The sequence below is a fragment of the Streptococcus sp. 1032 genome (assembly GCF_013277015.1).
Classification (GTDB): Bacteria; Bacillota; Bacilli; order Lactobacillales; family Streptococcaceae; genus Streptococcus.
Genome location: NZ_VMMD01000013.1, coordinates 1 through 115,343, shown reverse-complemented (window position 1 = coordinate 115,343; position 115,343 = coordinate 1). Strand labels below are relative to the sequence as shown.

Below are 115,343 nucleotides of genomic sequence, written 5' to 3'. Positions count from 1 at the left end.
AAATACCAGTTTCTGATAAAATTGCTGGGAAACAAGTTCATGAACTCAACTTACCACACAACGTCCTCATCACTACCCAAGTGCATAATGGAAAGAGCCAAACAGTTAACGGCTCAACCAGAATGTATCTGGGTGATATGATTCACCTGGTTATTCCAAAAAGCGAAATTGGGAAAGTCAAAGATTTGTTGTTGTAGTATAATTGTTACATAATTTATATTATGTAAATATCAACTTAATTTATTTAAATAACCGATTCTCAGCAATGAGATCGGTTATTTTTTACAGATAAGATATTTCTCATACAAATAATTGAACGATAAAGCATAAAAAAGCATAAAGCTAGAAAGGAGTTTACTGTATCAAATCTGTACAGTAAGATTAAAATCATGAAAAAGAAAACGATAGCGATTATACAATGTATTTTGTATCTCATAACTCCTTATTATTTTCCTTATTCTGTTGACTATTTCATTCTGGTTTAGTATTTGGAAACTAGAAAAAACACTAGCTAATGATTCTCAATAGAAACTCCAAAGACTTAGATCTGTTTTACTCAGGTCTAAGTCTTTTTTAAAAATCTCTATAACATCTTTCCGAAAAACTATAATTTTCTTGAAAAATAAATAGGTCTATGCTATACTACTAGTAGACTTATTTATGGAGAAAATACATGAAACGTGAGATTTTACTGGAACGAATTGACAAACTAAAACAAATCATGCCCTGGTATGTACTGGAATACTACCAATCTAAGCTGGCTGTGCCCTACAGTTTTACAACCCTGTACGAATACCTTAAGGAATACGATCGATTTTTCAGCTGGGTTTTAGAGTCTGGGATTTCAAATGCTGATAAAATGTCCGATATTCCCTTATCTGTCTTGGAAAATATGTCAAAGAAAGACATGGAATCTTTTATCATTTATCTACGTGAACGTCCCTTGCTGAATGCTAATACAACCAAGCAAGGAGTTTCTCAGACAACCATCAATCGGACTTTGTCAGCACTTTCTAGTCTTTATAAGTATTTGACTGAGGAAGTTGAAAACGATCAGGGAGAACCTTATTTCTATCGTAATGTAATGAAAAAAGTTTCAACCAAGAAAAAGAAAGAAACCCTTGCTGCCAGAGCTGAAAACATCAAGCAAAAACTCTTTCTAGGTGATGAAACAGAAGGTTTTCTAACTTATATCGACCAAGATTACCCACAAGAGCTTTCAAATCGAGCTCTCTCATCATTCAACAAAAATAAAGAACGAGATTTAGCCATTATTGCCCTTCTCTTGGCATCGGGTGTTCGCTTATCTGAAGCTGTTAATCTGGATTTAAGAGATCTCAATCTAAAAATGATGGTTATTGATGTCACTCGAAAAGGTGGCAAACGCGATTCGGTCAATGTTGCTGCCTTTGCTAAGCCTTATTTAGAGAATTATCTGGCCATTCGAAATCAACGCTATAAGACGGAAAAAACAGACACAGCCCTCTTTTTGACACTCTATAGAGGTGTTCCCAATCGTATTGACGCTTCCAGCGTTGAGAAAATGGTTGCTAAATACTCAGAGGACTTCAAAGTCCGTGTAACACCCCATAAACTGCGCCATACCCTAGCAACTAGACTCTATGATGCCACTAAATCGCAAGTTTTGGTCAGTCACCAGCTAGGACATGCCAGCACACAAGTCACTGACCTCTATACCCATATCGTCAATGATGAACAAAAAAATGCCTTGGATAGTTTATAATTTTACGTAATATAACTTATGTAAAATATTTATCAAAAAAAGAAGCTGCTAAAAATAAGCAACTTCTTTTTCTTTATATCTGATACTAGTAAAGTAGCGTGGAATATCAATTGTTTCTATATTTTTGAAATTCTCATTTGCCTACTACTAATTTAACTATAGCAAAAATAATGCAGATAAGGAAGGATCTTTTTACTTGTATGAATCCTAAAAATCAAGCTTTTCTGGATTCAAATCTCTTCATAATAACAGTTAGACGCCAACGGTAGAAAGCCCCACTCACGATTAGACTAATAATCAAACCGATCCAGTAAGAATAAGCTCCAAAATCTGTTAGAGAGTCGAATACCATAGCTACTGGAAGTGTCACCCCCCAGTAACCAACCAAACCAAGGTAAAAAGGAATAACGGTATCCTTATACCCCCGTAAAATTCCTTGAAGCGGTGCCGCAAAGGTATCTGCTAACTGGAAGAAAAGACTGTAAGTCAAAAAACGTGCTGTCAAATCGATAAATTCTGGGTTGTTCCCATAAAGACCGGCCACATTTCCCCTAAAAATGTAAAGGAAAGATAAGGTGAAGGCCGCAAAAATAAGGGCAGTCCATCTTCCTAGACCAATATAGGTTTTCGCATCATCAAATCGCTTGGCTCCCACTTCATAGGAAACAACAATAGCCATAGCAGATGAGATACTCATAGGAAAGGCGTACATGAGACTTGAAAAGTTCATTGCTGACTGGTGACTAGCAATAATCAAGGATGAGAACTTAGCCATAATCAAGCCAACCACGGAGAAAATAGCTACTTCCGCAAAGACAGTTCCCCCAATAGGCAGACCTAAACGAACTCCTTCCTTGATTTTATCCATATTAAGCGGAATGCGTTTCTCAAGGTGTAAGGCTTTGAGCTTCTCCTGTTTAAATAAAACCAGAACAGAAATCCCCAGCAAGACCCAGTAGGCCAAGGATGTTCCTAAACCAGCACCAGCACCTCCCAGTTCTGGAACACCAAAGACCCCGTAAATCAAGAGGTAGTTAAATCCACTATTGAGAGGAAGTAACAAAAGCATGAGGTACATGGACAGTTTGGTCAAGCCCAGCGAATCCAGCAAGGAACGAATGACACTAAAGAGCAACAAGGGGATAATCCCGATAGATAAAAACCAAAGATAGCGAACCGCTACTGCTGCTACAGGAGCTTCTAGTCCTATATGATTCAAGACAGGAGGTGCCAAGAAAAGTACCAGTCCCAGTAAGACCACAGATAGACCCAAGGCCAGATAGATGAATTGGTAAAAATCAGACGCAACCTCTTCCTTTTTGCCTCGACCAAGATGGTGACCAATGATAGGCACCAGGGCTGACACAATCCCTGTTAGGAATGTAAAGAAAGGATTCCAGATACTGGTTGCCATAGACACACCAGCCAAGTCCATAGTATTGTATTGACCTGTCATTGCAGTGTCAACAAAAGAGGCAGAATAATTGGCAAATTGGTAGATCAGGATTGGGAAGAAAATTTTTAAAAATAATACTAACTTCTCTCGTAAACACTTTGTCTTATACATACTTCTCTTTCTATTCTGATTTATCTAAACCAAAGAGTTTCAGACCATAGTTTTTCAAACTTAGCGGAGGGTTATTAGATTTTGAAGTAGTATGCCAACACGCACATGTTCGACAATAATAGCTTCTAACTAAACCTCCATTATCATATTGAACCGCATGATCAGCTTTTTCTTTAGTTTCATATTGAATTTTAGAACGATTAGATGCGGGACAGTAAATTCCGCTATTAGATTTTGCTTTTCTCTCCCTACGTTTTCGAAAATAATTCATATTCCAACTCCTATCAAGCTTGATAGATAATTCGTCCTTTACAGATGGTATATTTAACCTGCCCTTTTAAGGTTTCACCGATGAATGGTGAATTAGCTGCTTTGGAAGCAAAATGGGAGTCCACAAGGCGGTCAGCTTTAGCATCAAAAATAGTGATGTCCGCTGGACCATTCTCAGCCAAGTAACCTGCTTCAAAGTTGTAAAGCTTGGCTGGGTTGTATGTCATCTTTTCGAGTAATTCCATCAAGCTTAACTCACCAGCTTCGACCAAATAAGTCAATCCGAGAGACAGAGAGGTTTCTAAGCCAGTCATACCAGATGGCGCTTTGGTAATATCCTCAACATTTTTTTCATCTACATGATGAGGCGCATGGTCAGTCGCAATAACTGTGATGACACCTGACTTGAGACCTTCAATCACGGCACGACGGTCTGATTCCAAACGAAGCGGCGGATTCATCTTGGCATTACTTCCTTGTGTCAAAAGGAGAGCTTCGGTCTTAGAAAAATGCTGTGGCGCTACTTCTGCTGTGACTTGCGCACCCAAACCTTGAGCAAACTCAACTACTTTAACACTTTCTTCCTTAGACAAATGCTGGATGTGAACATGGGCCTTAGTTGCATAGGCAATCATGACATCACGCGCCATCATAGCGTACTCAGCCACCCCAGTCGCACCGCAGATATGGAAATGTTCTTTAGCAATATTTTCATTAAACCCAAGAACACCGTTCAATCCTGGATCTTCCTCATGGAGACTAATAAAGGTATTGAGTTTTTTGGCTTCCTCCATGGCTTCCTTTACAACCTTACTGCTTTCAAGCGGAATACCGTCATCAGAAAAACCAACCGCACCAGCTTCTAAAAGTGCCTTAAAGTCAGTCAAATCTTGCCCATTAAAATTCTTAGTAATGGTCGCAACCGTCTTAACATTAATCTTCTCTTTGGCAGCTGACTGGAGAACCTCTTGCAAAGTCTCCACGTCTGAAATGGTTGGACTAGTATTAGCCATCATGACAACCGTTGTAAAACCACCTGCCGCAGCTGCTAAGGCACCTGTATGAATATCTTCCTTGTGGGTTTGTCCAGGTTCACGGAAATGAACATGAATATCGACCAAGCCAGGAGCAACTACAAGACCACTAGCATCAAGCATCTCTGCTCCTTCTTCTTTAATCTCAGGTGCAATTTTGATAATTTCCCCATCTTGAACTAAGACATCACACACTTGATCCAAACCAGACTTGGGATCCATTACACGACCATTTTTGATTAGTAGCATCTACTTTCTCCTTTATTCATAGAAATCGACTTGGGTATCCAACAATTTATCCCCATCATAAACAAACTTGGCTGAAAAGAAGGGTTTATCCTCTAAAAGCCACCCAACAAAGGTATGGTCACCTTCCCAAGTCGGCTTGCTCAAAACCTCATCATAGGGAACCCATTCTAACGTTCCCTCGTTGCAGTCAATCAAGTCCCCTTCAAACTCTGTCACCTTAAAAACATAGGTGTACCAGTCTAAATCTGGCGTAAATTCTGGAAAAGTGATAACACCTTTTAGAACTGGCTTGGCTTTCAGTCCCGTCTCTTCGAGGATTTCACGCGCCGCGCATTCCTGAGGGGTCTCACCTCGCTCTAGCTTGCCACCCACACCAATCCATTTGCCTTCATGGACATCATTGGGTTTCTTATTGCGGTGGAGCATAAGCAGTTCTTTCCCGTTATCAATGTAGCAAATCGTCGCTAACTGAGGCATATTTTCTCCTTATCTAAGCCAATCGATTGGCTCTTGTCCTATCTCTTTTAAGAATGCATTGGCCTTGGAAAAAGGCTTGGAACCCCAAAATCCTCTATAAACCGACAAAGGACTGGGATGGGCTGATTCGATAACCAGGTGATGAGGATTGGTAACCAAGGTCTTCTTCTTGCGTGCATAAGCTCCCCAGAGTACAAAAACAACTGGTCTATCTAAATGATTAACCACCTGAATCACAGCATCCGTAAAAGGCTCCCATATCTGCCCAGCATGACCATTGGCCTGCCCAGCAGGAACCGTCAAACAAGCATTAAGAAGCAAGACTCCTTGCTCAGCCCAAGCTGTCAAATCATGAGATTTCTTAACCCCGATATCATCTGACAATTCTTTCAAGATATTTTGCAAGGAAGGCGGAGCTGGGATAGAGTCCGGTACAGAAAAACTCAGGCCCTGCGCTTGACCTGGCCCGTGATAGGGATCTTGCCCTAAAATCACCACCTTAACTTCTTCAAGCGGTGTTGTCAAGAGAGCCTGAAAAACCTTTTCCTTGGGCGGATAAACAGTCTCCTGAGAATAGACCTGCTCCATAAACTGATTGATTTTCCCAAAATAACCCTCAGGTAATTGCGCCTTAATCAAAGCATGCCAAGACGAGTGTTCCATAGCCAACTCCTTCATTTTTACTGCCTCTATTATAGCAAAAAGTGGCTATGGAAACCACTTTTTACAGTTTATCTAAGCAATCCAGCAAGTCTTGGTAAGAATGGACCTCATAAGTTGGCTGGGCTTGTGTATGATTTTCGAGGTGATGAGGGTTGTACCAAATCGTGTCAATCCCAGCATTATTGCCACCTTGAATGTCGGCGGTTAGGGAATCTCCAATCATCAGCGTCTCTTCTTTGCTAAAACCTGCAATCTGTTGACCGATTTTTTCATAAAAGAGAGCATCAGGCTTTTGTGTTTGCAACTGTTCAGAGATAAAGACTTGATTGAAATAAGGTGCTAGACCAGATTGAGCCAAACGCCCTGTCTGAATGGCAGTAATTCCATTTGTCGCAGCATACAGCTCATAATCTCGCTCAATGAGGCTGTCTAAGAGTTCATGAGCGCCTGAAAAAGTTTGTCCCTGCTGGGCAAGGTAAAATTGGTAACGCTGGGCTAGAAAACTACCGTCTTTTTCCTGTCCAAAATGAGCAAATAAACGAGAAAAGCGCGTGTTAACCAGCTCTTGTTTACTAATTTTCTTTTGCTCCAAGTCCTTCCATAGAGCCTTGTTCATGGGAACGTAAAAATCTTTGTATGCCTGAATATCTGCAACTCCTTCTTCTTTTAGGAGTTGCGTCAAAGCCACATCCTCAGCAGCATCAAAATCAAGAAGAGTGTGGTCAAGGTCGAAAAGTAGAAATTTGTGGGACAATTTGAGAGTTTTCCTTTCTAGGTATTTAATAGATTAGTTTATTTCTTCTTTTTCTTAGTTTTATTCATCAACATACCAACTACAACTGGAGTAACCACACTTCCAACTTGTCCAACAACTTTAAGTATCTTTTTTGCTTCATCTATTTTTTTGTTTCTACACGATTCGCACTTATTGTGCTTATAACTTGATGGTAAATCCCTAGTACATGTCTTGCATTTTTTTATTTCTTTCATTCTAGCACCTCTGTCTCAATAGAATCTGTTTTATTTGGCAATTTCATTATCGAAGTTTCAATTTTTGGCAATTCTTTTGTCCAGTAATTTGTAGGCGAAGGATCAAGTAAATCAAGTCTCTCTACTAATTTCTGAGAACTGAGATAAGTTTCGTTAATAAATTTCCCAAAGTAATCCAAACTTTTTTGAGCAGCTTTTTTCTCGCCCAACTCATTATAAGCTATTGCTGCTGATAGTGAAACGATATTTACAGCTGCTAATCCATCTCTAATCTCATTCATACGAGCTTCAATTTTATCTGGTTTATCCCCTTTTAATAACTTACCCCAAGTAGAATCTGGTTGTTCTTTGATAAAATTTACATTTGATTTTTGACTAAGCATTAAGAGATTTCTACTATCTTCTGCATCTGAAATAACTTGCAGTAACATCATTGTTCTAATGTTTGAATCTGATATCTCTCTAGCTTGCAAGAGTTTCTGTTGACAACTATAGGCTATTGCGAGTCTATCTGACTCCTGTCCTTTTCTGACGTCCTCGATAGCATATTGTACATTCTGAATCTCCTCTGCAATCTGAGCCATTTGAATTTGTGACGAATAATCGGCTAGCGCTTTATTTAATTCTGGTGCCAACTTAACAGATTTCAATGGTACATTTCCAACGACTTTATTAGTATTAGTATCTACTAATACCGCCAAAAGAGAGCCATCTTTCTTGGTCATTAATTTTAACACTCCTTGAGCAATTTGTTCCCGTTGTTCTGGAGAAAGAATTGCCTGAAAAACCTCTTCAGGTATACTAGATTGGACAACATTGATAAAGGCTGGAGCAGAATATAACATTTTTTCTACTTCAGATAAGATTTTATTTGCATTTTTGACTAATGGTTTGGCTATTTCTGGTAACTTATTAAAAAACGATGAGGGTTTTAGTTCATAACCATCAATATCAAGAATATCGAAGTCATCTTCTCCAAAAAATAAAACTTCATCCATAAATTACTACCTCATTATATTTAAATTATTAGAAATATTATACCATATTAAACAAAATTATGATTTTGATTTTTCTTTAATATTATTTATCCAATCATTTTTACTGGAATCTAACATAGAATAACACTATCCTATACAATTGACAGCCCAAATCTTTCAGAATAGAACAATTCTAGCTATCGAACAACTCAACTTCATAAATATCCATGTAATTCTAGGACTAAAATTCCTATAAACTAAATGTTTTCGTACTCTTCTAAGTCATTGATTGCTTTAAATCTAAATTTTTGAAGGATTCTAAAGCTAGAATAATCCCATTACAATTAGTTTTGAATGGTTCACAATTTAGAAACTCTATGGCTTTACTTCTGTTAAATTAAAAAGGAACTGCCCAAGCAATCCCTTTCTGATTTTGTAATAATCTACTTAAACTTTGATAGTAGAGATAAGTAATAACTCACCTAAAAAGGAATAATAGGAAGATTCCTTATTTATTGATTTCAAGCTCCGCCAACTGTGTTTGAATAACCGATAGTTCTGCCCCAGCCTGTAGAAGAGCAGCTGCAGTATAGGCGCCTTCTACAATTGGAACACTGTTGATGATGATACTCTTATCACTGAAATCAGCCACCATTTCTAAATTCATTTTAGCAGAACCTAGGTCAAAAAAGGCTAGTAAAGTATCTGCTTGATTTTCAGAAACAACCCTATCTACCTGATCAAAACTCGTTCCAATTCCTCCATCTTCGGTTCCTCCTACATAAGTAATCGGAACATCTTTAGCTACTTCACTAATCAGTTCAACAAGACCTTGTGCAATGTGTTTGGAATGTGAAACGATAACAAGACCAATGCTTCCCATTAAACCACCCCAGTTTCTAATAGAGCAGTAAAGAGTAATCCTGATGAAAATGATCCAGGGTCAATATGTCCGAGAGATCGTTCTCCTACATAAGATGCTCTTCCTTTAGTTGCAAGTAAATCTTTGGTAGCATTCACTACCTGATCAATAACCTCTTGAGTCAACTGGCCATCAGACAAGGCAGCAATAACAGGAGTCCAAACGTCAACCATTGTCTTTTCTCCAACTTCTGCTTTCCCGCGTTTGACAATCATATCCAAACCACTTTGTAAGATTTCTTCTAATTTCGAATTTGAATCAGCCTTGGCCATGCCCATAAAAGCAGAGCCATACAAGGGACCAGAAGCACCGCCTACCTTACTCAGTAGTTGCATTGAGACAAGTTTAAACACATCACTGCTGGTCTCAAATTGCTTTCCTTCTAAGTTTTCCATAACTGCAGCCATTCCACGCGCCATATTTCCACCGTGGTCTCCATCTCCTATAGGAGTGTCTAGCTCACTAAGATAATCTTTCTGTTCTTGAATCTTTTCATTAAAAAGCTTCATCCATTCAAGAGCTTGTTCAGCATTCATTCGATATTTCCTCCTTGAGTTTTACCAAGCTGGTGTAGTAACAGGTGCATTTAGAGCATCCAACCACTCATCATCTGCCAATCGAATCAATGTTAATGACAATCCAGCCATATCGATTGAAGTCATGTAGTTTCCAATTTTCTTAAATGCCAACTCAACACCTTTTTCATGGAGCAATTTTACCACATCATTTGCAAATACATATTGTTCCATAAGAGGCGTGCTTCCTAAACCATTGATGAGAAGCCCATATCGTTCACCAGTTTTAAGTTGGAAACCTTCAGATAATTTTTCAACTAATTCTGATGCCAATTGTGCGGAAGGCTGCATTTTCTCTTTCTTATACCCTGGCTCACCGTGAATACCAACTCCATATTCAAATTCATCATCTTCTAAAACAAATCCTGGTTTGCCAACTTCAGGAACAGTTGCTCCAGACAAGGCAAGACCAATTGTTTTAATTTCTAACACAAGTTTATCTGCCAAATCCTTTATTTCAGCTAATGATTTACCAGAACGAGCTACAGCCCCCAAAATTTTATGGACTAAAATAGTACCCGCAACACCTCGACGACCTTGGGTATAGAGACTATTTTCAACAGCGATATCATCATCAACCACAACGCTTGCTACGTCAATACCTTCCATTTCAGCAAGTTCTTGTGCAATTTCAAAGTTCATAATATCACCAGAATAGTTCTTGATGACCATAAAGACCCCAGCACCTTCATCAGCTGCCTTAATGGCTTCTAAAATTTGGTCGGGAGTAGGTGAGGTAAAGACTGCTCCACAAATAGCAGCAGACAACATTCCATCTCCTACAAATCCAGCGTGACTTGGTTCATGTCCTGAACCTCCACCAGAAATGAGTCCAACTTTTCCTGTCTTTTCTGCCTTTCTAACGATAACATCAAAACCATCTAAGCGTTGAACCAAGTCATCATGCATGAATGACAACCCCTGCAACATTTCATCAACAACCTGTGTCGGTTCATTTATAATTTTTTTCATGAGAAACTCCTTTCGGCATCTACCTTTATTTTCGCTTTCATTATATATTTTTTATCGCTGGCTGATAAGGGACAGATTCTATTATTTGTCCCCTTTTAAACCCGTTTCAAACATTTTTTTGGTAAAATGAAGGAAGTAAAAGAAAGGTTTCCTATGGCATCATCACTTATTACAAAAAAACGGATTGCCAAGGCATTTAGAGATCTATTAGCTACTAGAGAATTTGACAAAATCTCTATTGTAGATATTATGGAATCAGCTGGCATTCGTAGACAGACCTTTTATAATCACTTTCTTGACAAATATGAACTGCTCGACTGGATATTTGAAAATGACTTAACCGAGTATATCACCAATAACTTGGACTTTATTTCAGGCCAAAAACTATTACAAGAATTATTTTTTTATTTCGAACAAGAGCGTGACTTTTATATTCAACTTTTTGATATTCAAGGGCAAAATAACTTCTATGACCACTTTATCAGCTACTGTCGCTTGCTTGTATCAAAAATTTTAAGAGAATACGGTCAGATTGATATCGATTCATCTGCTTATACTTGTTTTTTGTTAGACTATCATTCACATGCTCTAGCAGAAATCGTGAAGGCTTACGTCAATAAAAAAAGTCCAGTTCCACAACCAGACTTTCTAATCATGACAATTATTGGAAAGAGACCACAATGACATTTATTTCAAATCATAAACAGAAAATTATTTCAAGTTACATTTCAGCAACTGTTAGCAGTCATCCCGAATTAGAAAAACACCCTACTTTACCATTAGTCTATCAAAAAAATCGAAATCCTCATCAGGTTCCAATCTTGTCGGGTGGAGGTTCCGGTCACGAACCTGCGCATATTGGATATGTGGGAGAAGGAATGCTTACTGCTGCTATCTATGGCCAATTATTTACTCCACCTACAAGAACTGAAATCTTAGAGTCCATTCGTTTTTTAAACAATGGTCACGGTGTCTTCATCATTGTAAAAAATTTCGAAGCAGACATCAAAGAATTTAGCTGGGCCATTAACACCGCTAGACAAGAAGGAATTAAAGTCGGCTATAGTCTAGCACACGACGATATTTCTATTGAACCTCACAATAGATTTCAAATTAGAGGAAGGGGACTTGCAGGGACAATCTTACTTCATAAAATCCTAGGATATGCAGCTCAAAATGGTGCCGACATAGAGCAACTAACTGATTTAGGTCATGAACTTGCTCCCGAAATCGCAACAATTGGCTTTGCAACGAAAGCTGCTAGTCTCCCCCAAGCCCCCCTTCCACTATTTAACTTGGAAGAAGGAAATATTTCTTATGGTATTGGGATACATGGCGAAGAAGGCTATCGTATCGTCCCATTCCAATCATCGGAAATCCTTGCAAATGAAATTATAAGTAAATTAAGATTGCACTATCATTGGAAAAAGGGTGATCAATTTATATTGCTTGTAAATAATCTAGGTACTACTACCAACCTAGAAATGGGCATATTTATCAATGACATCCTTCAACTCTTAGAAATTGAAGGAGTCACTATTACCTTTATAAAATCAGGAACATTTATGACCAGTCTAGATATGGCAGGTATATCCGTAACTCTTTGCCCTGTAAAAAATAAGCAATGGTTAGAAGCGCTCAATGCTCCAACGACAGCTTTTGCATGGTAATTTGCTTGTATAACTCAAAAGGGCTACATCACTTGATAGCCCTTTGCTTTTATCTTATACTCAATGAAAATCAAAAAGCAAACTAGGAAACTAGCCGCAGGCTGTACTTGAGTACGGCAAGGCGACGTTGACGCAGTTTGAATTTGATTTTCATTGAGTATTACGTTTAAAAGAACTCATTCTTGCAATTTCAAAAAGTCCATCTATCCCTTACAATTCTTCCGATGAGCTTTGAGTTTTTTCAGAGCCCAATCATAGTGGCTTGACGTGCTACTAACAAAGTAGGAACCTAGACTTGTCCCACCCGTCCACTTATAGACACCTTTGGTAAAGAGTTCGTCATTGCTAAAAACTTCTATCAACTCTAAAACCTCCCTATGTGATTGTTCTAGGAGTATAGTCGCTTCTTCTAAGGAGGTTTTCTGGTGCTTCTTCCAAAAAGCGACATTCATTTCTCGATAAGTTTTCCAATTATAAGGTTCAGGGAGAAAAGGTCTTTCGTGACCTTTTTGATTAGAATAAACCCAAGTCAAAAGCAACTGATGCCATTCATAAAGATGGATCAAGACATCCCGTAGATTTTTATCCCTTTTCCAGTGAGCTTCTTTTTTCTTTGGGTCTCTTGAAAAATCAAATGGAGTCTGTAGCTCATCTTCACTTAGTTGGGAGATGAAACGATTGAGCTTTTCATAGTTTTCCTTAGAGGCCAGCATTAGATCCTCTTTTGTTTTCGGTCTAGGCACAGGAGTACTCCCTTCATATTACTAGTTATTATTAGAGATTTTTTATCCTTTAAATCTCTACAACTTATCCTTTAATTTCTCAACAAAGAGATAGGCTGCTGGACAGGTCAAGGTATTCTTAATCGTCAAATGGTTGATTTGATGGATCTTTTTGCGGTCAGTATGAGGGAATTCACGACAGGCCTTTGGACGAACGTCATAGATAGAACAAAGGTTATCTCCTCCTAAAAATGGGCAGGGCATGGATTTGAAAACCTTATCTCCATCTTCATCTACCTGCAGAAACTCCGCTTCAAAAGCTGGTAATTTCATCTTAAAATACTTGGCAATTCGTGTAATATCCGCTTCTTTAAAGTCGGGTCCCAAAGTCTTACAACAGTTGGCACAGGCCGTACAATCAATCTCCGCAAAGACTTCTTGGTGAATCTGCTGGGCTATCTTGTCTAGGTTTTTAGGAGGTTTTTTCTTTAAATCGGCTAAAACTTTGCGATGTTCCTTCTGCTTTTGTAAAGCTAATTGGTGGTAATACTCAATATCAATTTCTTTAGACATGGTTTCTCTCTTATTCTAATTACTTTCCCCTATTATACCATGCCTCTGAACCATTGAAAAGTGGACTTTACAAGACTATACTATTCCCGAATGTATCAAAAAACCTTGCAACTAGGTTACAAGGTTAATCACATTAATCAAAGTTAACGTACTCTTTTTGAAGTTCAAGGACTTCTTCCATTGTTGAACACTCTGTAAGGGCACGGTTAGCGTACTCTTCCATCTTAGCAGTATCCAATTTCTTCATCAAGCTACGTGTACGAAGTACAGATGTTGCTGACATAGAGAACTCATCCAAGCCCATTCCGACAAGAAGTGGAACAGCTTTTTGGTCACCAGCCATCTCACCACACATACCAGCCCATTTACCTTCAGCGTGAGCTGCCTTGATAACGTTGTTGATCAAGCGAAGGATTGATGGGTTATATGGTTGGTAAAGGTATGAAACTTGCTCGTTCATACGGTCTGCTGCCATTGAGTATTGGATCAAGTCGTTTGTTCCAATTGACATGAAGTCTACTTCTTTTGCAAATTGGTCTGCAAGCATGGCTGCTGCAGGGATTTCAATCATGATACCAACTTGGATGTCATCCGCAACTGCAACACCTTCAGCAAGAAGGTTTGCTTTTTCTTCATCAAAGACTGCTTTAGCTGCACGGAATTCTTTCAAAAGGGCAACCATTGGGAACATGATACGCAATTGACCATGAACAGAAGCACGAAGAAGGGCACGGATTTGTGTACGGAACATTGCATCTCCAGTTTCAGAAATAGAGATACGAAGGGCACGAAATCCAAGGAATGGGTTCATTTCATGTGGCATATCGAAGTAAGGAAGTTCCTTATCTCCACCAATATCCATTGTACGAACAACCACTGGTTTACCATTCATTCCCTCAAGAACAGCCTTGTATGCTTCATACTGTTCGTCTTCAGTTGGGAAGTCTTGAGAATCCATGTACAAGAATTCTGTACGGTAAAGTCCAACAGCTTCTGCACCGTTGTTGTTAACACCTTCCACGTCTTTTGGAGTACCGATGTTAGCTGCTAACTCGAAGTGTTTACCGTCAGCAGTTACTGTTTGAGCATCTTTCAAAAGTGCCCATTCAGCTTTTTGTTTAGCATAAGCTTCACCAGCTGCTTTAAATTCTGCCGCTTGTTCATCTGTTGGGTTGATAATGACTTCACCAGTAATTCCGTTAACGGCAAGGATATCACCGTCTTTCACTACTTCAGTGATGTTATTTGTTCCCAATACAGCTGCAATTTCAAGTGTACGTGCCATGATAGCTGAGTGGCTTGTACGTCCACCGATATTTGTTACAAAAGCTTTTACAAAGTTTTTGTCCAATTGAGCTGTATCAGATGGTGTCAAATCATGCGCAATCACGATTACTTCTTCGTTGATTGAAGCTGGGTTTGGCAATTTCTTACCAAGAAGGTTTGCCAATACACGTTTTGTCACGTCGCGGATGTCCGCTGCACGTTCTTGCATGTATGGGTTGTCTTCCATACCTTCAAAGATAGTGATGAACATGTCAGTCACTTCTTTAAGACCTGCTTCTGCATTGACTTTCTTAGCACGAATTGTTTCTTTAATCTGACCAATCAATTCTGGGTCAGAAAGAACCATCAAATGAGCGTCAAAAACTTGAGCCGCTTCTTCACCAAGCGTACCTACAGCTTTCTCGCGGATAAGAGAAAGCTCGTTTTGAGAAGCTTCAAGAGCAACATCCAAACGAGCCTCTTCTGCGTTTGTATCTTCGACTGAAATAGTCTCGAATGACAAATCCGGTTGAACGAGTAGATATGCTTTTGCAACTGCAACACCGTCAGATGCTGCGATTCCTTTAAGCATTTCTGTCATTTCCCTTATGCCAATCCTTCTTTTTCCATTGTTTCTGAGATTGCAGCGATAGCGTCATCTGCATCTGCACCTTCAGCTGAGATAGTTACGTCAGCACCTTGGCCAACACCAAGACTCATAACACCCATAATTGATTTAAGGTTAACTGATTTACCTTTGTACTCAAGAGTGATATCTGAAGCAAATTTGCTAGCAGTTTGTACCAACAATGTTGCTGGACGTGCGTGAATACCTGTTTCTGCCACTACGTGGAAATCTTTAGAAGCCATAGTTTGACTCTCCTTTTGTTCTTTCTTTTTTTGAGTTATATGTGATAACCCTTACAATTTGGTATTATACCATCTTCTAGGATTTTTTTCAAGCATTTTCTGGATTTTCCTTCAATTTCCTTTCAGATAACTTGCTGAAAATCTTCTGTCCTAGATAATAAAACACAGGATATAGTTTCTTTAAAAACGATTTATAGGATAATCATTGCTATTTTATAAAGCAAACACTACATATTGTGTTTTGTGAGCTTGACTAGAAAAACAGACCACTATATTTAGTTTAAATCATTGACAAATTTTTATTTTCTGATATACTAAGATAGTATTAAATTTTGAAGAGGAGTTACACAATGGTAACCGTTTATTCTAAAAACAATTGTGTCCAATGTAAAATGACCAAACGTTTCTTGGACAGTAATAACGTTGAATATAAAGAAATCAATCTTGATGAGCAGCCTGAGTACATCGATCAAGTCAAAGAACTCGGTTTTAGCGCAGCTCCTATTATTCAAACACCAACTGAAGTCTTTTCAGGTTTCCAACCAGGAAAACTGAAACAATTAGCATAATCTTAGTACATCATCCAGAAGAAACTGCTTCTAGGCCTAACTTAGAAGCCTTTCTTTTGTAATTAGATAAGGGAAATTTTATGGGATTAAAACATCTTGAAGACGTGACTTACTTCCGTCTCAATAACGAAATCAACCGTCCTGTTAATGGACAAATCATGCTTCATAAAGATAAGGAAGCCTTGGATGCCTTCTTTAAAGAAAATGTCGTTCCAAACACTATGGTTTTTGATTCAATTAAAGATAAAATCAACTACCTCATTGACCACAACTACATCGAAACAGCCTTTATCAAGAAATACCGTCCAGAGTTCTTGGAAGAATTGTCACAATTTATCAAAGACCAAAACTTCCAATTCAAGTCTTTCATGGCTGCTTATAAATTTTACAATCAATATGCCTTAAAGACTAATGACGGTGAATATTATCTTGAAAGTATGGAAGACCGTGTCTTCTTTAACGCCCTTTATTTCGCTGATGGGAATGAAGCTGTTGCAATCGATATTGCCAATGAAATCATCCACCAACGCTACCAACCTGCTACTCCTTCCTTCTTGAATGCTGGACGTGCTCGTCGTGGGGAGTTGGTATCTTGTTTCTTAATCCAAGTGACGGATGACATGAACTCTATCGGACGTTCTATCAACTCTGCCCTTCAACTTTCACGTATTGGTGGTGGTGTGGGAATTACCCTCAGCAACCTTCGTGAAGCTGGTGCACCTATCAAGGGGTATGAAGGAGCAGCTTCTGGTGTCGTACCAGTTATGAAACTCTTCGAAGATAGCTTCTCTTACTCAAACCAATTGGGGCAACGTCAAGGTGCTGGGGTTGTCTACCTCAACGTCTTTCACCCAGATATCATCGCCTTCCTTTCAACTAAGAAAGAAAACGCCGATGAAAAAGTTCGTGTCAAGACCCTTTCACTTGGTGTCGTTGTACCAGATAAATTCTACGAATTGGCTCGTAAAAATGAAGAAATGTACCTCTTCAGCCCTTACTCTGTAGAAAAAGAATACGGTGTGCCATTCAACTACATCGATATTACTGAAAAATACGATGAACTAGTTGCAAATCCAAATATTCGCAAGACAAAAATCAAGGCGCGTGATTTGGAAACTGAAATCTCCAAATTGCAACAAGAGTCTGGCTATCCTTATGTCGTCAACATTGATACGGCCAACCGTGCAAATCCTATTGATGGTAAGATTATCATGAGTAACTTGTGTTCTGAGATTCTTCAGGTCCAAGAACCAAGCTTGATCAACGATGCTCAAGAATTCCTTCAGATGGGAACGGATGTTTCATGTAACCTTGGTTCAACCAACGTGGTCAACATGATGACTTCACCTGATTTTGGTCGTTCTATCCGTGCTATGGTTCGTGCTTTAACTTTCGTTACAGATAGTTCACACATCGTAGCTGTTCCTACCATCGACCACGGAAATAGCCAAGCTCATACCTTTGGTCTTGGTGCCATGGGACTTCACAGCTACCTTGCTCAACAACTCATTGAATATGGATCGCCTGAGTCTGTTGAATTTACAAGCATCTACTTTATGCTTATGAACTACTGGACCTTGGTTGAATCAAACAATATTGCGCGTGAACGTGGTATCACCTTCCACAACTTTGAAAAATCAGACTATGCTAAGGGAAGCTACTTCGACAAGTATGTAACTGGCGAATTTATTCCAAAATCAGACCGTGTTAAAGAACTTTTCAAAGATGTCTTTATCCCAAGTGCTGCTGACTGGGCTGAACTTCGCGACAAGGTTCAAGCAGATGGTCTTTACCACCAAAACCGCCTTGCTGTTGCTCCAAATGGTTCGATCAGTTACATCAATGACGTTTCGGCTTCTATCCACCCGATTACGCAACGTATCGAAGAACGCCAAGAAAAGAAAATCGGTAAAATCTACTATCCTGCTGCTGGCTTGTCAACAGAAACGATTCCTTACTACACTTCTGCCTACGACATGGATATGCGTAAGGTGATTGATGTTTACGCTGCTGCAACAGAGCACGTGGACCAAGGTCTTTCACTCACACTCTTTATGCGTAGTGACATTCCAAAAGGACTTTACGAATGGAAGAAAGAAAACAAACAAACGACACGTGACTTGTCTATCCTTCGTAACTATGCCTTTAACAAGGGTATCAAGTCTATCTACTACGTCCGTACTTTCACAGACGATGGTGGAGAAGTCGGTGCTAACCAATGTGAAAGTTGTGTGATTTAGTTTCTAGCATAGAAACACTATTTTTCCCCTAGGTAGCACTGATAAAATCAAATCTACTATGTCATAACATAATTTATGTAACATTTTAAAAGTCGGGCTTCCGACTTTTTGTGCGATACTCCTATAGAATTATGGTAGAATAGAATAATTGTGAGTTCGCAATACTAAACACAGAAAGAGATTTCAAATGGAAACTTACTACAAAGCCATTAACTGGAATGCCATCGAAGATGTCATCGACAAATCAACTTGGGAAAAACTGACGGAGCAATTCTGGCTCGATACACGTATTCCCTTGTCAAACGACTTGGATGACTGGAGAAAGCTATCTAACAAAGAGAAAGACTTGGTTGGAAAAGTCTTTGGTGGTTTAACCCTTCTCGACACTATGCAATCTGAAACTGGGGTTGAAGCCCTTCGCGCAGATATCCGTACACCACATGAGGAAGCTGTTTTCAATAACATCCAATTTATGGAATCTGTCCACGCTAAATCTTATTCATCAATCTTTTCTACCTTAAATACTAAGGCTGAGATTGAAGAAATTTTCGAATGGACCAATACCAATCCTTATCTGCAAAAGAAGGCTGAGATTGTCAACGAAATCTACCTCAACGGTAGCCCACTTGAAAAGAAAGTGGCCAGTGTCTTCCTCGAAACCTTCCTCTTCTACTCTGGTTTCTTCACACCGCTCTACTATCTAGGAAATAACAAGTTGGCCAACGTTGCGGAAATCATTAAACTGATTATTCGTGACGAATCTGTTCACGGAACCTACATTGGTTACAAATTCCAACTTGGTTTCAATGAATTGCCTGAAGAAGAGCAAGAAAAACTCAAAGAATGGATGTACGACCTACTCTATACTCTTTATGAAAATGAAGAAGGCTACACAGAAAGCCTCTATGACGGTGTTGGTTGGACGGAAGAAGTCAAAACCTTCCTTCGCTACAATGCTAACAAGGCTCTCATGAATCTAGGCCAAGATCCACTCTTCCCAGATTCAGCTGATGATGTCAACCCAATCGTTATGAACGGTATTTCAACAGGAACTTCCAACCACGACTTCTTCTCTCAAGTCGGAAATGGTTACCTTCTTGGTGAAGTTGAAGCCATGCAAGATGATGACTACAACTACGGTTTGGACTAATACTCTTCGAAAATCTCTTCAAACCACGTCAGCTTCGCCTTGCCGTAGATATGCTCACTGACTTCGTCAGTCTTATCTACAACCTCAAAACTGTGTTTTGAGCAACCTGCGGCTAGCTTCCTAGTTTGCTCTTTGATTTTCATTGAGTATAATTCTCCACCACTCTTAACCATCAAAAAGTAAACTAGAAACAACAAAATAATAACTTAATAAAAATATCGAAAGTTTTGAAAATAAACCTCGATATTTTTGTTTTTGTTTTATTTTGTTGTTTTTGTATTTGAATGATGAGCTAGTTTATGGTAAGATAGTAGTAGGAAACGAGGTGATAATATGCTCAAACAAGAAAAATTAACCAAAATTTTAGAGATAGTAAATAGTAAAGGAACCATAACGGTTAAGCAGATTATGGACGAAATAGCCGTTTCAGATATGACTGCAAGGCGCTATTTACAGGAATTAGCTGATAAAGACTTGCTGATTCGTGTGCATGGTGGAGCTGAAAAACTTCGAACCAACTCCCTTTTGACTAATGAGCGATCAAATATTGAAAAACAAGCCCTCCAAACGGCAGAAAAACAAGAAATAGCCCGTTTTGCAGGCAGTCTAGTAGAAGAAAGAGAAACTATTTTCATTGGACCAGGAACAACATTAGAATTTTTTGCGCGTGAGTTACCTATTGACAATATCCGCGTCGTGACCAACAGTCTACCTGTTTTTCTGATTTTAAGCGAACGAAAATTAACAGATTTGATTTTAATAGGTGGAAATTATCGCGAAATTACAGGTGCTTTTGTTGGCACATTGACCCTACAAAATCTCTCTAATCTCCAATTTTCTAAAGCTTTCGTTAGCTGTAATGGTATTCAAAACGGAGCTCTAGCTACTTTTAGCGAGGAAGAGGGAGAGGCTCAACGCATCGCTTTAAATAATTCTAATAAAAAATATTTACTCGCAGATCATAGTAAGTTCAATAAGTTTGATTTTTATACTTTTTATAATGTATCAAATCTTGATACTATTGTTTCAGATTCTAAACTAAGTGATTCAATCCTTTTTGAGCTATCTAAACTTACTAAAGTCATCAAGCCTTAATAAACTGAAAGATTCTGGGTAAGAACTCAATTTCAGAAGAAAATGAAGTAAATCTTCCTACAAAAACGCATAATACCAAGGTTTTTCAACACCTGATATTATGCGTTTTTCTGCGTTAAAGACTTTTTGCTCAATTGCTTTATCTGCTACCTCAAAGCTATGCATTGAGAAATCTGCGACTTGCTTTCTAGTTTAAAGTTGCTCTTTGATTTTTATTGAGTATAAGCAACGTGATTAGATAAGAGTTTTGCAGAGTACTAGATATAAGATTTAAAACTTTTTTGGAAATTGGTTACGATTGTTGAAACGGCATAAAATCTGAATCAAAGGAGATAGTATCCCATTCTTCAGGACTGATAAAATTTAAAAAGATATTTTTAAATTCTTCCAGCTCATAGTCTGAATGACAAATCCATTCTTTACCGGTCGAGACATACCATTTCCCAAGGCTTTTCAGTTCTTCATTCGTCAAACACGGTATTTGAGAACATTTTTCAAAGTTGATAATATAAACTTTTTCATAAATAGATTGGATAAAATTTTTGAACATCTTTTTGCCTCACTAAAATTCTATATCTAATGACTCATTCTACTACTCAATCACTTGAGTTTCCGCTACTTTCTTGTACCAATGAGCTGATTTCTTCGGATAACGTTCTTGCGTTTCAAAGTCTACATAGAAGAGACCATAACGTTTCTCATAACCGTTTGACCATGAGAAGACGTCCATCAATGACCAAATAAAGTAACCTTTTATATTCGCTCCATCTGCAATCGCATCAGACAAAACCTCTAAGTGTTGTTTGACATAATCAATACGGCCATCATCGTAAACAGTGTTATCAACGAACTCATCTTTATATCCAAGACCATTTTCAGTGATGTAGATTTTCTTATAATTAGGATAATCTTTCTTCACGCGCATGATTTGGTCATACAAACCTTGAGGGTAGATAATCCAATCCCAATCCGTACGTGGTACATAATCAGGAGCTACACGACGACCAACACCTTTGATTTGGTATTTAGAACTTCCTTTCTCACCCTTACCATTATGGATGATTTCAGTTTCTCCATCAAAGGCTTCCATCCAGTCACTCATATAGTAGTTAATTCCAAGGAAGTCATTCAAGTCTTTTGCGGCTTCTAATACTTCGAAATCTTCGTCACGCAAGTCAAGCTTTCCACCATTGGCAGCCAAGATAGCCTCTACCCCTGCCAGGGTCTTTTCAGAATAGTGACCCAGATAAGTTGCATCCAAGATAAATTTATTGTGAATAATATCTTCCAACTCTGCTGCACGAACATCTGCTGGATTTTTAGGATTCAAAGGATACTTAGTTGGTAGAGCGTGAACAACACCAATTTCACCTTTATAACCTTTATCTTTATATAGCTTAACTGCACGCGCATGAGAAACCATCATATTGTGGTGCGATTGGAAAACTTTGGCAAGGTCGTACTGAATACCTGGAGGGAATTTCCCAACCAAGTATTGACCATCACCAATTGGCCCAATTTCATTAAAGGTTGTCCAATAATTTACTTCTGGAAATTCTTCAAAACAGAAGGCCGCGTAGTCTACAAAGTGTTCAATATTTTCACGATTTAAGAAGTCGCCATTTGAGTGGAGAGCTTCTGGCGTGTCAAAGTGGTGAAGAGTTACAAAGGGCTCAACATGACGTTTGTGACACTCTGCAAATAGATTATGATAAAACTCGACACCTTTCTGATTTACTTGACCGTAACCAGTCGGAAAAATACGTGACCAAGCAATAGAAATTCGAATACCATTGACACCATACTCTTCTGCTAGCTTTAGGTCAACTGGATATCGATTGTAAAAGTCACTGGCTGGTTCTGCAGTGTACCAGTAGTTATCTTCAAGATATTTATCCCAAGCAACTGGTCCTTTTCCATCAGTATGTGTAGCGCCTTCTGCTTGATAGGCAGCAGTTGCGCCACCGAAAATAAAGTCTTTTGGTAATGTTTTTGTCATACTTTTCACCTATTTCTTGATTTAAATAAAGTAAAAGTGAGAGGAGAGGAGTCAGTGAGCCATCCTTCTCCATCTCACTTCTTGTACCAAGTCACCGAATTGTGACATGAGGAGGTAAAAACGATATCCTTTTACCGACGAATTAACAAGGCAATTAGGAAATTCGCCATAGCGATTTCCGTAACGATAGGAGACTTTTCACAGTCCCTAGCCTTAATCGAATTGCGCTTGTACAAATGCTAGAGCACCTTTTCCATCACGAGTTAATTTGATGTATTGAGCGCCTTCTGTCTTGGCAAGTTTAATACCGAGTTTATCTGTTTCTGCTTTCATGTCTTCAAAGTTTGAAGCAACTTGAGGGGCAAGGATAACTAGATCAAACTCTGGTAACATTTCACGGTGAGCACCATAGCCACCTGCTGCTGCTTTCACAGGAACATTGTACTCTGCAGCTGCCTTGTTCAAAGCATTCGCAAGGAGACCACTTGTACCTCCACCAGCACAGAGAACGAGGACATTTGTTTCTTCAGTGATGGTATTTTGTGCTGTTTCTACACCTGCTTTTTCAAGAATAGCATCTGCTTTTGCAGTGTTGAAGTTTGCAGCAACTTTTTCTTTCAATTCATCATTAGACTTACCTGAACGTTCTTCTTCAAGAATTTGTTCATCATAGACTTTAAGGAATGGATAGTAAATGACAACGTCAACCACGATTAGAAGGGCAGCAAGAATGAATGATAGAACTTGGAAGTTAGTTCCAAGAACTAGACCTAGTGGAGCTGGAGTTGTCCATGGTAGATTAGCAGTAAATGAGTTCATTCCAAGAGTTTCAATAAAGAATTTAAAGATCCATACGTTTGCGATAGGAGCAAAAATAAATGGAATGAAGAAGATTGGATTTAATACCAATGGAGCACCGAACAAGATAGGCTCATTTACACCGAAGAAGGTAGGAACTACTGAAGCACGTCCGATTGCACGGTTACGTTTCGATTTTGTTAACCACATGAACATGAAAGGAACAACTAGTGTCGCACCTGTACCACCCATGGTCACGATAAACATTTGTGTACCAGAAGTAAGGATCTTGTCAGCGTGCATACCTTGTTGGAGAAGGTTCAAGTTGACTTCGGCATTTGCATAGGTAATAGCTGCGATAGCAGGCTCAACAATAGATGGACCGTGAATCCCAACAAACCAGAAGAAGGCAAAGGCACCAAAGATAATGGTAATACCAAGATAGCCATCAGCAGCAGAGAATAATGGTGCAAAGAATTTACCGATTGATTCAGCTACGCTTGCACCAACAAAATGACGAGCTAGTAAATCAAGAGCATAAAGAGAAACCACTGAGAGAGTGAATGGAATCACATCTTTAAAGACTTGTGAGATATTTGGTGGAACTTCGTCAGGCATACGAATAGTGACGTTGTTCTTAACACAAACCTTATAGATGGCTACAGTAACAAAGGCAGCAAGGAAGGCTGAAAGCAAACCTTTTGTCCCCAAGAATCCAGTAGCTAGGCCATTTTCGATAGGATCAGCTGCCAACATCAACAAACCAACAATTGCTGCCAACAATGTTGACATATAGTTGATTTGATTGGTTTTCTCCATGCTACGGTTTACTGAGTCGGTCAATGACTTAGCTGTTGTACCAGCTACCAAGAGAGCCAGAATACCCATAGAATAGCTATAAGGTTTCATCAGAAAGGCCACAACTTCATCAGACCATTTAAAGCCCCATGAGTTTGGTACAAAGGCAATCAAGATAAAAATACTTGAGAAGAGAATGACAGGCATACCTGCAATGAAACCATCACGAATAGCACGAAGATAGATATTACGAGATAATTTCTCAAAGAAAGGTTTTCCTTTCTCGATAAATGCAATTAGTTTGTTCATTATTTAACTCCTCTCTTGTACAGTTCAATTAAATGGTGCATTAGGTCTTTTAACAAAATAGTTGTCATCAAGTGATCTTGACCGTGCATCATGGTCACACTATAGGCTAAGTCCTCACCTGAAGCTTCCTTAGTCAATAGACTTGTTTGCGCGTGGTGAGCCTCTGCAATGCATGAACCAGCTTCCTCAACTAAGCTATCTGCTTTCGCAAAATCACCAGCTTCAGCAGCCTTCAAGGCTTCCAATAGTTTTGAACGAGCATCGCCAGCATAGGCTACGATTTCAAAACCTAACAATGTTACTTCTTCTCTATTCATGATAGAATTCCCCTTATGTATTTTTAATTAAATTTTTATGACAATAAACGTTGGATATGTAGAACTAGATAAACTCGTTCACTTTTATACAAATCAAGACCCGTATGTTGTGTAATCACATCATAGATTTTGGAACCAATCTCGAACGCTTTTGGATAGGATTGTTTAATATGTTCTTCCATATCCAGAAGTGATTGGTTATCATCTCTAGATCTGTCTAAATAATCCAAGAAATAATTCAGATGAATCATAAAGCGATCATAGAAATGGTTATTCTCTTTAGTTCGTTGAATTGCATAGTCCGTTAAAACTTCTTCAACATTCCTGAGAATTTCTTTCCTCTTATCAATCGACTTAACTACTTCTACTTCATTCTCGCCTTCGGCATTGATGAAATGATAAGCAATCCGAATAATTTCATCCTCAGGGAAATGATCTGCTAGCTTCTGACGGTAAATTTCAAAAGCTTCATTTGCAATTTGAAAAGCGACAGGATACTTAGTGGAAATATCTGGCAGATTACTATCCTTGTACCTTCCTTGTGCTAGAGCTTGGTAAGAACAGTAAATATGATCTGTCAAGGTTACGTAGAGATACTCTTGAATCGGATAATGATATTTCTTTGATAGCTTATCAATGATTTCATAAGTCACTGTGATAAAATCAAGCGGAACATCTTTGAGAAGAGCCATAAAGTTTTCTCTGGACTCTTCTGTCTTCATCCGAAAGATTTTCTCAACCTGATGTTCAGCAATCAAATCCCCCTTCTTCTTTCCAAATGCAATCCCCTTACCAATTACAATCACCTCTTCTCCTTTATCATTTCTGACAAGTGAAACATTATGATTCATTGGATTTAGAATTCGATACATGTCAACCTCCTTTTATATCTTAAAGGTATATGAGTACAAAAAATGACCACAAATGAACTAGAAAATCATCCGATTTCTAATTCACCTGTGATCATGCCTAATCTTACTTAGTAACACTCACCTTGTATTAACTTGTGATTTAAGTATAGCACAAGTAAGTTATTTTGTAAACCTTTACATACAACTTTTTTTAAATTTTTTAGATTCATGTTCCTAAACTAGGAGGACTTTCTTACACACGTTCTTTCCATGAAGTCGCTGTTGTTTGAAGAACTTTGTTGAGCTCATCAATGTTTTCAAATCCAGTTGTGCGAAGCCATTCGCGAGCTGCTGTTTCACCATCTTTGATGTATGCTTCAACTGATCCAGCCCATGTTGCACGGCCACAAAGAACTCCGTTAAAGTTTGCACCTGATTCATGAGCAAATACAAGAGTATCTTGGAAGAGTTTAGCTGATACACCAGCACTCAAGTAGATGTATGGCAAGTTCGTTGCTTCATCTTGCGCTTTGAAGAAGGCTGCTGCTTCTTCACGTGTATAAACTACTTCACCTTCAGCGAAGCCTTCAACATATTTAATGTTAACAGGAACTTCAACTTTCAAGACATCAATGTTAAAACGTGGGTCTGAGAAGACTTTCATAGCACCGATAACTTTGTGTGGTTTTACTTTAGCGTATTCTACAGAACCAGCGTCAGCAATTTTTTCATCGTAAGCAAGGATTTCAAGGAAGAATGGGATATCTTCAGCCACACATTCAGAACCGATACGTTCGATGTAAGCTTGTTTTTCTTGGTTAAGTTCGTCTGAGCTATCTACATCATAGTAAAGCAAGAATTTAACTGCATCTGCACCTTCTTCTTTGATACGTTTTGCAGACCAAACATCCAAGCAGTCTGGCAAGCGTTTTGTGCTTGTTGTGTCGTAACCTGTTTTTTCATAAGCAAGGAGAAGACCAGCTTTTTCATCAAGAGCTTTAGTTGCTGGAAGTCCATACTCAGGATCAAGAAGCATAGATGAAGCGTATTTGGTCAATTCATCTGCTACCAAGACTTTCAGTTCTTCCATTTGAGCTACAGTCGGTTCTTCTGTTTGGTGTTGAGCCATGAGGCGTTTCAAAGCACCACGTTGGTCAAATGCAAGAGCTGAGATGATACCATTTTCATCAGAAAGTTTTTCTAAGCGTGCACGTTTTTGTTCTGTTAAAGCCATTTTATACCTCTTTTACTATTAATTGATCATATAGAGCTTGATAGTTGGCCATGTTGACATGACCAGTCATTTTTTCTTGAGCATTGAGCATACCAAGGACATTTGCCTTGATGAGTAATTCTGCATCCGATTCTTTGTGAAGAAGTCCTGAAGAAATTCCTGCTACAGTAGAATCTCCAGATCCGACAGGGTTGACTACCTGAATTCTAGGAATATCTACCTTGTAGAAAGTGTTACCATGTTTGGCAAAAGCACCGTTGGCACCAAGTGAAACGATAATCCATTCAATACCTGCAAACAAAGGTTCTTGAAGGACTTCTTTTAATTCATCCAAATCCTCAGAAACTTCTCTTCCCAGAAGCTGAGACAATTCCTCATTATTTGGTTTGATGACTGTTGGTTTATGTGGTGATTCAAGAACCGCCTGAAGTGCTGCACCAGAGCAGTCCAAAACAACAGGCTTGCCAGCTTGATTAGCAAGTTCTACCAAGCTCGCATAGTAATCAACTGGAAGGTCAGCTGGCAGACTACCTGAGATAGCTACTACTTCAACTGAGTCCAAGAGTTTTTTGAAATGTTCCAAAAACTCTTGACCTTCTTGTTCAAGAACTTCAGGTCCTTTTTCAAGAACTTCTGTTTGGTTGTCACCGTGGAGAATAGCAATACAGTTCCGAGTTTCTCCCTGAATTGAGAAGAAATCTTTCTTTACTTGATCATCGATATTCTCAACCAAAAACTCACCAAGTTTGCCACCCACTAAACCAGTAGCAAGAACAGAATCCCCAAATTCTGAAAGTACTCGGGTAACATTGAGTCCCTTACCACCAGCCGTTTTGGTTACATCCACCACACGATTGACAGTATCAATCTTCAACTCATCCAAAGGATAGGAAATATCAATGGATGGGTTCATTGTGACTGTTAAAATCATAGGTCACCTCTTAGTCGTGGTATTCTCCGCGATCCCATTTTTCAAGGAATTCAGTGAAGAAGTTTGCGTCTGTTTGTTGAGCATTGTGACTTTCGACGTGTTCAATTTTCGCAATCAATTTTTTGTTTTCTTCAGATGGTTTGTATTCAGCATGGATGAAAGCTTCGATGATATCACACATGAGCAATTCACCAGTAATCTTACCACCAAAGCCGATAACGTTAGCGTTCAATTGTTCTTTAGCATAAAGGGCTGTTGTCATATCACGAACCAAGGCAGAACGGACACCTGGAACTTTATTTACAGCGTTGTTGATACCAACACCAGTACCACAGATACATACTCCAAGATCAGCTTGACCACTAGTTACAGCTTCCCCTACTTTTTTACCAAAGATTGGGTAGTGAGTACGTGTATGATCATATGTACCAAAGTCAATGACTTCATATCCTTTTGATTTCAAAAATTCTGAAACCGCCATTTTTTCATCTGTTACGATGTGGTCACATCCAATTGCAATTCTCATTTTTAACTTACCTTTCTTACTGTAATCTAATTAGCACATTTTGTTCAACATGTCGACCCGAATTTGGTGACGTCCACCATCGTATTTACCGTTAACAAATCCTTTAGCAATGTTTTTAGCCAATTCATCACCAACAAGTTGTGCACCCATAGTGATCATACGAGAGTTGTTGTGGCCACGAGTCATATAAGCTGAACGTTCGTCAGATACTTCTGCAGCAACCATTCCTTTGATCTTAGTTGCGACCATAAATGGACCAGCACCGTAAGCATCAATCACGATACCAAGGTTTTGTTCTTCTTTGTTTACTTCTGCAGCAACAGCAAGAGTCACATCAACAAAGTCTTGACCTTCAGCTGTAACATCCACAACGTGGAAATTTTCTTTTTCTAAGAAGTCTTTCACAACTTCTTTCAATCTCAAACCTGCAGCATCTGCACCGATAACAATAGACATATTGTATACTCCTTTTTATTTTTTCTATGCTGGATTCCAGCAGTGTATTGGCTGTCTTTAAAAAACAGTCAATTAGTCCTCACAAACATAATATACTACTATTGTTTGAAAAAGTCAACAGTTTATGTTTGTTTTTGTTATTTATTTTTTACTTTTTTATAAAACTTCTATCTCAAACCCTATTTCTTCAACCTGATTGGCTTCTAAGAGACGAACATTCTTCTTATCTTCTAGATGATCTCCTTCTTCAAGGGATGTTGACAAGCCAGACCATGGTTCAAAGGCAATGAAAGGACCTTTATTCAAAGTTGACCAGATGATGAGATTTGGAAACTCTGCAAAGTTCACTTTCAATCCCTTATCATGTTTACGAGAACGAAGGGCAATTGTTCTAGATTGCAATTCATCTAAGGTGACTGCATCTGTACTGAAAAGATCATAGCTAAGGTCTAATTCTTTTTGATCTTCTAGCCATGGACTTCTATCTTGAAAATCAAGCAGACCTGTGTCTGGGAAAGGACGTGGAACAGAGCAAGTCTCTTCTTTCTCAAACTCTAGATAATAATCTTCATAGACTTCATCATCCAGTAGAGGACAATTAAATCCTGGATGGCCACCAATAAAGTAAGGCATGACCTTGTTAGTTTCTTTATTGAAAATCTTGTATTGAGTCCGTACTGTCTTCCCAGTAAGGATATAAGTGATTTCTAGGCGGAAATGATAAGGGTAGTTCTGGTAGCTATTCTCATCGTCTTCAATTGCAAAAGTTACACTATTATCTGTCTGTTCAACTAATTCAAATTCTTTCTTGCGAACCAAACCATGACGAGGAATCTTTCCTTTACTTTCTTGTCCATTATCATCTATATAAAGTGCTGTATCCCCTCTCAATGAACCACAAATGGGAAAGAGAACAGGAGCTTGTCCACTCCAATAAGTAGCATCTCCTTGCCATAAGTATTCAGTACCGTCATTATCTTTAATTGATGAAAGAGTGCCACCGAGTGTTTTAAACTCGACTGTTAATTTATCTGATTTTAATTTAATCACTGTTATTTACCTCCAAATTTTAATACTTCGGAAAAAAGCTAGGCTGTCACTCCCAATTAGGAAATTGACAACCTAGCTTTTACAATTTACATTTTATAGGAGCGCATTATTTTGCTTTTGCTGCGTACTCTTCGTTACGTTTGATCATTTGTTTTCTGTACCAAGCAAAGATACCGATATAGAATACAAGGAAGATCACAGCACCAAGGATTGCTTTGATATCACCTGTTGTAGTGTTACCAATTGTCCAACCAAGAAGTTTTTCGATTGGTCCTTCAAGAGTTGAGTGAGCAATCAATTGAGTTTGGCTCACACCTTCTGGGAAGGCACCTACACCTTTAGCAAGTTCTGTTGCAAATGGTGCAATAAGTGTACCTGAAAGAAGGAAGAGTGGCAACAAGAGTGTTCCGAAGATAATCATACGGAGCAATTTACCACGTGTTACAACCAAGAGAGCTGGAGTAACACCCATAGCGATGATACCTGCAAGTGGCAAGATACCATTTCCGACTTTTGAAAGAAGCACTGCTTCAATCAACATGATTGGTGCAAGTACGTTGGCACAAGCCCAGATTTCAGCACGACCAGCGATGAATGGCCAGTCAAGACCGATATTGAATTTACGTCCTTGAAGACGTTTAGTAGCAACGTTTGTAATACCTTGTGAAAGAGGTTCTACGGCAGCGATGAACCATGAACCGATAAGTGAGAAGAGTTCCAAAGATACACCGGCAGTCAAACCAAGAGACAACCATCCTCTGATAACAAGACGCCATTTATCTGCATCTTCAACACCTGCAATTGGATGTGGAGTTCCCATAATACCGATAACGATACCAAGGATGAAACCGATAAAGAATTTAGAACCCCAGAAACCGATTTTCTTGTTCAATTTTGCAGCGTCAAAGTCATATTTATCAAGACCTGGGAAGAATTTTTCAAAAATCTTGTCCAAAACCATGATAACTGGGTTCATCATGTAGTTCATGTGAGTTGATGTCATTGGTGATGAACTTGGAGCGTTAAGAAGGTCATCAAATGTAGGTTTCATCAAGTCAGAGTTGATAATTTTCAACACACCAACAAGCACGATAGCTGCTGTAGCAATCAAGAGTGAAACCCCTTGGCTCACACCGTTGTTATCTGCATACCATTTAATCAAAAGACCTGTGATAGACAAGTGCCAGATATCAAAGATATCAACGTCAAGTGTATCAGTTTTCTTCATAGCTAGCATCACTATGTTGACAATCAACATGATGAGCAAGAAGTAAAGTGTCCAAGCAGAACCCCAAGTGATTGTAGCAAGTGGTGCCCAACCAACGTCTGTAATACTCAATTGAATACCAGTATTTTCAACGAATTTTGCAAGCGACGCTGAGAAAGCAGTGTTTAGCATACCGATGATGGCACCGATACCAGTAAGAGCGATGGCAAGTTTGATACCACCTTCAAGCGCTTTGGAGAATTTCACTCCAAAAAGTAAAGCCAATACTGTCAAAATGATTAACATGATGACAGGACCACCCATATCTAAGATAGGTGTGAAAAAGTCTTTGATTAGACCAAATATTGCATCCATAACAGTTCCTCCCTTTTTTATGTTATATGAATGTTAACAAATTAAAATTAGCTTAACCCGTGTTCTTTGATGGCTGCTTCAATATTATCATATACTGGAGCACTCATTGCTGGAATACGGAATAAGATTGGTCCAGCTTCGATAACTGGAATATCTGGGTCAAAACCAAGGTCTGTAGCAGCAATTGGTGTGAAGATGTCATAACCTTTGATAAGGTCTTCGTTAACGTCTTTGACCATGACTGCATCACAGTGCACATCGTAACCACGGTTTGAAAGTTCTTCTTCAAGAGCACTTTTAATTTGGTGGCTTGAGTTAACACCTGCACCGCAGGCAGCAAGAATTTTAATCATATGGATTTCCTCCAATTTAATATTTTTAATAGACAAGATTAAGCAATTGCTTCAGCGATATAAGCATAGAGGGCTTCTGGTTCAGAAATTTTTGATAGGTCTTCAAGATGACCATTTCCTGTGAAGAAGTCCATCAACTGAGCAAGAATATTGGTTTGACTTGAACTCGAGTTATTGATAATAAAGAAGAGCAAGGATACTTCTACTTCCTTATCCGGTGCAATCATGTTGTGGAAGGTCACAGGTTTATCTAATCGAACGACCACAACTTTTTCAGCTAGATTATGAACAATATCTGTATGAGGAATAGCCACATTTGGCAAATCCTTACCCAAAAATTCCATATCTAAGCCAGTTGGAAATGATTTTTCACGCGTGATCAAGGCTTCACGATAGGTTGGAGTCACGATTTCTCGTTCTTCCAATAAAGTTGCAACCTGATCAAAGAGATGTTCTTGATTATCCGCTTCTAAGCAAAACACAAGGTTTTTGTCAAAGAAATGATCTAATCCCATAAGGTTTTCCCTTCTTTCCATTAACTTTATGCCATAAGTATAACACTATATGAAATCGTTGTCAATAGTTTTCTGTTGATTTTTGTCTCTTTTTTTATATTTTTGTTGCGTTTATAGTTTGTTATATAAAAATAAACACACAAACAAATACTATCAGCATTTTTTCTGTTCTAATACTAGAGCAAACTAGGAAGCTAGCCGCAGGTTGCTCAAAACACAGTTTTGAGGTTGTAGATAGAACTGACGAAGTCAGCTCAAAACATGATTTTGAGGTTGTAGATGAAACTGACGAAGTCAGCTCAAAACATGCTTTTGAGGTTGTAGATAAGACTGACGAAGTCAGTGATCATACCTACGGCAAGGTGAAGCTGACGTGGTTTGAAGAGATTTTCGAAGAGTATTAACAATGTTCCCATAATAAAAAGCAGGCTTATAAACCTGCTCTAATTTTTAAGTAAAAATTTTATTCTTCATCCATGCTCAAGACACTGAGAAAGGCTTCTTGAGGAACTTCTACTGATCCGATAGCTTTCATACGTTTCTTACCAGCTTTTTGTTTTTCAAGGAGTTTGCGTTTACGAGAAACGTCACCACCGTAACACTTGGCAAGTACGTTCTTACGAAGGGCCTTGATATCAGTACGAGCGACAATCTTGTGTCCAATTGCTGCCTGGATTGGAACTTCAAATTGTTGACGAGGGATAATTTTCTTGAGTTTATCAACGATAAGTTTTCCACGTTCGTAAGCAAAATCCTTGTGAACGATAAAGCTGAGGGCGTCCACCTTGTCTCCATTGAGAAGGATATCCATTTTGACCAGCTTAGATGGACGATACTCTGACAATTCGTAGTCAAAACTTGCATAACCACGTGTCGAAGACTTAAGTTTATCAAAGAAGTCAAAGACGATTTCAGCAAGTGGAATTTGATAGATAACATTAACACGATTGTCATCAATATAATCCATAGTCACAAAGTCCCCACGCTTACGCTGAGCTAATTCCATTACTGCCCCGACAAACTCCTGCGGCACCATGATTTGCGCCTTGACATAAGGCTCTTCAATGGTCGCAATCTTAGTTGGATCTGGGAACTCAGATGGGTTAGACACATCCATAGATTCGCCGTCTGTCAGATTGACTTTATAGATAACAGACGGAGCTGTCATAATGAGGTCGATATTGAACTCACGCTCTAAACGTTCTTGAATAACATCCATATGAAGAAGTCCAAGGAAACCACAACGGAAACCAAATCCAAGTGCCTGAGATGTTTCTGGTTCAAACTGCAGACTGGCATCGTTGAGCTGCAATTTTTCAAGCGCTTCACGCAGGTCATTGTACTTGTTTGACTCGATAGGATAGAGACCCGCAAAGACCATAGGATTCATCTGCTTGTAACCATGTAATGGCTCTGCCGCAGGATTGGTTGCCAAGGTAACGGTATCACCCACACGAGTGTCTTGAACCGTCTTAATAGAAGCAGCGATATATCCAACGTCACCAGTCGCAAGGAAATCACGACCAACTGCTTTCGGAGTAAAAATACCAACTTCGGTCACATCAAAGGTCTTACCATTGCTCATGAGCTGAATCTTATCTCCAGGTTTGACCACTCCGTCCATGACACGCACTTGGAGGATAACCCCACGGTAAGCATCGTAAACAGAGTCGAAAATCAAGGCCTTAAGTGGTGCCGTCACATCACCCGTTGGTGCTGGTACTTTTTCTACGATTTGCTCAAGGATGTCTTCAATACCGATACCAGCCTTGGCAGAAGCCAAAACTGCTTCACTAGCATCCAAACCAATGACATCTTCAATCTCAGTACGCACGCGCTCTGGATCCGCTGCTGGCAGGTCAATCTTGTTAATGACTGGCATGATTTCCAAATCATTGTCCAAGGCCAGATAAACGTTGGCAAGGGTTTGGGCCTCAATTCCTTGAGCAGCATCAACCACTAAAATCGCTCCTTCACAGGCAGCTAGCGAACGCGAAACTTCATAGGTAAAGTCCACGTGACCTGGCGTGTCAATCAAGTGGAAAATATAAGTTTCTCCATCTTTTGCAGTATAATTCAGCTCAATGGCATTCAACTTAATGGTAATCCCACGTTCCCGCTCTAAATCCATGCTATCCAAAAGCTGGGCCTGCATTTCACGACTTGAAACCGTCTCTGTTTTTTCCAAAATGCGGTCTGCTAGAGTTGATTTCCCGTGGTCAATGTGGGCGATAATAGAGAAGTTACGGATCTTCTCCTGTCGTTTTTTCAATTCTTCTAAGTTCATGATTCTCTTCCTTTCAGGGTATCTATTTATTATAAATTGTTTTTGACATTTTGACAAGACCATACCCTGCTAGGAGTACTAATCTTCAGCGACAAAGCCGTCATTTTCGATAAAGTGATGTTCTGTCATTCCTTGGTCTGTAAAGACAATCCCGTGAAGGACACCACCATAGACAGCTCCTCCATCCATTCCAATCTTACCGTCTTCTGTCACCCAAAGCTCAGCTGTACCGCGTTCTTGCTGTAATAAACCATAAACTGGTGTATGACCAAAGACAATGATTTTTCCAGTATGATTTTCTGCTTCGTGGAATGGTTTTCTAAGCCATACTTTTTTATAATCTGTGGTTTCATGCCAGTCATCCAAGGTCAAATCAATACCTGCGTGAACAAAGATATACTTGTCGGTCTCTACCACAAACGGCATTTGACGAATGAATTCGACCAAGTCTGCTGCTTCAGTAGCAACACGCTTGGCATCCTCGACCCCATCAACTGGTGCATCCAAGGGACGACCTAGGATAGAGTTAATGGTTGTATCTCCACCATTGCGACGATAATGGTCATAGCTTTCTTCTGGGTCATCGAGCCAAGTCAAAAACATATACTCGTGGTTTCCTGACAAACAGATAGCCCCTTGATTATCTACTAAATCCTTAACCATTTCAAGGACACGGCGACTATCTTCACCGCGGTCAATCAAATCCCCTAGAAAGAGCAACTGGGTCTGACCATCCCATGTTTTGAGAAGGTCTTCTAGCATTCCAGCTTTTCCATGAACATCTCCAATTACATAATAATCTGTCATCTTATTTCTCCCTGTTTCTCAACAATTCTCTGGCTTGCGTCAGAGCTGCTTCCGTCACATCATCACCTGCCAACATCTTGGCAACTTCCTCCACTCGCTCTTCAACCGTCAAAAGACGAACAGTCGAAACTGTTGAATGGTCATTGCTAATCTTCTCAATAAAGAATTGATAATCCGCAATCGCAATCACTTGTGGCAAGTGGGAGATAGCCAGAACCTGCCCATGCTGGCCAATCTTGTGAATCTTCTGTGCAATAGCCTGAGCTACACGGCCTGAAACTCCTGTATCCACCTCATCAAAGACAATGCTGGTCTTACCTTCTTTGCGAGAAAAGGCAGACTTGATGGCTAGCATGAGACGGGATAATTCCCCACCAGATGCAACCTTAACCAAGGGTTTAAAGTCTTCTCCAGGATTGGTTGAAATGTAAAATTCGACCATTTCATTGCCCTCACGACTGAATTTACCCTTGCTAAAACGAACTTGAAACTGGGCTTTTTCCATATAAAGATCTTGAAGCTCTTGTTTAATCTCTGCTTCGAGCTGCTGAGCCAAGTCATGACGAGCAGATGCAAGTTGACCTGCCAAATCAACAAGATTGACTTCCAATTTCTTGAGCTCTGCTTCCATGTCCTCAGACGAAAGGTTATTACCTGTCAATAGATTGTATTCTTCTGTAATTTTAGCAAAATAAAGCAAGACATCGTCTACAGTCCCACCATACTTACGGGTAATAGTGTGAAGGAGGTCCAAACGATTCTCAACCTGCATGAGGCGATTGCCATCAAAATCAAGGTCCTCTATAATAGCTTCCAAACGTTTGCTAATATCTTCTAAGACATAGTAGGTCTCAGACAAAGAGCTTGAAATTTCACGGTATTCAGGGTCATACTCTTCAACACTTTCCATGTCATTCATGGCTGAACGAACATTGGCCAGACTCGAGAACTCTTCATTGTCTAACATACTGTAGGCATTGGTCAGTGTATCCGCAATATTTTTATGGTTGAGCAGTTTATCACGCTCTTGATTGAGAGCCAAATCTTCTCCAGCCTGCAAGTTTGCTGCCTCAATCTCTGCCATTTGAAATTCCAACATTTCGATACGTGCCTTGTGTTCCTGCTGGTTTTTCTTGACTTCCAGAACCTGCTTGCGCATTTTACGGTAGGCATCAAAACTCGTTTGATAGGTTTCTTTCAAGTTCCAAAAAGCTGCGTCACCGAATTCATCTAACATCTGGATATGAAGTTGAGGACGCATTAACTCTTCTTGGTCATGCTGACCATGTATATCCACCAGATGTTGCCCAATAGCACGCAAAACAGACAGATTGACCATCTGGCCATTGACACGGCTGATACTACGACCACTTTGCAAGATTTCTCGACGGATGATAATTTCATCACCCATTTCCAAACCTTGCTCATCAAAAATTTCCTGTAAAAGGCGACTATTCTCAACTGAGAAAAGCCCCTCAATCTCTGCCTTTGGCGCACCATGACGAATAACATCTGTCGTAGCACGAGCTCCCAACATCATATTCATGGCATCAATGATAATCGACTTCCCTGCACCCGTTTCACCAGTCAGAACAGTCATCCCCTTTTCAAAATGGAGGGAAATAGCCTCAATAATGGCAAAGTTTTTTATCGAAATTTCAAGTAACATATAGACCTACCAATTTTTTACTTGTTCAAAGATTTCCTCAGCTAGACTTTCACTTCTGGCAATAACCAAAATCGAGCTATCATCAGCCAAACAGCTAAAAATCTTGTCCACAAAAGTCTCGGTTAACTGAGCTTTTACAAAAGCTGTATTTCCTGGGATAACTTGGAGATTGATCATCTTGTCCATCAATTCAGCCGATTCGATATTGTCTTCAGCTAGTTGCAAACTTTTTACGATTGATTTTGGCAATTCATAGACATAGGTGTTGTCTCTCAAAGGAATTTTGACAATACCTAGTTCTTTGATATCTCTGGATACTGTCGCTTGAGTGGCAGTGATTCCTGCCTCTTTCAAATGTTCTACGATTTCTTCTTGCGTTCCGATTTGATAATCTGTCACAAATCGTCTAATTTTTTCAAGTCTCTCTTTTTTATTCATTTTTAAATTGACTATGCGCCCTCTCTACTACTTCTTCAATATCAGCAAGAACCTGATTGCTTGCTGACTCTTCTTTTTTCAAATACGCTAAAAATTCAATATTTCCATGTCCACCTTGGATGGGAGAAAAGTCCAAACCAAGAACTGAAAATCCTTCCTCTACTGCCATAGCTGTGACAGATTCAAGGACATGTTGATGGACCTTGGCATCTCGAATAATCCCATTTTTCCCAATCTGCTCACGTCCTGCCTCAAACTGGGGCTTAACCAAAGCCACAACCTGTCCTTGATCTGCCAAGACTCGGTGCAAGGCTGGCAAAATCAGACTGAGGGAAATGAAACTCACATCAATACTGGCAAAGATCGATTCCTGCTCGAAATCAATCTTTTCAGCATAGCGGAAATTGAACTGCTCCATGCTGACAACCCTTGGGTCTTGGCGCAATTTCCAAGCCAACTGATTGGTACCAACATCAACTGCAAAGACTAACTCAGCACCATTCTGCAACATAACATCGGTAAATCCTCCAGTAGAAGCCCCAATATCAATCGTTGTAGCTCCTTCCACTGACAAATCAAAGACCTGCAAGGCCTTCTCCAGTTTCAAGCCACCACGGCTGACATACTTGAGTTTTTCACCCTTAAGTTTCAGCTCGGTGTCATCTGGGATTTTCTCTCCTGGTTTATCAAACCGTTCTCCATTAAGGACTGCTACGACTAGGCCAGCCATGACACCGCGCTTGGCCTGTTCTCGCGTTTCAAACAAACCCTGTTTATAAGCTAGTACATCCACTCTTTCCTTAGCCATTGATTCTCAAACTTTCTACTACTTTTACAATCGATTCTGTTTCAAAGGGAATCTGCTGGGCAATTTCTTCTAATTTGGCATTAGCTTGATCCAGAGTTTGGTTACAAAAGGCAATAGCCTCTTCCAAACCCAACAAAGCAGGATAGGTTGACTTTTCTGCCTGTAGATCCTTTTGTGGTGTCTTGCCGATCTCCTCAAAACTAGCGGTCACATCTAACACATCATCTCTAACTTGAAAAGCAAGCCCAATCAATTCACCTACAGTTTTAAGTTTTGCCTGAATTTCAGGAGCCAATTCCGCAATGATAGCAGCCGCTTGGAAGGGATAGGCTAGTAGTTTTCCAGTCTTATTAGCATGAATGGTCTGAAGTTCTTCCAAAGACAAATGCTGGTGTTCACCTTCCATATCCAAAACTTGCCCTGCTACCATGCCTAGACTTCCTGAAGCAAGAGATAAGTTGGCAATCAAGTCCACCTTAATCTGACTTGGCAAATCTGCCTGCGCTATCAAGGCGTAAGGATCTAGGAATAAAGCATCTCCAGCCAAAATTGCCATTGCTTCGCCAAATTTCTTATGGTTGGTCAAACGCCCTCGACGGTAATCATCATCATCCATAGCAGGAAGGTCATCGTGAATCAAGCTACCTGTATGAATCATTTCCAAGGCCGCGGCCACCTGTGCATGTGCTGGTTTAATAGCCACCTGCAAGGCTTCCAGAACTTCTAACAGAAGAAAAGGGCGAATACGCTTGCCACCAGCATGAATGGAATAGAGAACAGACTCTCGCAAACTAGAGGCAAACTGCTGGTCTCCATAAAAGTCTTCCAAGGCTGACTCGACAAGAGCTAATTTTTCTTGCTTTTTCATTCAAAATCACTTTCTGTTCCGTCTTCTTGCATAACCTTGACCAAAGTCTTTTCAGCCTTGTCTAGCGTAGCTTGGAGCTCTTTTGACAAGACCATGCCCTTTTGAAAGGCAGTAATCGCATCTTCCAAAGCAATCTCACCATTTTCCAAACTTTGGACGATGGTTTCCAGTTCTGCTAGATTTTCCTCAAATTTCTTTTGTTTTGACATCTTTAACCTCTAATTCTACTCGACCATCTCGCATCAAAAGCGTCACTTGGTCTTTTTTCTTCAAACTCTCAACCGAATCTACAACGGACTCTTCCTTTTTGACAATAGCATAACCACGCGCCACAATTCGACTGGTATCCAACATGAGCAAGGCTTCTGAAAGTCTCTTGACCTCAGCAACCTTGGCGTCATAAACCAGCGCCATTTGGCTACGTAGGAGCTTGTCCAACTGGCTTAAGCGGTCTTGATAGCGTTGGATTTTGGTAACGGGTGATAATTGTACCAGTCGATGCGTCCTTGCTTGGACTATCTGTTTGTTATCAGAAATCCGTGTTTGCAAACTTTGTTTTAAGCGCAGTTGCAGTTGATCCAATCGTTGCAAATAACCGTCATACAAGCGCTCTGGCTGTCTAAAGATAACAGACTGACTGCATTTTTTCAAAGCTTCTTGTTTCTTAGATAGGACATTTCGGACTGCTGTTGCCATCCGTTTTTCTTGATTTTGCAAATGAGCTAATACATCCAACTTGGTAACAGGTGTTGCTAGTTCAGCAGCTGCTGTTGGCGTTGCCGCCCGACGATCCGCTACAAAATCTGCCAAGGTTACATCCGTCTCATGCCCAACACTAGAAATGATTGGCAAGCGAGATTCAAAGATAGCTCGTACCACAATTTCTTCGTTAAAGGCCCAGAGATCCTCAATAGAACCTCCACCACGACCAATAATCAGCAAATCCAAATCGTCACGTTGATTGGCACGCGCAATATTTCGAGCTATTTCCTCTGCTGCTCCATCTCCTTGAACCTTGGTCGGATAGAGAAGAATGTCCACACCTGGAAAGCGCCTGCTGACGGTCGTGATAATATCTCGAATAACGGCTCCACTGCGACTGGTCACTACACCAATTCTCTTAGAAAATTGGGGCAGAGGTTGCTTGAAACGTTCTTGAAACAGGCCTTCTTCCGTCAATTTTTTCTTAAGTTGTTCAAACTGAATCGCAAGCGCACCAACCCCATCAGGTTCAGCTTTTTCAATGATAATGGAGTAGCTACCACTTGGCTCATAAACCTGCACACGCCCAATCACATTGATTTTCATCCCTTCTTCTAGGTCGAAACCTAATTTCTGATAAATCCCAGACCAGATGGTTGCTTGAATAACTGCATGGTCATCCTTTAGGGAGAAATATTGGTGAGTCGGTCGTTTACGAAAGTTGGAAACTTGACCAGTTAAATAGACCCGTTCCAAGTAAGGGTCTTTATCGAATTTCATTTTCAGATACTTGGTCAAAGTTGTTACCGATAAATACTTTTCCATCTCCACCTACTATTCATTTACTTGCTCTTTCATGGGTATTATTATACCAAAAATATGCCTAAAAATCTCCATTTATGTACCATTATGAGGGAAAAATAGAAAAAGGAGGCAAGGCCTCCACATCTGATTATTTGCTGTTTCGAGCTTCTTCCAAAATCTTTGCAATCTTGGTCGTCAACAGGTCAATAGCAACTGTATTGCTGACTCCCTCAGGAATGACAATATCAGCATACCGCTTGGTTGGCTCGATAAACTGGTGGTACATGGGTTTGACCACGCCTAGATACTGGTCAATAACGCTATCAAGGCTACGGCCACGTTCTTCCATATCGCGCTTAATACGACGAATAATGCGCACATCATCATCTGTATCCACAAAAATCTTGATATCCATCAAATCACGCAGACGCTTGTCCTCCAAGACCAAAATCCCCTCAACGATAAAGACATCTTGAGGCTCTTGACGATAGGTCTTGCTACTCCGTGTATGTTCTGTATAGTCATAAGTCGGGATGTCCACCGGACGACCCGCCAACAATTCCTTAATCTGCTCGATCATCAAGTCTGTATCAAAGGCAAAAGGATGGTCGTAGTTGGTTTTGATACGCTCTTCAAAGGTCAAATGAGACTGATCCTTGTAGTATGAATCATGCTCAATCATGGAAATCTTTTCATCAGGAAAATGCGATAAAATGGCTCTCGAAACACTGGTCTTACCACCACCAGAACCACCTGTCACTCCGATAATGATTGGTCTATTTTGCATGCTATCCTCCGTTTTTTTATCCGTCGTCTATTCTATCACATTTTTTGCAAAATTTATAGTCTGGTTTTGGATAGTTTAGGGGAAACAATTCTAATCCCTACACCCCCAGTTAGACTAGCTAAAAACCTTCCTTGGCTTGTAGAGATTGTCTCGCTTTTCTAGAATGGCTAGCAATTTATCTCCTTCAAAAGCAGCCAGTTCTTTGTCCGTTTGTTCGAGCTCTATAAAACGACCAAAGCGCACTTCTGCAGCCTCTTCTGGACTTAGGAAAACTTTGACAAGGTCTCCTGTCCCAATCTCTAGAGGATGAAGAAAGTCCAATTGGCCAGCCCCCACTTTTGCAGCAATTTCTTCCAAGGTAAGAGCATCTTCTAGTTGCAAACCAGCTGCACTAGTCCGTGTTAAATGTGACATATGAGCCGCATAACCAAGCTTCTCTCCCAAATCAACTGACAAGGTACGGATGTAAGTCCCTTTACTGCATTTTACACGGAAAGTAAAACATGCAAGATGATCCTCATAAGAAATTGGACTTGTCCGCTCAAATTGATAAATGGTCACCTGACGTTCTGGACGCTCCACTTCCTGACCAGCACGCGCATACTCATAGAGCTTGCGACCATTGACCTTTACAGCCGAATACATCGGTGGAATCTGGGTAATAGTCCCAGTCAAACTAGCGATTGCTTCATCAACAAGCTTTTCATCCAAGGGCGATAAAACAGGTGTCTCTGCGACAACTTCCCCACTAGCATCCTCTGTCGTCGTTGAATAACCGAGAGTAATCTCCCCCTCATAGACCTTGCCCTCATCCTGCATGAACTCGACCATGCGTGTCGCCTTGCCAACCGCAATGGGCAAAACACCCACCACATCCGGATCCAAAGTCCCACCATGACCAATCTTCTTGGTTCCCAAAATCTTACGCAGTTTAAAAACCGCATCATGCGATGTCATCCCCGCTTCTTTTTTTAAGTTGATAATACCGTTCATTTTTGCTTTCTCACTCCCCCTTCAGTGCTTCAAATTTCGCTTTCATGGTTGGATTTTTTCGAGTCAATTTTTTAACAGAAACATCTTCCAATTTGTTGTTTGCGAGACGGAGTTGGTTTTCAGATGTGGTTAGGAATTTCTTAACCTCTTCCATCCGTTTTATGGCCTTATCGATTTCATCAATAGCTTTTCCAAAGTTGGTCGAAGCTGAGTTATAGTTCTTGGCAAAAGCTAGTTTAAAGGCGTCCAAATCTTCTTCAAAATGCGTAATGTCAATATTTTGTTCGCGAACCAAGGCCAGCTCCTGCTTGTATTTTAGGGAATTAAGCGCCGCATTACGTAAGAGACCAATCAACTGGATAAAGAATTGAGGACGAACCACATACATCTTTTCGTACTCATGGCTGACGTCAACAATCCCTGTGTTAAAGTAGTCGTTATCGGCCTCAAGCATAGTCACCAAAACGGCATACTCACAGTTCTTCTCCCGACGGTCCTTGTCTAATTCCTTGTAAAAATCTGCATTATTGTGCTTCTTCTCTGTTCCATCTGCTTCATTTTTCATCTCAAACATAATGGAAATGATTTCGACTCCATTTTCATCGCATTCACGGAAGATAAAGTCCCCCTTAGAACCACGCGCAGAAACCTTGTTATCCTTCTCAAAGTAAGCATTTGGAAAGGCGAAACTACGTACCTTGTTAAACTCACTCTCTGCATAGTGTTCCAGACTTTCCCCAATCGCTTTTGTAGATTGTTGGACTTTGAAATTCTTGTAAAATTCGACTTGTTCACTGGCTGCCTTGAGCTGGGCTTCGTAGTTTTGCTTAACAGAAGCAAGAGAAAGCTCGTTTTCTTTTTCTTGTAAAAGAAGTTGGTTTTTAACCTGATCACGTTCTTTTTCTAGATCAGAAAGGGTCTTTTGGAGCTGGTTTTCATGCTCCAAACGCAAGGTCGCCAATTGGTTTTCCAAGGCCTGTACTTCCTTATCCTTAGCCAATAAGGCCTGATTACTTGTCTGTTCAACCTCTTTCTTGGCCAATTCTTTTTCTGTATCAAAGTTTTGGATTTGACTCTGTAATTGAGCAATTTCTTGGTCTTTTTGAGCTAGTTTAGACTGTTGTTCATTCATGGCCTTTTGCTCAGCCAAGGCCAGTTCCTGCTTCATCCGGTCGTGCAATTCCTTATCAAACTCTGCCGTTCTCACTTGAGACAAAAGTTCGGCATACTGACTTTCATTTACTGTAAAGACTTCCCCACAGTTGGGACATTTGATTTCGTTCATATCGTTCCTCTTTCTAGACTTCTTTAACCATTATATCATGCCTAAAGGAAAATCAAAAACAGCGAGTCGAAACCCACTGTTTATCTTCTTTTACTTTAAATTTTTTCCAAGGCCAAGCGCAAATCTTCGATCAAATCCTCTACATTTTCAAGTCCGATTGACAAACGAATTTGGTTTGGTGTGACACCTGCTGCTTCAAGGTCTTTTTCTGACAATTGACCGTGAGTGGTTGTAGCTGGATGGACAACAAGCGATTTGGCATCTGCCACGTTTGCTAGGTCAGAGAAGATTTCTAAATGATCAATTACCTTACGGGCTTCTGCCTCCCCACCTTTGACATGGAAGGTAAAGATTGAGCCCACACCTTTTGGCAAATATTTCTCAGCCAAGGCATGGTAAGGACTATCAGCAAGTTTTGGATAATTGACCTTTTCTACCTTAGGATGGTTGACAAGGAAATCAACAATTTTCTCTGCATTTTGCACATGCCGTTCCACACGAAGTGAAAGGGTTTCAAGTCCTTGGAGTAACAAGAAGGCATTAAATGGCGACAAGGCTGCACCTGTATCACGGAGCAATTGAACACGGACAGCGATAATAAAGGCAGCCGCACCTACATCACGAGTATAGCTCAAGTTATGATAGCTTGGGTCTTCCTCAACAAATTGAGGGAATTTCCCTGAAGCCGCCCAGTCAAAACGCCCACTATCGACAATCACTCCACCAATAGTCGTACCATGCCCACCGATAAACTTAGTCGCAGAGTGAATGGCAATATCAACACCGTGAGAAAAGACGTTAATCAAATATGGTGTAGCAAAAGTGTTGTCCGAAACGAGTGGAATCTGGTGTTTATGCGCAATCTCAGCCAATTTTTCCAAGTCAGGAATGTTAATCAAGGGATTGCCCAAGGTTTCAATTAAGACAAGCTTGGTATTGTCTTTGATCGCTGCTTCTACTTCCTCCAAATTATCCACATCGACAAAGGTTGTTGTGATCCCATAACGAGGAAGGGTTTCTTTCAAGAGATTGAAAGTCCCACCGTAAATAGTTGATGCTGCTACAACATGGTCACCAGCATGGGCAAGTGCCAAAATCGTATAAGTCACTGCAGCCATACCTGATGCGGTTGCAAGAGCTCCAACACCACCTTCCAGAGCAGCAATTCTTTCTTCAAAGGCAGCCGTTGTAGGATTTGTAATACGAGTATAGATATTCCCTGGTTTTCTCAAGGCAAACAAATCGGCACCTTCCTGCGTGTCATCAAAAACAAAGGATGTAGTCTGATAAATCGGTACTGCACGAGACTTGGTAGCTGGATCCACAACTTGACCAGCATGCAATTGTAATGTTTCAAATTTAAAATCACGAATCATAAGGCGACCTCCATATAGTTTGATTAAGGATATTGTAGCACCTTGAGTTATAGTTTACAAATATCAGTTTTCTATATTTTGATATAATAAATAACTATTACCTTATTTTAAAAATCGAAAAAAGCACGACTCAATCGTGCTCATTTTCTTAATCTACATAAGTATCTTCATTTTTATTGAGGAAGGCATATGGAAGACCCATCAAGAGGCCTCCTCCGATAAAGTTTCCGATGAAGGTTACACCCCAGTGACGAAGCATATTTCCAACACCGAAGTTGGCAATTGAGTCAGCAGCAACACTGAATTTTACAATCGCGAAAGAAGCAAAGTTCGCGGCAATGTGCTCGTTTGTTAAGAATACAAACATGTAAATCGCTGACAACACAAGCCAAAGTTTGGCACCACCATCTTTGACCAAAACAAATGAAAGAATCGCAATATTAACGAAAATATTTGCCAAAATCGCCTCAAGTAAGACTAATTCATTTGAACGGCCTAACTTCATCTCAACAACCCCTGAGATGAAACTATCGTGTGTCAGATGTGCATAAGCTGCTGAGTGGGCAAAGCCCCAACCTGCTATCAAAGCCCCGATAAGGTTGAACAAGGTACAGTAAAGTAAAATCTCAGCTGTTTTTCTCCAAGAGATTTTTTTCAAGAAACTACCTGCAGTCAAGAACATCATGTTTGATGTTACCAACTCAGCATTCAAGAAAACAATGTAGGCCAAGCCCCAAGCAAAGACAAATGGGAAGAGGAAACGTCCACTACCTGGTGCGATTTTATTAATCAAGTCAGCCCCAACTGCACCTGCAGCAGTACTGAAGGTTAAAAATGCACCTGCAAACATAGAACGAATCGCATACTTAAATTTGCTTTGGCTATAAAGACTTTCTTTCTTCTTGCAAGCAAATTCAATCTTTGAGATAAATTCTGAAGAAACCATAATAAACTCCTAAATCTTTTTTCTTGATAATTATATCACAAACTTTAGAATTAAGGAAGCGTTTTCCGTATTTCATAAAAGTTTATTTTTATGAAAATCTTAAAAAATCAGTGAAATCCATGATTTCACTGATTTGTATTAATAAAATTGTCTATACGGTTGATTGAAAGCTGTTAGGATTTCATCAGATGTTTGTGAATAATCTTTTGTTTCTTTCAAATCACCTTTTACAATAATACGTTCTGTAGCAGCAAGGTCTTCACAGGTTACTAATGTGATTTCATTGACCCCATCTCTATCATCAACCTCATCAACACGATCCGGTGTCACACGTTTGACTTCACGTATTTCATAGGTATAAACTTTATTTTTATCGGTTAGATAAATCTTCATACCATTTTTAGCATTATCTAAAGGAGAAAATAACATTTTATTAGCATTATCAACACCAAAGATATGGTGACTAGCTAGACTATAATTTCCTTCTCCCATTACTTGCTCGCGTTTCATTGTACCAGCGCCGTAGAAGAGATTAACATTATCAAGTCCTTTAAAAATCGGCAAATTCATTTCCAATTCAGGAATTGCAATTCCCCCAATAACTGGTAATTTTTGAGCATCCCATTGAGAAGCTAAAACAGCTTCCGAAGAAATCGCTTTGACCGAATCAAAATCAAAATTTCCTTCTGTATCCTGATTTTCTTCTATTTTTTCTTTTGATACCTGGCTAACTTGATACTTATTGGTATTCCAGACCATGAAAATATTTCGAATTTGCGCATTAAAAATCAAAGCCAGTGACAGTACTATCAGAAATCCTGCTAGGATATTTGTCAGCAGATTTTTTCGCTTGTTTTTCTTTTTATTATTTTTTTGAGACATTATGCTTCACCTTCTGTTTCATTTTCTGTCCCAACTTCTTCTTTTTCTGCCGCTGCAACCGTTGTGAAGGTCACTATCTGAGCATCTTGATCCAGGCGCATTACTTTAACTCCCATAGTTGCGCGTCCTGTTTGTGAAATATTGGCAAGATTGGTTCGAATCATGACACCTGTATCAGTGATAATCATCAAATCCTCATCCCCTTGAACAGTCATAAGACCGGCCAGCAAGCCATTTTTTTCGGTAATTTTAGCTGTCTGCATTCCCTTACCACCACGACCTTTTGTTGGGTATTCAGTAGCGACTGTACGCTTACCATATCCTTTTTCTGTGATAATAAGAACCTCATCTTGATCAGTAATCAAGCTGGCACCAACAACAGTATCTCCTTCACGAAGGTTAACACCTTTCACACCTGTGGCGATACGACTCATGCCGCGAACGGCTGATTGATTAAAGCGAACTGCATAACCAAACTTGGTACCAATGATAATATCCGTATCTTCTTCCGTCAACAAGACATTAATCAACTCATCTTCATCTTTGAGGTTCAAAGCCTTGAGACCATTTTGACGAATATTAGCAAATTCCTTAACGCTGGTTCTCTTCACAATACCATGACGGGTTGTAAAGAAAAGATAAGCATCATCACTGCGATCAGACTCAACATTGATAATAGTCTGAATACTTTCGCCTTCATCTAATTTCAAGAGATTGACTACTGGTAATCCTTTGGCCGTCCGACCATACTCAGGAATTTCATAACCTTTCAAACGATAAACTCGCCCTTTATTTGTGAAGAAGAGCAGATGATCATGGGTGCTAGTTGACACTAACTCACGAACAAAATCATCATCCTTAACACCTGTTCCTTGGACACCACGACCCCCACGTTTTTGAGCAGTAAATTCATCCTGATCCAAACGCTTAATGTAGCCTCTGTTAGAAAGGGTAATCAAGACATCCGATTCTTCAATCAAGTCCTCATCTTCAAGACTCAAGACTTCACCGACCATCAACTCTGTACGGCGTTTATCAGAAAATTTACGTTTAACTTCATCTAATTCGTCTTTGATAATTTGAGAAACACGTTCTGGCTTAGCAAGAATATCCGCCAAATCCGCAATCAGAGCCAAGAGGTCATCATACTCAGACTGAATCTTATCGCGTTCCAAACCTGTCAAACGACGAAGACGCATGTCTAGGATAGCCTGACTTTGACGTTCAGAAAGCTTAAACTTACTCATCAACTCAGCTTGTGCTTCTGCGTCTGTTTCACTAGCACGGATGATACGAATCACTTCGTCGATATGGTCTAGCGCAATCAAGAGACCTTCTAAGATATGAGCACGTGCTTCCGCTTTTTCCTTATCAAAACGTGTACGACGAACAACCACTTCTTTTTGGTGTTCGATATAAGCATCCAAAATCTGACGAAGAGACAAAATCTTCGGTACACCATTTTGAATCGCCAACATATTAAAACCAAAATTGGTTTGCATCTGGGTCATCTTGAAAAGATTATTGAGGATAACATTGGCAGAGGCATCACGTTTGACCTCGATTACGAAACGAACCCCTTCTCGGTTAGATTCATCACGAACTGCTGTGATGCCCTCAATCCGTTTTTCCTGAACCAAACGAACAATATGCTCATGCACCTTTGTTTTATTGACCATATAGGGAAATTCTGTTACAACAATACGCTCACGGCCAGTCTTAGTTTCTTCAATTTCAGTACGAGAACGAAGAACAATAGAACCTTTACCTGTTTCATAAGCCTTATGAATGCCTGATTTCCCCATGACAAGGGCACCTGTTGGAAAATCTGGACCAGGCAAGACTTCCATCAAGTCCTTGGTAGTCACTTCAGGATTGTCCATGACCAACTTCACTGCATCAATGGTTTCACCCAGATTATGAGGGGGAATATTGGTCGCCATCCCAACGGCAATACCAGTTGCTCCATTGACCAAAAGGTTTGGAAAACGTGCAGGCAAGACCAAGGGTTCCCGTTCATTGGCATCATAGTTATCGACGAAATCAACCGTATTCTTATTGATATCTCGAAGCATTTCTAGAGCAATCTTGCTCATACGTGCCTCAGTATAACGCTGGGCGGCAGCACCATCACCATCCATGGAACCAAAGTTCCCATGACCATCTACAAGCATGTAACGGTAGCTCCACCATTGAGCCATGCGGACCATGGCTTCATAGATAGAGGAATCCCCATGTGGGTGGTATTTACCCATGACATCCCCTGTAATACGAGCAGATTTTTTATGAGGTTTGTCTGGAGTAACACCCAATTCATTCATTCCGTAGAGAATTCGACGGTGAACAGGTTTCAAGCCATCTCGAACATCAGGAAGAGCCCGGGCTACGATAACACTCATGGCGTAATCGATAAAGCTCGTCTTCATCTCCTTTGTCAGATTGACATTCACTAAATTTTTATCCTGCATTAATAAATGCCTCATTTCACAATTAGTAAGTAACAACATTATACCATAAATTCCCATCTATTTCAGCCTCTAAACCACTAAAACGTTTACATTGAGAACTATAAGGCATATTCGTGACAAAGTTTTTTAAAAGTGATAGAATGAAGTTGTCTGGGGAAAATCCCCTAATAAAATTAAGGAGATGTTTAGAACAATGACTTCAACTAAACAACACAAAAAAGTTATCCTTGTCGGTGATGGTGCTGTAGGTTCATCTTACGCTTTTGCACTTGTTAACCAAGGAATTGCACAAGAGCTTGGAATTATCGAAATTCCACAATTGCATGAAAAAGCTGTTGGTGACGCACTTGACCTTAGTCACGCCCTTGCCTTCACTTCACCTAAAAAAATCTATGCAGCTCAATACTCTGACTGTGCAGACGCTGACCTTGTTGTGATCACTGCAGGTGCGCCTCAAAAACCAGGTGAAACTCGTCTTGACCTTGTAGGTAAAAACCTTGCTATCAACAAATCAATCGTAACTCAAGTTGTTGAATCAGGTTTCAAAGGTATCTTCCTTGTTGCTGCTAACCCAGTTGACGTTTTGACTTACTCAACTTGGAAATTCTCTGGTTTCCCTAAAGAACGCGTTATCGGTTCAGGTACTTCACTTGACTCAGCTCGTTTCCGTCAAGCACTTGCTGAAAAATTGGATGTTGATGCTCGTTCAGTTCACGCTTACATCATGGGTGAACACGGTGACTCTGAGTTCGCTGTTTGGTCACACGCAAACATCGCTGGTGTAAACCTTGAAGAATTCCTTAAAGACACTCAAAATGTTCAAGAAGCTGAATTGATTGAATTGTTCGAAGGTGTTCGTGATGCAGCCTACACAATCATCAACAAAAAAGGTGCAACATACTACGGTATCGCAGTAGCCCTTGCTCGTATCACTAAAGCAATCCTTGACGATGAAAATGCAGTACTTCCACTTTCAGTATTCCAAGAAGGTCAATACGGAGTTGAGAACGTCTTTATCGGTCAACCAGCTGTTGTTGGTGCACATGGTATCGTTCGTCCAGTAAATATCCCATTGAACGACGCAGAAACTCAAAAAATGCAAGCATCTGCTAAAGAATTGCAAGCTATTATTGACGAAGCATGGAAAAACCCAGAATTTCAAGAAGCTTCTAAAAACTAATTTAACTTAACTATAGACAACTCCTTGAATCATCAGGGAGTTGTTTTTTCTGTATTATAGTAGGTTAAAGTTGAAATAGCACCCCATTACTCTAAAACGTTGTTATAAAATGCTTTAAATTCCTAATTGATTTGTTCAGATTTTATTTCATTTCTCTATAAAACGCATAGTATCAAGTTTTTATACCTAATAATATGCGTTTTATTGTGTGACTATTAGTCCGTCTCGCTCCGTTAGGTGCGAGACAAAAAAACCACCCGCTATGCGGGTGCGCGTCGAAGGTTATACCCCAAAAAAACTCCGAACGCGATACAATAAAGGTGTTCAAGCCAATTGTAAAGCGAAAGGAGAAAAATATGGCACAAAAGGCTCATAGTTTATCGCACACAAAGTGGCATTGTAAGTATCACATTGTGTTCACCCCTAAGTATAGACGAAAAGTTATCTATAATCAATATCGAAGTAGTTTAGGCGAAATATTTCATCGCTTGTGTAGTTATAAAGGAGTTGAAATTATCGAGGGTCACTTAATGCCAGACCATGTACACATGTTAGTAAGTATTCCACCAAGGATAAGTGTTTCGAGTTTCATGGGTTATTTAAAAGGAAAAAGTGCACTCATGATGTTTGACAAACACGCCAATCTCAAGTACAAGTTTGGGAATCGGCATTTCTGGGCGGAAGGTTATTATGTAAGTACAGTAGGGCTTAATGAAGCCACAATTAAGAAATATATCCAAGAACAGGAAAAGCATGATATAGCACCAGATAAATTGAGTGTAAAAGAATATGAGGATCCCTTTAGGGATAGTGGTAAGTAATACTAAAGCCTCTTTAAGAGGCAAGTGACGAGTCAAGAGCAATGAGGCTTGAACAAAGTGAAAGCCAGCGTCTTTAGGCGCTGGCTGGTAATTTGGGCTTATAACCCTGGGACAAACCGCCCGTTTGACGGGTGGTTATGATTTTGTCTCATCTTTATTTTTATTATGTTTTTTCAAGCAAATCTTGTATCATCCGATGCAGTTCTTCGATTTTCTCAGATTGCTTCTCTAGTAATATTCTCTGACTAGATAATTCATCTTGAAGTTGATTAAGTTTTATCTGTTCATCTGGATTATCCTTTACAAAAAAGTTCGTCAAGGCACTTGTTAACATCCCTATTGTTCCAATACCGACAAGCATCAGTAAAACTGCTAGCCATTTCCCAAAAAGGGAAACTGGAACAATATCACCATAACCAACAGTAGTTACTGTCACAAGAGCCCACCAAAGACTATCTGAGAAAGATTTTTCTTCAACTACAGATAAAATTGAACTTCCTACTAGAACGATAAAAATATTAACATAAAAGATATAAATCAGGCCATTTGTCCGTAAGAATCTACTAATTTTTCTTTCTAATTTACCTGTAAGTCCAATTATTCTGAGTAAACGAGTCAGTTTCAGTAATTTTGTTAGTTTAACTAAACGAAAGATACGCCCTAATCGAAACACTGTAAAAATAGCATTTAAAGGGAGAATAGCCAATAAATCAAAAATATTTTCAAGAATAAAGCGCCATTTTCTTTTAGTAATAAAAAAGCGCCAACTATAATCAATTACAAAAACGCTCCAGATTGCTAAATCAATAATACTATAAGGCGGATTGTCCAAATCAATCATCTCAGCAAATCCAAGCAATACCAGAATAACAGAGATTAAAGCAAGTAAAATAATTGTTGTGTCATAGTAATCCTTAAATAACCATTTTCTTTTCACACTACTTCTCCTATGTCATTTTTAAACATTATACCACAACAAATATCTACTAATTTATAAAAAAGAAGGCACTCGCCTTCTTTTTATATCTCTGTCAATGGTGTTGCGGTATCTGGTGAGGTATCATAAACCTTAAAGTCTACTCCAACTCCCAGATCAGCTTGTGCTAGCTGGTTGACCATGGTCATGTGAGCCAGCTCCTTGATATTGTTTTCCTTAGACAAGTGACCAAGGTAGATTTTCTTAGTGCGATTTCCTAAGGTACGAATCATAGCTTCAGCACCATCTTCGTTAGAAAGGTGACCCAGATCCGATAGGATTCGTTGTTTGAGTCGCCAAGCGTAAGAACCTGCTCGCAAAATCTCTACATCATGATTGGACTCGATAAGATAGCCATCCGCATTTTCGACAATCCCTGCCATACGGTCACTGACATAACCTGTATCTGTCAAAAGGACAAAACTTTTATCATCTTTCATAAAGCGATAGAACTGCGGTGCGACTGCATCATGGCTTACACCAAAACTCTCGATGTCAATATCTCCAAAGGTTTTGGTTTTGCCCATTTCAAAAATATGCTTTTGCGAAGAATCCACCTTGCCAAGATATTTACTATTTTCCATAGCTTGCCAAGTCTTTTCATTGGCATAAAGATCCATACCATACTTGCGAGCCAAAACACCCACACCGTGGATATGGTCTGAATGCTCATGGGTAATCAAGATGGCGTCCAAGTCTTCTGGTTTGCGATTAATTTCAGCAAGTAGGCTAGTAATCTTTTTGCCAGATAAGCCTGCATCCACTAAAAGCTTCTTTTTTGGTGTTTCCAGATAAAAGGAATTTCCACTGGAACCCGACGCTAAAATACTGTATTTAAAGCCTGTTTCACTCATTCTAGTCTTCTACTTCATCCTCCCATACTTCTTCTTTCACTGCATCCTTATCATAAGGGAGCACAATAGTAAAGGTTGATCCCTTACCGTATTCACTCTTAGCCCAAATAAAGCCCTTATGTTGTTTGATAATTTCTTTGGCAATAGACAGTCCTAGACCTGTACCACCTTGGGAACGACTTCTAGCACGATCTACACGATAGAAACGGTCAAAAATACGTGGTAAATCCTGCTTAGGAATACCCAAACCTTGGTCTGAGATGGATAAAATCATCTGATCATCAGTTGTCTTCATGGTCACTGTGACTTTCCCACCATCTGGCGAATACTTGATGGCATTGTTAAGAATATTATCAATCACCTGTGTCATCTTATCTGTATCTATCTCTATCCAGACTGAGGTAATTGGGTAATCTCTCACCAGTTCGTATTTCTTCTCTTCATCCTGCCCTCTTATCTGGTCAAAGCGGTTGAGGATAAAGGTAATAAAGGCAGTGAAGTTAATCAGCTCCACATCCAGATGACTGGTCGCATTGTCAATCCGAGAGAGATGAAGGAGGTCAGTTACCATGCGCATCATACGGTTGGTTTCGTCCAGAGACACCTTGATGAAGTCTGGTGCTACAGTTTCACACAAAGCTCCCTCATCCAAGGCTTCAAGATAGGATTTTACGCTGGTCAGAGGAGTCCGTAACTCATGGCTAACATTGGACACAAAGAGTCTCCGTTCGCGTTCTTCCTTCTCCTGCTCCGTCGTATCATGCAAAACAGCCACCAAACCTGAAATAAAGCCAGACTCTCGACGTATCAAGGCAAAGCGAACTCGAAGGCTCAGATATTCGCCATTGACGTCTTGGGAATCTAGCAACAATTCTGGACTTTGGGTAATCAAATCACGCAATTCATATTCTTCTTCTATCTTGAGAACTTCCAAAATGCTTCTATTCAGAACATCTTCCTTAACCAGCCCCAGTTGCTTCTTGGCTGTATCGTTAATCATGATAATCTGACCTCGACGGTTGGTCGCAAGAACCCCATCTGTCATATAAAACAGAATACTATTTAGCCTCTTACTCTCTTGTTCTAGATTTTCCTGAGTGAGACGAATAACCTCCGACAAGTCATTCAAATTATTGGTAATATTGGTGATTTCAGACCCACCTTGCATATCAAGAACCTGAGAATAATCTCCTGCAATCAAGTCTTTGACCTTTTGATTGATTTGCTTCAATCGAATATTATCACGTCTATTCTCTAGTAATAGGAGGGTCACAACAAGGATGAAACCTAACAAAATCAGGATAAAGATAAAATCTCTGGTAAAAATCGTTTGTTTCAGTAAATCAAGCATTATTTCTCATGTAATACCCTACACCACGGCGCGTCAAGATATACTCTGGTCGGCTGGGCGTATCTTCAATCTTCTCACGCAGACGTCGGACAGTCACATCAACTGTACGGACATCACCAAAATAGTCATAACCCCAGACAGTCTCAAGCAAGTGTTCGCGCGTGATGACTTGACCTGTATGCGATGCCAAATGGTACAAAAGTTCAAATTCACGATGGGTTAAGTCTAGTTCTTCGCCATATTTTTTAGCCACGTAGGCGTCTGGAACAATTTCTAAATCCCCAATTTGGATAGGTTGAGGTTTGCTATCTGCTTCCTGCCCATCTACTGGCATAGGTTGAGAACGACGCAACAAAGCTTTAACACGCGCCTGCAACTCACGATTTGAGAAGGGTTTGGTTACATAGTCATCCGCACCAAGCTCTAAACCGATAACCTTATCAAATTCGCTGTCTTTCGCTGACAGCATGATAATAGGAACACTACTGGTCTTACGAATAGTCTTAGCAACTTCTAAACCATCAATTTCCGGAAGCATCAAATCCAGAATAATAATATCTGGCTGCTCTGCTTCAAATTGCTCTAGCGCTTCACGACCATTAAAAGCAGTTATAACCTCGTAACCTTCCTTGGTCATATTAAACTTGATAATATCCGAGATTGGTTTTTCATCATCTACAATTAGTATTTTTTTCATATGTTCACCTTTTTCTCTACTATTATACCAAAAAAATAACAAGAAGACACGATAGCTAGTCTTTGCTACTGTCTAAGTTGGATTTTGCATAAACCTGCCAGATTTTTTGTTGGGGTTTGGCAAGTGGGACATCCTTGAACTCTTCTGGTGAAAGCCAGCGAACTTCTCTATCTGAAAAATCATGAAAGTCACTCACCTGACCTGCTACAATCTGTACATGCCATTTACGATGGCTAAAGACATGCTTGACAGTCTCAAAATAAACATCAAGCCAAGCAACATCTAGGTCATAGTCCTGCTGGAAACTCTCCTCTGGACTGGGGCCAAAGTTCACACTTTCTTCTGCAACCTGATGGAAGAGGTCAAACTGCTCCTCTTGCGAAAAGTTATCAACTTCTATCAAGGGGAAATGCCAAAAACCTGCCAATAGTTTTTCACTTTCATTTTTTTCAAGTAAAAATTGCCCCTGAGTATTTTTGACCACCAAGGCTTTAAGATAAATAGGAACTGGCTTTTTCTTGGGAGCCTTGATTGGATAACGGTCCATTGTGCCATTCTGATATGCAGCACTAAAGTCCTTAACTGGACTTTCTTCTGGTCTGGGATTTACAGGAGCCTCAATATCTGAGCCCAAGTCCATTAAGGCTTGGTTAAAGTCACCTGGCCGTTCTGGGTCAATCAAGATTTCCATCATTGCCTGAAAAATTTTGCGATTACTTGGAATCCCAATATCGTGATTGACTTCAAACAGACGCGCCAAAACCCGCATGACATTACCATCTACAGCTGGCTCAGGCAAATTAAAAGCGATACTGGAAATGGCTCCTGCTGTGTAAGGGCCAATCCCTTTTAAACTAGAAATTCCTTCATAGGTGTTTGGAAATTGACCCCCAAAGTCAGTCATAATCTGCTGGGCTGCAGCCTGCATATTACGAACTCGAGAATAATAACCCAAACCTTCCCAAGCCTTCAACAAACGTTCTTCAGGGGCAGTTGCCAAACTTTCCACTGTTGGAAACCAGTCCAAGAATCGTTCATAGTAAGGGATAACCGTATCCACTCTGGTCTGTTGGAGCATAATTTCAGACACCCAGATATGATAAGGATTCTTACTCCTACGCCATGGTAAATCTCTTTTATTTTCATCATACCAAGCGAGAAGTTTCTGACGGAAAGAAATAATCTTCTCCTCTGACCACATAACGATACCGTATTCTTTCAAATCTAACATATCTCTAGTATAACACAGAAGACTCTAACTGTCCTTTTCCTAATATTAAAAAACCTCTTCCCAAGGGAAACTCAATGAAAATCAAAGAGCAAACTAGGAAGCTAGCCGCAGGTTGCTCAAAACACTGTTTTGAGGTTGTGGATAGAACTGTCGAAGTCAGCTCAAAACACCGTTTTGAGGTTGCAGATAGAACTGACGAAGTCAGTAACATCTATACGGCAAGGTGAAGCTGACGTAGTTTGAAGAGATTTTCGAAGAGTATAATTCTTATTGACAAACTGCTTGCAGTCTGAGAAAAAATGAGCTTGGATAGTATTTCCAAACTCATTTAAAGTCAAGTACAATATACTAGAACAAGCCTAGGACTGTTCCATCGCTTTCAACATCCATGTTGAGGGCTGCTGGTCGTTTTGGAAGTCCTGGCATGGTCATGACATCACCAGTTAAGGCAACGATGAAGCCTGCACCTAATTTTGGCACCAATTCGCGAATGGTAATTTCAAAGTTTTCAGGTGCCCCAAGTGCATTTGGATTGTCTGAGAAGCTATACTGGGTCTTAGCCATACAGATTGGTAATTTGTCCCAACCGTTTTGAACAATTTGAGCGATTTGCGTTTGAGCTTTCTTCTCAAAGTTCACTTTGCTACCACGGTAGATCTCAGTAACAATCTTTTCAATCTTTTCTTGGACAGAAAGGCCGTTGTCATACAAACGTTTATAGTTAGATGGATTTTCAGCGATAGTCTTGACAACCGTTTCGGCAAGCTCTACTCCACCTTCTGCACCATCAGCCCAGACACTTGCCAATTCAACTGGTACATCGATTGAGGCACAAAGTTCTTTCAAGGCTGCAATTTCAGCTTCTGTATCAGATACAAATTCGTTAATCGCAACAACTGCTGGAATACCGAACTTACGGATATTTTCAACATGGCGTTTCAAGTTGGCAAAACCTGAACGAACTGCCTCCACATTTTCCTCTGTCAGAGCATCCTTAGCCACGCCACCATTCATCTTAAGGGCACGAAGAGTTGCTACAATAACTACTGCATCTGGAGAAGTTGGCAAGTTTGGTGTCTTGATATCAAGGAATTTCTCGGCACCAAGGTCTGCACCAAAACCAGCTTCAGTAACTGTGTAATCAGCCAAGTGAAGGGCTGTTGTAGTTGCTAAGACAGAGTTACATCCGTGAGCAATATTGGCAAATGGACCACCGTGCACAAAAGCAGGGGTTCCATAAATTGTCTGAACCAAGTTTGGCTTAATAGCATCCTTCAAAATCAAAGCCAAGGCACCTTCAACCTGCAAATCACCTACAGAAACTGGTGTACGGTCGTAACGATAACCGATAACGATATTAGCCAAACGGCGTTTCAAGTCCTCGATGTCCGTTGCCAAGCAAAGAATCGCCATGATTTCGGAAGCGACGGTAATGTCAAAGCCATCCTCACGAGGAATACCGTTTAGAGGACCACCAAGTCCAACGGTTACATGACGAAGGGCACGGTCGTTCAAGTCCACAACACGTTTCCAAAGGATACGACGTTGGTCAATTCCTAGCTCATTCCCTTGGTGTAAGTGATTGTCAATTAAGGCAGAAAGCGCATTGTTGGCAGTCGTAATGGCATGCATATCCCCCGTAAAGTGGAGGTTGATGTCTTCCATTGGCAGCACTTGGGCGTAACCACCACCAGCAGCACCACCCTTAATTCCCATTACTGGACCAAGAGATGGTTCGCGGATAGCAATCATTGTTTTCTTGCCAATTTTATTCAAGGCATCCGCCAGACCAATGGTAATGGTTGATTTTCCTTCACCTGCAGGTGTTGGGTTGATAGCAGTAACCAAAATCAATTTCCCAACTGGATTGCTCTCAACTGCACGAATTTTATCAAAGCTGAGCTTAGCCTTGTACTTTCCGTACAACTCCAAATCGTCGTAAGAAATACCCAGTTTCTCTACAACATCAACGATTGGCTTCAACTCAATACTCTGTGCGATTTCAATATCTGTTTTCATTCAAAACTCCTCTAACCTCTTATATGATAATTCATTATAACACAAAACAAGGTTTTTAACATCCGAAAACTCTCTAAACGTTCGTAAATATCCCTATTTTTAAGGTTTTTAGAGCCCTTTCTTAAATTTTATATGGCTTTATAGTTTTAAACTATAGTAGATTCTTATTATTTTTTATATATATTCAAGCGCTTTCTTTTGCTTATTATTTTTTTTTTGGTACAATGGTGCTATGAAAATTTTAGTTACATCGGGCGGTACCAGTGAAGCTATTGATAGCGTCCGCTCTATCACTAACCATTCCACAGGTCGCTTGGGGAAAATCATCACAGAAACCCTGCTTGCTGCAGGGTATGAAGTTTGTTTGATAACAACAAAACGAGCCGTGAAGCCAGAAGCCCATCCCAACCTAAGCATTCGAGAAATTAACAATACCAAGGACCTTCTACTGGAAATGCAAGAACGTGTTCAATATTATCAGGTTTTGATCCACTCAATGGCTGTTTCTGACTACACTCCCGTTTATATGACAGGGCTTGAAGAAGTCCAAGCTAGCTCTAATCTAGAAGAATTTTTAAGCAAGCAGAATCATCAGGCTAAGATTTCTTCAACCGACGAGGTTCAGGTTTTGTTCCTAAAAAAGACACCTAAAATCATATCCCTAGTCAAGGAGTGGAATCCTGCTATTCATCTGATTGGTTTCAAACTGCTAGTTGATGTTAACGAAGATCATCTGGTTGACATTGCTAGAAAAAGTCTTATCAAGAACCAAGCAGACTTGATTATCGCAAATGACCTGACTCAAATCTCAGCGAACCAGCATCGTGCTATCTTTGTTGAGAAAGATCAGCTTCAAACAGTTCAGACTAAAGAAGAAATTGCAAAACTCCTCCTTGAAAAAATTCAAGCCTACCATTCTTAGAAAGGAAAGATATGTCACATATTCTCTTGGCTGTAACGGGGTCTATCGCCTCTTACAAGTCGGCAGATTTAGTCAGTTCTCTAAAAAAACAAGGTCATCAAGTCACGGTTTTAATGACTCAGGCTGCTACAGAGTTTATCCAACCTTTAACACTACAGGTCTTATCGCAGAATCCTGTCCACTTGGATGTCATGAAGGAACCCTATCCTGATCAAGTCAATCATATCGAACTTGGAAAAAAGGCAGATTTATTTATCGTAGTCCCTGCAACAGCTAACACAATTGCAAAGCTAGCCCACGGCTATGCTGACAACATGGTAACCAGCATAGCTCTAGCCTTGCCCAAAAATATTCCTAAACTAATAGCTCCTGCTATGAATACAAAAATGTATGACCATCCGGCAACTCAGACTAATCTGAAAACATTAGAAACATACGGCTATCAGCTGATTGCTCCGAAGGAATCCCTCCTAGCTTGTGGAGACCACGGACGAGGAGCTTTAGCTGACCTCACAATTATTTTAGAAAGAATAAAGGAAACTCTCGATGAAAAAACGCTCTAATATTGCACCTATTGCTATCTTTTTTGCAACCATGCTCGTGATACACTTTCTGAGCTCACTTATCTTTAACCTTTTTCCATTTCCAATCAAACCGACCATTGTTCATATTCCTGTCATTATTGCCAGCATTATCTACGGTCCACGAGTTGGGGTTACACTTGGATTTTTGATGGGACTTCTTAGCTTGACAGTTAATACGATTACGATTCTACCTACAAGCTATCTCTTCTCACCATTTGTACCAAACGGAAACATCTACTCAGCTATCATTGCCATCGTCCCACGTATTTTGATTGGTTTAACTCCGTATCTAGTCTATAAACTAATGAAAAACAAGACTGGTCTGATTTTAGCTGGTGCCCTTGGTTCACTTACCAACACAGTCTTTGTACTTGGTGGAATTTTCTACCTTTTTGGAAATGTTTTTGATGGTAATATCCAAAAACTCCTAGCAACTGTTATCTCAACAAATTCAATTGCCGAATTAGTCATTTCCGCAGTTCTAACTCTAGCCATTGTTCCAAGACTACAGACTTTGAAAAAATAAAAACAATCTCCACTTTCAAGCTTGAAGGTGGAGATTTTGTTCTATATTTTTTATATTTAGTGAAATTTTTACCAGTATAATAGATTGAAATAAGATACCAACAAATAGATTAGGGAATTCAAATTAATTTCTAGAAATATTTTAGCATTCATGATGTACTCTTCCGGTTTCAAACTAATGTATTTATACTCAATGAAAATCAAAAAGCAAACTAGGAAGATAGCCGCAGGTTGCTCAAAACACGGTTTTGAGGCTGTGGATAGAACTGACGAAGCCAGCTCAAAATACTGTTTTGAGGTTGTGGATGGAAGCTGACGTGGTTTGAAGAGGTTTTCAAAGAGTATTAACTTAAAAATGACCTATAAACCTAAGTAAATTCTTGCTTTATTGTTTGGTTTATAGTACTATACTAGTGTATATACAGACAAAAAGGAGATTCTTATGAATACACGGAAAAAGACACAATTTATGACAATGACTGCCCTCTTAACGGCTATTGCGATTTTGATTCCAATTGTTATGCCTTTTAAGATTGTCATTCCACCTGCTTCTTACACTTTGGGAAGCCACATCGCTATTTTTATCGCTATGTTCTTATCGCCCTTGATGGCTGTTTTTGTCATCCTAGCCTCTAGTTTTGGATTTTTGATGGCTGGCTATCCTATGGTTATCGTTTTTCGAGCTTTTTCCCATATCTTTTTTGGAACTTTGGGGGCTCTTTACCTACAAAAATTCCCCGATACCCTAGATAAACCAAAATCTTCCTGGATTTTTAACTTTGTTTTAGCGCTTATCCATGCCCTTGCTGAAGTATTGGCTTGTGTCGTTTTTTATGCAACTTCTGGTACCAATGTAGAAAATATGTTTTATGTTCTATTTGTGCTAGTTGGATTTGGCACAATTATCCATAGTATGGTAGACTATACATTAGCACTAGCTGTCTATAAAGTGCTTCGAAAACGCCGTTAAAAGGAAAAGCTATGACAAAAGATCGTAAACAAGCCCTGCTCCAAGTCTTGAAAGAAACTCCTAAAGCCCTCAATGGCCAAAGTTTGGCGGAACATTTTCATGTCACACGTCAGGTCATTGTGCAGGACATTGCAATTTTAAGAGCCGATGGCGCTCCTATCCTATCCACCAATCGTGGCTACGTCTATAAGCAAGTTGATGTCAATCCATACGTCCACAAACTTTTCAAAGTTAAACATGAAGTTGAAGAAATCGGTCAAGAACTCCTTGCTATCGTTGATAATGGTGGACGTGTTCAAAATACCTTGATTGACCATCCTGTTTATGGAGAAATTGAAACCTTGCTTAAACTGTCTTGTCGCAGAGATGTGCAACATTTTCTAGAACAAGTCGAGCATTCTGACTTTAGACCTCTGTCTGAATTGACAGATGGCATCCATTACCACCTAGTCGAAGCTGAAACACAACAAGACCTCCGTTATATCGAGGAGGCCTTGGAACAGCTCGGTTATTTAGTAAAAGACTAGAAGATTTTCTTCTCCCAGCCATCATCTGTACGGTGGCGGTAGAAAAACTCCGACTTGTCGGGAGCTTCCATCATTTCCATCAAAGGCAACATATCATAGGCCAGATTCAAGTTTGGAATCTGGTCTTTTTGCACCCAAGAAACTTCTCCTTCATCTGAAGAGCGAAGAGTACCAGAGAACTCAGTCGCCTTATAGTCAATTGAACTATAAAAAACAGCTCTATAATAATATTTTCATCGCTCTAAATATCAAAAAAAGATGGGCAAAACTCAATTTTAGGAGAAAATAAAGTAAATCTTTCCACAATATAATAAATTGAAGTTGGAATAGTACGCCATGATTGCTAAAAAATTTCTAGAAATTAATTTGATTTTCCCAATCAATTTGTTCACATCTTATTTCAATCCAAAATAAAACGCATAGTATCAAGGTTTTTCAACACCTGATATTATGCGTTTTTGATTTTAAAGATTTTTTGCCCAGTCTCTTCTAGATCTTAGCTTTTATAGAAATATCTTTCTAATCCAACATTTCACTTTTTTTGCTCTTACTTAAGCTTAGTAATGATTGCTTTCAGTTGTTCTACTAACTTAGCTTCTGTCTCTGCTGAGCCACTTTCTTCTTTCACGAAATCAAGAGTTTCTTGGAGAAGTTTTTGAGCTTTAGCTAGGACTTTTTTATCTGCTTTTGCTACATCTAGTTGTTCTAGAATCTTAGTCAATTCAATGCTTAATTGCTTGAGTTCGGACTCTTTCTTACGACCAATCAACCAGAAAATAATTACCCCTAGTAGAGCAAGAAGACCTGCTACAAACACTCCTACTGGTACTGAGTTTGTTTCAGACATCTTATCTGAATCCTTGCTATCTTCTGCTACTTTCTTAACATCGCTCTTGTCTTGTGCAGTTTTGCTATCAACGTCATTTACTTTTACATCTTTAAGAGATGCTAAGGCTTTCTTAACAGCTTCTACTGCATCACGCAAACCTTGTTCTGTTAAATCACTGTCTGAAATAGCTTTCTTAGCATCTAGGAGAACAGTTTTGGCTGCATCGATTTTCGCATCTGATACCTTTGTCAAGGCTTTCAAACGTTCATCTAATTCATAAGATAAAGTACGAAGTTCTGACTTATCTAGTTGCTGTTTAACTGAAACAGACGATTCTTCCTTAGCTACATCTTCCATACTTCTGTCTGTTCTAGATTGATCAGCTGACAGTGTTGAAGGTTCTTTGTCACGAATTGAATCTTCATCTGGAGTTACAGTAGTATCTGTATTTGAAGCTTGGACAGGAGTTGAAGGTTGCCCCTCTCCAGCTGGTTGTGTAGCTTGAGAAGTTGGAACAGATGGAGATGCTTGAGCAGAAGAATCATTCTTAACAGGATGACTAGGTTGAACAGTTGATGATGTCGATGATACATAATTTCCATTTAATGCATTCTTAGCTGTGTTAATTGCTGATAATGCATTGTTGACTTCCGTTTGTGTCGCATTATCTCTTGCTAATACTGCTTTACCTGCTGTTACTGCTCGATCGTACGCATCTTTCTTACTTGCTTCGGCATTGTAGTAAGCTGCAGTTGCCTTAGTTTCTGTGTCACCTGTGCTTGTTGCTGTTCGAAGCGCGTCTTTATTTGTTGCGACTCCTCCCAGATCATTCTTAGCTGTGTTAATTGCTGATAATGCATTGTTGACTTCCGTTTGTGTCGCATTATCTCTTGCTAATACTGCTTTACCTGCTGTTACTGCTCGATCGTACGCATCTTTCTTACTTGCTTCGGCATTGTAGTAAGCTGCAGTTGCCTTAGTTTCTGTGTCACCTGTGCTTGTTGCTGTTCGAAGCGCGTCTTTATTTGCTTCCTTAGGTGCTACTATTGCTGCATCACTAAAGCTTGAAGCACGAATACCAGGATTAGTATTCATTTCATTATTAATTTCTATAACCGATAAAACAAAATATTTCCCTTCTGCAAGAGGTTTTAAATAGTCTCCGCTTTGTATAGTTACAGTAGTTTTATTTGTTTTTGGATTGACTCTTCCATACGGAACATCTACTTTTGCTGTCAATCTAGTTGGTCTAGGATTATGATTTTCTGCCCACTCATCTTCGGGATATACTCCTTTATCACGGTCATTATCATGAACCAAATATATTTTCATTTTTGCATATGACGGAAGATTTGGAACAACAGGAACTTCTACATCAATTGTCGGTTTAGTTTCCTGTTTACCTTTTAAATACTCATCGACAGTAGACTCCTTTTGCCCAGTAGGAACTTTAATCGTTGGTTTACCAAGTGAACGGTAAACTCCAATTTGAGCTGTCTTATCTCCACCTGCAGTTTTTACAGTGAAAGATAAGATAGCATCAGAGACTCCTTTAACATCTGTTTTTGCCTTTACAAAATATGTCGTTGCATTGTTTGGAAATCTATCCATTTTTTCAAGAGTCACACTACGACCTGTACTACTCGTTGCTGTTACACTCTTAATATTTCCGCTTTTAGATACAAATTTGAATATTCTAGTATATTGGTTAGATGATAATGTATCAAAATATCTATCAGTTCTACTGTAATTCCCATCTCTTTGACCATTCGATATTCCAAACTCTATACCTGTCACTTCCTCTGGCGTTGCTCTAAACCCACTTCCTTCAGGCAAAGAAGTCCTATTCAAGCTATGATTATGTCCTGCGATATTTGTGCCATTTGGTTCAGTATTTTCAGCTCTAATTCCGACTGTTTCTTTACCATTTGTTGTATCTGGTTTAGGAGTGAGTTTTCCTTTTGGTTTAGGAGTGGGTTTTTCTTTTGGTTTAGGTACACGTTTTAAACCAGCGTTTTTATATCCAACCAACGCATTATAAGCAAGATCAATTTCTTTTTGAGTTTTTGCATTAACAAGTACTTCTTTTGCTTTCGCAACTTTTTCTTGTAATACTTTAACAGTATCTTCTGTATAGTCCTTTAAGTTTAATTGATCAATTTCTTTTAGAAGAGATTCCAATTTATCTTTATTAGTAATCACTTCCTTTTCTTTGCCATTTGTTTCGGCTTTATTGATTTCCTCTGTCTTATTAGCAGGAATCATATCTTTATCAGATACTTTAATCTCATTTGCACCTTGAGCATTAGAACCAGCTCCATCTTCCTTGTTAGATGTTTTCTTTGCAGGCTCAGGAGCTACGATTTCCTTATTCCCCCCAGCTTCTAGAGATTTCTCTGGAGGAACTCCCTCTACACCAGCATTTACCATTTCAGTATTAGCCGTAGCAGGTGATACAGGTAAAGAATTTGCCTTAACCGCACCATTAGCAAAAAACATTAATGCTGCTACAGCAACACTTGCTGCACCAAAATGGTACTTACGAATAGAATAACGGAATACCTTTTCTCCGTTCACTTCACGATTTGATTTTCTCATCTAATCGCCTCTCTCTTATTTTTATTTTTGAGGTACTAAAAAATACCCCCCCTTAAATATTTTAGGAATTTAAGGAAAGGATACACTCTTTAATTTTTGGTACCACACTTGTTTAAAAAACCATAGTACACCTTCTATTTTACATCTTTCTTAGAAAAATTAACAGTATAACCCATATATTTTTTTCTAATTTAGCATTTAATTTTAGCGAGTATAGATATTTTTTTACTAATCTATTATTACTATTAAGCAGGAAACCAAACAAGACCTCCACTATATCGAGGAGGCCTTGGATCAGCTCGGTTATTTAGTAAAAGACTAGAAAATTTTCTTTTCCCAATCGTCTTCTGTACGGCGAGGGTAGAAAAATTCAGATTTGTCCGGAGCTTCCATCATCTCCATCAAGGGTAGCATATCATAGGCCAGATCCAAGTTTGGAATCTGGTCTTTTTGAATCCAATAGCTCAAATAGTAACAATGATATTTAAAAACTACATTGAATGAAAATTAACAACTACTTGCTTACTAAAAATATATCACCAGTTATGTTGATCAACATTATCCTTAGTCACAAGATAAATTGGAGAAACTGTTTCTTTTTCCAGTTTTTTCCCTTGATAATGATCGATTGCTGATTGAATAGCAATTTCACCCATCTTAGCTGGTTGCTGAGCAATAGTGGCAGTAATATCACCTTTTGCAATAGCATCATGTGCATCTGGTTGACCATCAATACCAACAATTAATACATTGCTAAGACCAGCTGCTTTTACTGCTTGTGCAGCTCCTAACGCCATCTCATCATTCTGTGCAAAGATTGCTTGTACTTCTTTGTTTCCTTGAATCATATTTTGCGCTGTATTCAAAGCTTTTGCGCGATCAAAATTAGCGGATTGACTAGAAAGAACATCTAAATTTGTCTTTGAAATTTGTTCAAATCCTTTACCTCTATCTACAGTTGCAGAAGCGCCAGGGACTCCTGATAATTCAAAAGTTTTTGCTTTTTCTCCCAATTGCTTGGTAATAAATTCTGCAGCCATTTTACCTGCTTCTACGTTATCAGAAGCAACAGTTGTCAAGACTTCACCGCCATTACTACCGCGGTCAATTAAGATTACTGGAATATTTGCATTATTAGCAGCTTTAATAGATGTTACAATTGCATCAGAATCAACTGGATTAATTAGTAAAGCATCTACATTTTGACTAATAAAATTTTGAATATCATCTGCTTGTCTAGCAGCATCATCTTGTGCATCTGCTATCTTCAAAGTTACTTCTTTTTCTCTTGCGGCTTTTTCAAGACCATCTTTCATAGCTACAAAATAGGGATTGTTAGTAGTCGAAATAGAAACTCCTAATTTTAATTCTTTTGCAGACTTTTGAATCGTAGATTTATTATCATTTGATGAATTTCCTAAACCAGTTTTTCCACAAGCTACTAAAGCAAAAATAAATGTTACAAACAAAGCAAAAATGCTAATTTTTTTAATATTTTTCATGTTATTACTCCTCGTAATATATATCTATAGGGATAGTTTCAATCCCGATTATTGTACATCATCTAATAAATTGTTACTATTTCCAAAAAAATTGAAAATTATTCTACTGTTTTACAACTTTAAAACGATCAATCAGAACAGCAATTAAGATTACAACTCCTTTTACTACTTGTTGCCAAAATGCTGAAACACCGATAATATTAAGTCCATTATTCAAAACCCCAATAATTAAAGCACCTATTAAGGTCCCCAGTATGCGACCTTTACCTCCTGATAATGAGGTTCCCCCAAGAACAACAGCTGCAATAGCATCCATTTCATAACTAGCACCTGCTGTTGGTTGAGCAGAACTTAAGCGTGATGTTATAATCAATCCAGAAATTGAAGCCATAATACCTGAAATTGAATAAATGATAATTTTCACTTTATTTAGTTTCACACCTGATATATATGCTGCTTTTTCATTCCCCCCTATAGCATACACAGATTTACCAAATGCTGTTTTATGAAGTAAAACATATAAAACAATAAATACAATAAACATAATAATTACAGGAAATGGAATTCCGACTATATAACCTTGCCCCAAAAATTGAAATAAGAATGTATCACTTAATCCTTTTGTAATAGGATTCCCATTTGTATAAACAAGTGTTGCACCTCTAAAAATAGTCATAGTTGCTAAAGTAACGATAAATGGAGCTAATTTCCCGTAGGAAATCAATAAACCATTCATCATCCCCAGAATGCAACCCAAAATTAAAGAGATGAGAATTGCTAACGTAACAGGCATTCCAGATCCTAATAGGCCAGCGGTTAGCGCACTGGATAAGGCTAAAATTGATCCAACTGATAAATCAATTCCACCTGTTAGAATAACAAAGGTCATTCCAAAAGCGATCAGTGCATTTGATGTTACTTGCAATAGTAAATTTAACAGATTATTTGCTGTTAAAAAATTTGAATTGATAATAGTGATGACAACCATTAAAATTATCAATGCTATTACCGTTGTCAATTCTGACATGTACTTCACAGTATTTTTCACACTATTGTCCTCCTGTAGCTAGTTGCATAACTTTTTCTTGTGTAGCTTCTTGACGTGTTAATTCTCCACTAATTCTTCCTTCATGCATGACCATAATACGATCACTGACTCCGATCACTTCTGGTAAATCTGAAGATACCATAATAATCGGCACACCTCGTTCAGCCAATTCATTCATTAATTGGTAAATTTCACGCTTAGCACCAACATCTACCCCACGAGTTGGCTCATCTAGAATCAGTACTTTTGGAGCAATACCTATCCATTTTGCTAAAACTACTTTCTGTTGATTACCACCAGAAAGTGTTCCAACTTCCTTATCTGGATAACCTGATTTAATTCGTAGCCTATCTATTAAACGTTGTACAAATATATCACTTGTTTTATTATCGAAAATGCCATTTTTAACAAAATCACGAGTACTAGGTAAAGTCATATTATCTTTAATAGAAAAATCTAAAATCAATCCCTCATCTTTACGATCTTCTGTTAAGAAACCAATTCCATGCTTAATTGCTTCAAAAGGATTTTTAATTATCAGTTGTTCTCCGTTTATTATAATTTGACCAGATTTTAAAGAATCAATTCCAAAAATTGCTCGCATTATTTCAGTACGACCAGCACCCATCAAACCAGAAAAACCAAGAATTTCCCCTTGACGTACATAGAAAGAAATATCCGTAAAAGCATCACCAGAAAGATTCTTAGCTTGAAAAACAATATTCCCAATCTCAGCCTTTTTTTCTGGATAATAATCTTCTAATTCACGGCCTACCATCTTCTGAACTAATTCATCCGCATTAGTTAACTTCGTTTTCTTGGTATCAATTACAAACCCATCCCTCATAACAGTTATAAGATCTGTGATCTTAAAGATTTCTTCCATCCGATGTGAAATATACACAATACCTACACCATCAGATTTTAATCCTTCTATCACTTTAAAAAGTGTTTCAGTTTCACGATCAGTTAAAGCTGCTGTGGGTTCATCCATAATTAACAAGGAAACTTCTGATAATAAACATTTTGCTATTTCTATCATTTGTTGTTGTCCGACTGATAATTGACCAATGATTGCATCGAGAGGAATAGAGATATTAAGACGTTTAAATGCTTCTTTAGCTTTCCTTTCCATACTAACTTTATCTAGAAACCCAATCGAATTTTTAATTTCTCTTCCTAAAAAAAGATTATCAAGTACAGTCATATCTGGCCAAGTATTCATTTCCTGATGAATAAAACTCAGTCCAAACCGTTCTGCCTCTTGAGGATTAGAAAATGTTTTTTCTTTTCCATCAATAAAAATAGTTCCTGAAGTAGCTGGAAAAAGTCCAGTTAAAATATTCATTAAGGTTGATTTGCCTGCGCCATTCTCCCCCATTAAAGCATGAACTTCTCCTGAATTAAGAACCAAATCAATACTTTCTAAAACACGATTATTCCCAAAAGATTTTGAAATGTTCTTCATTTCAATTTTCATAGGCAACCCCCTTCTAAATAATAACTCCTGATTGCAAGATTATATTCGAATATGGTGTATCTTCCCCAGTGCGAATAACTGCCTTAACTTTAGTATTCATAGCTTTCAATTCTTCATGACTAATATATTCAATAATTATATTCGATCCTAAAAGATCTAGAACTGCTTGCCACTGTTCTTTGTTTTTTTCCTTAATTTCTTCTGCTAAGAAAATTTTTTCGATAAGTACATGATCTGAATATTCTTTTAAAACTTCTAAAAAACTTGGACTACCTTTTCTTAATGCTAAATCAATTTTATCAACACCTTTTGGAACTGGCAATCCTAAATCTCCGATACAAACCAAATCCATATGACCTAAATCATCAGCTAGTTTCGCTATATTACTATTTAAAATCCCATATTTCTTCATATCCTGAATGCTCCTTTATTTCTTTCAAACTCGGCATACCTCCTTGCGCTCCAAATCTTTGAACAGAAAGATGTGAAGCAATCGTTGCAAAGGACAATGCAACATCCATCTCTTTTCCTTTTGAGATAGCATAAGCAAAAGCACCATTAAACGTATCTCCTGCTCCTGTGGTATCAACTACTTCTGCTTTTATAGCAGGAATTTTCTGAACTGCTGTCCCATCATAATAAATAGAACCTTCAACTCCTAATGTCACAATCATTTTATTAGGATAAATTTTAATAATTTCTTCTAGTTTCTTATCTGGAAAAAGCTCTGAACATTCATGCTCATTAGGAGTAATAAAATCACAAAAAGGAATCATCTCTATATCTGTTTCTCTAGCTGGTGCAGGATTGTAAAGCACCTTAACTTTATTTTCTTGACAAAATTTAGCTATAGATAGGTTGGCTTCATGTGGTATTTCATTCTGTAATACAACAATACTTGCATCACTAATCAATTCCCACTCATTTTTCCAATCATTTGTTTTAACTAAATTATTCGCTCCGGGATAATAAATAATCCTATTATCACCTCCATATAAAGTAATTTGTGCAACTCCTGTAGATTGTGGTACCGTTCCCACATGTTCTGTAAAAATATTATTATTTTGCAGATTACTTAGTAAATCTGCTGAAAAAATATCTTCTCCGACGTTTCCAAATATGTAAATATTATCTTCTACACTGGATAATCTACCAATAGCTACAGCTTGATTTGCACCTTTTCCACCTGGAACTATATTAAATGAATCCCCAAAAATCGTTTCACCTCCTTCTGGAATCCTTTTTGTTCTCATAACTAAGTCCATTGAAATACTTCCAACAACAACAATTTTACTCATTACTTTCTCCTTAATGTATTTCTTTCTACGTATCTAACAGGTAGTTTAATTTTAGCTTCATCTATAGAGAACTTATTTGCCATATTATAGATTAGTTTTGCAGCCTGTTCTCCCATTTTATATGAGGATTGGTGAATAGTTGATAAAGAAGGGTAAATAAATTGACTAAGTACAATATCATCATAACCAATGATTTGAATATCATCTGGAATTTTTTTACCAATTGCTAAAATTTCATGAATATAAGCTATCGCATGAATATCAGAAGGTGCTATAATACTATCGATATTTGGATTTCTTTTTAGATTCTCTTTAGCTTCTTTTTGAATTTTTTCAAAGTCAAACGTTTCACTTTCTTCAATACAAATTTCTAAAGATTTATTCCTCAAATAGTTTAAACTTGCTTCAAACCGTTCCGCGATATTCTCGGCTTTATCATCTAAAACTTTAATAATCAGAACTTGTTTAGCACCTGCATTACAGATTGCTTCAGCAGCCAAACGACCACCTGACTGATTATCAGAAAAAACACCGTAACCTGTATCTTTACTAATTCGGTCAACCACAACAACAGGTAATGATAAATCTGGATATTCTTTTGTGAAGTCATGTGTAGTAATAATGCCAGCAGCATTTGTTTTCAACAGCAAGTTAACATATTCACTCAAAGATTCTTGGTCTGAAATCGTACCAACCATAATTCTATAACCTTTATCTTTCAAATATGATTCAGCGCCTCGAACCAATCTTGGGAAGAAGGGATTTGAAATATCTGGCAATAAAAGTCCTACCATTTGGTTTTTTTTGGTTTTCAAAGATTGCGCTAATACATTTGGTGTGTAATTTAATTTTTTAATCGCATTTTTTATTTTCTCTCTCGCATCATCTCCAACATAACCTTTTTTTGATATATATCTTGAAACCGTTGATTTTGATACTCCAGCTTCTTCAGCAACCTGTTTTATTGTAGTCATCACTCCTCCTTCTTATGTTGTGGAACCGTTCCCTTATTCTATAGTAAACGTTTTCTTTTGATTTGTCAATACTTTTCTAAAAATATTTTAAATTTATTTCATAGTACATATATTTTTCCAAATATATTATTACTATTACACAAGAAACACAACAAGACCTCCACTATATCGAGGAGGCCTTGGATCAGCTTGGTTATTTAGTAAAAGACTAGAAAATTTTCTTTTCCCATCCATCTTCTGTACGGCGAGGGTAGAAAAACTCTGACTTGTCAGGAGCTTCCATCATTTCCATCAAGGGTAGCATATCATAGGCCAGATCCAAGTTTGGAATCTGGTCTTTTTGAACCCAAGAAACTTCTCCTTCATCTGAAGAGCGCAGTCTACCAGAGAACTCAGTCGCCTTATAACAAATGACAATATAGCGCCCACCTGTATCTAGTGGCCAATTTTTAATGCCGACAAGTTGAGGATTTTGGATAGTCAATCCTGTTTCTTCGTAGATTTCACGAATGACAGACTCCGCAAAAGCCTCACCATTTTCAACATGACCTCCAGGAAAGGCATAACCAGACCAGCGATTGGTTTCAGGAGAGCGATACTGCATAACCACGCGCTGAGTTTCGATGTCTTCAATCAGACAAATATTTGTTAAAATCGTTAATTGGGAACGAGCCATATTTTCTCCTTTAGGTACTATTCTAATCCAAAGCCTTCACTTCCAACATCATATCACGTATCTGAGCTGCTAGTTCAAAGTCAAGCACTTCGACGGCTTCTTGCATTTGTTTTTCGAGTTTCTTAACAAGTTCTTTGCGCTCTTGTTTGTTGAGGCTATTGATGTCGACTTCTTTTTCTTCTTCCTTGGCAACTGCCTTGGTCACAGCAATCAGGTCACGGATTTCTTTCTTGATTGTCTGAGGCACAATACCGTGTTCTTCATTATAAACCATCTGGATTTTGCGACGACGGGCAGTTTCATCGATAGCACGTTGCATAGACTGGGTCACAGTGTCCGCATACATAATGACATGTCCCTCACTATTACGAGCAGCACGACCAATAGTTTGGATGAGGCCACGTTCGTTACGAAGGAAACCTTCCTTGTCAGCATCGAGAATGGCTACCAAGCTTACTTCAGGAACGTCAATCCCTTCACGGAGCAAGTTGATTCCGACCAAGACATCAAAGACACCCAAGCGCAGGTCACGGATAATCTCCGTCCGTTCCAAGGTCTTGATGTCTGAGTGCATGTACTTGACCTTAATGCCCATTTCTTTAAAGTAGTCGGTTAAATCCTCTGCCATTTTCTTGGTTAAAGTGGTAATAAAGGTACGCTCATTCTTTTCTACACGGGCATTGATTTCACCTAAGAGATCATCAATCTGTCCCATAGTCGGACGGACTTCCACCTCAGGATCCAAAAGACCTGTCGGACGAATGATTTGCTCAATCACTGTCTCGGTCTGTTCATTTTCATAGTCACCAGGTGTCGCTGAAACGTAAACAATCTGATGCACATGGCTTTCAAACTCCTCCCGACGGAGAGGACGATTGTCCAGAGCAGACGGCAAACGGAAACCGTAATTTACTAACATTTCCTTACGAGAACGGTCTCCATTGTACATGCCTTTGATTTGTCCCATAGTCATGTGACTCTCGTCAATCATAATTAAAAAATCATCTGGGAAGAAGTCGAGAAGCGTATAAGGAGGCTCACCCTCACTCCGTCCATCCATGTGACGTGAATAGTTCTCAACCCCGTTGGTATAGCCCATCTCACGCAACATTTCGATATCATACTCTGTCCGCTGTTTCAAACGTTGAGCTTCTAGCAATTTGCCTTCCTTCTCAAAGACAGCTAGTTGCTCTTCTAATTCTGCTTGAATCTTTGCAATGGCAACTTCCATGTGGTCGTCATTGGTCACAAAGTGAGTAGCTGGGAAAATAGCCAAATGATCCACTTCTCCTAAGACCTGACCTGTCAGAGCCTCAACCTCACGGATACGGTCAATTTCGTCTCCAAAAAATTCTACTCGAAAGGCGTGTTCATCACGAGAGGCTGGGAAAATCTCCACTACATCCCCACGCACACGAAATCTTCCCCGTTGGAAATCAATATCATTACGTTCAAACTGGATATCAACCAAGTCATTCAAGAGTTTATCACGAGAAATTTCAAGACCTGGACGGAGACTCACGACACTATCAGCGTATTCCTTGGGCGAACCCAAACCATAGATACAAGAGACTGAGGCAACGACAATAACATCATTACGCTCCAAAAGAGCCGAAGTCGCTGAGTGTCGGAGCTTGTCAATCTCGTCATTGACAGAGCTGTCCTTTTCAATATAGGTATCGCTAGAAGGGACATAGGCTTCTGGCTGGTAATAGTCATAGTAGGATACGAAGTACTCAACTGCATTTTCAGGGAAAAATTCCTTAAACTCCCCATAGAGCTGTCCTGCTAGAGTTTTATTGTGGGCGATGACCAGAGTTGGTTTATTGACTTTGGAAATAACCTGACTCATGGTATAGGTCTTCCCTGTTCCAGTCGCCCCCATCAGAATCTGAGCTTTTTCTCCACCCTCGATATTATCAACCAACTGCTCGATAGCTTGGGGTTGGTCTCCTGAGGGTTGATATTTTGATACTAGTTTAAATTGATTATCTGTAATACGATTGATCATAAGAATCCTCTCTCCATGTGCTATTCCTATTTTAGCATACTTGTATCATTTTCACGAAGAAAAGGACAGACCGAAGTCACATCCTTTCATTTTCTTTCTTTAATTGATGGGCGAGATAGACAATCAGCAGAAACAAAATAATACTGGACATGATGGAACCCTCAATACCAAAAGATCCACCAGATAGCCAGTCTTGATTGCCTTGTGGAGTAAATTTCATGATTGAGGTTCCTGAAGACTGACCACTAACTAATACTCCAAAGAGGTTGCCCTGTGCGAAATTCCAAGCTCCATGAATACCACCTATACCCCATATAGTATCTGTTTTAAGAAGATAAAGGGACATGGCAACCCCAAATAAAAAGAGATCAATTGCAGATAAGAAAGTTATGCCTGAATTTCCTAAATGAAGTAAGGTAAAGAGACTACTAGATATGATAATAGCAACTTTAAGATTGGTTCTCTTAGCCAATTGTGGAATCAACCAAGCACGAGTAACCAATTCTTCTGCCGTTCCTTGTAAAATCCAAAAAGGTATTGTAAATAAAGTAAAAGCTAGCGAATAAGTATCCAAGTGAATAGAGTCAAAATGATACTGTCCCAACATTACTAGTCCAGCTAAAGCAAGTATAAAGAGGGATAGTCCAATACCGTATCCTTTAAATAAGGCACTTAAAAAATTTTCTTTATAGAATCCCAAGGTTCGAATAGGTCTTTTCTCTACTTTTCTAGTCCATCTAAACACAGTTAAGATGATAAAACCAAAGGACAGTAATTCAAATATTAAATGAATATCACTTGTTTTATCAGAGATACTTTGAAATATAGATTGAAGGAGATCTGCAATTCTTTGACCACCTACACCAAGACTGCTAAATAGCCCGATCAATGCTAAAAAACTAAGACCAAAAAATAGAGAAGATATGAATTCAGATACATAGACGAAAAATAGAGCTAACAAGGGGCTTGTGTAAATGTTTAAACTCATTTTAGAAGTTTCAAAGTCTTTTAAGATTCTTTTATCTTTCATAACTTTATCCTCTTTTACTATATGATATACCTTTATTATAGCACTTCTGTTGTGTGATTCAAGACAAAACCAGAATTATACATGTTATATCTTCTGACATAAAACCCCTAGATTTGCCTTTTTTTACTTTTTCTGATATAATGGGAAAATATTCGGAAAAGGAGACTAAAAATGAAGAAAAAATTTCTAGCATTTTTGCTAATTTTATTCCCAATTTTCTCATTAGGTATTGCCAAAGCTGAGACGATTAAGATTGTGTCTGATACCGCCTATGCACCTTTTGAGTTTAAAGATTCAGATCAAACTTATAAAGGAATTGATGTTGACATTATCAACAAAGTCGCTGAGATTAAAGGATGGAACATTCAGATGTCTTATCCCGGATTTGACGCAGCGGTCAATGCGGTTCAAGCTGGTCAAGCTGACGCTATCATGGCAGGAATGACAAAAACTAAAGAACGTGAAAAAGTCTTCACCATGTCTGATACTTACTATGATACAAAAGTTGTCATTGCGACTACAAAGGCACACAAGATTAGCAAGTACGACCAATTAACTGGCAAAACCGTTGGTGTTAAAAACGGAACTGCTGCTCAACGTTTTCTTGAAACAATCAAAGATAAATACGGCTTTACTATTAAAACATTTGACACTAGTGATTTGATGAACAACAGCTTGAGTGCTGGTGCCATCGATGCCATGATGGATGACAAACCTGTTATCGAATATGCCATTAACCAAGGTCAAGACCTTCATATTGAAATGGATGGGGAAGCTGTAGGGAGTTTTGCTTTCGGTGTGAAAAAAGGAAGCAAATACGAGCACCTAGTTACTGAATTTAACCAAGCCTTGGCTGAAATGAAAAAAGATGGTAGTCTTGATAAAATCATCAAGAAATGGACTGCTTCATCATCTTCAGCAGTGCCAACCACAACTACTCTAGCAGGCTTAAAAGCTATTCCTGTTAAAGCTAAATATATCATTGCCAGCGATTCTTCTTTTGCACCTTTTGTTTTCCAAAACTCAAGTAACCAATTTACTGGTATTGATATGGAATTGATTAAGGCAATCGCTAAAGACCAAGGTTTTGAAATTGAAATCACCAACCCTGGTTTCGATGCTGCTATCAGTGCTGTCCAAGCTGGTCAAGCAGATGGTATCATTGCTGGTATGTCTGTCACAGATGCTCGTAAGGCAACTTTTGACTTCTCAGAATCATACTACACTGCCAATACTATCCTTGGTGTCAAAGAATCAAGTACCATTGCTTCTTATGAAGATTTGAAAGGGAAGACAGTCGGTGTTAAAAACGGAACTGCTTCTCAAACCTTCCTAACAGAAAATCAAAGCAAATACGGTTATCAAATTAAAACCTTCGCTGATGGTTCTTCAATGTATGACAGTTTAAACACTGGTGCCATTGATGCTGTTATGGATGATGAACCTGTTCTCAAATATTCTATCAGCCAAGGACAAAAATTGAAAACACCAATCGCTGGAACTCCAATCGGAGAAACAGCCTTTGCCGTTAAAAAAGGCACAAATCCAGAATTGATTGAAATGTTCAACAATGGACTTGCAAACCTTAAAGCAAACGGTGAATTCCAAAAGATTCTTGACAAATACCTAGCTAGCGAATCTTCAACTACTTCAACAAGCACTGTTGATGAAACCACAATCTGGGGCTTGCTTCAAAACAACTACAAACAACTCCTTAGCGGGCTTGGTATCACTCTTGCTCTAGCTCTTATCTCATTTGCTATTGCTATTGTTATCGGGATTATCTTTGGTATGTTTAGTGTCAGCCCGTATAAATCTCTTCGTGTGATTTCTGAGATTTTCGTTGACGTTATTCGAGGTATTCCATTGATGATTCTTGCAGCCTTCATCTTCTGGGGAATTCCAAACTTCATCGAGTCGATCACAGGTCAACAAAGTCCAATTAACGACTTTGTAGCTGGTACTATTGCCCTATCTCTCAATGCAGCCGCTTATATCGCTGAAATCGTTCGTGGTGGTATTCAAGCCGTTCCAGTTGGACAAATGGAAGCCAGCCGAAGCTTGGGTATCTCTTATGGAAAAACCATGCGTAAGATTATCTTGCCACAAGCAACTAAATTGATGTTGCCAAACTTTGTTAACCAATTCGTTATCGCTCTTAAAGATACAACCATCGTATCTGCTATCGGTTTGGTTGAACTCTTCCAAACTGGTAAGATTATCATCGCCCGTAACTACCAAAGTTTCAAGATGTATGCAATCCTTGCTATCTTCTATCTTGTAATTATCACACTTTTGACTAGACTAGCGAAACGCTTAGAAAAGAGGATTCGTTAATGGCAAAATTAAAAATTGATGTAAATGATTTACACAAGCACTATGGAAAAAATGAAGTTTTAAAAGGAATTACGACTAAGTTCTATGAAGGAGATGTTGTTTGTATCATCGGTCCTTCGGGTTCTGGTAAGTCAACTTTCCTCCGTAGCCTTAATCTTCTTGAAGAAGTTACGAGCGGTCACATCACTGTGAACGGCTATGACTTAACTGAAAAAACAACCAATGTTGACCACGTCCGTGAAAATATCGGAATGGTGTTCCAACACTTCAACCTCTTCCCACATATGTCTGTATTGGACAACATTACTTTTGCTCCTACTGAGCACAAGTTAATGACTAAGGAAGAAGCTGAGAAATTGGGAATGGAGTTGCTTGAAAAGGTTGGACTAGCAGATAAAGCTAATGCCAACCCAGATAGCCTATCAGGTGGTCAAAAACAACGTGTAGCCATCGCTCGTGGACTAGCAATGAACCCAGACATCATGCTCTTTGATGAACCAACTTCTGCCCTTGATCCTGAAATGGTTGGAGACGTACTAAACGTTATGAAGGAATTAGCTGAGCAAGGTATGACCATGATTATCGTAACCCATGAGATGGGATTTGCCCGTCAGGTTGCCAACCGCGTTATCTTTACTGCAGACGGTGAATTCCTAGAAGACGGAACACCAGATCAAATCTTTGACACCCCTCAACACCCTCGTCTGAAAGAGTTCTTGGACAAGGTCTTAAACGTCTAAACGCAAACTGTAAGGATTTCCTTGCAGTTTTTTTCTATCTCGTATTGGATTTTTTGATTTTTCGGAAAATTATGTTAGAATTAAGTTTATGAAATGAGGTTTCCTCATACCTAGCAAGACTAGGAATAAAAATAGAAATTAGGTAGCTAGATGTCATCTAAGGTTATTGTTACAATTTTCGGTGCGAGTGGAGACCTGGCTAAACGCAAGCTCTACCCTTCCCTTTTTAGACTATATAAATCCGGCAATCTTTCCGAGCACTTTGCTGTCATTGGAACTGCCCGTCGTCCTTGGAGCAAGGAATATTTTGAATCTGTTGTAGTCGAATCCATCCTTGATTTGGCAGATAGTACCGAACAGGCTCAGGAGTTCGCTAGTCACTTCTACTATCAAAGTCATGATGTCAACGATACAGAACACTACATTGCTCTACGTCAATTGCAGGCTGAACTAAATGATAAGTACCAAGCTGAACACAACAAGCTCTTCTTCTTGTCTATGGCACCTCAGTTCTTTGGAACTATCGCAAAACACCTCAAGTCTGAAAACATTGTGGATGGTAAAGGTTTTGAGCGCTTAATCGTTGAAAAACCATTTGGTACAGATTACGCAACTGCAAGCAAGTTGAATGACGAACTCCTAGCAACATTTGACGAAGAACAAATTTTCCGTATTGACCATTATCTTGGTAAGGAAATGATTCAAAGTATCTTTGCAGTTCGCTTTGCAAACCTGATTTTTGAAAATGTTTGGAACAAGGACTTTATCGATAATGTTCAAATTACCTTTGCGGAGCGCTTAGGCGTAGAAGAACGTGGTGGCTATTATGATGAATCTGGTGCCCTCCGTGACATGGTACAAAACCACACTCTACAACTCCTTTCGCTCCTCGCCATGGACAAACCAGCAAGCTTCACAAAAGATGAGATCCGTGCTGAAAAGATTAAGGTCTTTAAAAACCTCTATCATCCAACTGATGAAGAACTTAAAGAACACTTTATCCGTGGTCAATACCGTTCTGGTAAGATTGATGGCATGAAATACATCTCTTACCGTAGCGAGCCAAATGTAAATCCAGAATCAACAACTGAAACCTTTGCATCTGGTGCCTTCTTTGTAAATAGCGATCGCTTCCGTGGTGTTCCTTTCTTCTTCCGTACTGGTAAACGTCTGACTGAAAAAGGAACTCATGTCAACATCGTCTTTAAACAAATGGATTCTATCTTTGGAGAACCTCTTGCTCCAAACATTTTGACCATCTATATCCAACCAACAGAAGGCTTCTCTCTTAGTCTAAATGGTAAGCAGGTAGGAGAAGAATTCAACTTGGCTCCTAACTCACTTGATTACCGTACAGATGCGACCGCAACTGGTGCCTCTCCAGAACCATACGAGAAATTGATTTATGATGTCCTAAATAATAACTCAACTAACTTTAGCCACTGGGATGAAGTTGGTGCGTCATGGAAATTGATTGATCGTATCGAAGAGCTCTGGGCTGAAAATGGTGCCCCACTTCATGACTATAAAGCTGGAAGCATGGGACCTCAAGCTAGCTTTGACTTACTTGAAAAATTCGGTGCCAAATGGACTTGGCAGCCAGATATCGCCTATCGTCAAGATGGTCGTTTAGAATAAAAAAATTTCCTGCAAGTTTGTACCTTGCAGGATTTTTGCTTCTGATTAGATTAAACCTTCCAAGAGACCCTTCATAAAGTTTTCTGAGTTAAACTCTCCAATATCATCGATTTTTTCACCAAAACCAATCAATTTTACAGGAATATTGAGTTCTTCACGGATGGCTAGAACAACACCACCTCGAGCAGTTCCATCAATCTTAGTCAAGACAATTCCTGTCAAAGGGGTAATTTTTGAAAATTCTTTGGCCTGTACCAAGGCATTTTGACCTGTTGATGCATCAAGTGCCAAGAAGGTTTCATGCGGAGCTTCGGGCACAACACGTTTGATAATACGACCAATCTTTTCTAGCTCAGCCATGAGGTTGTCCTTGTTTTGCAGACGACCAGCGGTATCAATCATGAGAATATCAATACCTTCAGCCACGGCACGTTCCATGCCATCAAAGACTACACTGGCTGGATCAGCTTTTTCAGGTCCAGTCACAACAGGAACGTCCACACGACGGCCCCATTCGGCAAGCTGGGCTACTGCCCCTGCACGGAAGGTATCTGCTGCAACCAACATGACCTTCTTACCAGCTTGTTTGTAGCGGTGGGCTAGTTTCCCGATAGAAGTTGTTTTCCCAACACCATTCACACCGACGAAGAGCATGACTGTCAATCCATCTTGGAAGTAGATTCTTTCATCGTAGTTGCCATCCTTTTCATAAAGCTCAACCAATTTTTCAATGATGACACGGCGCAGTGCATCAGGTTTCTTGGCGTTTTCAAGCTTGGCTTCGTAGCGTAACTCCTCTGTTAAGTTAGAAGCAACCTGGACACCAACGTCACTCATGATGAGCAGTTCTTCCAGTTCCTCGAAAAATTCTTCGTCAACAGAGCGGAAGTTGGCAAGGAAGGCATTCAAACGAGCACCGAAGCCTGTACGAGTCTTCTTGAGACTGCGGTCATATTTTTCCTGAACAGTTTCTTCTGCTTGAGGCGTTTGTGCTTCAAGCACTTCAGAATTATTTTCTTCTACAGTCTCTAGAAACTCAGTATTCCCTTCTTCTGAGTGTGGAAATTCTGCGACTTCTTTTTGAGAAACTTCTACAACTGGCTCTAAATCCAGACTTTCTTCAACTGTGTCTTGGATTTCCTCTTCTTGGAACACAGCTTGTTCAACAATTTCCACCTCTGCTTCTTCCTGAGAAACTTCCTCAGCTTCTGTTAAGACAGGCTCAACATCTTCAGACAAATCAAGATTTTCCAGAGCTTCTTTTACAACTTCTTCGATTTTAGGTTCTTCTTTTTTTCCGAATAGACGGTCAAATAATCCCATATCTTAGTTCTCCTTTAGCACATATTCTTCGATAGCCCAGGCGACAGCTTCCTCATCGTTGGTCATCGGCGTTACTACATTTGCGGCTGCCTTTACTTCAGGAACAGCGTTTTGCATGGCAACACCGAGTCCCGCCCACTCAATCATAGAGAGGTCATTGGCCTCGTCACCACAGGCCATGACTTGGCTTTGGTCAATTCCAAGATGGCTGATTAGTTTTGCCAAACCTGTTGCTTTATGAACATTCTTTGGTGACCACTCTAGCAACATTTCACGTGATTTAAAGATTTCATATTGGTCAAACAATTCTGGAGAAATCTTCTGAATAGCTGCATCCAAGGGTTCTTGAGCAAAGGCAGTCACACACTTATTGTAAGTCATCTGACTAGACAAGTCTTCAAAGTCCACTGGAATAAAGGTCAATGCTGGATTGAATTTGGCATAAAGACTTTCTTGGTCCGATTGGATTTGATAAACAGTTCCTTCTGAGATAGCATCAAGAGGCAGTGATAATTTCTCTGTCTCCTCATACAAGCGTGCCACATCATCATATGAAAAGACTGTTTTATCAAGGATTTCACCTGTATTCTTCTGAACCAAACCACCATTAAAAGTAATCGTATACTCATCTTCCTGACCGTCAGTCCCTAGCTCATGGAGAAAGAAATCCATAGCTTTTAAGGGACGACCAGTTGTTAATACGACCTTGATACCACGATCACGCGCAGCTTTTAAGGTTGCCTTGGTGCGATCCGTCAACCTTTTATCAGTAGTCAGCAAGGTCCCATCCAAGTCCAATGCAATCAATTTTATATCTGCCATTATAAGCCCTCCATATAAGCTATAACCGACTGGTCCTTATGGTGACCAATCACAGTCTCTGCTAATTCTAAAATCTCTGGTCGTGCATTTTCAGGAGCAACAGGATGTCCCACAACCTGCAACATATGCAAGTCATTTAGATTGTCTCCAAAAGCCATAACCTGATCCATTGTGATACCAAGTTTTTTAGCTAATTCAACAATAGCCACACCCTTATCAACATAGTCCAGAACAATATCAATGGATTCAAAGCCAGTTGTCATGGCCTTAACACCAGGAACATGTTCGTTTACCCAAGCTTCCCCAGCTTCAAGAGTTTCTTCTGTGAAGTTGGTTGTAAATTTGAAAATGTCATCTGTGATATCTTCCAAACTCGCTACTTTTTGGATATTTTCATTATAGTGCTGACTCACTTTCAAATAGGTCTCATCAACCGTATCTAGCACATAAGAACCCTTCTTGCCCGTCAAGAGCAGTTTATTGATATCTACATAAGGTGACGTTTTCAGCTTTTCAAAAGTTGCCAGATAAAAGTCACGAGACATAGTCGCTTCATACAAGTCCTGACCTTGATACTCTACCAAACTACCATTTTCCGCGATAAAAATAATATCATCACGAACATCAGCAAATAATTTTTCCAGAGATAGAAATCCGCGCCCTGAAGCCACCGCAAAGTAGATCCCTTTTTCCTTGTAGGAAACCAAGAGAGACTTGAGGCGGTCCATATCAAAGCGTCCATTCCCATCTAGGAAGGTTCCGTCCATATCCGTTGCTACTAGTTTAATTGTCATCCTTCAATACTTTCTAAATCTTTTAACTTAACTGAAACAATTTTTGAAACACCTGATTCTTGCATGGTCACTCCATAGATAGAATCAGCCGCTGCCATGGTTCCCTTACGGTGGGTTACGACGATAAACTGGCTGTCCTTGTCAAATCGATTGAGGTAATCCCCAAAACGTTTTACATTGGCTTCATCCAGCGCAGCTTCCACCTCATCCAAGATGACAAATGGGATAGTCTTAACTCGAATGATAGAGAAAAGCAAAGCTAGAGCCGATAAGGCTTTTTCACCACCACTCATGAGGTTAAGAGACTGGATTTTCTTACCTGGAGGTTGAACAGAAATCTCAACTCCAGATGTTAAAAGGTCGCCCTCAGTCAATATCAAGTCTGCCTGACCTCCGCCAAACATCTGTTTGAAGGTCACTTTAAAGGACTCACGAATAGCTTCAAAGGTTGATTTAAAGCGTTCCTTGACCTCATCATTCATCACAGTAATAGTCTCAAGAAGCAGGTTTTTCGCCGACAAAATGTCATCACGCTGGCTATTTAGGAAATCAAGACGGTTGTGAACTTCTTCGTACTGGTCAATAGCTTCTATATTGACAGGACCCAGTGAGCGAATAGCCTTCTCTAAATCCTGCACCTCTTGCTCTGCCAGATTGAGATTTTCCAATTCATGTGCCTTTTCTAGTGCTTCAGTATAGCTAATCTGATACTGGTCTGTTAATTGGCTTTGTAAATGGCGTAAGCGCTCGCTGACCTTTTCTTTCTTAGCTTCAGCACGTGTTTGCTTGCGAATCCACTCTTCATTCTGTTGGCGAGCCTGGTCCAAATGACTAGCAATATCATCCAGTTGCCCTTCAATATCATCCAACTCAAACTGCTTGCGAATCAAACCTTGTTGGAGATTTGTTTTCTGAATTTTAGCTTCTTCGGCCTGCTGACTGAGCAATTCTGTATCAACCTTCTCAAGATTGTCAACCTTTTCTTGAAGAAGGCGCTGGATTTCCTCTTGCTCGATATCTAAATTGTCCAATTCCTTGCCTAAACGTTCAATATCTGCAACTTCGTAACGTTTTTGTCCTTGCAGTTCTGTCTTAAGCAGGCGAGCTTGCGCTAGCTCTTCCTGCAAGTTTTGATAGCGTTCTTGAATGGCATTTTTGTTAGACTTAATCTCTTCAATCTCAGCTTCCATATTTTGCTTGTCACTTGCGATTGTAGCAAGGCGCTCTTGACATTTTTCCTTATCCGCTTGCCAATCTCCGTCAGAAAGACGATCTAATTCCTCTTCTTGAAGTTTCCAAAGAGTTTCTAACTCTTCAACTTGCTGACTGGTTTGCTGATAAGAGAGGGATAAGCCCTGCTCCTGAATACGAGCCTGCTCTCCTAGAGATTTGATTGCTTCTAATCTTTCTGTCAATCTAGTCATCTCATCTTGCAAGGTCTTCAAAGTCGCCTCTTCTGAACGCAAGCTTGCTTCTTCTTCAGCAATTTCTTTTTGTAATTGCTCCAGTTCTGGCTTGATAAAAATACTGTTGTTCTGGCGATTAGCTCCACCTGCATAGGAACCACCTGTGCGCAACTCTGTGCCGTCCACAGTCACCATACGAACCTGATAACGAACCTGGCGAGCTGCTACACGCGCGTGTTCCACGGTATCAAAAATCGCTGTCGTGGCTAGCAAGTTCTTGAAAATGGCTTCTAGTCTCTTATCAAACGACACTAACTCATCTGCCATGCCAAGGAAGCCTGGACTTGCTGCGATAGCATCTTGATTCTGACTAGAAATCGTACGAGCCTTAATAGTGGTCAAAGGAAGGAAGGTCGCGCGACCAGCTCTATTACGTTTTAGGAAATCAATGGCCTTGGTCGCCGCGTTTTCATCTTCTACGATGATATGCTGACTGCTGGCTCCAAGCGCAATCTCTAGGGCAGTTTGATAATGCACATCAAAGGTCAGGTGCTCACTAACAGCACCAATAATCCCACCAAGGCTGGCTTTTTCTTGGAGAACACTCTTAACACCTGCATAAAAGTTACTATGATTTCTCAGGATATTTTCCAAACTCTGAGCTCTCGCCTGCTTGTTTTTGAGATTATCCAGACGGTCAAAGAGTTGACTTTGTTGAACTTGATAGGAAGCTTTCTGCTCCTCTTGCTCCTTGGCACAGACCTGGTAATCTGCCAATAATTTCTGAACTTGCTCCTTGGTTGTTTCAAGCTCAGCATTTTGCTGCCTAGCCTTCTCTCTAGCTGTAGCCAGTTGTTCTTTCAGCTTTTCTAGTTGATCTGCTTGCTTTTGAGAAAGCTGACGGCTATTTTCCAACTCATTCTCGATGCGGGTCAGTTGATTTGAGACATCCGCTTCTTCTTGTAGAAGGCCCACAAAGCGTTCACGCAAAAGCTCAATCATCTGATCAGGATCATCTGAAAAAGCTAGCAATTCAGCTTCTAAACGATTAAGTTTTTGATTATTTTGGACTAGATTTTCTTCTAAGAGAGCTAAAGAACTTTCTTTATCAGATTTTTCTTTGCTGAGTGAACTTTGCTTCTCCTCCAAAGCAGCCAAACGGGCTTGTGCTTCCTGTTGATTCAGGGCTACTTGCTCAGATTCCAGTTTCGATAAGGCTAATTTTCTCTCTAAATCACTAATCAGACTGGTCAAATCCATCAAACTGCCTTGGTCTTTGGCCATTTCAGCCTGTAAATCTTGGCGTTGCTTTTTAAGAGTTTGATTTTCTTCTTCTAATTTTTCTCTCTTTTGGTAATAGCTCGTCAAGAGTTCCTGAACCTGAGCCAACTCTTCTTCTGTCAACTCTAATTCAGCCTTATTTTCCTTGATTTGAGCAACCAGCACGTCTAAATAAATAGCCTTGCGTTGACCTTCCAAGTCTAAAAACTTACGGGCATTCTCAGCTTGCTTCTCAAGAGGCTTGATTTGATTATCCAACTCGTAAATAATATCCTCTAAGCGGTCTAGATTATCCTGAGTTTGCTGCAGTTTGCTCTCAGTTTCTTTTCTGCGAGTCTTGTATTTTAAAACTCCAGCAGCTTCTTCAAAAATAGCTCGGCGTTCCTCAGGCTTGGAGTTGAAAATCTCCTCAACCTTCCCTTGGGAAATAATGGAGAAGGAGTCTCGTCCCAAACCTGTATCCAAAAAGAGGTCATGAATATCACGCAGACGGACTTTCTTGCCGTCAATCTTGTATTCGCTATCTCCGCTACGGTAGATATGGCGTTCTACCCTGATTTCTTGACCTGCATCCTTGATAAATCCGTCATGATTATCCAGAGTCACAACTACAGAAGCATAATTGAGCGGTTTGCGACTTTCTGTTCCAGCAAAGATGACATCCGGCATCTTGCCCCCACGGAGGCTCTTAACACTTGACTCCCCCAAGGCCCAACGCAGACTTTCTGTAATATTGGACTTTCCAGATCCATTGGGTCCAACGACTGCCGTCACACCTTGGTCAAAAACGACCTTGGTCTTGTCAGCAAAAGACTTAAATCCCTGAATTTCGATTTCCTTTAAATACATGAATCCAGCCCTTTCTCAACTGCATTTTTGGCAGCTTCCTGCTCTGCTAGTTTCTTAGAACGACCTTGACCTTGACCAATGCTCTTACCTTCGACAAGAACTTCTACATCAAAGACCTTATCGTGTGCAGGACCCGTTTCAGAAATCACCTGATAACGAATAGCCACATCGCCATTGACCTGAAGTAACTCTTGGAGATGGGTTTTGTAGTCTGTAATCATCTCAAATTCGCCTGCTTCAACCTTAGGAATCATGACTTGATAGATAAATTCCTTGACCTTGGCCACATCCTTGTCCAAAAGGAGAGCACCAAGAAAGGCTTCGAAGGCATCACCAAGAATGGTGTCACGATTGCGACCACCAGATTTTTCTTCTCCTTTACCAAGTTTTATAAATTGGTCAAACTGGCAATCACGCGCAAAACCAGCCAAACTCTCCTCTCGAACAATCATGGCACGGAGTTTAGACAAATCACCCTCAGGCTTTTTAGGATATTTTTTATACAGATATTCTGAAATCAATAACTGTAGAACAGCGTCTCCTAAAAATTCCAAGCGCTCATTGTGTGAAATTTTTAAGAGGCGGTGCTCATTGGCATAACTCGTATGAGTAAAGGCAGTCTCCAGTAAGTTTTTGTCTACAAATTCGATTGCAAAATGGTTCTTTAGTACAGTTTGTAATTCTTTCATACCAACCTCTTTCTAACTGATAACAGTCCTTTTTATTATATCAAAAAAAGCCTCCTGAGTCACTCTAAAACGGGAGAAAACAAGTGACCCAAGGGAACTTATCGACTACTATTAAAATGGGAAAATATTAGAATAAGGGGTGCAAGTTATTTACTTTAAGTTACCAGCCAAGTGGAATCGTTTCAAACTGACAACCCAATCGGCGTAATTCATTTTGACGGGCCTCATAGTAGGGGAGGGAAATGCCTATGATAGTCACATGAGGCAGGTCTTGTAAGTGGAGACTGACTGATGAAGTAAAATGGTAGACCTGAACAAACTCGTATTCTTGAAAAAGATGGGCTAGGACATCTTCAAAGATTAAATCTGTAGCCAAGTAAGTTACATCTGGAATATGGAAGGTTTCCTTGGGATGGGGGAGATAGAGGTCAATTGCCAAAGCCTTAGCATAGGTACTGATAAAACGGATGGAGATTTGGTCATCCTCCTCAGAGAACTTTTGTCCCAGCAGGACCTTGACCGTCTTACCATTTGAGACGGGTGCTTGTGGCAGGTCAAAAAAATGCTCCAGATAAACAAGCTTTTCTCTAGCTACGATATGGTAGTCACTGCGATAGAGGGTATAGTGCTTTTCCGTCCGCTCAATCAAGTCATCTCTGGTCAAGCCCAAAGAGCCTACCTGACTAGGATGGAGAGGGCAAGCATACATGCCCAAGGGGTAAATATCCGCATAGCCATCATCAAAACTCATGAGATGCTGGTAGGCGGAACTAGCAACCAAGTCCAGAATCAAGCTATTGTCAAAACTAGCATAAAAGATAGTGTCATAGTCTCCCGCCAGTTCCTGACAAATCTGAGTCAAGTCCTCTACGTTCTGAGGATAGTAAACATGGTCAAAATCCTTAGCATAATGCTCCTGACGGGCATTTTTGACAGAACTGACATAAAGACTGACAAAGTCCTGATCAGGATAAAATCCCTTGATATGATGGGCAATTTTAGCCTGTAAGGGCGTTGTAGCAATGATGAGGTGTTTCATCTCTTTGATTCTCCTAGGTGGTGATGTTGTAGCAAGGTCTCAACGACTTCAAAATCCAAGGCATCGTCGATATCATAAGAATAGAGTTTAGGCATTTCATAGGCTACTGTCTTATCTGTGTAAAAGGTCTCATCTCGTAGGTAACGATCCTTGCGAGAAATCCAGATACTACCGTTGGGATAGTAATAGACAGGCTCTTTCTGCCGAGCATAGTGCTTGGACACCTGAGGCGGACGGATAAAAGGTGACTCCTCTAACTGCAAGAAAAGACTACGACTCTTGTCCGCCTTAACACAGGAAATCAAATGGTCGGCGCCAGACTGACAGTAGAGGTGATAGGACTCGACGAGGTGCTCCACCTCTCTCAAGGGTGAGGTCACCTGTAGATTCACAAAGATCTGCTCTTCCTCAAAGGGCTGTAAAAAGTCTCGCAAGCTTTCTAAGCTAGAGGTTGTTGCCAAAGCCAATTCTTTTGGTCTGTGGACACAACGAATCTCTGGATAGGCTTGACGACAAAGTTCCAGATAGGCTAGTGAGTCTGAAGAAACCCAGATATCACTAAATAGCTTGGAGGCTAGAGCGACTTCTATGGTGTAGAAAACCAAAGGTTTTCCTACAAGTGGTTTGATATTTTTATCCACTAAGCCGCGTGAACCCGAACGGATCAAAATGACGGCTATGGGTTTAGATTGTGCTTTCATATAGTCTTCCTAGAATTGAGATAAACAGGGCAGATAGGGTAGTGATGATGCTATTTAACCAAGGATTGGGGTTGGCAAATAAACCACTGTAATAATAGAGAAACAAGGCTCCTAAACTAAAGAACAGATAGATTTTGGCTAGTTGTAAACTCGGTCTTTTGAGGAGTAAAACCAAGAGATACAAACCACCTATCACGCCTAGTGTCAGCCCCATAAAGCCGTTAATCCATTCGTAGATGGAGTAGATTTCTGCATTCATGAGTAAGAGGCAGAGGAACCAAGACAAACCTGCTAAGGCAAAGGATAGGATACTTGGCGACCAGCGAATCTTTGACCAAGCAAAATCCAACTTCAAGCAGGTCACAATTGCATTCATACTGGATGAAACTGTGGATTGGCCTGCTGTCAAGAGAGCTAGCATGATGAAACTGCCAAACCAAGGTGATAGACATTCCTGAACATAGGCAATGAGAACAGGATTGGGCGATGTGGTGGCAAAATTTTCCTGACGAATCAAGCGACCAATCAGATACAGTAAACTGGCAATCCCAAAGGACAAGAGTCCCTGTAGCCATAAGATTTTTCCAATCTTTTGGCGCCCCATTTTGCTATTAAAACGTTGGACAATATCCTGTGAGGAAACGTAGGAAAACAAGCTACTAAAACCTGCTCCTACAACTAAGATCAAGACCGTCTTCCCATCCAGCGTCTCTGCAAAGTGAAATATCTGTTGACTGCTATTCATGACTAAACCAGATTGGGCAATTCTTGGTAGAAAGAGAGCTAATATAGCCAGCAGGACCAAGCCCTGAAAGAAGTCCGTCCACAGCACAACCAAGAGACCACCCCTTGCCAGATAATAGACCGTCAAAAGAAGGAGTAGACCTGACAAGACCAGCTGATTGAGAGGGATAAAGGGCGCTAAGGCCTGAGACAACAAGTAGGTCACCACTGCTATTCGCCCCAACTGATAGAGGATGAAGAGTCCTGAAGCCAGTGAACGAATGCTAGGAGATTGAAACTTGTCCTCTAAAAGATGATAAGCTGTCTCGTAGTTTCCCTTTTGATAGAGGGGCAGAAAATAGCGATGAGCTAGTGGAATGGCTAGAAAAATCCCGCACTGGGCAAACCAGAGATAGAATCTACCTGTATAGGCATTCCCCACCAGAGTCAGAAAGGAAATGGGGCTGAGCAAGGTGGCAAAGACTGAGAAGCCCAAAACTGTCACTGGAACAGCTTTCTTAACCTGATAATAGTCCCCCTCACTCCCTTTTTGCCGATAGGCAATCCAGGAAATCAAGCAGAAATAGAGCAATAGGATAGCTAGAATTCCCAACATCCTAGAAATTCCTATCTAGTAATTTTCGGTATATTTGAGCTACTGTCTCTAGTGAATAGTGAGATGCTAGGGCGATATTTTCTGCATTTGATTTACAAAAATCCACTTGTTCCATTTCTTCTATCTTTTCTATTAACTCTTCCTTTGTTCTAAATAAGGTGATTGCACTGGATTGTTCTGCATAGAAACGATGAGCAATGTCCACATCTGATAACAAAGCTAGCAAGCCATGACTCAAAGCTTCTACACAGGCATTTGCAAACAATTCAGTGTAACTGGCTGATAGATAGCATTGATGTAGATTATAAGGAACATTATCTACCACTCCTCTTAGATGAATTGTGGGAGGGATATCATACTGATTACGAAGTTCTTGTATTCTTGTTTCCGATCCACCATAAAATGTAATCTCAACATTTGAACCCTTTTTATACAACTCAATAAATGCTTCAATAACTAGTCCAACATTTTTTATTTCCCCCATATGCCCCACCAAGCAATAGTCTCGTATTGGGCCTATATGTCTTAATTCTCCTAACTTTTCTGAAAACATAGGAGCTAAGAATGTGGAATGATAGCCCTTTGTTTGTAATGATTCTGTTAATTTCTCACTAGCCACAAGATACTTATTTTTTTTCCTTAAATTAGCATGTGACATATTCATTAAAACATTTGAATGAATCACTTCATAGTAATTCTTACCCGTGTTTTCCATATATCTCCATAGACTAGGCTTTGGTATACTTTGTTGATCGCGAATAATTAAGTCTGTATCCTGAGCTATATCAACCAAAAATTTGACAAGTAAATCTTCTTCAGAGTAAATAACTCCATCTTTTCGAAAAATATATTCAGGATAAAATAAAGAAACAGGAGAAGGTTCTTTGAATGGATTGATAAAACGCCCTTCAAGTGCTAGATTTCCATCTTTATGAAACCAGCGTAATTCTTTTGCCTTAAAATCTTCAAAAAGGAAAGGGCCACTTGTATAATAGTAACGACCCGAGCCATCTCCTAACGTAAGAGAAGAGACAAAACCATCTGCAGTGAGTTCAACCGTATCACTATCTGATAAATTGAGAGTTTCAAGCTTAACCGATAAGGAATCATGTCCTATATCAGAAAAACTATGAGGAACACAGATTAGTTCTTTTTCTAAAAATCCTAGCTTTTTTAAAACCACCTTCCAGTCAGGTCTAACTTGTGGGTTTGTCAGAATATGGAGATAATCTACTCCCAGATATCTTGCGATACGCGCTCGATAAAACTGGGTACTTTCAAAACCATATCGCTGTATTTTTGTAAAAGAATGCAGTGTAATAATTCTTGACATATTTCCCTCTCTTATTTTCAGTATAAAAATTGAAAAATCTCCTCTCACAAAAAGGAGAAAAGATTTTCCATCTCATATCGTGGAAGCTAGAATGACACTAAAATAGTTTTTATCAATCAATAATTCAAAAGCACCTCTGAAAACGACCTGTTCATCAAAATACATAGCCGGAAAAGATTGGTAAATCAATGTTTTCAATTTTAACATTGCGTTTTTTGAAGTGCTCAGAATCATCAATTTTAATTTAATAATTAAGACATTTGATTGAAGTCACTATTTAGTTATTATAAGTTCAGCTAATAACTAATCAAAAGATTGAGTTATTCTGATTCTTCTTTTTTCTTAAATAACCCTAATGCCAATCCTGTTACCATAGCTAGTAATCCCATAGTTGATACGTTCGTATTTTTTTCTGTACCAGTATTCGGTAGTTTTTCTTCTGATTTCTTTGATTCCGGCTGGATACTATTTGATTTTTCTGGATTAGGCTCTGGATTAGGTTCTGGTTTAGGTTCCGGCTTAGGCTCTGGCTTAGGTTCCGGCTTAGGCTCTGGTTTAGGCTCTGACTTAGGCTCTGGTACGGCGTTTTCCAGAATGTATACATAAGTTACTTCAAGAGTTTGCCCTGCAACAACCTTGCCTGTTTCATTTCCTCTAGTACTTTGAGGAACCAGTTTATAAACTTTACCTTCTGCTGTAGTAATACTTGTTGGTTTATGATCTTGTGTATCGTAGTCTGAACCGGCTTTGGCATTATCAGTATCCGTAACTGTTTGAGTTACTGGTTGTTGATTTTCATTGGTTCCTTGGAGTGGATTGCCTTCTGTATCAACGTAATGAACTATTACTGATCCAGCTTTTTCATAAACATAAGTGACTTCTGTAGTTCCTTCTACAACAGGTCCTTCTTCTGGTTTAGAGCCGTCTTTTAGGGCTTTATCAGTTAGATAGTAAGTGATACCATCTTTTACGATAGTCGCTTTCTTATGTTCTGACGTGTTGTAGTTTGTATTAAGAGAAGCGTTTGTTTCATCATTTTCATCATCCGCAATAGGATTGCCTTCTGTATCTTGGAATTTAACGATGACATTTCCTTTAGCTTCTTGATATACATAAGTTACTTCAAGAGTTTGCCCTGCGACAACCTTGCCTGTTTCATTTCCTCTAGTACTTTGAGGAACCAGTTTATAAACTTTACCTTCTGCTGTAGTAATACTTGTTGGTTTATGATCTTGTGTATCATAGTCTGAACCTGCTTTGGCACTATCAGTATCCGTAACCGTTTGAGTCACTGGTTGTTGATTTTCATTGGTTCCTTGGAGTGGATTGCCTTCTGTATCAACGTAATGAACAAGAACTGATCCAGCTTTTTCGTAAACGTAAGTTACTTCTGTTGTACCTTCAACAACATCTCCAGTTTCTTTAGAACCGTCTTTAAGTGCTTTAGCTGTTAGGTAGTATTTAACACCATCTTTAGTGATTTCGGCTTTTTTGTGGTCAGTTGTATCGTATTTAACGTTTAGAGAAGCATCTGTTTCGTCTTTTTCGTTTTCAGCGATTACGTTACCTTCAGTATCTTCATACTTAACAACAACATTACCTTTAACTTCTTTATAAACGTATGTTACTTCTACAGTATCTCCGGCTACTACTTTACCAGTTTCATTTCCGATTGTAGAATCAGGCACTAGTTCGTATACTTTTCCTTCTGCAGTTTTAATACGGTCTGGTTTCATTCCGTTATCTGCAGTGTTATAGTCAGTTCCTGGTCTGCCATCTGTTGTATCATTATTAGTTTCAGGGACATTATTTCCTTCTGGATCTGTTCCTGATATTGGATTACCTTCTTGATCTGTATAATGAACTATTACTGATCCAGCTTTTTCGTAAACGTAAGTTACTGTAGTTGTTCCTTCTACTACGTCTCCAGTAGCTGGTTTAGAACCGTCTTTCAATTCTTTAGCTGTTAGGTAATATTTAACACCATCTTTAGTGATTTCATCTTTTTTGTGGTCAGCTGTATCGTATTTAACGTTTAGAGAAGCATCTGTTTCATCTTGTTCGTCAGCAGCGATTACATTACCCTCAGTATCTTCATACTTAACAACTACATTCCCTTTAGCTTCTTGATATACATAAGTTACTTCAAGAGTTTGCCCTGCAACAACCTTGCCTGTTTCATTTCCTGTCGTACGTTGAGGAACCAGTTTATAAACTTTACCATCTGCTGTAGTAATGCTTGCTGGTTTATGATCTTGTGTATCATAGTCTGAACCGGCTTTGGCATTATCAGTATCCGTAACCGTTTGAGTCACTGGTTGTTGATTTTCGTTAGTTCCTTGGAGTGGAGTGCCTTCTGTATCAACGTAGTTAACGATGACTGATCCAGCTTTTTCGTAAACATAAGTGACTTCTGTTGTACCTTCAACAATATCTCCAGTTTCTGGTTTAGAACCGTCTTTAAGACCAGCTTTTGTAATGTAGTAAACAGTTCCGTCTTCTCCAGTGATTTTTTCTGGTTTGTTGTCAGTTGTGTCGTATTTAGCGTTTAGAGAAGCACCTTTAAGATCATCTTTATCAGCCGCGATTGTGTGACCTTCTGTGTCAACATAGTGAACGACTACGTCGCCAGTAACTTCTTTATAAACGTATGTTACTTCTTTCGTTTCTCCAGCTACTACTGTACCTGTTTCTTCACCTTCAGTTGAACCTTCAACCAATTTGTATACTTTCCCTTCTGCAGTTTTAACACGGGTTGGTTTCATTCCGTTATCTGCAGTGTTGTACGGATCTCCTGGTTTACCATTATCAACATCTTTCGTACCTGAAACTACAGTTTTACCAGCTCCATCTTCGTCTACTACTGTACCTGTAAGTGGAGTTCCATCTTCTGTTTTGTAGTTAACGATGACTGAACCTGCTTTTTCATAGACATAAGTGACCTCTGTTGTTCCTTCTACAACAGTTCCTTCTTCTATTGCTGAAGTTGTAGCTACACCATTTACTGTAGTTTTTGTTCCACTCTCTTTTATATAATAAACAGAACCATTTGCTTCTAATCTTTGAGGTTTTTCTGCATCGCTTTCTTTTGTATTGTATTGAACGTTCTCTGCAGTTTTGTTTGTGCTGACAACTACTTCTTGATTATTCGCATCAAGATAGTAAGTTTTTGTTTCAACTTCTACTACAGCATCAACAGTATCATTATATGAAGATTTAAGAGTTGTTCCATCTTCTGTTTGATAATGTACGGTAACCGAGCCTTTCTTTTCAGATCTACTCGTTACTTCAGGACTATAGGTGTAGGTGATAGTAGTATGACCACTACCTAAACGATAAGCACGAAGGGGTGTATAGGCTGTACGATAGTTATACTTCTCAGTAGCAGGGCCATTAACGGTTAGATTGAAGTAGAGTCCATACCCATCTTCTTCGTCACCTCCAGATTCATTACCAACTATGATGTCTTTATCGGGATCAAATATTGTAGCAGTAGCTGGTCTCTTTTCGGAATCCAGGATATCTTCCTTGTCTGAGTCTTCGACTCCAGGTTGACCGAGATATGAAAACGCAAGGTATCTTTTCATATTCCCTTCTGTATTTTGCAAACCTTTTTCTTTGATGTAAGCTAAATACCCTTTTAAAAAAGTTCTAGTTCCTTCATGACTAAGGTCATCGGGATTGTCTTTGTGAGCATTGATTGCCTCATAAAATTCATGAAGAGTAGATATATTATTTGCTGTAGGAAAATTCACGACATAGGTAAAACCCAGTTTGTTACGTTCACCTGTTACAAAGGTATTTTTTTCTAATACGAAAACATAATCACCTTCCTTGACACCACCATCTGTAGCGATATTCGTAGAAGTATAATCTTTTGCTGTGGCTTCTCCCGCCTTGAATGTATCTTCTAGCCATTTATCAGATGTAGTGGCTGGTGTATCGGCTAATACATATTTACCGTAAGTCCCCTTGCCAGTTTCTTCGACAATCCAGCTACGACCTCCTGGTTTAACTCCACTGTGGTTAATTTTCCCATCATTTTGAACAAGACCTTCAGAAGTTAGTTTTGCAGTCACATTTCCAAGAGTAGAGTCAGAGTATACCCCTCCTCCATCACCTGTAATTTCTACAGCTGGATCCCCGATCTTATGATAGGTAGTATTATTTTTTTCAATAGTATCTTTTCCTGCGGCACCGTGCTCTTTTGCCTTGGTTAAATCAGTATCGGTAATTTCGTTACCTGTTAATGATTTGAAGACTTTTCCATATGGTCCGTATACTTCATAATCTACCGAAATTTGTTTTTCAAAGCCTGCATCTTGATTTTTATCTTCTTCTAAAACAGTCCCATCAGTTGATACATATTTGTAGTCTACCTTACCTATTTTAGTAATGTTATCTATACCTGTTTCATTCGGTTTTGGATTAGGATCAAAATCTTTTGAAGGATAATCATACTCATAATCAGTATTCTCAAATTTCACATGTGCTGTATCTACTGTGATAGAACCCTTACTATTTGATATAGTAGTAGTTCCATCTCCGTTATCTATAATAGCAGCTTCTACAGACTGAGTGTTGACAGACAAAGCGATAGCAGCACCCATAATGAGTCCGAGAGTACCTATTTTTACTGAGTCTGAACGACCATTTTTTAATTTACGAATGGAAAAAATTTCCTTTTTATTTGACAAAATATCAAGCCTCCATATATATATATATATATATCAACCTAGTAACTTATTGAGAAAGAAATCTAAATTGTTGATTTTAGTATATCATTTTGTTCATAATTAGACAACTTTGACGTACAAAATATTTTATCTCTTCTGTATATTACTTCCACTAACTTCTAATATCAGAAAGAGGATTGTTAAATCATTTATCGCATTGTTAAGAATTTAGAAAATCTGTGCATTATAAAAAAATAAAACACATCATATCAAGGTTTTTACTAGACATGATATGATGTGTTTTATGATTTGTTCTATTTGTACTCAGACTCCTGAGCTATTTACATCCACCCTGAGGGAATCGAACCCCCATCTCAAGAACCGGAATCTTACGTGATATCCATTACACTAAGGGTGGAAACTTGTTTTATTATAACAGAAATTTGCTCTAATAACAAGTTTTTTTCTAGTGAGATAGGCCGTTTTAGTGGGAAGCATCCCCATTCCAGATGGAGTTTTTCACGATAACATAATCAACGTGTTTAAGGTCAGCAACCTGACGTCCACCTGCATATGAAATAGCACTTTGAAGGTCTTGTTCCATCTCAGTTAAAGTGTCTTGCAGATGACCTTTGGCAGGAAGCAAGATGCGTTTGCCTTCCACATTTTTGTAAGCACCTTTTTGATATTGTGAGGCTGAACCATAATATTCTTTGAACTGTTCACCATCGACTTCAATCGTTTTCCCTGGACTTTCAATATGTCCTGCAAAGAGGGAACCAATCATAACCATGCTGGCACCGAATCGGATAGACTTGGCAATATCGCCGTGAGTACGAATTCCGCCATCAGCAATAATCGGTTTACGTGCAGCCTTAGCACACCAGCGTAGAGCAGCCAACTGCCAACCACCTGTACCAAAACCAGTCTTAACCTTGGTGATACAAACCTTACCAGGACCAATTCCGACCTTAGTAGCATCCGCACCAGCATTTTCCAATTCACGCACAGCTTCTGGTGTTCCCACATTCCCAGCAATAACAAAAGTATCTGGCAATTCTTTCTTGATGTGTTGAATCATAGAAATCACGCTATCCGCATGACCATGGGCAATATCAATCGTGATGTACTCAGGAGCATCAGCCTTGAGCTGTCTGACAAAATCATACTCATAATCCTTAACACCGACAGAGATAGAAGCAATGAGCCCTTGCTCATGCATGCGCTTAATAAAAGGAATACGTCCTGCCTCATCAAAACGGTGCATAATGTAGAAGTACCCACCTTTAGCCAATTGCTCTGCTACACTTTCATCCAAAATCGTCTGCATATTAGCTGGCACAACAGGTAGTTTAAAGGTGTGATTTCCTAAAGTGACACTTGTATCCGCTTCTGCTCGGCTTTTAATCACACATTTATTTGGAATCAATTGAATATCTTCGTAATCAAAAATTGGAAATTCATTTAACATATCGATGTCTCGTTTCTTTTGTAATGACCTACCTATGCTCTCGCATCACTACGCCTTTTCCGACGTTTCCTTAATTAATTATAAACCAAAGTACAGTTTTTGTCAAATATTTTTATAAATAAAAACATATCGTTCGGGTTTTAGTTATGTTAAAAATAAAAGAAAGAGGGGAAATTATTTTCTCCCCACTTTTTTAGTAATATTACTTTTAAAAGTTTCTTCGGAGTTTTCCATCATTTCACAAAATTCACTATAGGATGAAGACTTCTGAGGAATTTGGATAGACCATTTCTTCAACAAAGCTCCATAACCTGCTAGCTTTCCTATCTCATTATCAACAACCTTGTCCTCGCTCGGAAAAACAAGACCAGCCTTCTCAGCTTTTAAAATATAAGAATAGGAAATCAGTTGGAACAAGTCCTCACGGTTTATTCCTTTTTCAGTCAATTCCAGTTTTTTATACTTAGCATCTAAAACGATTTTTAACTCTTGATGATAAAAATCTGGATAAACTTTTCGTTCTCGACTAGAAAATACTGAAATTCCGTCCGTCTTATCTTTATTTCGTGGATGGATGAAATCTTTTGGCAACAAAGTATGAACATACTCTTCCCAAAGCCAGGCAACATCAAAAAGAATACCATGAATTTTTTGATCTTGATACCCCAAACCGTGCTTTTCTTGGTTTAGGATCATCAGACAAAGTTCTTGTAACTTTCTGTACTCGTGAAAGTATGCATGACGTATAGGTTTAGATTGATTTACCCGAATAATCTTAGCACGATCAGCTAGTTTATAAGAAGGCGTTACACGCACGATTTCAGCTACGTTTTCACGACTAGTTGAGAGATTATCTAGTACCCCTTGACCAATGCTTTTCTGGTTCTTAATGTATTCAATAGTGTGACGGACCAACTGCATGAGGGGATTATCATAGGTGAACTCTCTCGTTGTGTAGGCAATATTTCCCGTGAAAGGAAGGTTTTTCTTGAGATGCTTTCTTACATCAATCACTCCCTTAACATTACTGTCGTTATGAGAAAATCGATGGTATTCCTTATAAAGACCTTTTCGAATAGCAGCTTGTAGATACTTGGGGAAGAGATACATCAAAAGTTGATAGAGCTTATCTTCACGTGACAAAGCTACATCTAAACTAGTGAGATTGATATGAAGAACCTTTTGTAAAAGATAATGCCAAAAATGGTCATTACCTTTAATCGAAAAACGAGAGGAGATTGTTAATCTCTCCTGACCATAGCCCAGAAAACCAATCACATTTCCTGTCTTGATTTCCTGATTGACCGTTTCCAAAATCTTTTGTTTCTTATCCAAATCTGGAGGATATTGTAGGTCATTTGGAAAAATAAAGATATTGTCCTCTTTAGAAAGGTTATCCAGTGTTCTATCAAGAAGTGCTTGACTTAGTTTGGGATATTCTGCGACAAAGTCTTCTTTAGCAATTTCATGATGATTATCAGTTATCCTCATCTTTATTTTCATCGCTTTCTTCGTCACCTGTATGTTTCTGAATAGTTTGCTCATTTTCTTTTAAATCAAACGCTTTTTTCAATATTTTTAGTTTTTCAACTTCCTCATAGGAACCACGTAGATAATCTTCCAAAAGTGGTTTGAGATAATCAGACCAGAGTAATTCATAGTCAAAGTCTACATCATGCAACTTAAGGAAATAACTTGGTCCGATATGATAATGACTATTTAATTCCTGAACGTTTTCGATAGCAACATTCAAGTTTCTTAAACGTTTTTTCGCTTCTTCAGCTTTATCACCAAGAGCAGTATCGAGCATACCTAATTGGCTTTCAGCAGTAACTTCAATAAAACGGAAACGACGACGCATAGCAAAATCAAAGGTGTCCACTGAACGGTCAATATCATTCATGGTTCCGATGATGTAGACATTCTCAGGGATATAAAATTTCTCATCAGTCTCATGTAAATTAGCATACTGAGTAGAAACACTCCCCTTTTCACCACGATAACCAGGGTCGATAGAGAAAAAGAGTTCCCCAAAAATCTTAGAAATCTCCCCACGGTTAATTTCATCGATGATGAAGACGAATTTTTTGTCAGTGTCAACCTCTGTTGGAGAAACATAATCACATAAGCCATAACTTTCTTTCATGTGATCTAAAACGATTTTTTGATAAGTTTCGTACTTTAACTTAGTCTCCTCACCCTTGTACAAAAGATACACTTTTTCTTTGGTAGCAACAGGAGAATCAAACTTCACATTCCCTTGACTATTTAAACTGGCTGGAACCGAACTACGAGGGAAGAAGTATTGTCCTTGCTTTTCATTGATAGCATCCGTTAGCTTAGCCCACGTTTCTTCAAAATTATCTTGACCTCCAATCTTCTTAGAATCTATAGCATTCTGACAAAACTTCTTAAAAATACCTTCTTTTAATTTAAAAAATATACTGCCATCCTCATTTGAATCCGGTCTTAAACCCTCAACAAAATCCGTATAATCATAAGATGGATGAAACTGTACAAAGCCGATTTGATCTTCGTTGCCTTCCGTTAACTCTTTAGCAATTTCTTTAGCAAGATAAGTTTTTCCCGTCCCCGGTGCACCACGGAGGATGAGGTTTTTGGATTTTCTTAATATACCACTATAATTAAATAAAAAATCATTCCTTAACATAGTTTCACTTTCTAATTTTTTATACTTTTTCCAATTAGGATGATTCAAAAAATAGTCATAGTCTTGAATTATGATTTCATCACTTGCAGCAAATTTTATTAACTGGTTAGTCTCTTTAGTTCGATACTTAATATCTGATGGAAACCATATTGTTTCTTGCCCCGTAAAGAAAAACCACTCCCTCTCTATATACTCTTTTTTCCAATCAACAATAATGGTATGCCCATCATCTAAAACCTCTTTAACAGTCGCCATTCCACGAATTTTCATCACAGAAACCTTTGAATCATCTTTCTTTACAAAAGGTAAATTCTTCTTTTTGACATATGTGGATTTAGCAAATAAAACGTCACCTGGTTTAATTTTATTAAACAACTTTAACATTTTTTGATACTGTTTATTTTCCTCGTTGTTATGCCATCCTAATTCCCACTTTCCTTCTTTCCTAAAATATTCAAGATAATCATCATCACCAAATTTTGTACCAACAAAAAAATAGTTATTTTGTTCACTGTTCATTTGAATACTCCTTTAATTAACTTTTACAAGTAAGTTCTATTAATATATAGTTCACCTCTAGCATATCATATCTATAAAAAAAAGAAAAGAATTTCTAAAGAAAAAGCCTAATGTAGAGTAGGGTATTCCCTCTTAACACTAGACTTCTTTTTTATCTTAATAATACTCGCCCTGGCGGTAGTCCCATGAGTTAAAGGTATCTGACAGGTGCATCATGATTTTATCAATGTCAAGTCCTTTGCGGATTACAACTGGAGCTAGTGAAGTTGAACGTTCTCCTCCTTGTTCTGGGATGAGTTTTCCGTCCTTATCGACCATAGAGACCATCACGCCTTGCTCGTAGCGCGTTTCAATCGTTTTGTCTGGTTGGATGGATGCCACATAGTCGTCTGCTTCAATGACAAGGTCCACTGCTCCTTCGATGCGTTCTCCGATTCCTTCTACCTTACCACGGTTTCCTTTTCCAGATGGATTTGCAGATGAGGCGTAGACCATCTTTCCTTCTTCCCAAAGTTTGGCAGCCAATTGTTCACCAGCTTTCCCAAATTTGATAACAAAACAGCTCGTTCCACGAACGTCCGTCATGAGTTCTTCACGGCCATCCCCGTATGCTTTGAGTTTTTCAAAAGCTTCTGGTTTCCAAGGAAGGATACAACCAAGAAGAATATCTTCATCCCAATGTTTTTGGTAAAAGGCTTCAATTTCTGGGTTGAGTTGTGCTAAAGCGCGAAGCTCATCCATGCTACCACAGAGAACCACACCTGGTTTGTTACGGTTACGTTTTTTAGCTTCAAACTTGCGTTCAAGTCCTGCCTTATCACTGGTCATAATAATGTAGCCAACTTTTGTAGGACAAACGATACATCCACCCTCACCTTTTAAAATGTCATAGCCCTCTTGTGAAAGTGTTCCCTTCCATTGAATGTGTTTTGTCATAGTTCTATTTCCTTTTCTATTTTTCTTCTAATCCTGCCAGTAGGCTGGTCGTTGTTTTTCATAAGCAGCAATCAAGTCTTCATACTGCAAGGTAATACCAATATCATCCAAACCATTTAAGAGTTTGTGTTTCCATTCGCTATCAATTTCGAAAGTGAATTCTCCAACTGGTGATATGATTTTTTGTTGTTCCAAATCCACAGTTATCTGGTCAGTCGGTTGTAGCTGGGCTAGTTTTTCTCGAACCTCTCTGGGCTGAACAATTGGCAACATGCCATTATTGAGTTCGTTATTGTAATGAATATCACCGAAAGATCCTGCAATCACGACCTTAAAACCATAATCTGCTAGGGCCCAAGCTGCATGTTCCCTCGAAGAACCTGCCCCAAAGTTATCCCCTGAGATGAGGATAGTTGCTTTACGATATTCAGGTCTGTTAAAGACAAAGTCTGGATCCTCAGTATACTTATCGTCCAGATAACGCCAAGCATACATAAGGTACTTACCAAAGCCTTTTTTATCAATTAACTTGAGAAACTGCTTGGGTAGGATTTGGTCAGTGTCGATGTTATCATTCATGAGAGGAACGGTCGTTCCCGTATAAACTGTAAATTTCTCCATATCCTCTCCTTACTGGGCTTCTGGCATTTGTCGAACATCTACGAAGCGCCCTGCGATAGCTGCCGCAGCTGCCATAGCTGGACTACAGAGATGGGTCTTAGCGCCAAAGCCTTGTCTGTCTTCAAAGTTTCGATTGCTGGTTGAGGCGCAGTGAACACCATCAGGCACCTTATCTGGATTCATCCCTAGGCACATTGAGCAACCTGGGTCTCTCCACTCAAAGCCAGCATCTAAGAAAACCTTGTCCAAGCCTAACTTCTCAGCAGCTCGTTTTACAGGACGAGAGCCTGGGACTACGATAGCTGTTAAGTTAGGAGCAATTTTCTTTCCTTTGACAAATCTCGCAGCCAGCTGCAAGTCACTGAGACGAGCATTAGTACATGAGCCGATAAAGATATAGCCTAGTTCAATATCCGCTGGCTTTTGACCTGGCTCTAAGTCCATGTAGTTGTAAGCTCGCTCATCATTCATATCTTTAATTTCTGGGAAGCTACTGTCAAAGTCAACCCCCATAGCGGGATTGGTTCCCCAAGTTACCATGGGAGCCAATCCTGAGACATCCATCTGGATAACCTTATCATAAACGGCATCCTCATCACTGACAATTGTTTTCCAATCCGCCACAGCCTCTTCAAAGTCCGCTGGAACACATTCTCGTCCCTTGAGATAATCATAGGTGGTTTGGTCCGGATTCATGATTCCCATCTTAGATCCAAACTCGATGGACATATTGCAGATGGTCATTCGCTCTTCCATGCTCAGTGCATCAATCGCTTGTCCACGATATTCCACCACGTAGCCAACGCCGCAAGCAACGCCGTACTTGGCAATCAAGGCTAAAATGTAATCCTTGGAATAAACTCCCTTTTGAGGAACACCTGTAAATTCCACCAGCATTTTCTTGGGTTTGACCTGCCAGAGGGTCTGGGTAGCGAAGACATGCTCAACCTCACTAGTCCCAATTCCAAAAGCGATTGCTCCGAAAGCCCCGTGAGTTGCTGTATGACTGTCTCCACAGACAATGAATTTTCCTGGTTGAGTTCTTCCTGTTTCTGGACCAACCATATGAACAATCCCCTGCTTTTCAGAACCGTGGGCCGCATGTTCAATCCCAAACTCCTCAACATTTTCAGCCAGCTTATCAATTTGAGCCTTGGAAATTACATCTCGAATATCGTAGATATTGACCGTCGGGACATTGTGGTCAAAGGTTCCAAATGTCAAGTCTGGTCGTCTCAATCTGCGACCTGCATCTCGCAAACCTTGAAAGGCTTGAGGGCTGGTCACTTCATGAATATAGTGCTGGTCCACATACATGAGTTGGGGTTGCCCCTCTTCTCCTGTGATGACATGACGGTCCCATAATTTATCAAAAATCGATTTTCCTGCCATCCATTACCTCCAAATAAAATATAAGGCTACTAGTGTAGTCACCATCCCAAGAAACCAAACTGTTTTAAAGTACCATTTTCGAGTCTTATGGTGAAAAGTGATTCCTGCTAACCAAGCACCAAAACCACCACAAGAAAGGGCTAAAATAAGTAAGATTTTCTCAGGGATGCGCCAAGCTCTTCTCCTTGCCTTGGATTTGTCAATACCATAAATCACGAAAACCATAACATTCCAAATCAAGAGGGCAAGAGTAATTTTTTCATCTAACTTCATAACCTTGCAATAATAGCTTCCGTCATTTCCTTAGTCGAAGCCTGTCCACCTATATCTCTTGTTAAAACACCAGCTGCCAAACTTGCCTCAACAGCATGCTCGATACACTCCGCATCCTTATAACGTCCAAAACTATCTCTCAACATCATGGCCACTGATAAAATCATGGAGATAGGATTGGCAATTCCTTGACCAGCAATATCAGGTGCTGAACCGTGAATAGGTTCATAGAGACTTGGTCCATTTTCAGAATGACTGGCTGATGGCATAACTCCAAGTGTGCCAGATAGAACGCTTGATTCATCAGAGAGAATATCTCCGAAAAGATTTTCTGTCACGATGACATCAAACTTAGCAGGATTGGTAATCATGAGCATGGCAGCTGAGTCCACCAACTGGTGCTCCAAAGTTACATCTGGAAAATCCTGTGATACCTTCTCAGCTACTTTCCGCCAGAGTTTTGATGTCGCTAGAACATTTTGCTTATCGATACTAGTAACGATTTTTCTGCGATTTCTTGCAATTTCAAAGGCCTTGCGAATAATCCGCTCTACTTCCTCATAGCTATAGTCGTTAATATCACGCGCTTTGCGCTCTTCAAGGATATGATCCCCAAAATAAATCCCGCCTGTCAACTCCCGCACAACTACAAAGTCTACACCAGCAATTCGTTCTGGTTTGAGTGGTGACAAATGCTTGAGACTATCAAAGATTTTTACCGGGCGAATATTGGCGTAAAGATTGAGTTCCTTACGGAGAGCCAGTAAGCCTTGTTCAGGGCGAACCGCTGCCCCATCATACTGAGGACTACCGATAGCCGCTAAGAGGATAGCATCTGATTCCCTACTTGCCTTGAGGGTTTCATCAGGTAAGGGATGCCCTGCAGCATCAATACCTGTACCTCCGAAGGGTCGTCTATCAATCTCATAGTCAAAACCTGTTTTTTCAGCTAGAGCTTCCAGAACATCTAAACCAGCCTCCATGATTTCTGGACCAATTCCGTCCCCTGCTAGAGCTACTATTTTCTTTGTCATAGCATTCTCCTTTACACACTAGGCATATCGCGGTAGGAAACGCTACGCCCCATCTCACCAGCATTCTCTTTTTGAACAAAGGTATTAGCATTGGTATAGGCAATAGCAGAAGCCTTCAACACATCGAAATCAAGACCTGCAGCGTTAAAGATGGTTTCTGTATCTCTGTTTTCAACAGTGACCAAGACCCGAGCCTGGGCATCAATTCCATCCGTTACCGCGTCAATAGTATAGGATACCAAGCGGACAGATTGATTAAAGAATTTGTCGATAGCGTTAAAGATTGCTTCAACAGAACCTTGCCCTGTCGCATTAAATTCGACTTTCTCACCATCCATATTGGCTAGGCTTACGAGCGCTTCGATATCATTATTAGCATGAGTTTGCAGTTGTAAATCATCAAAATGGAAGCCTTCTGGATTTTCAACCATAGTTCCAGCGACCAGCGCACGAATATCTGCATCTGTGATTTCTTGTTTCTTATCTGCCAGCGCCTTGAACTTAGCAAAGAGTGGTTTGATGTCCTCTTCTGTAAAATCTAGGGCCAGTTCTCTTAGTTTTTCAACAAAGGCATGGCGACCTGACAATTTACCAAGTGGGAGGCTGTTACTCTTGACACCGACCAATTCAGGGGTGATAATCTCATAAGTAAGAGGATTTTTAAGGACTCCGTCTTGGTGAATACCAGACTCGTGAGAAAAGGCATTGCCACCAACCACAGCCTTGTTTTTAGGAACTGGAATACCAGAGAAGCGAGAAACCATTTCTGACGTATTCATTGTTTCATCCAAAACAATATCACTAGTTGCTTGGAAGAAATCTTCACGAATCTTCAAAGCAACAGCTACTTCTTCAAGAGCAACATTACCTGCGCGTTCACCGATACCATTAATAGTTCCCTGGACACGTCCAGCACCGTGTTTAATTGCTGTCAAAGTATTTGCAGTTGCCATACCGAGATCATCATGACAGTGGACACCAAAGACAACTTTATGATCTGATTTAATATTTTCAGTCAAGTGATCAAAGATGCGTGCAAACTCTTCTGGCGTGGTGAATCCAACCGTGTCAGGGATATTGATATAAGACGCACCAGCATCAACCGCTGTTTGAACGACTTGTAATAGGAAATCCAACTCTGTTCTAGTCGCATCCTCTGGAGAGAATTCGACCACTTCAAACTTAGAACGTGCATAAGAGACATGCTCCTTAATAGCTTCTAGAATCTCTTCCTTGCTCTTATTGAGCTTGTACTTGCGGTGAATCGGACTGGTAGCGATAAAGACATGAATCTGTGGATACTTGGCATCCTTAAGTGCCTCATAACAAGCATCAATATCAGATTTTACAGAACGAGCTAATCCTGTCACTGCTGTTTTTTTCATGGCTTTAGCAATTTCTTGAACGGCTATAAATGAATCTGGACTAGCAGCCGGAAAACCAGCTTCAATTACAGAAATTCCCCATTTCTCCAGCTGTCTTGCAATGGAAACTTTTTCCTTTATTGAGAAGTTAACACCAGGTGTTTGTTCCCCATCACGAAGACTTGTATCAAAAAATTCAACTTTACGCATAAGATTTCCCCTTTTCCAAATGTGGTTTTTAAAAAAACATCTCGCTTAGAAGTCCAAGCGAGATGTTGATTCACTCCCGCTTGGTAAGCCAAACAGGACTAATGCTTTTTGCACTAGCCCGAGTACCTCAACAACAAAGCAAATTGATTAAACTTAGCTGTTTTCATGTTTGACTTTCTCCTTCGTTTGATATCTTGTTTAGTATTTTAGCATAGACAAAACTACTTGTCAAGAAAAAATCCAATATTTTCTGAAAATTTCTTCAGTATAGAATATTTAGCTAATTGAAAGTTCTTGAAAACCCTTGAAATATTTCATTTTTTAGAGGTTAAGCTCCAACTTTTCTCTATCAATTCTAGCACCTCTTCATCTGAAAACGTATCATCAAAAGCCACACTAATCCAGTAGCGTTTGTTCATATGAAAGGCTGGATAAATGCCCTTTTTTAAAAGCAAGTCAGCTACTTGATCATGTTTGAGGTTGACTGCTTCCACTAATCCTTCTCTCCCCTTTTCCAGCTTATCCCAAGAGATTCTCATCAAAACAGCATACCACTTTTGATTGCCTTCATGTCTTAACACTGCCGTATCAGGCGATTTCTCCCACAGATACTCCAACTGGTTAGCATACTTTTCCTGAACCTGAGCCATGATTCGCTTAGTCTGAGGACAGATAAAATCCTGTACCTCAAAACAAGCCTTCCGAATCTGGTAAAGAATCTCCAGACAAGCCTCACGGACATTTCCGACAAAAGACCCTCTCATGCTTTCCATATGAACTTGAGGATAGAGATCTCCTGTTTCCTGATCAAAGACTTGAAAGCTCACATTATCAGCAGTGATGGACACAGTCATGACAAAGTCACCCTGCAAAATTTGGCAACTATAGATCCAGACTCCACTACTTTCTACAAAACCATAGGCACGAGCCTTTTCTTGATTAAACTGATAGGATTTAAAAATTTCAAACATAAGTGAAAACTGCTACCCAAAGCTAGCAGTTCCTTTCTATTTTTTAAAAGACAATCTTGGTTCCGTGCAATTGTGTCACGCCCAGCTGGTCAATAAAGGTTTGACGGTTGTCCAAGTCAATCCCCCCACCTGGTAGAATTTCAATTTTACCTTTAGCGTGCTCCAAAATTCTGTGATAGTGAGCAAAACGTTTTTCTAAGGAGTCGCCAGACACACCAGCACGAGTTAGGATACGAGTGACTCCAGCTTGACTAAGCCAGTCAATAGCTTCCACTTGATCTTCATCGCTCAATTCATCAAAGGCCATGTGGAAGACAATTTCCATTCCCTTTGATGCAGCTATTAACTTCTCAAGATTTTTCTTATCCAACTTCTTATCAGCAGTTAAAACCCCAAATACAACCCCTTGACTTCCAGCCTGAGCAGTCAACCGAATGTCTTCTAGCATAATAGCAATTTCTAGGTCATTATAGACAAAGTCTACACCACGTGGACGAATCATGGTCATGATGGTCGTATCATAGTTAGCTGCCAATTCAACTGCTACCTTGGTCACGCCATAGCTGGGTGTTGTTCCACCAACTGCTAGATTGTCACAGAGTTCGATTCGACGAGCTCCAGCCTCCATCGCTTTTTCAAGCAAGGTCACATTTTCAGCACAAAATTCGTAAATCATTTGATTCTCCTTGAAGATTACTTTAAATTTATTATATCATATTATTGTGAATATGCTTTCATTTATATCAAGGAAAATAGTTACTATTTTTATTCTTTGTCCGGAATGACCTTGAAGAGATAATAGGTGATAAAGATGGTCAAAGCTCCCAGACCGATTTTGACTGGTAAGAGAGGGGCAAAATAAATGGAAATTCCCATCAAGATGTAGATAGATACGATGATTTTTTTCTTGCGTTCACGCGCAATAGACCTAGTCTCGCGAAAATCAGCTACATATGTTTGATAGAGCTTGGTATGATAAAGCCAATCTTCGAAGCGCTTGGAACTTCTGGAGAAACAAGCAATAGACAACAAAAGGAAAGGCGTTGTCGGCAACAAGGGTAAGACGACCCCAACAATAGCCAAGGCTAGTGATAAAAAACCAATAATTAGATAGATAATACGCATAACTTCTCCTAGTTAATACTCTTCGAAAATCTCTTCAAACCGCGTCAACATCGCCTTGACGTAGGTAAGGTTACTGACTTCGTCAGTTTTATCCACAACCTCAAAGCAGTGCTTTGAGCAACCTGCGGTTAGTTTCCTAGTTTGCTCTTTAATTTTCATTGAGTATAAAATAATCTTCTTCTAGTTTCGCATAAAATGATGAATTTTGTCAAGTTCTAACTAAAAAGAGCCTGAAATTCACTTTCAGGACTCTCTTCTTATTTAATCTTTTCTTCTTCGTAGTCACCCTTGCTACAAACAATCTGCTTGCCACCACCACGGACTTTTTTCTCCATGAGGAAGTTGCCACATTTTGGACAGTCACGACCAACAGGCTTATCCCAAGAGGTAAATTCACATTCTGGATAGCGATTGCAACCATAGAAAAGGCGATTACGTTTGGTTTTACGCTCAATGATTTGTCCCTGATGACAGCTTGGACACTCAACACCAATCTCTTTCACAATTGCTTGGGTATGACGGCAATCTGGGAAATTGCTACAAGCGTAGAACTTACCAAATCGACCAAGTTTAATAACCATTGGACTGCCACACACTTCACAGTCAAATCCAGCTGGTTCATCCTTGATCTGGATTTTTTCCATTTCTTCTTCAGCCTTGGCAACCTCTTTAGAGAATGGTTTGTAAAAGGCATCAATGACACGTTGCCACTGCTCTTTTCCAACTTCGACATCATCCAGCTTGCCTTCCATTTCAGCTGTGAAGGTCACATTCACGATATCTGGGAAATAGTCAACGATGAGCTTGTTAACAATTTCTCCCAACTCTGTCGGTTCAAAACGTTTGGCTGCAAGGCGAACATAATAACGTTTCTGAATGGTTTCAATGGTTGGTGCGTAGGTTGACGGACGGCCAACCCCATTTTCCTCCAAAGTCTTGATTAGGGTCGCTTCAGAATAGCGAGCAGGTGGTTGGGTGAAATGTTGCTCTGGTTTGCTATTGACCTGTTTGACAACATCTCCAACAGCCATGTCCGGTAGCATCTTATTCTTGTCAGAATCGTTATAAATGGCAAGATAACCATCAAACTTAACCTGACTACCATTGGCAGCAAATTGAACCCCATTTTGAGACAATTTAACAGCCATGGTATCAAAGACAGCAGCTGTCATCTGGCTAGCCACAAAACGATTCCAAATAAGAGTATAAAGTTTGAGCTGATCCTTGTCCAAATACTTAGCAATACTTTCAGGTGTATTAAAGACACTAGACGGACGAATAGCCTCATGGGCATCCTGAGCTCCTGAAGCATTTTTGACCTTGCTACCATGCTTAGAATACTTACTACCAAAACGGTCTGTAATGAAGCTTGCTGCCTCATTTTGCGCTACAGGACTGATACGAGTCGAATCGGTACGCATATAGGTAATCAAACCTTGAACACCAGAACCGATATTAATTCCTTCATAGAGCTGTTGGGCAACCATCATGGTTTTTCGAGTACGGAAATTGATTTTATTGGCAGCATCCATCTGCATAGATGAAGTGGTATAGGGTAATGGAGCGTTGCGTTTGCGCTCTTTCTTATCCACCTGATCCACTGAAAAGTCTTTACTAGTCAGACGAGACAAGACTTCCTTGACCTCATCATTGCTAGTTAGTTTCAGCTTTTTGCCATCTACTCCATAGAAGGAAGCCTGAAATTGCTTGGTTCCCTTTTTAAAGACAGCATCAATTGTCCAGTATTCTTCTGGCTGGAAGGCATTGATTTCATTCTCACGATCAATGATGAGTTTAAGGGCAATGGATTGTACGCGCCCTGCTGATAAGCCCTTCTTGACCTTCTTCCACAAAATAGGCGAAATCGAATAGCCTACCAAACGGTCTAGGACACGACGAGCCTGTTGGGCATCGACCAAGTCCATATCAATCTTACGAGGTTCTTTAAAAGCATTTTTGACCGCATCCTTGGTGATTTCATTGAAGACCACACGGTTGGCATCATTTTCATCCAAGTTGAGAATGTGGGCCAAATGCCAAGAAATCGCTTCTCCTTCACGGTCCGGGTCACTCGCCAGAAAGACTTTATTAGCTTTTTTGGCTTCTTTTTTCAAGTCATTGATAAGAGGACCTTTTCCTCGGATATTGATATATTGCGGTTCATAATTATTTTCAATATCGACGGACATACTGGATTTCTTCAAATCACGGATATGCCCGACACTGGCTAAAACCTTGTAGTTTCTGCCTAGATATTTTTCAATCGTCTTGGCCTTAGCAGGCGACTCCACGATGACTAGATTTTTTTTAACTGTTGATTTTTTCTTTTTTGTTGCCGTAGCCACAGTATCACACCTTTTCAAAGTAATAAACTTTATAAAGTGTAAACCATTTTTTGAACCCTGTCAAGACTTAGCTACTATAATAGAAGAAAAGTTTATACTTAAGACCACAATCTTCCTTTGAGATACATAGAAGACTCACGAAAAAAACCAGCTATTCTCAAGAAATTATTGCTCCTCGGACTCTGTATCAAATTTATTGGCTTTTTCCTTTTCTTTTGCTTCCTTATCCTTAATATACTGGAAGAAATACTCTACCAGTTCTTCCTTGCTAAGTTGTTCTGAATCAGACAATTGGGAAACTTGAACAGAAACATCACTTAAACCATAGTCCCCCCTCTTACTTGAAATCATATCGAGTTCTTCTTCTGTCAAATAATTTCCTGAAATGGTTAGCTTTAGAGTATGAGTCTTTTTAGAATAGGTTTTTTTCAAAATATTATGCCCCTGAAACTGCTCTGATATAAATTTATTAAGGGACTCTTTTTTCAACGTTTCTCTCACTAAAGTCGTTGCAGAGATGAAACTCGGAATCATCAGCAAAACAGCAACTAGAAGCAAAATCCTGCGCATTTTAGAGTCTTCTTCATTATCTCTAAAATAGTGCTTCTTAACCATCATCAACCTGACACCTATATAAGTCGCAATGACAATAAAACTACAATTGATGAGGAATAGGTAAGAGGAGCCTATGATAAATTTTAGATTAGCAGAAGCAATAGCATAACCTACCGTACAAAGAGGAGGCATCAAGGCGGTTGCAATAGCGACACCAGGGACAATATTATTGGTCTCTTTTTTCCTAGCACCAATAATACCAGCTATCCCTCCTACAAAAGCAATGAGAACATCCCAAATAGTCGGAGAGGTTCTAGCAACAATCTCCGAACTAGCATATGAAATGGGAGAAAGATAAAAATAAAGTGTTGAAGCTATTAAACTGGCAAGAATTTGGATAGCTAAGATTTTAAAAGATTTTCTTAACAATTTAAAATCAAATATAGCTAGAGAGAGCCCCACTCCCAGAATAGGTGTCATCAAAGGAGAGATTAACATGGCTCCAATAATCACGGGAGTCGAATCCATATTTAATCCGATAGAGGCGATAAGCATGGCACATAGCAAAATCGCTAAATCACTTCTGGAAAGTTCTAATTCTTCATATATTTTATTTCTAAATTCTACCAACGAATACAGTTTATTATTTGTCACAAATATCTTCCTTTCCTAGCTAACTAGTCACTAATACTCTTCGAAAATCTCTTCAAATCACGTCAGCTTCACCTTGCCGTAGATATATGTNNTTTGATTTTCATTGAGTATAAAATCCTAACAAACTCAATGCTTTAGTAGCCTAATATGCCAATCTCACGAGATCTTTTTATCATTTTCCATCACATCCTGACGCAAATGTCTACTGCTATCTCTCATCAGCTTCATTTCTAGTAAATGAAAATCAAACTCGGAAGCTCACCGTAGCTTGCTCAAAACACAGCAAGGCAAAGCTGAACTGACATAAAAAGATTTTTGAAAAGTATTATCATCAATTTCAGACCATTTTTTATAATAACCATTCTATTTTTATCTGTCAAGGTCTCTGAATTCTTTCTTAAACAAGCCTTGTAATCTCTACTTTTGAAGAATTTATTTTTCCTTACTGACAAGATTTTAGATGATAAGCCCCCCTGACAGTAAGCCAACCAAGATTAGTCACAAGCAACTCTCCTTTCTCAATTACACTAAATTGCTTTCCTTCCTCTGGGAAAAGTCCTCCACTCTACTTATTCACTTAGAAAAAACGCATAATATCAAGCGATGAAAACTTGATACTATGCGTTTTATTGTGGGGATATTTACTTCATTTTTTATTAAAAATTGATTTTTTCTCAGAATTCTAGCTTAGGTCATTTTTAAAATTCAAATTCCGCAAGCACATCTTGCCCGCTGGTGACCAATTTTGCTCCTTCTTGAATCAAATGATGGCAACCGTCTGATAGTCCATCTAAAATGCTACCAGGAATAGCAAAAACATCGCGCCCTTCTTCCATTGCTCTCTCACAGGTAATGAGACTACCTGAGCGCATCTTGGCCTCTGCTACAATCACGCCACGACAAAGTCCAGCGATGATGCGATTACGGGCAGGAAAATGAAATTTCAGAGGTTGTTCGCCTGGTCCATACTCACTGAGAACCAGATGGTCATTACCAATATAGTCTTGCAAACGTTTATTGGCTTTAGGATAAAACACATCCAGTCCTGTTCCAATCACTGCAATGGTTTTTCCGCCATTCTGAAGAACTGCCATATGAGCTGCTGTGTCAATGCCCTTGGCTAAGCCACTGACGATAACCAGTTCATTTTCCAATCCCTGAATGACTTTTTCAACTGACTTAGCTCCCTGTTTGCTACAAGCACGACTACCTACGACTGCTACCTTCGGGAATTTCAAGAGGTCAAGATTTCCCTTGTAAAATAAAAGTACAGGCGCATCATATATTTCACTCAAATCCCAAGGGTAACAGTCATCTAAAATAGAGAAAGATGGAAATTTTTGAAACTCCTTCTCCAAATGCGCATCATCTATCTGAAAATAACGTTCCATAAAAACGGCTGGATTACGGCAACCTGATATATCTGCAATATCACCTAACAACAGTTCTTGATCAACATTTTCACCGTATTCTAGGACTGTCAAAATCTGTTGATTGGTCAAACCTGATTTTTTCAACTTATAAATTTCATAGTTTGTGATTTTCATAAATAACTCCATTTCTTTTTCTAGTCATCTATTTATTCGTAAAAAAATCAAAAAACATCGTAACCGCGCCCAATAACGAAGTATATTGAAAAATCTCCAGACTAGAGAACTCATTGACAGTTCCTAATCTGGAGATTTTATTATTTCCTCATCATAGCTACAAAGCTACTCACTCAGTTCCTGAAAGTAGTGTTTTCTTCAAAACTAGACTTCTTCTTTGAGTTGACTGAGAACAGTCTTGATTTCAGAAATTAGTTCTGCTTCTTTTTGAGAATCTTTTTGATGGCTATCTACAAAGAGTCGTGCTTCATCAGCTAATTTCTTAGCCTTGTTTAGAACTTTTTTATCCTTGTCGCTAGCCTCTAGCTCAACTACAAGCTGATTCAATTCTCTTGAAAGCTTATCTAGTTGAGAGGATTTTTTACGAGCTACTGCAAAGAGTAGAGCTCCTAGAAGAGAAAGAACTGCAGCTCCTAAGACACCATATAGAGGGACTTCTGTCGCATTTTTAGCTTCCTTGGTGCTTTCTACTTCTTTATTTGAGCTTGACGCAGACTGACTCTTATCAGCTGACGTGCCAATTTGTAGAGAATTGAGAGCCTGTCTAACTTTAGCAAGAAGTTCTGCTAATTCTTGAGCTGTTAAGGAGTCATTAGTAAGAGCTGCTTGTGCCTCTCTTAAGATACGTTGTGCTTCCTCAAATGCTTCAGGAGATAGACCTGCTAACTCTTTCAAACGACGCTCCAGCTCCTCTACCAGAGACTGAAGTTCTGACTTGTCCACAGCCGATGGAGTTGTACCTGTTTGGGAATTCCCTACAAATCCAACGCTTCTACGAGCGCGGCGCGGAGGAGTTCTTCGATTTCTTGTAGCAGATGGCGGATTCACAGGACTTGCCCCAGACTGAGCTGGATCCGAAGGAGAAGTTGGTGTTTGACTGTCGCTCTTATCAACATTTCTCAAGCCAGTCTTGGCATTTTCAAGGTCAGTCTTGGCTTTAGTTAAGGCTTTTTCTGCCGCACTAACATCTGATTCAGAAGCGCTGCCGTCTCGTTGAACTTCCTTCGCTTTTGTAACCGCTTGGTTTGCCTTCTCTTTAGCTTCCGCATAAACTCGTTTACTGTCTTCTGTCTTACCGTTGGTGATCGTTG

Annotated in this window: 106 protein-coding genes, 1 tRNA gene and 6 pseudogenes (1 of these 113 running past the window's edge); 22 read left to right on the top strand and 91 right to left on the bottom strand. The window is 39.5% G+C overall.

Annotated elements, in window-relative coordinates:
- A protein-coding gene (locus HT711_RS04030) for a ClC family H(+)/Cl(-) exchange transporter (protein ID WP_173234987.1) crosses the window boundary here: on the top strand, positions 1-197 show its end. 1,354 nt of this gene lie to the left of the window's left edge; 197 of the gene's 1,551 nt are visible here — the last part of the coding sequence; its start codon lies off the left edge, out of view; the stop codon is at positions 195-197.
- Between the two features lie 476 nt (positions 198-673).
- On the top strand, positions 674-1,744 hold the full coding sequence (gene xerS / locus HT711_RS04025) for a tyrosine recombinase XerS (protein WP_173234985.1): 1,071 nt from the start codon (positions 674-676) through the stop codon (positions 1,742-1,744).
- A gap of 214 nt (positions 1,745-1,958) precedes the next feature.
- On the opposite strand, the gene pdrM is transcribed toward xerS, so the two are convergent.
- The 11 genes from pdrM to dhaK all read right to left on the bottom strand — a co-directional run bounded on the left by pdrM (position 1,959) and on the right by dhaK (position 10,440).
- Positions 1,959-3,311, bottom strand: a complete 1,353-nt coding sequence (gene pdrM / locus HT711_RS04020) for a sodium-coupled multidrug efflux MATE transporter PdrM (RefSeq protein WP_173234983.1) — start codon at positions 3,309-3,311, stop codon at positions 1,959-1,961.
- Between the two features lie 10 nt (positions 3,312-3,321).
- Complete coding sequence (locus HT711_RS04015) at positions 3,322-3,582, bottom strand: hypothetical protein (RefSeq protein ID WP_001105920.1); 261 nt, start codon at positions 3,580-3,582, stop codon at positions 3,322-3,324.
- A 13-nt stretch (positions 3,583-3,595) separates the two neighbouring features.
- Complete coding sequence (locus HT711_RS04010; RefSeq protein ID WP_138700496.1) at positions 3,596-4,864, bottom strand: dihydroorotase; 1,269 nt, start codon at positions 4,862-4,864, stop codon at positions 3,596-3,598.
- Between the two features lie 12 nt (positions 4,865-4,876).
- Positions 4,877-5,341: an 8-oxo-dGTP diphosphatase gene (locus HT711_RS04005; RefSeq protein ID WP_001135770.1), complete on the bottom strand. Its 465-nt coding sequence runs from the start codon at positions 5,339-5,341 to the stop codon at positions 4,877-4,879.
- Positions 5,342-5,350: 9 nt separating this feature from the next.
- Positions 5,351-6,004, bottom strand: coding sequence for a uracil-DNA glycosylase (locus HT711_RS04000; RefSeq protein WP_138700500.1), 654 nt, complete (start codon positions 6,002-6,004; stop codon positions 5,351-5,353).
- Positions 6,005-6,065: 61 nt separating this feature from the next.
- On the bottom strand, positions 6,066-6,758 hold the full coding sequence (locus HT711_RS03995; protein ID WP_173234981.1) for a YjjG family noncanonical pyrimidine nucleotidase: 693 nt from the start codon (positions 6,756-6,758) through the stop codon (positions 6,066-6,068).
- 38 nt (positions 6,759-6,796) lie between these two features.
- On the bottom strand, positions 6,797-6,994 hold the full coding sequence (locus HT711_RS03990; RefSeq protein ID WP_000658758.1) for a hypothetical protein: 198 nt from the start codon (positions 6,992-6,994) through the stop codon (positions 6,797-6,799).
- Positions 6,991-7,992, bottom strand: a complete 1,002-nt coding sequence (locus HT711_RS03985; RefSeq protein WP_173249760.1) for a hypothetical protein — start codon at positions 7,990-7,992, stop codon at positions 6,991-6,993. Before HT711_RS03985 ends, HT711_RS03990 begins: the two co-directional genes overlap by 4 nt.
- A 487-nt stretch (positions 7,993-8,479) precedes the next feature.
- Positions 8,480-8,854 (bottom strand): dihydroxyacetone kinase phosphoryl donor subunit DhaM, encoded by a 375-nt coding sequence (gene dhaM / locus HT711_RS03980; protein ID WP_173234977.1) that lies wholly within the window; start codon positions 8,852-8,854, stop codon positions 8,480-8,482.
- The gene (dhaL, locus tag HT711_RS03975) at positions 8,854-9,429 is read right to left on the bottom strand and encodes a dihydroxyacetone kinase subunit DhaL (protein WP_024057029.1); all 576 of its coding nucleotides are present in this window, start codon (positions 9,427-9,429) and stop codon (positions 8,854-8,856) included. The genes dhaM and dhaL overlap by 1 nt, the downstream gene beginning before the upstream one ends.
- Before the next feature lie 21 nt (positions 9,430-9,450).
- Positions 9,451-10,440 carry a dihydroxyacetone kinase subunit DhaK gene (gene dhaK, locus HT711_RS03970; protein ID WP_173234975.1) on the bottom strand — a complete coding sequence of 330 codons (990 nt, stop codon included), beginning with the start codon at positions 10,438-10,440 and terminating at the stop codon, positions 9,451-9,453.
- A gap of 153 nt (positions 10,441-10,593) precedes the next feature.
- Between dhaK and dhaS the strand changes: the two genes are divergently transcribed.
- On the top strand, positions 10,594-11,124 hold the full coding sequence (dhaS, locus tag HT711_RS03965) for a dihydroxyacetone kinase transcriptional activator DhaS (RefSeq protein ID WP_000168606.1): 531 nt from the start codon (positions 10,594-10,596) through the stop codon (positions 11,122-11,124).
- The gene (dhaQ, locus tag HT711_RS03960; RefSeq protein ID WP_023936903.1) at positions 11,121-12,110 is read left to right on the top strand and encodes a DhaKLM operon coactivator DhaQ; all 990 of its coding nucleotides are present in this window, start codon (positions 11,121-11,123) and stop codon (positions 12,108-12,110) included. Before dhaS ends, dhaQ begins: the two co-directional genes overlap by 4 nt.
- A 203-nt stretch (positions 12,111-12,313) precedes the next feature.
- Here the strand turns inward: dhaQ and HT711_RS03955 are convergent, their stop codons facing one another.
- The 4 genes from HT711_RS03955 to HT711_RS03940 form a co-directional block, all read right to left on the bottom strand.
- Positions 12,314-12,853: a ClbS/DfsB family four-helix bundle protein gene (locus HT711_RS03955; RefSeq protein WP_173233518.1), complete on the bottom strand. Its 540-nt coding sequence runs from the start codon at positions 12,851-12,853 to the stop codon at positions 12,314-12,316.
- A 57-nt stretch (positions 12,854-12,910) separates the two neighbouring features.
- Positions 12,911-13,405, bottom strand: coding sequence for a YkgJ family cysteine cluster protein (locus HT711_RS03950; RefSeq protein WP_173233520.1), 495 nt, complete (start codon positions 13,403-13,405; stop codon positions 12,911-12,913).
- Between the two features lie 133 nt (positions 13,406-13,538).
- Complete coding sequence (gene ptsP, locus HT711_RS03945) at positions 13,539-15,272, bottom strand: phosphoenolpyruvate--protein phosphotransferase (RefSeq protein ID WP_173249759.1); 1,734 nt, start codon at positions 15,270-15,272, stop codon at positions 13,539-13,541.
- Positions 15,273-15,277: 5 nt separating this feature from the next.
- On the bottom strand, positions 15,278-15,541 hold the full coding sequence (locus HT711_RS03940; RefSeq protein ID WP_000146947.1) for a phosphocarrier protein HPr: 264 nt from the start codon (positions 15,539-15,541) through the stop codon (positions 15,278-15,280).
- A gap of 350 nt (positions 15,542-15,891) precedes the next feature.
- Between HT711_RS03940 and nrdH the strand changes: the two genes are divergently transcribed.
- The 3 genes from nrdH (at position 15,892) to nrdF (ending at position 19,500) form a co-directional block, all read left to right on the top strand.
- The gene (gene nrdH / locus HT711_RS03935) at positions 15,892-16,110 is read left to right on the top strand and encodes a glutaredoxin-like protein NrdH (protein ID WP_000259242.1); all 219 of its coding nucleotides are present in this window, start codon (positions 15,892-15,894) and stop codon (positions 16,108-16,110) included.
- Positions 16,111-16,190: 80 nt separating this feature from the next.
- Positions 16,191-18,350, top strand: a complete 2,160-nt coding sequence (nrdE, locus tag HT711_RS03930; protein WP_173233524.1) for a class 1b ribonucleoside-diphosphate reductase subunit alpha — start codon at positions 16,191-16,193, stop codon at positions 18,348-18,350.
- 187 nt (positions 18,351-18,537) lie between these two features.
- Positions 18,538-19,500 (top strand): class 1b ribonucleoside-diphosphate reductase subunit beta, encoded by a 963-nt coding sequence (gene nrdF, locus HT711_RS03925; protein ID WP_100104525.1) that lies wholly within the window; start codon positions 18,538-18,540, stop codon positions 19,498-19,500.
- On the opposite strand, the gene HT711_RS11235 is transcribed toward nrdF, so the two are convergent.
- A complete protein-coding gene (locus HT711_RS11235; protein WP_044791689.1) occupies positions 19,497-19,643 on the bottom strand; it encodes a hypothetical protein in 147 nt (48 codons plus the stop codon). The two genes, nrdF and HT711_RS11235, sit on opposite strands and share 4 nt — an antisense overlap.
- A gap of 190 nt (positions 19,644-19,833) precedes the next feature.
- Between HT711_RS11235 and HT711_RS03915 the strand changes: the two genes are divergently transcribed.
- The gene (locus HT711_RS03915) at positions 19,834-20,595 is read left to right on the top strand and encodes a DeoR/GlpR family DNA-binding transcription regulator (protein ID WP_164226247.1); all 762 of its coding nucleotides are present in this window, start codon (positions 19,834-19,836) and stop codon (positions 20,593-20,595) included.
- A gap of 292 nt (positions 20,596-20,887) precedes the next feature.
- Here the strand turns inward: HT711_RS03915 and HT711_RS03910 are convergent, their stop codons facing one another.
- From HT711_RS03910 to gyrA, 28 genes are all read right to left on the bottom strand, one after another.
- Positions 20,888-21,145, bottom strand: coding sequence for a DUF3884 family protein (locus tag HT711_RS03910; protein ID WP_173233527.1), 258 nt, complete (start codon positions 21,143-21,145; stop codon positions 20,888-20,890).
- A gap of 42 nt (positions 21,146-21,187) precedes the next feature.
- Positions 21,188-22,594 carry a 6-phospho-beta-galactosidase gene (lacG, locus tag HT711_RS03905; protein ID WP_000169282.1) on the bottom strand — a complete coding sequence of 469 codons (1,407 nt, stop codon included), beginning with the start codon at positions 22,592-22,594 and terminating at the stop codon, positions 21,188-21,190.
- Positions 22,595-22,807: 213 nt separating this feature from the next.
- Positions 22,808-24,499 carry a lactose-specific PTS transporter subunit EIIC gene (locus tag HT711_RS03900; RefSeq protein WP_173233529.1) on the bottom strand — a complete coding sequence of 564 codons (1,692 nt, stop codon included), beginning with the start codon at positions 24,497-24,499 and terminating at the stop codon, positions 22,808-22,810.
- The gene (locus HT711_RS03895; protein ID WP_001078324.1) at positions 24,499-24,816 is read right to left on the bottom strand and encodes a PTS lactose/cellobiose transporter subunit IIA; all 318 of its coding nucleotides are present in this window, start codon (positions 24,814-24,816) and stop codon (positions 24,499-24,501) included. The genes HT711_RS03900 and HT711_RS03895 overlap by 1 nt, the downstream gene beginning before the upstream one ends.
- Positions 24,817-24,851: 35 nt before the next feature.
- Positions 24,852-25,688: a transcription antiterminator gene (locus HT711_RS03890; RefSeq protein WP_173233531.1), complete on the bottom strand. Its 837-nt coding sequence runs from the start codon at positions 25,686-25,688 to the stop codon at positions 24,852-24,854.
- 232 nt (positions 25,689-25,920) lie between these two features.
- Positions 25,921-26,901 (bottom strand): tagatose-bisphosphate aldolase, encoded by a 981-nt coding sequence (gene lacD / locus HT711_RS03885; RefSeq protein WP_050104159.1) that lies wholly within the window; start codon positions 26,899-26,901, stop codon positions 25,921-25,923.
- Position 26,902: 1 nt separating this feature from the next.
- The gene (locus HT711_RS03880; protein ID WP_173233533.1) at positions 26,903-27,832 is read right to left on the bottom strand and encodes a tagatose-6-phosphate kinase; all 930 of its coding nucleotides are present in this window, start codon (positions 27,830-27,832) and stop codon (positions 26,903-26,905) included.
- Between the two features lie 10 nt (positions 27,833-27,842).
- Positions 27,843-28,358 (bottom strand): galactose-6-phosphate isomerase subunit LacB, encoded by a 516-nt coding sequence (lacB, locus tag HT711_RS03875; protein WP_001216913.1) that lies wholly within the window; start codon positions 28,356-28,358, stop codon positions 27,843-27,845.
- 30 nt (positions 28,359-28,388) lie between these two features.
- The gene (lacA, locus tag HT711_RS03870) at positions 28,389-28,814 is read right to left on the bottom strand and encodes a galactose-6-phosphate isomerase subunit LacA (protein WP_000029277.1); all 426 of its coding nucleotides are present in this window, start codon (positions 28,812-28,814) and stop codon (positions 28,389-28,391) included.
- Positions 28,815-28,970: 156 nt separating this feature from the next.
- A complete protein-coding gene (locus HT711_RS03865; RefSeq protein WP_173233535.1) occupies positions 28,971-29,864 on the bottom strand; it encodes an aldose 1-epimerase family protein in 894 nt (297 codons plus the stop codon).
- Between the two features lie 106 nt (positions 29,865-29,970).
- Positions 29,971-31,446, bottom strand: coding sequence for a PTS galactitol transporter subunit IIC (locus tag HT711_RS03860; protein ID WP_173233537.1), 1,476 nt, complete (start codon positions 31,444-31,446; stop codon positions 29,971-29,973).
- Between the two features lie 47 nt (positions 31,447-31,493).
- Positions 31,494-31,799, bottom strand: coding sequence for a PTS sugar transporter subunit IIB (locus HT711_RS03855; protein ID WP_173233539.1), 306 nt, complete (start codon positions 31,797-31,799; stop codon positions 31,494-31,496).
- Between the two features lie 38 nt (positions 31,800-31,837).
- Positions 31,838-32,314 carry a PTS sugar transporter subunit IIA gene (locus tag HT711_RS03850; RefSeq protein ID WP_000521972.1) on the bottom strand — a complete coding sequence of 159 codons (477 nt, stop codon included), beginning with the start codon at positions 32,312-32,314 and terminating at the stop codon, positions 31,838-31,840.
- 463 nt (positions 32,315-32,777) lie between these two features.
- The gene (gene lepA / locus HT711_RS03845) at positions 32,778-34,601 is read right to left on the bottom strand and encodes a translation elongation factor 4 (RefSeq protein WP_078238629.1); all 1,824 of its coding nucleotides are present in this window, start codon (positions 34,599-34,601) and stop codon (positions 32,778-32,780) included.
- 78 nt (positions 34,602-34,679) lie between these two features.
- A complete protein-coding gene (locus HT711_RS03840; RefSeq protein ID WP_112443730.1) occupies positions 34,680-35,408 on the bottom strand; it encodes a metallophosphoesterase family protein in 729 nt (242 codons plus the stop codon).
- A gap of 1 nt (position 35,409) precedes the next feature.
- Positions 35,410-37,077 (bottom strand): DNA repair protein RecN, encoded by a 1,668-nt coding sequence (recN, locus tag HT711_RS03835; protein WP_173233541.1) that lies wholly within the window; start codon positions 37,075-37,077, stop codon positions 35,410-35,412.
- A gap of 6 nt (positions 37,078-37,083) precedes the next feature.
- Complete coding sequence (locus tag HT711_RS03830) at positions 37,084-37,515, bottom strand: arginine repressor (protein WP_020902883.1); 432 nt, start codon at positions 37,513-37,515, stop codon at positions 37,084-37,086.
- Positions 37,508-38,323: a TlyA family RNA methyltransferase gene (locus HT711_RS03825; RefSeq protein WP_173233543.1), complete on the bottom strand. Its 816-nt coding sequence runs from the start codon at positions 38,321-38,323 to the stop codon at positions 37,508-37,510. Before HT711_RS03825 ends, HT711_RS03830 begins: the two co-directional genes overlap by 8 nt.
- On the bottom strand, positions 38,316-39,191 hold the full coding sequence (locus tag HT711_RS03820) for a polyprenyl synthetase family protein (RefSeq protein ID WP_173233544.1): 876 nt from the start codon (positions 39,189-39,191) through the stop codon (positions 38,316-38,318). Before HT711_RS03820 ends, HT711_RS03825 begins: the two co-directional genes overlap by 8 nt.
- Positions 39,188-39,400, bottom strand: coding sequence for an exodeoxyribonuclease VII small subunit (locus tag HT711_RS03815; protein WP_000043230.1), 213 nt, complete (start codon positions 39,398-39,400; stop codon positions 39,188-39,190). Before HT711_RS03815 ends, HT711_RS03820 begins: the two co-directional genes overlap by 4 nt.
- On the bottom strand, positions 39,378-40,718 hold the full coding sequence (gene xseA / locus HT711_RS03810) for an exodeoxyribonuclease VII large subunit (protein ID WP_173233546.1): 1,341 nt from the start codon (positions 40,716-40,718) through the stop codon (positions 39,378-39,380). Before xseA ends, HT711_RS03815 begins: the two co-directional genes overlap by 23 nt.
- A 127-nt stretch (positions 40,719-40,845) precedes the next feature.
- A complete protein-coding gene (gene udk / locus HT711_RS03805) occupies positions 40,846-41,484 on the bottom strand; it encodes a uridine kinase (RefSeq protein WP_001181365.1) in 639 nt (212 codons plus the stop codon).
- 114 nt (positions 41,485-41,598) lie between these two features.
- Positions 41,599-42,477, bottom strand: coding sequence for a tRNA pseudouridine(55) synthase TruB (truB, locus tag HT711_RS03800; protein WP_173233549.1), 879 nt, complete (start codon positions 42,475-42,477; stop codon positions 41,599-41,601).
- Positions 42,478-42,487: 10 nt separating this feature from the next.
- Positions 42,488-43,762 carry a DUF2130 domain-containing protein gene (locus tag HT711_RS03795; RefSeq protein ID WP_173233551.1) on the bottom strand — a complete coding sequence of 425 codons (1,275 nt, stop codon included), beginning with the start codon at positions 43,760-43,762 and terminating at the stop codon, positions 42,488-42,490.
- Positions 43,763-43,857: 95 nt separating this feature from the next.
- Positions 43,858-45,138 (bottom strand): O-acetylhomoserine aminocarboxypropyltransferase/cysteine synthase family protein, encoded by a 1,281-nt coding sequence (locus HT711_RS03790; RefSeq protein ID WP_173233553.1) that lies wholly within the window; start codon positions 45,136-45,138, stop codon positions 43,858-43,860.
- Positions 45,139-45,286: 148 nt separating this feature from the next.
- Positions 45,287-46,084, bottom strand: a complete 798-nt coding sequence (locus HT711_RS03785) for a formate/nitrite transporter family protein (protein ID WP_020900680.1) — start codon at positions 46,082-46,084, stop codon at positions 45,287-45,289.
- 138 nt (positions 46,085-46,222) lie between these two features.
- A complete protein-coding gene (srtA, locus tag HT711_RS03780; protein WP_050242740.1) occupies positions 46,223-46,966 on the bottom strand; it encodes a sortase SrtA in 744 nt (247 codons plus the stop codon).
- A complete protein-coding gene (gene gyrA, locus HT711_RS03775; protein WP_173233555.1) occupies positions 46,966-49,434 on the bottom strand; it encodes a DNA gyrase subunit A in 2,469 nt (822 codons plus the stop codon). The genes srtA and gyrA overlap by 1 nt, the downstream gene beginning before the upstream one ends.
- Positions 49,435-49,627: 193 nt before the next feature.
- Between gyrA and HT711_RS03770 the strand changes: the two genes are divergently transcribed.
- Positions 49,628-50,614, top strand: coding sequence for an L-lactate dehydrogenase (locus HT711_RS03770; RefSeq protein ID WP_000204727.1), 987 nt, complete (start codon positions 49,628-49,630; stop codon positions 50,612-50,614).
- Between the two features lie 356 nt (positions 50,615-50,970).
- Positions 50,971-51,435, top strand: coding sequence for an IS200/IS605 family transposase (tnpA, locus tag HT711_RS03765; RefSeq protein ID WP_173249758.1), 465 nt, complete (start codon positions 50,971-50,973; stop codon positions 51,433-51,435).
- Positions 51,436-51,598: 163 nt separating this feature from the next.
- Here the strand turns inward: tnpA and HT711_RS03760 are convergent, their stop codons facing one another.
- The 5 genes from HT711_RS03760 to mutY form a co-directional block, all read right to left on the bottom strand.
- Positions 51,599-52,372: an ion channel gene (locus HT711_RS03760; protein WP_173235119.1), complete on the bottom strand. Its 774-nt coding sequence runs from the start codon at positions 52,370-52,372 to the stop codon at positions 51,599-51,601.
- Positions 52,373-52,455: 83 nt separating this feature from the next.
- The gene (locus tag HT711_RS03755) at positions 52,456-53,265 is read right to left on the bottom strand and encodes an MBL fold metallo-hydrolase (protein WP_000004962.1); all 810 of its coding nucleotides are present in this window, start codon (positions 53,263-53,265) and stop codon (positions 52,456-52,458) included.
- A gap of 1 nt (position 53,266) precedes the next feature.
- Positions 53,267-54,616, bottom strand: a complete 1,350-nt coding sequence (gene vicK, locus HT711_RS03750) for a cell wall metabolism sensor histidine kinase VicK (RefSeq protein ID WP_173235121.1) — start codon at positions 54,614-54,616, stop codon at positions 53,267-53,269.
- The gene (gene yycF, locus HT711_RS03745; protein WP_173235123.1) at positions 54,609-55,313 is read right to left on the bottom strand and encodes a response regulator YycF; all 705 of its coding nucleotides are present in this window, start codon (positions 55,311-55,313) and stop codon (positions 54,609-54,611) included. The genes vicK and yycF overlap by 8 nt, the downstream gene beginning before the upstream one ends.
- A 55-nt stretch (positions 55,314-55,368) precedes the next feature.
- Positions 55,369-56,544, bottom strand: a complete 1,176-nt coding sequence (gene mutY, locus HT711_RS03740) for an A/G-specific adenine glycosylase (RefSeq protein ID WP_173235125.1) — start codon at positions 56,542-56,544, stop codon at positions 55,369-55,371.
- Between the two features lie 74 nt (positions 56,545-56,618).
- On the opposite strand from mutY, the gene HT711_RS11230 reads away from it, so the two are divergent.
- On the top strand, positions 56,619-56,771 hold the full coding sequence (locus HT711_RS11230; RefSeq protein ID WP_240148982.1) for a hypothetical protein: 153 nt from the start codon (positions 56,619-56,621) through the stop codon (positions 56,769-56,771).
- Positions 56,772-56,892: 121 nt separating this feature from the next.
- On the opposite strand, the gene HT711_RS03730 is transcribed toward HT711_RS11230, so the two are convergent.
- Positions 56,893-58,563, bottom strand: coding sequence for a formate--tetrahydrofolate ligase (locus HT711_RS03730; protein ID WP_173249757.1), 1,671 nt, complete (start codon positions 58,561-58,563; stop codon positions 56,893-56,895).
- A 232-nt stretch (positions 58,564-58,795) separates the two neighbouring features.
- Between HT711_RS03730 and coaB the strand changes: the two genes are divergently transcribed.
- The 6 genes from coaB (at position 58,796) to HT711_RS03705 (ending at position 62,091) form a co-directional block, all read left to right on the top strand.
- Positions 58,796-59,485: a phosphopantothenate--cysteine ligase gene (coaB, locus tag HT711_RS03725; RefSeq protein WP_173249756.1), complete on the top strand. Its 690-nt coding sequence runs from the start codon at positions 58,796-58,798 to the stop codon at positions 59,483-59,485.
- 11 nt (positions 59,486-59,496) lie between these two features.
- Complete coding sequence (gene coaC, locus HT711_RS03720) at positions 59,497-60,048, top strand: phosphopantothenoylcysteine decarboxylase (RefSeq protein WP_173249755.1); 552 nt, start codon at positions 59,497-59,499, stop codon at positions 60,046-60,048.
- Entirely contained in the window at positions 60,032-60,595 is a 564-nt protein-coding gene (locus tag HT711_RS03715; protein WP_000747412.1) for an ECF transporter S component, read from the top strand. Before coaC ends, HT711_RS03715 begins: the two co-directional genes overlap by 17 nt.
- 192 nt (positions 60,596-60,787) lie before the next feature.
- A complete protein-coding gene (locus tag HT711_RS11405) occupies positions 60,788-60,910 on the top strand; it encodes a hypothetical protein (RefSeq protein WP_275690473.1) in 123 nt (40 codons plus the stop codon).
- A 126-nt stretch (positions 60,911-61,036) separates the two neighbouring features.
- Positions 61,037-61,564: an ECF transporter S component gene (locus HT711_RS03710; RefSeq protein ID WP_001097396.1), complete on the top strand. Its 528-nt coding sequence runs from the start codon at positions 61,037-61,039 to the stop codon at positions 61,562-61,564.
- An 11-nt stretch (positions 61,565-61,575) separates the two neighbouring features.
- Positions 61,576-62,091 carry a transcription repressor NadR gene (locus HT711_RS03705; protein WP_173249754.1) on the top strand — a complete coding sequence of 172 codons (516 nt, stop codon included), beginning with the start codon at positions 61,576-61,578 and terminating at the stop codon, positions 62,089-62,091.
- Here HT711_RS03705 and HT711_RS03700 read toward each other — a convergent pair.
- The 3 genes and pseudogenes from HT711_RS03700 to HT711_RS11040 form a co-directional block, all read right to left on the bottom strand.
- A pseudogene (locus HT711_RS03700) lies at positions 62,088-62,285 on the bottom strand (NUDIX hydrolase); the annotation flags it as partial. The gene HT711_RS03705 and the pseudogene HT711_RS03700 overlap by 4 nt on opposite strands.
- A 353-nt stretch (positions 62,286-62,638) precedes the next feature.
- Positions 62,639-63,076, bottom strand: coding sequence for a hypothetical protein (locus HT711_RS11225; protein ID WP_173249769.1), 438 nt, complete (start codon positions 63,074-63,076; stop codon positions 62,639-62,641).
- 456 nt (positions 63,077-63,532) lie between these two features.
- Positions 63,533-65,518: pseudogene (locus HT711_RS11040) on the bottom strand (YSIRK-type signal peptide-containing protein); the annotation flags it as partial.
- Between the two features lie 244 nt (positions 65,519-65,762).
- Here HT711_RS11040 and HT711_RS03680 point away from each other — a divergent pair.
- Positions 65,763-65,840, top strand: a pseudogene (locus HT711_RS03680) (DNA-binding transcriptional regulator); the annotation flags it as partial.
- On the opposite strand, the pseudogene HT711_RS03675 reads toward HT711_RS03680, so the two are convergent.
- From HT711_RS03675 to HT711_RS03645, 7 genes and pseudogenes are all read right to left on the bottom strand, one after another.
- A pseudogene (locus tag HT711_RS03675) lies at positions 65,837-65,977 on the bottom strand (NUDIX hydrolase); the annotation flags it as partial. The pseudogenes HT711_RS03680 and HT711_RS03675 overlap by 4 nt on opposite strands.
- A gap of 77 nt (positions 65,978-66,054) precedes the next feature.
- Positions 66,055-67,020: a substrate-binding domain-containing protein gene (locus HT711_RS03670; protein ID WP_000789621.1), complete on the bottom strand. Its 966-nt coding sequence runs from the start codon at positions 67,018-67,020 to the stop codon at positions 66,055-66,057.
- A 103-nt stretch (positions 67,021-67,123) separates the two neighbouring features.
- On the bottom strand, positions 67,124-68,068 hold the full coding sequence (rbsC, locus tag HT711_RS03665) for a ribose ABC transporter permease (RefSeq protein ID WP_173249753.1): 945 nt from the start codon (positions 68,066-68,068) through the stop codon (positions 67,124-67,126).
- A gap of 1 nt (position 68,069) precedes the next feature.
- Positions 68,070-69,548, bottom strand: a complete 1,479-nt coding sequence (locus HT711_RS03660; RefSeq protein WP_173235105.1) for a sugar ABC transporter ATP-binding protein — start codon at positions 69,546-69,548, stop codon at positions 68,070-68,072.
- Between the two features lie 13 nt (positions 69,549-69,561).
- On the bottom strand, positions 69,562-69,960 hold the full coding sequence (rbsD, locus tag HT711_RS03655; protein WP_000759835.1) for a D-ribose pyranase: 399 nt from the start codon (positions 69,958-69,960) through the stop codon (positions 69,562-69,564).
- Positions 69,935-70,846, bottom strand: a complete 912-nt coding sequence (gene rbsK / locus HT711_RS03650) for a ribokinase (RefSeq protein ID WP_173235103.1) — start codon at positions 70,844-70,846, stop codon at positions 69,935-69,937. The genes rbsD and rbsK overlap by 26 nt, the downstream gene beginning before the upstream one ends.
- Entirely contained in the window at positions 70,846-71,820 is a 975-nt protein-coding gene (locus HT711_RS03645) for a LacI family DNA-binding transcriptional regulator (protein ID WP_000207600.1), read from the bottom strand. The genes rbsK and HT711_RS03645 overlap by 1 nt, the downstream gene beginning before the upstream one ends.
- A gap of 143 nt (positions 71,821-71,963) precedes the next feature.
- Here HT711_RS03645 and HT711_RS03640 point away from each other — a divergent pair.
- Positions 71,964-72,032 (top strand): annotated as a pseudogene (locus HT711_RS03640) (DNA-binding transcriptional regulator); the annotation flags it as partial.
- Here the strand turns inward: HT711_RS03640 and HT711_RS03635 are convergent.
- The 3 genes from HT711_RS03635 to HT711_RS03625 form a co-directional block, all read right to left on the bottom strand.
- The gene (locus HT711_RS03635; protein ID WP_173235101.1) at positions 72,029-72,496 is read right to left on the bottom strand and encodes an 8-oxo-dGTP diphosphatase; all 468 of its coding nucleotides are present in this window, start codon (positions 72,494-72,496) and stop codon (positions 72,029-72,031) included. The pseudogene HT711_RS03640 and the gene HT711_RS03635 overlap by 4 nt on opposite strands.
- A gap of 22 nt (positions 72,497-72,518) precedes the next feature.
- Positions 72,519-74,507, bottom strand: coding sequence for an excinuclease ABC subunit UvrB (gene uvrB, locus HT711_RS03630; protein ID WP_173235099.1), 1,989 nt, complete (start codon positions 74,505-74,507; stop codon positions 72,519-72,521).
- A 76-nt stretch (positions 74,508-74,583) separates the two neighbouring features.
- Positions 74,584-75,537, bottom strand: a complete 954-nt coding sequence (locus HT711_RS03625; RefSeq protein WP_164226214.1) for a type II CAAX endopeptidase family protein — start codon at positions 75,535-75,537, stop codon at positions 74,584-74,586.
- A gap of 171 nt (positions 75,538-75,708) precedes the next feature.
- On the opposite strand from HT711_RS03625, the gene HT711_RS03620 reads away from it, so the two are divergent.
- From HT711_RS03620 to zwf, 3 genes are all read left to right on the top strand, one after another.
- Positions 75,709-77,874 carry an ABC transporter substrate-binding protein/permease gene (locus HT711_RS03620; RefSeq protein ID WP_173235097.1) on the top strand — a complete coding sequence of 722 codons (2,166 nt, stop codon included), beginning with the start codon at positions 75,709-75,711 and terminating at the stop codon, positions 77,872-77,874.
- Positions 77,874-78,614 (top strand): amino acid ABC transporter ATP-binding protein, encoded by a 741-nt coding sequence (locus HT711_RS03615; protein ID WP_173235095.1) that lies wholly within the window; start codon positions 77,874-77,876, stop codon positions 78,612-78,614. Before HT711_RS03620 ends, HT711_RS03615 begins: the two co-directional genes overlap by 1 nt.
- A gap of 150 nt (positions 78,615-78,764) precedes the next feature.
- A complete protein-coding gene (zwf, locus tag HT711_RS03610) occupies positions 78,765-80,252 on the top strand; it encodes a glucose-6-phosphate dehydrogenase (RefSeq protein WP_173235093.1) in 1,488 nt (495 codons plus the stop codon).
- A gap of 45 nt (positions 80,253-80,297) precedes the next feature.
- Here the strand turns inward: zwf and ftsY are convergent, their stop codons facing one another.
- The 28 genes and pseudogenes from ftsY to HT711_RS03475 all read right to left on the bottom strand — a co-directional run.
- On the bottom strand, positions 80,298-81,575 hold the full coding sequence (gene ftsY / locus HT711_RS03605) for a signal recognition particle-docking protein FtsY (protein ID WP_173235091.1): 1,278 nt from the start codon (positions 81,573-81,575) through the stop codon (positions 80,298-80,300).
- A gap of 3 nt (positions 81,576-81,578) precedes the next feature.
- Positions 81,579-82,397 carry a Cof-type HAD-IIB family hydrolase gene (locus HT711_RS03600; RefSeq protein WP_119946646.1) on the bottom strand — a complete coding sequence of 273 codons (819 nt, stop codon included), beginning with the start codon at positions 82,395-82,397 and terminating at the stop codon, positions 81,579-81,581.
- Entirely contained in the window at positions 82,397-83,191 is a 795-nt protein-coding gene (locus HT711_RS03595) for an HAD family hydrolase (protein ID WP_173235090.1), read from the bottom strand. The genes HT711_RS03600 and HT711_RS03595 overlap by 1 nt, the downstream gene beginning before the upstream one ends.
- Complete coding sequence (gene smc, locus HT711_RS03590) at positions 83,188-86,727, bottom strand: chromosome segregation protein SMC (RefSeq protein WP_173249752.1); 3,540 nt, start codon at positions 86,725-86,727, stop codon at positions 83,188-83,190. Before smc ends, HT711_RS03595 begins: the two co-directional genes overlap by 4 nt.
- The gene (rnc, locus tag HT711_RS03585; RefSeq protein WP_125452135.1) at positions 86,718-87,416 is read right to left on the bottom strand and encodes a ribonuclease III; all 699 of its coding nucleotides are present in this window, start codon (positions 87,414-87,416) and stop codon (positions 86,718-86,720) included. Before rnc ends, smc begins: the two co-directional genes overlap by 10 nt.
- Before the next feature lie 160 nt (positions 87,417-87,576).
- Complete coding sequence (locus tag HT711_RS03580) at positions 87,577-88,455, bottom strand: glycosyltransferase family 52 (protein ID WP_173249751.1); 879 nt, start codon at positions 88,453-88,455, stop codon at positions 87,577-87,579.
- Positions 88,452-89,156, bottom strand: a complete 705-nt coding sequence (locus HT711_RS03575; RefSeq protein WP_173235086.1) for an acylneuraminate cytidylyltransferase family protein — start codon at positions 89,154-89,156, stop codon at positions 88,452-88,454. The genes HT711_RS03580 and HT711_RS03575 overlap by 4 nt, the downstream gene beginning before the upstream one ends.
- Complete coding sequence (locus tag HT711_RS03570; protein ID WP_173235084.1) at positions 89,140-90,495, bottom strand: sodium:solute symporter; 1,356 nt, start codon at positions 90,493-90,495, stop codon at positions 89,140-89,142. Before HT711_RS03570 ends, HT711_RS03575 begins: the two co-directional genes overlap by 17 nt.
- A gap of 1 nt (position 90,496) precedes the next feature.
- Positions 90,497-91,828, bottom strand: coding sequence for a glycosyltransferase (locus HT711_RS03565; protein WP_173235082.1), 1,332 nt, complete (start codon positions 91,826-91,828; stop codon positions 90,497-90,499).
- 320 nt (positions 91,829-92,148) lie between these two features.
- On the bottom strand, positions 92,149-96,525 hold the full coding sequence (locus HT711_RS03560) for an LPXTG cell wall anchor domain-containing protein (RefSeq protein WP_205403209.1): 4,377 nt from the start codon (positions 96,523-96,525) through the stop codon (positions 92,149-92,151).
- A 325-nt stretch (positions 96,526-96,850) separates the two neighbouring features.
- Positions 96,851-96,922: transfer RNA gene (locus tag HT711_RS03555), tRNA-Arg, on the bottom strand.
- 66 nt (positions 96,923-96,988) lie between these two features.
- Entirely contained in the window at positions 96,989-97,975 is a 987-nt protein-coding gene (locus HT711_RS03550) for a GMP reductase (RefSeq protein WP_173217810.1), read from the bottom strand.
- Positions 97,976-98,149: 174 nt separating this feature from the next.
- Positions 98,150-99,466 carry an McrC family protein gene (locus tag HT711_RS03545; protein WP_173249767.1) on the bottom strand — a complete coding sequence of 439 codons (1,317 nt, stop codon included), beginning with the start codon at positions 99,464-99,466 and terminating at the stop codon, positions 98,150-98,152.
- A complete protein-coding gene (locus HT711_RS03540; protein WP_173235075.1) occupies positions 99,453-101,165 on the bottom strand; it encodes an AAA family ATPase in 1,713 nt (570 codons plus the stop codon). The genes HT711_RS03545 and HT711_RS03540 overlap by 14 nt, the downstream gene beginning before the upstream one ends.
- Before the next feature lie 156 nt (positions 101,166-101,321).
- Entirely contained in the window at positions 101,322-102,101 is a 780-nt protein-coding gene (locus HT711_RS03535; RefSeq protein ID WP_173249750.1) for a Sua5/YciO/YrdC/YwlC family protein, read from the bottom strand.
- Between the two features lie 27 nt (positions 102,102-102,128).
- Positions 102,129-102,722, bottom strand: coding sequence for a 3-isopropylmalate dehydratase small subunit (gene leuD / locus HT711_RS03530; protein WP_173249749.1), 594 nt, complete (start codon positions 102,720-102,722; stop codon positions 102,129-102,131).
- A gap of 9 nt (positions 102,723-102,731) precedes the next feature.
- Positions 102,732-104,114 carry a 3-isopropylmalate dehydratase large subunit gene (gene leuC / locus HT711_RS03525; RefSeq protein WP_173249748.1) on the bottom strand — a complete coding sequence of 461 codons (1,383 nt, stop codon included), beginning with the start codon at positions 104,112-104,114 and terminating at the stop codon, positions 102,732-102,734.
- A gap of 3 nt (positions 104,115-104,117) precedes the next feature.
- A complete protein-coding gene (locus tag HT711_RS03520) occupies positions 104,118-104,387 on the bottom strand; it encodes a DUF1294 domain-containing protein (RefSeq protein WP_173249747.1) in 270 nt (89 codons plus the stop codon).
- Positions 104,384-105,421 (bottom strand): 3-isopropylmalate dehydrogenase, encoded by a 1,038-nt coding sequence (gene leuB, locus HT711_RS03515; RefSeq protein ID WP_173249746.1) that lies wholly within the window; start codon positions 105,419-105,421, stop codon positions 104,384-104,386. The genes HT711_RS03520 and leuB overlap by 4 nt, the downstream gene beginning before the upstream one ends.
- Before the next feature lie 11 nt (positions 105,422-105,432).
- On the bottom strand, positions 105,433-106,995 hold the full coding sequence (locus HT711_RS03510) for a 2-isopropylmalate synthase (protein ID WP_173249745.1): 1,563 nt from the start codon (positions 106,993-106,995) through the stop codon (positions 105,433-105,435).
- 314 nt (positions 106,996-107,309) lie between these two features.
- Positions 107,310-107,966 carry an MmcQ/YjbR family DNA-binding protein gene (locus tag HT711_RS03505; protein ID WP_173249744.1) on the bottom strand — a complete coding sequence of 219 codons (657 nt, stop codon included), beginning with the start codon at positions 107,964-107,966 and terminating at the stop codon, positions 107,310-107,312.
- 43 nt (positions 107,967-108,009) lie between these two features.
- Positions 108,010-108,642 carry a copper homeostasis protein CutC gene (locus HT711_RS03500; RefSeq protein ID WP_173249743.1) on the bottom strand — a complete coding sequence of 211 codons (633 nt, stop codon included), beginning with the start codon at positions 108,640-108,642 and terminating at the stop codon, positions 108,010-108,012.
- Between the two features lie 89 nt (positions 108,643-108,731).
- On the bottom strand, positions 108,732-109,091 hold the full coding sequence (locus tag HT711_RS03495; protein ID WP_050242780.1) for a YbaN family protein: 360 nt from the start codon (positions 109,089-109,091) through the stop codon (positions 108,732-108,734).
- A 12-nt stretch (positions 109,092-109,103) separates the two neighbouring features.
- On the bottom strand, positions 109,104-109,250 hold the full coding sequence (locus HT711_RS11085) for a hypothetical protein (RefSeq protein WP_205403208.1): 147 nt from the start codon (positions 109,248-109,250) through the stop codon (positions 109,104-109,106).
- A gap of 98 nt (positions 109,251-109,348) precedes the next feature.
- Entirely contained in the window at positions 109,349-111,436 is a 2,088-nt protein-coding gene (gene topA / locus HT711_RS03490) for a type I DNA topoisomerase (protein ID WP_173249742.1), read from the bottom strand.
- Between the two features lie 165 nt (positions 111,437-111,601).
- Positions 111,602-112,645, bottom strand: a complete 1,044-nt coding sequence (locus tag HT711_RS03485; protein WP_050083959.1) for a TIGR00341 family protein — start codon at positions 112,643-112,645, stop codon at positions 111,602-111,604.
- A gap of 698 nt (positions 112,646-113,343) precedes the next feature.
- The gene (gene dprA, locus HT711_RS03480) at positions 113,344-114,192 is read right to left on the bottom strand and encodes a DNA-processing protein DprA (protein ID WP_173249741.1); all 849 of its coding nucleotides are present in this window, start codon (positions 114,190-114,192) and stop codon (positions 113,344-113,346) included.
- A 204-nt stretch (positions 114,193-114,396) separates the two neighbouring features.
- A pseudogene (locus HT711_RS03475) lies at positions 114,397-115,343 on the bottom strand (hypothetical protein); the annotation flags it as partial.

Excerpts from the sequence above, each read along its gene's own strand:
- dhaK (WP_173234975.1), bottom strand. The coding sequence starts at position 10,440 with ATGAAAAAAATTATAAATGAACCGACACAGGTTGTTGATGAAATGTTG.
- HT711_RS03645 (WP_000207600.1), bottom strand. The coding sequence starts at position 71,820 with ATGACTACAATAAAACAGGTTGCTGAAGAAGCTGGAGTATCAAAATCA.
- HT711_RS03755 (WP_000004962.1), bottom strand. The coding sequence starts at position 53,265 with ATGAGTGAAACAGGCTTTAAATACAGTATTTTAGCGTCGGGTTCCAGT.
- xseA (WP_173233546.1), bottom strand. The coding sequence starts at position 40,718 with ATGGAAAAGTATTTATCGGTAACAACTTTGACCAAGTATCTGAAAATG.
- mutY (WP_173235125.1), bottom strand. The coding sequence starts at position 56,544 with ATGTTAGATTTGAAAGAATACGGTATCGTTATGTGGTCAGAGGAGAAG.
- HT711_RS03840 (WP_112443730.1), bottom strand. The coding sequence starts at position 35,408 with ATGACAGATTATTATGTAATTGGAGATGTTCATGGAAAAGCTGGAATG.
- HT711_RS03990 (WP_000658758.1), bottom strand. The coding sequence starts at position 6,994 with ATGAAAGAAATAAAAAAATGCAAGACATGTACTAGGGATTTACCATCA.
- HT711_RS03625 (WP_164226214.1), bottom strand. The coding sequence starts at position 75,537 with ATGAAAGATAAAAGAATCTTAAAAGACTTTGAAACTTCTAAAATGAGT.
- dhaS (WP_000168606.1), top strand. The coding sequence starts at position 10,594 with ATGGCATCATCACTTATTACAAAAAAACGGATTGCCAAGGCATTTAGA.
- HT711_RS03890 (WP_173233531.1), bottom strand. The coding sequence starts at position 25,688 with ATGTATCGAATTCTAAATCCAATGAATCATAATGTTTCACTTGTCAGA.
- HT711_RS03795 (WP_173233551.1), bottom strand. The coding sequence starts at position 43,762 with ATGAACGAAATCAAATGTCCCAACTGTGGGGAAGTCTTTACAGTAAAT.
- HT711_RS04010 (WP_138700496.1), bottom strand. The coding sequence starts at position 4,864 with ATGCTACTAATCAAAAATGGTCGTGTAATGGATCCCAAGTCTGGTTTG.
- smc (WP_173249752.1), bottom strand. The coding sequence starts at position 86,727 with ATGTATTTAAAGGAAATCGAAATTCAGGGATTTAAGTCTTTTGCTGAC.
- HT711_RS03510 (WP_173249745.1), bottom strand. The coding sequence starts at position 106,995 with ATGCGTAAAGTTGAATTTTTTGATACAAGTCTTCGTGATGGGGAACAA.
- udk (WP_001181365.1), bottom strand. The coding sequence starts at position 41,484 with ATGCAAAATAGACCAATCATTATCGGAGTGACAGGTGGTTCTGGTGGT.
- HT711_RS03985 (WP_173249760.1), bottom strand. The coding sequence starts at position 7,992 with ATGGATGAAGTTTTATTTTTTGGAGAAGATGACTTCGATATTCTTGAT.
- dhaL (WP_024057029.1), bottom strand. The coding sequence starts at position 9,429 with ATGAATGCTGAACAAGCTCTTGAATGGATGAAGCTTTTTAATGAAAAG.
- tnpA (WP_173249758.1), top strand. The coding sequence starts at position 50,971 with ATGGCACAAAAGGCTCATAGTTTATCGCACACAAAGTGGCATTGTAAG.
- HT711_RS03545 (WP_173249767.1), bottom strand. The coding sequence starts at position 99,466 with ATGAGGATAACTGATAATCATCATGAAATTGCTAAAGAAGACTTTGTC.
- nrdH (WP_000259242.1), top strand. The coding sequence starts at position 15,892 with ATGGTAACCGTTTATTCTAAAAACAATTGTGTCCAATGTAAAATGACC.
- HT711_RS03575 (WP_173235086.1), bottom strand. The coding sequence starts at position 89,156 with ATGAAAGCACAATCTAAACCCATAGCCGTCATTTTGATCCGTTCGGGT.
- HT711_RS03570 (WP_173235084.1), bottom strand. The coding sequence starts at position 90,495 with ATGTTGGGAATTCTAGCTATCCTATTGCTCTATTTCTGCTTGATTTCC.
- coaC (WP_173249755.1), top strand. The coding sequence starts at position 59,497 with ATGTCACATATTCTCTTGGCTGTAACGGGGTCTATCGCCTCTTACAAG.
- dhaQ (WP_023936903.1), top strand. The coding sequence starts at position 11,121 with ATGACATTTATTTCAAATCATAAACAGAAAATTATTTCAAGTTACATT.
- HT711_RS03825 (WP_173233543.1), bottom strand. The coding sequence starts at position 38,323 with ATGGCTAAGGAAAGAGTGGATGTACTAGCTTATAAACAGGGTTTGTTT.
- HT711_RS03855 (WP_173233539.1), bottom strand. The coding sequence starts at position 31,799 with ATGATTAAAATTCTTGCTGCCTGCGGTGCAGGTGTTAACTCAAGCCAC.
- HT711_RS03520 (WP_173249747.1), bottom strand. The coding sequence starts at position 104,387 with ATGAAGTTAGATGAAAAAATTACTCTTGCCCTCTTGATTTGGAATGTT.
- HT711_RS03785 (WP_020900680.1), bottom strand. The coding sequence starts at position 46,084 with ATGGTTTCTTCAGAATTTATCTCAAAGATTGAATTTGCTTGCAAGAAG.
- HT711_RS03895 (WP_001078324.1), bottom strand. The coding sequence starts at position 24,816 with ATGAATAGAGAAGAAGTAACATTGTTAGGTTTTGAAATCGTAGCCTAT.
- HT711_RS03670 (WP_000789621.1), bottom strand. The coding sequence starts at position 67,020 with ATGAAAAATATTAAAAAAATTAGCATTTTTGCTTTGTTTGTAACATTT.
- HT711_RS11230 (WP_240148982.1), top strand. The coding sequence starts at position 56,619 with ATGAAAATCAAAGAGCAAACTAGGAAGCTAGCCGCAGGTTGCTCAAAA.
- uvrB (WP_173235099.1), bottom strand. The coding sequence starts at position 74,507 with ATGATCAATCGTATTACAGATAATCAATTTAAACTAGTATCAAAATAT.
- lacG (WP_000169282.1), bottom strand. The coding sequence starts at position 22,594 with ATGACAAAAACATTACCAAAAGACTTTATTTTCGGTGGCGCAACTGCT.
- HT711_RS03565 (WP_173235082.1), bottom strand. The coding sequence starts at position 91,828 with ATGTCAAGAATTATTACACTGCATTCTTTTACAAAAATACAGCGATAT.
- srtA (WP_050242740.1), bottom strand. The coding sequence starts at position 46,966 with ATGTCTCAAAAAAATAATAAAAAGAAAAACAAGCGAAAAAATCTGCTG.
- yycF (WP_173235123.1), bottom strand. The coding sequence starts at position 55,313 with ATGAAAAAAATACTAATTGTAGATGATGAAAAACCAATCTCGGATATT.
- HT711_RS03830 (WP_020902883.1), bottom strand. The coding sequence starts at position 37,515 with ATGAATAAAAAAGAGAGACTTGAAAAAATTAGACGATTTGTGACAGAT.
- xerS (WP_173234985.1), top strand. The coding sequence starts at position 674 with ATGAAACGTGAGATTTTACTGGAACGAATTGACAAACTAAAACAAATC.
- recN (WP_173233541.1), bottom strand. The coding sequence starts at position 37,077 with ATGTTACTTGAAATTTCGATAAAAAACTTTGCCATTATTGAGGCTATT.
- rbsD (WP_000759835.1), bottom strand. The coding sequence starts at position 69,960 with ATGAAGAAATATGGGATTTTAAATAGTAATATAGCGAAACTAGCTGAT.
- HT711_RS03600 (WP_119946646.1), bottom strand. The coding sequence starts at position 82,397 with ATGGCAGATATAAAATTGATTGCATTGGACTTGGATGGGACCTTGCTG.
- lacD (WP_050104159.1), bottom strand. The coding sequence starts at position 26,901 with ATGGCTTTAACAGAACAAAAACGTGCACGCTTAGAAAAACTTTCTGAT.
- HT711_RS11235 (WP_044791689.1), bottom strand. The coding sequence starts at position 19,643 with ATGAAAATCAAAGAGCAAACTAGGAAGCTAGCCGCAGGTTGCTCAAAA.
- HT711_RS03495 (WP_050242780.1), bottom strand. The coding sequence starts at position 109,091 with ATGCGTATTATCTATCTAATTATTGGTTTTTTATCACTAGCCTTGGCT.
- truB (WP_173233549.1), bottom strand. The coding sequence starts at position 42,477 with ATGAACGGTATTATCAACTTAAAAAAAGAAGCGGGGATGACATCGCAT.
- HT711_RS03910 (WP_173233527.1), bottom strand. The coding sequence starts at position 21,145 with ATGTTCAAAAATTTTATCCAATCTATTTATGAAAAAGTTTATATTATC.
- HT711_RS03500 (WP_173249743.1), bottom strand. The coding sequence starts at position 108,642 with ATGATTTACGAATTTTGTGCTGAAAATGTGACCTTGCTTGAAAAAGCG.
- pdrM (WP_173234983.1), bottom strand. The coding sequence starts at position 3,311 with ATGTATAAGACAAAGTGTTTACGAGAGAAGTTAGTATTATTTTTAAAA.
- HT711_RS03820 (WP_173233544.1), bottom strand. The coding sequence starts at position 39,191 with ATGAAAAAGCAAGAAAAATTAGCTCTTGTCGAGTCAGCCTTGGAAGAC.
- HT711_RS03635 (WP_173235101.1), bottom strand. The coding sequence starts at position 72,496 with ATGGCTCGTTCCCAATTAACGATTTTAACAAATATTTGTCTGATTGAA.
- dprA (WP_173249741.1), bottom strand. The coding sequence starts at position 114,192 with ATGAAAATCACAAACTATGAAATTTATAAGTTGAAAAAATCAGGTTTG.
- rnc (WP_125452135.1), bottom strand. The coding sequence starts at position 87,416 with ATGAAAGAATTACAAACTGTACTAAAGAACCATTTTGCAATCGAATTT.
- zwf (WP_173235093.1), top strand. The coding sequence starts at position 78,765 with ATGTCATCTAAGGTTATTGTTACAATTTTCGGTGCGAGTGGAGACCTG.
- leuB (WP_173249746.1), bottom strand. The coding sequence starts at position 105,421 with ATGACAAAGAAAATAGTAGCTCTAGCAGGGGACGGAATTGGTCCAGAA.
- HT711_RS03915 (WP_164226247.1), top strand. The coding sequence starts at position 19,834 with ATGCTCAAACAAGAAAAATTAACCAAAATTTTAGAGATAGTAAATAGT.
- HT711_RS03815 (WP_000043230.1), bottom strand. The coding sequence starts at position 39,400 with ATGTCAAAACAAAAGAAATTTGAGGAAAATCTAGCAGAACTGGAAACC.
- HT711_RS03860 (WP_173233537.1), bottom strand. The coding sequence starts at position 31,446 with ATGGATGCAATATTTGGTCTAATCAAAGACTTTTTCACACCTATCTTA.
- HT711_RS03580 (WP_173249751.1), bottom strand. The coding sequence starts at position 88,455 with ATGAAACACCTCATCATTGCTACAACGCCCTTACAGGCTAAAATTGCC.
- ftsY (WP_173235091.1), bottom strand. The coding sequence starts at position 81,575 with ATGGGATTATTTGACCGTCTATTCGGAAAAAAAGAAGAACCTAAAATC.
- HT711_RS03940 (WP_000146947.1), bottom strand. The coding sequence starts at position 15,541 with ATGGCTTCTAAAGATTTCCACGTAGTGGCAGAAACAGGTATTCACGCA.
- nrdF (WP_100104525.1), top strand. The coding sequence starts at position 18,538 with ATGGAAACTTACTACAAAGCCATTAACTGGAATGCCATCGAAGATGTC.
- HT711_RS03715 (WP_000747412.1), top strand. The coding sequence starts at position 60,032 with ATGAAAAAACGCTCTAATATTGCACCTATTGCTATCTTTTTTGCAACC.
- HT711_RS03710 (WP_001097396.1), top strand. The coding sequence starts at position 61,037 with ATGAATACACGGAAAAAGACACAATTTATGACAATGACTGCCCTCTTA.
- HT711_RS03595 (WP_173235090.1), bottom strand. The coding sequence starts at position 83,191 with ATGACAATTAAACTAGTAGCAACGGATATGGACGGAACCTTCCTAGAT.
- vicK (WP_173235121.1), bottom strand. The coding sequence starts at position 54,616 with ATGCTTGATTTACTGAAACAAACGATTTTTACCAGAGATTTTATCTTT.
- HT711_RS04015 (WP_001105920.1), bottom strand. The coding sequence starts at position 3,582 with ATGAATTATTTTCGAAAACGTAGGGAGAGAAAAGCAAAATCTAATAGC.
- HT711_RS04005 (WP_001135770.1), bottom strand. The coding sequence starts at position 5,341 with ATGCCTCAGTTAGCGACGATTTGCTACATTGATAACGGGAAAGAACTG.
- HT711_RS03660 (WP_173235105.1), bottom strand. The coding sequence starts at position 69,548 with ATGAAAATTGAAATGAAGAACATTTCAAAATCTTTTGGGAATAATCGT.
- HT711_RS03790 (WP_173233553.1), bottom strand. The coding sequence starts at position 45,138 with ATGATTCGTGATTTTAAATTTGAAACATTACAATTGCATGCTGGTCAA.
- HT711_RS03620 (WP_173235097.1), top strand. The coding sequence starts at position 75,709 with ATGAAGAAAAAATTTCTAGCATTTTTGCTAATTTTATTCCCAATTTTC.
- leuC (WP_173249748.1), bottom strand. The coding sequence starts at position 104,114 with ATGGCAGGAAAATCGATTTTTGATAAATTATGGGACCGTCATGTCATC.
- HT711_RS03550 (WP_173217810.1), bottom strand. The coding sequence starts at position 97,975 with ATGTTAAATGAATTTCCAATTTTTGATTACGAAGATATTCAATTGATT.
- rbsK (WP_173235103.1), bottom strand. The coding sequence starts at position 70,846 with ATGAGTAAAATTGTTGTTGTTGGAAGTATTTCAATGGACTTAGTTATG.
- HT711_RS03880 (WP_173233533.1), bottom strand. The coding sequence starts at position 27,832 with ATGATTTTAACAGTCACAATGAACCCATCCATTGATATTTCCTATCCT.
- dhaM (WP_173234977.1), bottom strand. The coding sequence starts at position 8,854 with ATGGGAAGCATTGGTCTTGTTATCGTTTCACATTCCAAACACATTGCA.
- HT711_RS03535 (WP_173249750.1), bottom strand. The coding sequence starts at position 102,101 with ATGACAAAACACATTCAATGGAAGGGAACACTTTCACAAGAGGGCTAT.
- HT711_RS03615 (WP_173235095.1), top strand. The coding sequence starts at position 77,874 with ATGGCAAAATTAAAAATTGATGTAAATGATTTACACAAGCACTATGGA.
- lacB (WP_001216913.1), bottom strand. The coding sequence starts at position 28,358 with ATGAGAATTGCAATTGGATGTGACCACATCGTAACAGATGAAAAAATG.
- HT711_RS03505 (WP_173249744.1), bottom strand. The coding sequence starts at position 107,966 with ATGTTTGAAATTTTTAAATCCTATCAGTTTAATCAAGAAAAGGCTCGT.
- HT711_RS04000 (WP_138700500.1), bottom strand. The coding sequence starts at position 6,004 with ATGGAACACTCGTCTTGGCATGCTTTGATTAAGGCGCAATTACCTGAG.
- HT711_RS03850 (WP_000521972.1), bottom strand. The coding sequence starts at position 32,314 with ATGGGATTAGATCATTTCTTTGACAAAAACCTTGTGTTTTGCTTAGAA.
- coaB (WP_173249756.1), top strand. The coding sequence starts at position 58,796 with ATGAAAATTTTAGTTACATCGGGCGGTACCAGTGAAGCTATTGATAGC.
- HT711_RS03770 (WP_000204727.1), top strand. The coding sequence starts at position 49,628 with ATGACTTCAACTAAACAACACAAAAAAGTTATCCTTGTCGGTGATGGT.
- HT711_RS11405 (WP_275690473.1), top strand. The coding sequence starts at position 60,788 with ATGAAAATCAAAAAGCAAACTAGGAAGATAGCCGCAGGTTGCTCAAAA.
- leuD (WP_173249749.1), bottom strand. The coding sequence starts at position 102,722 with ATGGAGAAATTTACAGTTTATACGGGAACGACCGTTCCTCTCATGAAT.
- HT711_RS11085 (WP_205403208.1), bottom strand. The coding sequence starts at position 109,250 with ATGAAAATTAAAGAGCAAACTAGGAAACTAACCGCAGGTTGCTCAAAG.
- HT711_RS03705 (WP_173249754.1), top strand. The coding sequence starts at position 61,576 with ATGACAAAAGATCGTAAACAAGCCCTGCTCCAAGTCTTGAAAGAAACT.
- nrdE (WP_173233524.1), top strand. The coding sequence starts at position 16,191 with ATGGGATTAAAACATCTTGAAGACGTGACTTACTTCCGTCTCAATAAC.
- HT711_RS03540 (WP_173235075.1), bottom strand. The coding sequence starts at position 101,165 with ATGAACAGTGAACAAAATAACTATTTTTTTGTTGGTACAAAATTTGGT.
- HT711_RS03730 (WP_173249757.1), bottom strand. The coding sequence starts at position 58,563 with ATGAAAACAGATATTGAAATCGCACAGAGTATTGAGTTGAAGCCAATC.
- gyrA (WP_173233555.1), bottom strand. The coding sequence starts at position 49,434 with ATGCAGGATAAAAATTTAGTGAATGTCAATCTGACAAAGGAGATGAAG.
- HT711_RS03950 (WP_173233520.1), bottom strand. The coding sequence starts at position 13,405 with ATGTCTAAAGAAATTGATATTGAGTATTACCACCAATTAGCTTTACAA.
- lacA (WP_000029277.1), bottom strand. The coding sequence starts at position 28,814 with ATGTCTATTGTTATCGGTGCAGATGCTGCAGGTTTGAGATTGAAAGAA.
- HT711_RS03900 (WP_173233529.1), bottom strand. The coding sequence starts at position 24,499 with ATGAACAAACTAATTGCATTTATCGAGAAAGGAAAACCTTTCTTTGAG.
- ptsP (WP_173249759.1), bottom strand. The coding sequence starts at position 15,272 with ATGACAGAAATGCTTAAAGGAATCGCAGCATCTGACGGTGTTGCAGTT.
- lepA (WP_078238629.1), bottom strand. The coding sequence starts at position 34,601 with ATGAACTTAGAAGAATTGAAAAAACGACAGGAGAAGATCCGTAACTTC.